This is a genomic window from Streptomyces sp. NPDC026417, assembly GCF_055567695.1.
In genome coordinates, this window is sequence record NZ_JBVHPY010000006.1 from 127,319 (window position 1) to 239,646 (window position 112,328).

A 112,328-nucleotide genomic window follows, 5' to 3' on the forward strand; every position below is an offset into this window, starting at 1 on the left:
GCAACACACCGCCACAGGACAGAGCGTCTTCCTCCCCCGCTGTGTTGCGGCCCCCCCCCCCCCCCCCCCCCCCCCCCCCCCCCCCCCCCCCCCCTCCCCTCCCCCCCCCCCCCCCCCCCCCGAGCCCGGGCGGGCGGCGCGGGCCCGCGAAGTGGCGACGGCCCTGCACACGCGTCTGACGGCCGAGGGCCTGGAGGCGGTACGGCCGGACGCCGCCGTCGTCTCCGTGCGGGCACCGTCCCCGGAGCGGGCGGTGGCCTGGGCGGCCGACTGCCGTGAGGCGGGCCTCGCCGTCGGCTGCTTCCGGCCGCCGTCCGTACCCGACGGCATCTCGCGGCTGCGGCTGACCGCCCGCGCCGACCTGACCGAGGAGCAGATCGAGCACGCCGTACGGGTGATCAGCCGGACGCGGTGAACGCGGCGGCCACCGGCTCGGCGGTCCGGTGCGAGGGACCCGCGGGGCGCGGGGGGCCGGGAGTCAGCTCAGTGCGGCGATGAACCCCTCCCAGGCGGCGGGGGCGAAGAGCAGGGCGGGCCCCGCGGTGTTCTTCGAGTCGCGCACGGCCACCAGTCCGGCCCAGGGGCCCGGTCCCGGCAGCGCGGTCTCGACGCAGTTGTTCATACCGGTGCTGCGGCTGCTGCGCAGCCACCGCACGCCGTGCAGAGAGGTACTGGAAGGTACGTACCGAGGCAGTGCGGGCATGGTGCCTCCTCACGCGCCGTCACGTATCGCGGCGATGTAATCCACGGACTCCTCGGGCGAAAGGGCGTGGATCCGAAGGGTGTCGAAGGCCTCGCTGTAGGCCTGGAGGTCTTCTTTCCGTTCGAGATAGAGGCTACTCGTCATGTGGTCAAGAACAACCACATCCAGATCAGAAGTGTTCGGAAACGAGAAGATAACGAAAGGTCCGGTGATTCCGATGTGGGCTCCGAACGCGAACGGAAGCACCTGCAGCCGCACTTGAGGAAGGTGCGCCGCCTCCAGCAGACGTTCCAGTTGCCGTTCCATCACCGCACGTCCGCCGACCGTCCGCCGCAGGACGGCCTCGTCGAGCACGGCGCTCAGTTCCAGGGGCGGATTCGAACGCAGCACGTCCTGCCGGGCCAGCCGCACCTCCACCAGAGCGTTCAGCTTGCCGTCCTCCAGCCCCTCCACGGCGGCCCGGGTGACCGCCCGTGCGTACTCGGGCGTCTGCAGCAGTCCGGGCACCACGGAGGTCTCCAGCGTGCGCATGGTGCTCGCCTGCGACTCCAGACTGATGAAGTCCCGGTACGCCGGGGGGAGTACACCCCGGTAGGCGTGCCACCAGTGGTGACGTCCGCCGCCCTCGGAGCCGGCCAGTCCCACGAGCAGCTCCCGCAGTTCGGGACTGCGGACGCCGTACGCGTCGAGGAGCCGGCGCACGTCCGGCGGCTTCGCGCCGCTGGTGCCCGTCTCGATCCGGCTCACCTTCGACTGGTGCCAGCCGACGAGCCGGGCCGCCTGGCCGCTGGTGAGTCCCGCCCGGGTGCGCAGCGCGCGCAGTTCGGCGCCCAGCTTGCGGCGCCGCACCGCTGGACCGTGTCGCATGGCCGCCTCCTTCCGCCCGCTGAGCGGCGTTCACGGCGACGGTAGAGGATGAGCCCGGTGCCCGGCCAAATGGGCTCGCTCGTCGGAGAGTTCACCGCTTCGAGCGACAGATATATGCATATCTCGGTGGATCGCGCCCGCGACGCCTGCGGTGGTGGCAGTCTGGCGCGAAGCACCAGTCCGGGACCGTACTCGAACCATCCGCTCCGTGTCGGACTACGGGTCCCGTGGGAAAGGGACGACGTCGCCATGGCAGATCACCAGGAAGCATCCGTCACTCTGCCGAGCGATCCCGCCTCGGTCTCCGCGGCCCGAAAATACGTCACCGGCGTCCTCGCCGAATGGGGTCTGCCCGGTGACGCGGAAGTCGCCGAAACCGTCCGCCTGATCGTGTCCGAGCTCGCCACCAACGCCGTCCAGCACACCCTCGGCCAGTCCCCGACGTTCACCGTCGACCTCACTCTCGAACGGGACGAGCACCTCCGCATCGGCGTCACCGACAGCCATCCGCGGCTCCCGAAACGGTTGCCCGCCGCGGTCCAGCAGGACAACGGCCGAGGCCTGGTCATCATCCGCTGGCTGACCGCCGAGTGCGGCGGGAAGATGATCGTCCGGCCCACCCGGGAGGGCGGCAAGACCGTCGCGATCGAGCTGCCCTGGTCGATCCCCGCCCAGCCGGTGACGGCCGGACAGGAGCCTTGACGCCGCGACTGCCGTACCCCCGGCTCGCGGACGATGGACACGGCACCCGGCGCCTCCGCCACTCCTGGCCCGGCACCCACCGCCGCTCGGCCCGGCGCGCCCCGGCCGGCACCGCCCCGCGCTCCCGAGGACCCCGCTGCCGGCCTTCATCGTGGTCGGGCCGGCCCTGGTGCCTGTTCCGGTGGCCGCGCCGCCCCCTGGACCGCCCGGGAGGCCGCCTGGGCATTCCGGGCGGTCCAGGGCTGCCGCGGCCGTCACGGGCGGCGCGACGACGCTTCCCGGTCCCGTGAACCTGCCGGAGACCCCGTCGACCGGAGGGTGCGCCGCACGAGCCGGGGCAGGACGCCCCACAGCGCCGCGCAGACGGCCAGCGTGCCGGCCGCCGCGCCGATCCCCGCGCCCCTGCCCAGGGTCACGTCCACGACGAGCAGGACGGAGCCGGTGAACGCGAACATCAGGACGCACAGCCCGGCCGAGGCCAGCGCCGAGGACACCCGCACGATGGTGGCCTTGGCGTTCTGCTGGAACAGCGAGCGGTGCAGGGCCGCCGGCGTCACGAACAGGGCCGCGGCCAGCACGGCGAGCAGCAGCGTGGTGACGTACGTGGCGCGCTGCACCGTGTCGAGGGACGGGAACCGCTGGGTGAACGCCAGGGTCAGCAGGAAGGCGAACAGGATCTGCACGCCGGTCTGGACGACGCGCAGCTCCTGGAGCAGCTCGGCGAAGTTGCGGTCGGCGCGCTCGGGAGGCGTCTCGTTCCGCGCGGGCTGAGGGTGTCGGTCGGCCATGTGCGGACGAGTATCCGCCGAGGGCCGTGGTCACGCCCCCGGAGGGGCGACGACTCCTGCCGTCGCCCCTCCGGCACGGGTCAGCCGACCCGGCCGTACCAGACGCTCTTCGTCCAGATCTTCGTGAGCTTCACGACCTCTCCGGTCTTCGGCGAGTGCCAGATCCGTCCCTTCCCGGCGTAGATGCCGACGTGGTAGACGTTCCGGCCCGAGTGGAAGAAGACGAGGTCGCCGGCCTTGCGGCGCGAGGCGGAGACGTGGTTCGTCTTGTTGTACTGCGCCGCGGCCGTACGAGGCAGCTTCTTGCCGGCCTTCTTGTACGAGTAGAGCGTGAGCCCGGAGCAGTCGAAGCGACGCGGCCCCGTGGCGCCGTACTTGTACGGGGCACCCTTCTTGGAGGCCGCGATCTGGAGTGCCTTCGTCGCCGTCGAGGCGGCCGCGGCGTCGGTTGCGACGCCGGGTACCACGAGGCTGCCGCCCACGGCGGCGATGGTGAGGGCCGAGGCCGTACCGGCCCTGGTCCACAGCGACGGGACACGATTGAGCGCAGTCATGCGCAACCCTTCGTCAGCCGCCTGTGAAGGATGACCTGTCGGATTCGGGCTGGCGAAGTAGCCCGGCCGCGGTGTGCGGCTTCACCCCAAGGACCGCCCGGATCTCTCCGGCGGACCGTCGTGCTGGGTCCTCCACTCCTGCCGATCCACTTCTGTCGACCGGTCATCCGGGCGGCGGCAGGACTCGGCGTCCGCCCGGACCGCCCCGCCGCTGTGGCGGGGGCTTGTCGTCGGAGGGATCTTCACTCATGGATGTCGGAAAATCCGAACGGAACCGGGGATTTGTGGGGTTACTCACCACTCACCCGTTCGGGTGGACACCCCCCAATTCGAACGGGGGTTGGGGGTGTCGACCATGCTCGCACCTGCGGCGGAACGCTTCATTCCGGCCTTGGTGTACGCGCGTTGCGCAAGTCGGGGGGGCTCGGAAAAGGGTGCGCGTCTACGCCATTGGGGGGTACGCCGTTCGGTGCGTTTGAGTCCCGGCCCGGACGTCACGTCGAGTGCGCCCGGACCGGCCCGGGTTGCCGGTGTGTCAGTCGGCCGTCGTCACGCGCGGGGCGGCACCGGCTGCCCCGGCCCGGGGCGCGTCAGGCGTCCGCCGCCGGCGGCAGGGCGACGCGCGCGGTCCGCCGCTCGCCGTCGAGGACCCGCAGTGCCCGGGCGAGGGTCGGCGCGTGCACTTCGCTCTCGCCCCGCTGGTGCATCAGAGTGAGCGCGTCCCGCAGCGCCGTCGCCTTGGCGACCAGCGCCTGGGCGGCCCGCAGCCCGCGATAGGTGTCCCCCGGGCGCGCCGGGTTGATCCGGCCGAGCAGATCGACGACGTCGAGGTAACGGTCGATCAACTCCGCCTCGGCGCGGGTGAGCGCGGGCAGGGGAGGCAGTTCGGGTGGCAGCATCCGCGCCTCACCTCCCGTCGGCCGGGACACCCGGCGGCCTGCGGCCCGGCACGACCCGGTCCACCAGCCCGTACGCCACCGCCGCCGGCGCGTCCAGGATCGTGTCCCGCTCGACGTCCGCGGCGATCCGCTCGGGACTTCGCCCGGTGTGCCGGACGAGCATCTCCTCCAGGGTCCGGCGGGTGCGGGCCGACTCCGCGGCGCGCAGCGCCAGATCGCTCGCCCGGCCCGCCATCGGCCCGGAAGCCGAGGGCCGGCGGATCAGGATGCGCGCACCGGGCAGCGCGGCCCGCTTGCCCGGCGTGCCCGCGGCCAGCAGCACCGCCGCGGCGGACTCGGCCCGGCCCAGGCAGACCGTCTCGACGTCGCAGGTCACGGACCGCATCGTGTCGTAGATCGCCGCCATCGCCCGGAACGAGCCGCCGGGGGAGTTGATGTACAGCGAGATGTCCCGGTCCGGGTGCTGGTGTTGGAGGTGCACGAGCCGGGCCACCACGTCGTTCGCCGACGTGTCGTCGATCGGCGTACCGAGGAGGACGATCCGTTCGTCGAACAGCTCCGCATGGGGGGCCGGCGTCCCGGTGCCCGCGCCGGGATGTTCGGTGAACTCGGGCGGGACATGGCGATCTGACGGTTCGTTCATGGCTCGCGCCTCCTCTGGGGGCTCCTGTAAAAAATGTACAAGGCGTACAGAGGGCGGGCGGAGTTTCTCGCTGACAGCAGAGAGCCCGCCGAGCCGCTCGCAGCGGGGATGGAGGGCCCTCTCCGCGTTCTCGGGAGGTCCCGGACCCCAGGTCTAAGCTGGGGAACATGGCCTACGAGATTCCGGTGACGCAAGCCAGGGCTGAGCTCGCCGATCTGATCAACCGCGTGGTGTACGGCGGCGAACGGGTCGTCGTGACGCGGCACGGGAAGCCCCTGGTCGCCCTGGTCTCCGCCGCCGACCTGGAGCGGCTCGAAAAGCTCCCCGACACGGCGGACGAGCAGGTGGTCGGCGCCGTCTCCAACGTCCGCGAGATCACCCCCGTCGCGCGCGAGCGGCACCGCTTCGGCATCGCCGCCGAGCATCGGGGACCGACCTCCTAGACCCCCGGCGCCCGGCCGCGCGGACGACCCTGCGCCGCGCACCTCGACCCGGCCGCATCCCCGCCCCGTACGGCACGACCGTGCCCCCGTCCGCTACGGCGGGGGCACGGTCTGCTTTTCGGGGCACGGCGCCCGCGGGGGTCGCGCTCGCCGGCCGGGGTCAGCGCGCCGGTGCGGGCTCCCGTTCGCGGTCGGCCGCGGCCCGCGGGGCCGTGCGGCGCCCCGCGGGGAGGCCGCGCAGCAGGACGGCGCCCAGGCCCAGCGCGGTCCAGCAGGCCAGCGTCAGTGCGGGGCCGGTCGCCGCGGCGCCGTCGAAGAACGAGACGGAACGCAGCAGGGACGTCCCCGCACCCGGCGGCAGCCACTGGCCGATCGCCCCGACGGGTTCCGGCAGCATCTCGGGGGCGGAGGCGGCGCCCGAGAAGGGGTTGCCGAGCAGGACGACCAGCAGGGCCCCGACCGCGATCCCGGGTGGTCCGGCGAGGGCCGCGAGTCCCGCGACGGCGGCGCTCACCGCCAGGGTTGACAGGCCGAACGCGGCGGCCTCGGCCCACCAGTCCCCGGAGAGCACGCCGAGCCAGCTGTCCGCGAGGGACGCGGCCACCAGCCCGACCAGGGCGGCGGCCCCGGTCAGCGCGACGACCGCGCGCACCCCGCGCAGGCCGAGCAGTGTCGTGACCGCACCGGCCGCCACACCCGCCAGCGCCAGGGGCAGCACACTGGCGCCCAGCACGGCGCCGCGCGGGTCTCCGGCAGCGGTGGGGACGACGTCGGTCGTCCTGATCCGGGAACCCTTCGGTGCCTGCTCGGCCATCGCCTGCTGCAGGAACTGCGCCACGAGCGGGCTCGCGGCCGACGCGGTGAGCAGCTCGGGACCCCGGTCGGTGACGACCACCGCTCCGTATACGGTCCGGTCCGCGATGGCGTCCCGGGCCGCGGCCTCGTCGGCGTACCGGTGGACCTCGAAGGCGCCCGGGCGGGCCTCCAGTCGCTCCTGCAGCGACCCGGCGGCGTTCGCCGGGCCGGCCACGCCCAGCGGGAGATCGTGCGGGGCCAGCCGGGCGGAGGGCCAGGCGAAGGCCCAGAGCGCCAGGGCCACCAGAACCGGGACCAGCACGATGACCGCGACCACGCGACGGCCTCGCGGCACGGACGGCGCGGGTGCCCCGGTGGGCGGGGCGGAGGTGGTGGCGGACATGGTCCTCCTCGATTCGCTACGGACGCTGGGGCTCGGGTCGGGCATCGAGCAGCGGGATGTAAAAAGAATGATCGTTCGTTTTAGTTGTCCCCACTCTCCTTCGACTCCCGTGGCTTGTCAAGAAGGAATGTTCGTTTTACTTTGCTGCCATGGCCCGTGTGTCCCAGGAACACCTCGATGCCCGCCGACGGCAGATCCTCGACGGCGCGGCGCTCTGCTTCGCCCGCAACGGGTTCCACGCCACGTCGATGCAGGACGTCCTCAAGGAGGTGGACCTCTCCGCGGGAGCCGTCTACCGCTACTTCAGCGGGAAGGAGGAGCTGATCGCCGCCATCGTCACCGAGGTGCTGGACCAGGTCCGCGACAGCTTCGAGGAGGCCGCCCGGCAGAGCCCGCCCCCGCCGCCCGACATGCTCGTGCGGCGCGTCCTCGACGAGGTGCTGGGGGCCGGGCGCGGGCCGGCGCACGACCGGTCCACCCCGCTTCCGCGGCTGATCGTCCAGGTGTGGACCGAGACCCTGCGCAACGACGCCCTGGCGGCGGTGCTCGGTGAGGGGTTCGCCAAAGTGCGCGCCGTCTGGGTGAAAGTGGTCGAGGGGTACCAGGCGGCGGGGATGATGCGGGACGACGTCCCGGCCGAGAGTGTCGCCCGGACCATGATCGCGCTGGCTCAGGGGTTCGTCGCGCAGATGGCGCTGTTCGGGGCCGTGCCCGCCGACGTCGTCCAGGAGGGGCTGCGCGGCCTGACGAGTATGGGGGAACCCAGCTCGCGGTCATGAGTGGATCAAGGGCTGGTTAACGTACTTGAAACTCCGTCCAACTAGCCTGCCGATCCACGCCACCAGGGGTTTTTGTATCCGGATTGAGTGCGATCGCGCAATCTGTCTGTGTGTTACACCTATCCCGGCGCGGTGGCTGCGGCAGCCGGACCCCGCACGGTCCGGAGCGAGGACTGTGAGGTGGGACGCCGTGCAACTGACCCCGCACGAGCAAGAAAGGCTGCTGATCCATGTGGCCGCCGACGTGGCCGAGAAGCGCCGGGCCCGCGGACTGAGACTGAATCACCCCGAGGCCGTCGCCCTCATCACGTCGCACATCCTCGAAGGCGCCCGGGACGGCCGGACCGTCGCCGAACTCATGTCCTCCGGACGCAGGTTGCTCACCCGGGACGACGTCATGGAGGGCATCCCCGAGATGATCCACGACGTCCAGGTCGAGGCGACCTTCCCGGACGGCACCAAGCTCGTCACCGTCCACGACCCGATCGTCTGACGGGGGAGCGGCCCGATGATTCCCGGAGAGATCCTGTTCGCCGACGGACCCGTCGCCTTCAACGAAGGCCGTGAGGTCACCCGGCTGACCGTCCTCAACGCCGCCGACCGGCCCGTCCAGGTCGGCTCCCACTACCACTTCGCCGAGGCCAACCCCGGCCTGGACTTCGACCGGGCCGCCGCGCGCGGCAAGCGGCTCGACGTCGCCGCCGGCACGGCCGTGCGCTTCGAGCCGGGGATCCCCGTCGAGGTCGCCCTCGTTCCGCTCGCCGGCGCCCGCGTGGTGCCCGGACTGCGGGGGGAGACCGGAGGTGCCCTCGATGCCTGAGATCTCGCGTGCCGCGTACGCCGACCTGTTCGGACCCACCACCGGCGACCGGATCCGGCTCGCCGACACCGATCTGCTGATCGAGATCGAGGAGGACCGCTGCGGCGGACCCGGACGCGCCGGTGACGAGGCGGTGTTCGGCGGTGGCAAGGTCATCCGGGAGTCGATGGGCCAGGCGCGTGCCACGCGTGCCGAGGGCACCCCGGACACCGTGATCACCGGTGTCGTCATCGTCGACCACTGGGGCGTCGTCAAGGCCGACGTCGGCATCCGCGACGGCCGGATCACCGGCATCGGCAAGGCCGGCAACCCCGACACGATGGACGGCGTCCACCCCGACCTCGTCATCGGGCCCGAGACCGAGATCATCGCCGGCAACGGCCGGATCGTGACGGCCGGTGCCATCGACGCGCACGTCCACCTGATCTGCCCGCAGATCGCCGACGAGGCGCTGGCGTCCGGGATCACGACCCTGGTCGGCGGTGGCACCGGCCCCGCCGAGGGCTCCAAGGCCACCACCGTCACGCCCGGCCCCTGGCACCTGGCGCGCATGCTGGAGGCGATGGAGCAGTACCCGCTCAACATCGGCCTGCTGGGCAAGGGCAACACCGTCTCCCACGAGGCGATGCTGTCGCAGATCCGCGGCGGGGCCCTCGGCCTGAAGATCCACGAGGACTGGGGGTCGACGCCCGCCGCGATCGACGCCGCCCTGACCGTGGCCGACCGCACGGGCGTCCAGGTCGCCATTCACACGGACACGCTCAACGAGGCCGGGTTCGTCGGCGACACCCTCGCGGCCATCGCCGGCCGGACGATCCACGCGTACCACACGGAGGGCGCGGGCGGCGGTCACGCCCCGGACATCATGACCGTGGTCTCCGAGTCGCACGTGCTGCCCAGCTCCACGAACCCGACCCGGCCGTTCACCGTCAACACCGCCGAGGAACACCTCGACATGCTGATGGTCTGCCACCACCTCAACCCGTCCGTCCCCGAGGATCTGGCCTTCGCTGAATCCCGGATCAGGCCCTCCACGATCGGGGCGGAGGACATCCTGCACGACCTGGGCGCCATCTCCATCATCTCCTCCGACTCCCAGGCGATGGGCCGGGTCGGCGAGGTCGTCATGCGCACCTGGCAGACGGCTCACGTGATGAAGCGCCGCCGCGGAGCGCTCCCCGGCGACGGACGCGCGGACAACCACCGGGTACGTCGCTATGTCGCCAAATACACGATCAACCCGGCGCTGGCGCAGGGCCTCGCCCGCGAGATCGGCTCCGTGGAGACCGGCAAGCTCGCCGACCTCGTGCTGTGGGAACCCGCCTTCTTCGGCGTCAAGCCGCACCTCGTCATCAAGGGCGGGCAGATCGCCTACGCGCAGATGGGCGACGCGAACGCCTCCATCCCGACCCCGCAGCCGATCCTGCCGCGGCCCATGTTCGGGGCGATCGGGCGGGCTCCGGCCGCCAACTCGCTCAACTTCGTGGCGCAGCCCGCGATCGAGGACGGGCTGTCCGAACGGCTCGGGCTCGGCAAGCGCTTCGTGTCCATCGAGTCGACGCGGGCGGTGACCAAGGCCGACATGCGGGAGAACAGCGCGCGCCCGCAGGTGCGCATCGACCCCGACAGTTTCGCCGTGCACATCGACGGGGAGCTGGTCGAGGCGGAACCGGCGGCGGAACTGCCCATGGCCCAGCGTTACTTCCTCTTCTGATGTCGCGCGCTGCACTGCTCCTCCTGGCGGACGGCCGCTTTCCCGCCGGGGGGCACGCCCACTCCGGCGGGGCCGAGGCGGCCGTCAAGGCCGGTCGGATCACCGGCGCGGCGAGCCTCGAGGACTTCTGCCGGGGACGGCTGCACACCACCGGTCTGGTGTCGGCCGCCCTGACCGCGGCGGCGGCGGCCGGCGCCGATCCCCGTGCGCTGGACTCGGCGGCGGACGCCCGCACCCCGTCACCCGCGCTGCGCGCCGCCGCGCGACGGCTCGGGCGGCAACTCGTGCGGGCCGCCCGCGCGGCCTGGGCGAGCCCCGAACTGGATGAGCTGGTGCGGCAGTTCCCGAAGGGAGCCCACCAGCCCGTCGTCCTGGGGGTGGCCGCCCGGGCCGCCGGACTGGAGCCGGACGACGCCGCCTACTGCTCGGTGTACGAGAGCGTGAGCGGTCCCGTCACGGCGACGGTACGGCTGCTGAGCCTCGACCCCTTCGAGGCGACCGCCGTACTGGCCCGGCTCGCACCCGAGCTGGACCTCGTGGCACGCGCCGCGGCCGACGCCGCCCGGCGGGTGCCCGCCGACGGGGTCGACGCGCTGCCGGCCGCCGCCTCTCCGCTGCTGGAGATCGGGGCCCAGGCGCACGCCGCCTGGTCCGTGCGGCTGTTCGCTTCCTGATGTCCCGGGAGGGGGTGTCCCCTCCGTCCTGCCCGTTCCGTGTCCGGGGCTCCGCCCCGGACCCCCGTACCGGTCCGACGGCCTCGTCCTCGACGGCCGGACGGGCCGAGACCAGGAGCCGCACCATGCATCTCGACCACTCCCGCCTCCACGACGGGCCCTCCGTCGTCGGGGCCGACGCCCACCGGGCCGACGGCAGCCGTCGCGCGCTGCGCATCGGGCTCGGCGGGCCCGTCGGGTCCGGCAAGACCGCGACCGTCGCCGCGCTCTGCCGGGCGCTGCGCGACGAGCTGTCCCTTGCCGTCGTGACGAACGACATCTACACACGCGAGGACGCCGAGTTCCTGCTGCGGGAGGCGGTGCTGCCGCCCGAGCGCATCTCGGCCGTGGAGACCGGGGCCTGCCCGCACACCGCCATCCGCGACGACATCTCCGCCAACCTCGAAGCGGTCGAGGACCTGGAGGACGAGCTGGGTGCCCTGGACCTCATCCTGGTGGAGTCCGGGGGAGACAACCTGACGGCGACCTTCTCCAAGGGGCTCGTCGACGCGCAGATCTTCGTGATCGACGTCGCCGGCGGTGACGACATCCCGCGCAAGGGCGGCCCGGGTGTGACCACCGCAGACTTGCTCGTGGTGAACAAGACGGACCTCGCGCCCCACGTCGGCTCCGACCTCGGCCGGATGGCCGCCGACGCCAAGGCGCAGCGGGCCGAACTGCCCGTCGTCTTCCAGTCGTTGCGCACCGAGGCCGGGGTGTCGGAGGTCGCCGACTGGGTGCGCCGGTGCCACGCCGCGTGGACGGCATGACGGCAGGGGTACGGGCCACCGCACGGATCGCGGCCCAGCACGACGGCAGGGGCGGTACCTCGCTGCCGGTGCTGGAGGGCGAAGGCCCGCTGGCTCTGCGCCGCACCCGCGCGCAGGGCACCGAGGCGCGCGTGATGATCGTCGGCGCGATGAGCGGACCGCTCGGCGGTGACCACCTCACCGTGGAGGCCCGGGCGGGCGACGGTGCCCGGCTCCACGTCGGCTCGGCCGCCGCGACCATCGCCCTGCCGGGCCAGGCGAAGGGCGAGGCACGCTACGACGTCCGGCTCACCGTCGCCGCCGGGGGCGAACTCCACTGGATGCCCGAGCAGTTGATCTCCGCCAGGGACAGTGAACTGCGCGTGCGGGCCCGGGTGGACCTGGCGGCCGGTGCCCGGCTCGTCTTCCGGGAGGAGCAGGTGCTCGGACGGGCCCATGAGGAACCGGGGCGGCTCACCAGCCGTCTCACGGTGTGCCTGGACGGGACGGCGCTGCTGGACCAGGAGCTGTCCTGCGGGCCCGGCGCGCCCGGTGGCTGGGACGGCCCCGCCGTGCTGGGCGGCCATCGTGCTCTCGGTCAACTCGTGGTCGTCAGGCCCGAGTTCGAGCGGGCTCCGGTGGACGCTCGGCTGTTCGGGGAGTCCGCCGCACTCGTCCCGCTCGGCGGTCCCGCCGTCCTCGTGACCGCCCTCGCGCCGGACGCGCTGGGGCTGCGCAGGACGCTCGACGAAGCGCTGCGCACGCTGGGCTGACCCACCCCACTCCGCTCAACGGAGCAACGCGCACCGGTTATCGGATTAGTAAAGAAGACAGGTCCCCCCTGTTCTCAGGGGGCTCCCAGCCGAAAGGATCCCCGTACCAATCGCAACCATGTACGGGGAGGTCCCACTTGAGTGGTATCAGACCGACTAGGCGGGTGGCAGCGCTCGGCTCGGCCGGAGCGCTCGTCACCGCGACCCTGATAGCCGGTGCGGTCGCGGCGCCGTCGGCAGCGGCCGACACGCGCCACGGTCAGGACCGGGAGGCCCGGGGTGCCGCGATCGCGGCGGCCAAGGCCGCCAAGGCCGGGATCGACTGGCAGGACTGTCCGGCCGACTGGGGCTTCGCCAAGCCGATCCAGTGCGGTTGGGTCACGGTGCCGCTCGACTACGCGCGTCCGAACGGCAAGCAGATCAAGCTCGCCGTCGACCGCATCGGCAACACCGGGACCAAGGAGGAGCGCCAGGGCGCCCTCGTCTACAACCCGGGCGGCCCCGGCGGCTCGGGCATGCGCTTCCCGACCCGGGTGACCAACAAGAACCCGATCTGGGCGAACACCGCGAAGGCGTACGACTTCGTGGGCTTCGACCCGCGCGGTGTCGGCCACTCGGCACCCATCTCCTGCATCGACCCGCAGGAGTTCGTCAAGGCGCCCAAGGCGGACCCGGTCCCCGACTCCGAGGCGGACAAGCGCGCCCAGCGCAAGCTCGCCGCCGAGTACGCGGACGGCTGCGCCGAGCGCAGCGGCGACATGCTGCCGCACATGACCACGCCGAACACCGCACGCGACCTGGACGTCATCCGGGCCGCTCTCGGCGAGAAGAAGCTCAACTACCTGGGCGTCTCCTACGGCACGTACCTGGGCGCCGTCTACGGCACGCTCTTCCCGGGTCACGTCCGCCGCATGGTCGTCGACAGCGTGGTCAACCCGTCGCGCGAGAAGATCTGGTACGAGGCCAACCTCGACCAGGACGTCGCCTTCGAGGGCCGCTGGAAGGACTGGGAGGACTGGGTCGCCAAGAACGACGCGACCTTCCACCTCGGTGACACGCGTGCCGAGGTCCAGGACCAGTGGCTCAAGCTGCGGGCCACCGCGAAGAAGAACCCGCTCGGTGGCGTCGTCGGACCGGCCGAGCTGATCGGCTTCTTCCAGAGCGCCCCGTACTACGACTCCTCGTGGGTGCCGGTCGCGACCGTGTTCAGCAAGTACGTCGCCGGTGACACCCAGGCGCTCGTCGACGCGGCCGCCCCGGACCTGTCGGACGTCGCGGGCAACAAGGCCTCGGAGAACGGCAACGCCGTCTACACCGCGGTCGAGTGCACCGACGCCAAGTGGCCCACCAGCTGGAAGAAGTGGGACCGGGACAACACGCGGCTCAACAAGGACTACCCGTTCATGACGTGGGCCAACGCGTGGATGAACCTGCCCTGCGCCACGTGGCCGGCCAAGCAGCAGACCCCGGTGAGCGTGAAGACCGGCAAGGGTCTCCCGGCCGTCCTGATCGTGCAGTCCACCGATGACGCCGCCACCCCGTACGAGGGCGCCGTCGAGCTGCACAAGCGGTTCAAGGGCTCCCGCCTGATCACCGAGAAGGACGCGGGCTCGCACGGTGTGACCGGTCTGGTCAACCCGTGCATCAACGAGCGGGTGGACACCTACCTGCTCACGGGCAAGACGGACGCGGCCGACGTGACGTGCGCTCCGCACGCCACGCCCAAGCCGTAACCGGCTCGGTACAGCGAGGGGGCGGCCGGTACTCCGGCCGCCCCCTTCGCGTGCGTCGCGCTCCCGTCACCTCGACGGCAGGCGCGGGAACCTGCGGGCCCGCTCCGCCTGCTTCGCACTCTCCTCGGCCTTCGCGACGGCCGCGTACTTGTCGACGTACTCCTGCCCGGAGAGCTGCAGGATGGCGTACATGATCTCGTCGGTGACGGCGCGCAGGATCGCCTTCTCGTTCTCCATCCCGGCGTAGCGGGAGAAGTCGAGGGGGGCGCCGAAGCGGATCACGACGGGACGGAAGCTCGGGATCTTCTGGCCCGGCGGCTGGGCCTCGAACGTGCCGATCATCGCGCAGGGGATCACCGGCACGCCCGCCTTGAGTGCCATGACCGCGACGCCGACCTTGCCCTTGTAGAGGCGGCCGTCGTGCGAGCGCGTGCCCTCCGGATAGATGCCGAGCAGTTCGTCCTTGTGCAGGACACCCAGCCCTTCACGGATGGCGGCCTGCCCGGCCTCCTTGCCCGAGCGGTCCACCGGGATCTGCCCGGCGCTGCGGAAGAAGGCGGCCGTCAGCCGGCCCTTGATGCCGGGGCCGGTGAAGTACTCGGCCTTCGCGAGGAAGGTGATGCGCCGTTTGAGGATGGCGGGCATCAGGAAGTGGTCCGAGAAGGACAGGTGGTTGCCGGCGACGATGGCCGCGCCCGACGACGGTACGTGCTCGAGGCCCTCGATCCGAGGCCGGAAGGCCAGCCTCAACAACGGGCCCAGAAGTACGTATTTGAGCACGTGATAAAACAATCTGCCGCTCCTTCGCGCCCCCGGGGGAGCGATCAGTTTAGGCGCGGCCGTCGCCGGGCGTAACCATCTCGGCGTCACGCTCAGTCGCCACTTGGCCGGTATCAGACCCCTTGCGTCAGTACCTTCTCCAGAGCCCCGAGAGCGGACCGGAGTTCCTCGCCGGTGATGGTCAGCGGAGGGGCGAGCCGGATGGTGGACCCGTGCGTGTCCTTGACCAGAATCCCCTCGCGCACGAGGCGTTCGCTGATCTCGCGGCCGGTTCCGATGGCGGGGTCGATGTCCACGCCCGCCCACAGCCCACGCGCCCGGAAACCGACGACGCCCCGGCCCACGAGCTCCGTGAGACCGCCCCGGAGGAGGACACCCAGTTCGGCGGCCCGGCGCTGGAACTCGCCGGTCTCCAGCAGCTCCACGACGGCCGAGCCGACCGCGGCCGACAGCGGGTTGCCGCCGAACGTGGACCCGTGCTCGCCGGGCCGCAGCACCCCGAGCACCTCGCGGCGCGCGACCACCGCGGAGACCGGCACGATGCCGCCGCCCAGCGCCTTGCCCAGGAGGAGCATGTCCGGCACGACGTCCTCGTGGTCGACGGCCAGGGTCCGGCCCGTTCGCCCGAGCCCGGACTGGATCTCGTCCGCGACGAACAGGCAGCCGGTGCGCCGGGTCAGCTCGCGCACGCCGGCCAGGTAGCCGTCGTCGGGGATGACGACGCCCGCCTCGCCCTGGATGGGTTCGATGAGCACGGCCGCCGTCGTCTCGTCCACGGCCGCTTCGAGCGCCGCCAGGTCGTTGTACGGCACCACCCGGAAGCCCGGCGTGAACGGTCCGAAGCCGGAGCGTGCCGTCTCGTCGGTGGAGAAGCTGACGATCGTGGTCGTCCGGCCGTGGAAGTTGTCGGCGGCCACGACGATCGTCGCCCGGTCGGCCGGGACGCCCTTCACCTCGTACGCCCATTTGCGGGCCACCTTGACGGCGCTCTCCACCGCCTCGGCACCGGTGTTCATGGGCAGCACCATGTCGAGGCCGGTCAGCTCGGCCAGCGATTCGGCGAAGCTGGCGAGCTGGTCGTTGTGGAAGGCACGGGAGGTGAGGGTCAGCCGGTCGAGCTGGCGGTGCGCGGCCGCGATCAGGTCCGGGTGCCGGTGGCCGAAGTTCAGAGCCGAGTAGCCGGCCAGCATGTCCAGGTAGCGGCGGCCCTCGACGTCCTCGACCCAGGTGCCCTCGGCGCGGGCCACGACCACGGGCAGCGGGTGGTAGTTGTGCGCGAGGACGGGACCCTCGGCGCGGATGACGTCGGCCGAGGTGCGCGGACGGGCGGGAGCGGTCATGAGCGGATCTCCTGAGTGCAGCACTTGATGCCGCCGCCGGCCTTGTGGAACTCCGAGAGGTCGACGGGGACGGGGGCGTAACCGTGGCGGTCGAGCTGGTCGGCGAGAGCCGCCGCGCGCGGTGAGATGAACACGTGGCGGCCGTCCGAGACGGAGTTCAGGCCGAACGTCATCGCGTCCTCGTGGGTGGCGATCACCGCGTCCGGGAAGAGCCGCGTCAGCACCTCGCGGCTGCCGGGTGAGAACGCCTCCGGGTAGTACGCGATGTTCGGCTCGCCGCCGCCGCTGCCGTCGTCCAGGACGAACAGCGCGGTGTCCAGGTGGTAGAAGCGCGGGTCCACCAGGTGCAGGCTGATCACCGGGACGCCGAAGAACTCCTGCACCTCGCGATGGGCCTCGCGGGTCGTGCGGAAACCGGTGCCGGCCAGGACGTACCTGCCCACCGGGACGAGATCGCCCTCGCCCTCGCACACCGACTCGGGCCGGTGGACGTCGAAGCCGGCCGTCTTGAACCACGTCTCGTAGGCGAGGGACTCGGCGCGGCGCTGCGGGGCATGGAAGTACGAACCGAAGACGCGGCCCGCGAGGACCAGCGCGCAGTTCGCGGCGAACACCATGTCCGGGAGGTCGGAGACGGGATCGACGGTGTCGACGGTGTGGCCGTGGGCGCGATAGGCGCGGATCAGCTCCAGCCACTGCGCGTGGGCGCGGCCGACGTCGACATGGTGGTCGGGGTGCATCCAGGGATTGATCGCGTACTGCACGGCGAAGTGTCTGGGTTCGCAGACGAGAAAGCGCCGGGGGCGCGGCACACGGCTGTCGGGCACAGAGGGGTACCTCCGCTTCCTGCGGTGTCGACGAGGATGCTTCCACGGTAGGAATCGGGGGATACGGGCGACAAGTGTGGAGAGCTGCGCGTGTGCGCAGCATTGCTGCGTGATCGGGACCGTCAGCGCACGTTTGCTGCGTCGTCCGGCGCGGCGTGGGTCGCTCCCGCCTCCGGGGCCTCCGGCAGCAGGTGGGAGAGCACCATGTAGCTGATCGTCTTCCGGATGAACGGCTCGGTCCTGATCCGCTCCAGTACCTCCTCGAAGTGCTCCACGTCCGTGGCCCGCACGTGCAGCAGCGCGTCCGCGCCCCCCGTCACGGTCATCGCCGCGGTGATCTCCGGATGGTTGCGGACCACCTCGGCCAGCCGCCGGGGCGGGGCCGCGCCCTCGCAGTACACCTCGACGTACGCCTCGGTGCGCCAGCCGAGGGCCGTCGGCTTCACCGTGGCCGTGAACCCGGTGATCACCCCGGTCTCGCGGAGCCGGTCGACGCGCCGCTTGACCGCGGTCGCCGACAGACCGATCACCGCGCCGATCTCCGCGAAGGTGGCCCGCGCATTCGCCGTCAGAGCGGTGATGATCTTGCGGTCGAGGTCGTCGAACATGGCGGGCCTGCTGTTCATGGCGGCACTGTATCCAGCGGAACGCGGGAGCCGGGTCCGGCGCGAGGACACCGCGGGCTGCCGGCCGCCTCCGCGCCCCGTCCGGCGGCAACGTCCGCGACCCGCACGTGTCCACGCGTACGGATTGCTCTTACACTCCACCTTCATGCTGCGCGCGCTCGCCGTCGACGACGAACAACCCTCCCTCGCGGAGCTGCTCTACCTGCTGAACGCCGATCCACGGGTCAGCAGTGCCGAGGGCGCGAGCGGGGCGACCGAGGCGCTGCGCCGCATCAACCGCGCGCTCGAATCCGGTCCCGACGGACCGGAGGCGATCGACGTGGTCTTCCTCGACATCCACATGCCCGGGCTCGACGGGCTGGACATGGCCCGGCTGCTCACCGGGTTCGCCAAACCGCCGCTCGTCGTGTTCGTCACCGCGCACGAGGGCTTCGCCGTCCAGGCCTTCGACCTCAAGGCCGTCGACTACGTGCTGAAGCCGGTGCGCCGGGAGCGGCTCGCGGAGGCCGTGAGGCGGGCCGTCCAGCTCATCGCCGCCGCGCCGCCGATCCCGGTGCACGAACCCGACCCGGACCAGATATCCGTCGAGCTCGGGGGCGTCACCCGCTTCGTGGCCGTCGAGGACATCACCCACGTCGAGGCGCACGGCGACTACGCGCGACTGCACACCGCCCAGGGCAGCCACCTCGTCCGCATCCCGCTCTCCACCCTGGAGGAGCGCTGGCGCTCGCGCGGCTTCGTCCGGATCCACCGGCGCCACCTCGTCGCGCTCCGCCACGTCGACGAACTCCGCCTGGACGCGGGCACGGTCAGCGTCCTGGTCGGCGCCGTCGAACTCCAGGTGAGCCGCCGCCACGCCCGCGAGCTGCGCGATCTGCTGCTCCGCCGGACCACGGGCTGAGGGGGGAGACGTGCCGCAGGATCCGGCCGAACGCCGCGTCGTCGTCACCGGGGTGCCCCGGCGCACCCGCAGGACGTCCGGCTACTACCGGCCCAGGACCGAGATCGACGAACAGACCACGCTGGGGCACACCTACGTCCGCTCCCTCATGCGCAGCCAACTCCGGGCCGCCCTCGCGGTGTTCGCGGTCCTGGTCCTCCTCGTCGGACCCCTGCCCCTCGTCTTCGCCGCGCTGCCCGACGGCGCGGGCCCGGAGTGGGCGGTGCTCGGTTTCTGCCTCTACCCGCCGCTGGTCCTGCTGGGCCGCTGGTACGTGCGCCGCGCGGAACGCAACGAGAAAGACTTCGTGCGCCTCGTCGAGGACCGCTGAGGTGGCCCTCCCGACGGACCCGGGCCGGGCACGGTGAACCAGAGCTACGCCGTCTCCGCGGTCGCCCTGGTGGTCCTCGCGACCGTCCTGGTCGGCGCGTTCGGGCTGCGCATCTCCCGGACCACCTCCGACTTCTACGTCGCCTCCCGCACCGTGGGCCCGCGCCTGAACGCCGCGGCCATCAGCGGCGAGTACCTGTCCGCCGCCTCCTTCCTCGGCATCGCCGGACTCGTCCTGGTCCAGGGCCCCGACATGCTCTGGTACCCCGTCGGCTACACCGCGGGCTACCTCGTCCTGCTCCTGTTCGTGGCCGCCCCGCTGCGCCGGTCCGGGGCGTACACACTGCCCGACTTCGCGGAGGCGCGGCTCGCCTCGCAGGCGGTGCGGCGGCTGGCCGGCGCGTTCGTCGTGGGCGTCGGCTGGCTGTACCTGCTGCCCCAGTTGCAGGGGGCCGGCCTCACCCTGGCCGTGCTCACCGACGCGCCCGACCGGTTCGGCGGGCTGCTGGTCGCGCTCGTCGTGGTCGCCACGGTCGCCGCGGGCGGCATGCGCAGCATCACCTTCGTCCAGGCCTTCCAGTACTGGCTGAAGCTCACCGCGCTGCTGGTTCCCGCCCTGTTCCTGGTCCTCGCCTGGCAGGGCGACGGCGCCCCGCGCCACGCCTTCGGGGAACCGGCCGCCTTCCGTGAACAGCGGGTCGTCCACGTCGACGACAGCCTCGACCTGGAACTGGCCGAGCCGCTGAGCGTCACCGTCAGCGGCGCCGTCGACGGCCGCCGGCACACGCGGGAGCGGCTGCGGCTGCCGGCCGGAGTCCACCACATCTCCGGCGGGACCCGGCTGGCCTTCCCCGAGGGCGCCCCGGTCCCCGCCGCCGACCGCGCCGGAAACGGCGGCATGTCGACCTCGCTGGCCCCGGGACGCGAGGAACGCCCCCTCTACGCCACCTACGGACTCATCCTCGCCACCTTCCTCGGCACGATGGGACTCCCGCACGTCGTCGTCCGCTTCTACACCAGCCCGCACGGCGTCGCCGCCCGCCGCACCACCGTCGCGGTGCTCGGGCTCATCGGCGCCTTCTACCTCCTGCCGCCGGTCTACGGGGCGCTGGGCAGGCTGTACGCCCCTGAGCTCACCGTCACCGGGGACGCCGACGCCGCGGTTCTGCTGCTGCCCGACCGCATGATCGGCGGCCTCGGCGGCGACCTGCTCGGGGCGCTGGTGGCGGGCGGCGCCTTCGCGGCGTTCCTGTCGACGGCGTCCGGGCTGACCATGGCGGTGGCGGGCGTCCTCACCCAGGACGTGCTGCCCGCCCGCGGCGTACGGCACTTCCGCCTCGGGACGGTGCTGGCGATGGCCGTACCCCTGGCGGCCAGCATGCTGGTCGGCGGACTGCCGGTCGCCGACGCGGTGGGTCTCGCCTTCGCCGTGTCCGCGTCGTCGTTCTGCCCGCTGCTCGTCCTCGGCATCTGGTGGCGGCGGCTGACCCCGCCCGGCGCGGCGGCCGGGATGCTGGTCGGCGGCGGAGCGGCCTTCGTCGCGGTGGCCGCGACCATGGCCGGCTACCCGGGCACCGGCACCCTGCACGCCCTGCTCGCCTGGCCCGCCCTGTGGTCCGTACCGCTCGGCTTCCTCACGATGGTGCTGGTCTCGCTGGCCACGCCCGGCCGGGTGCCCGCCGGGACCGCGACGATCCTGGCCCGGTTCCACCTCCCGGAGGAACTGTCCGACGAACCGATGCGGACCACCGCACCGCAGCCGAGGGAGGCCGAGGCATGAGCAGCACACCGGGGACGGGGTGGCCGAACGCCACCGAGGGGGTGCGGGGGTGAGCGGGTTCCTCGCCGGACTGTGCGTCGCCGTCCTCCCGCTGCTGGCCGCGGGTTTCTGGCTCGGCCGGCGCACCTCCCGGCCCACCGCGCTCGGCGGCCTCGGCACCCCCGTCGAGCACGCCACCTTCCAGACCCTGCACACCGCCTCGCTCGCCGCGCCCCCGCTGCGCGCCGGTCTCACCGAGGAGACCGCCCGCAGGTCCGCCCGCCGGCTGCGCACCCTGCTGGGCACGGACGCGCTCTGCCTCACCGACCAGGAGGCGGTCCTCGCCTGGGACGGAGTGGGGGAGCACCATCGCGCCGGGATCATGGAACGGCTCACCGGACCACTGGACTCGGGACGCGGCGAGGCCTTCCGGCTGACCTGCGAGACCCCCGACTGCCCGCTCCGCTGGGCCGTCGTGGCCCCGCTCACCGTCGACGACCGGGTGCACGGCGCCCTCGTGGCCTGCGCGCCCCGCGAGTCCGCCGTCCTCGTCCGGGCCGCGGGCGAGGTCGCCCGCTGGGTCTCGGTCCAGCTCGAACTCGCCGACCTGGACCAGTCCCGCACCCGCCTCATCGAGGCGGAGATCAAGGCGCTGCGTGCGCAGATATCCCCGCACTTCATCTTCAACTCGCTCGCGGTGATCGCCTCGTTCGTGCGCACCGACCCCGAGCGCGCCCGCGAGCTCCTCCTGGAGTTCGCGGACTTCACCCGCTACTCGTTCCGCAGGCACGGCGACTTCACCACCCTCGCCGACGAGCTGCACGCCATCGACCACTACCTGGCCCTGGTTCGCGCCCGCTTCGGCGACCGCCTCTCGGTCACCCTGCAGATCGCCCCCGAGGTGCTGCCGGTCGCACTGCCCTTCCTCTGTCTCCAGCCACTGGTGGAGAACGCCGTCAAGCACGGCCTGGAGGGCAGGACCGACAAGAGCCACATCAGCATCACCGCGCAGGACGCCGGCGCCGAGGCGCTGGTCGTCATCGAGGACGACGGCGCCGGCATGGACCCCGCGCTGCTGCGCCGCATCCTCGCCGGTGAGGACAGCCCGTCGGGCGGCATCGGCCTCTCGAACGTCGACGAGCGGCTGCGCCAGGTGTACGGGGACGACCACGGGCTCGTCATCGAGACCGCGGTGGGGGCGGGCATGAGGATCACGGCCCGGCTGCCGAAGTACCAGCCGGGCGTGCACTCGGCGGGACGGCTGCCCCGGGCCTGAACTCCCGGGGCGACCGGCTGCCGCCCCGGGGAAGAAGCGTCAGGTGGCGCGAGAGGCCACCATGCCCAGCGTGATCAGACCGAGCACGACCCAGCCGAACCACAGCCAGCCGTTACTTCCCAGGGCCACCGTGTAGGCCGTCACCGCGACGAGCCCACCTATGGTGAGCACCCCCATCGTCTTCGTGGAACCGGGCATCGCAACACCCTCCTCATGGTTCGTCCACCTCCATGGTGCCCCGATCCGCCTCGGAACGGTCCACCTGGGACGAGAGGGGCTTGATCCACACCCGCGGGCGGCGGGGACGCGCGGGCTCGATCAGCGGCCGCGGGCGTCCAGGGACGCGAGGTAGGCGTTGTACGCCTCCAGCTCCTTGTCGCCGTCCCGGTCGGCTGCCCGGTCGGTGCGGCGGGCCTGCCGCTGCTCGGAGCCGTACCACTGGAAGAGCAGCGCCAGCAGCACCAGCACCGAGGGGATCTCGCTGAACGCCCAGGCGATGCCGCCCGCCGCGTTCTGGTCCGCCAGCGCGTCGATGCCGAGTGAGGCGGGCGGGTTCTCGTACGTCTGCACCATCGGCGCCGACGCCATCATCAGCGCGATGCCGAAGAACGCGTGGAACGGCATGCCCGCGAACAGCTCCAGCATCCGCATCAGATAGCCGGGCCGGTGCGGGCCGGGGTCGACACCCATGATCGGCCAGAAGAAGACCAGGCCGACGGCGAGGAAATGGCACATCATGGCGATGTGGCCGGTCCTGGAACCCATCAGGAAGTCGAAGATCGGCGAGAAATACAGGGCGTAGAGGCTCGCGATGAACAGCGGGATCGTGAACGCCGGGTGCGTGACGATCCGCATGTAGCGGCTGTGCAGGAACATCAGCAGCAGTTCGCGCGGGCCCTTCCGCCCCCGGGTGGCGGCCACCGGCAGTGCGCGCAGCGCCAGGGTGATCGGCGCCCCGAGCAGGATCAGGATCGGCGAGAGCATGCTGATCACCATGTGCTGCACCATGTGCACGCTGAACATGACCATGCCGTAGTCGTTCAGCCGGGTGCACATCATGAGCAGGACGGTCAGCACGCCGACGACGAAGGACGCGGTGCGCCCGGCCGACCAGGCGTCCCCGCGCCGCGCGAGACGCACCACACCCCAGCCGTACAGACCGAGCCCCACCAGGCAGGCGACGAGGAAGAAGGGGTCCGTGGACCACTGGAGCCCTCGTCCCAGCGTGAACGGCGGCAGATCCGTGGTCATGCCGTGCCCGCTGTGGTCCATCCGCCGGCTCCTGTTTCGTGGGGGGCCTCCCCGGCCCTTTTACGGCACTGGGGGAGGTTTGTGCGCTGTGTGTCCGCACCAGAGTAGAACTGCCCCCGGTCGCGGCTGCGACCGGGGGCAGGACTTCGAACCAGCGTGGCGGAACCGGGGTGCCCGGCGGACTAGAGGACCACTTCCGCCTCGGCGTACCGCTCGTCCGGCACCGTCTTCAGCGTCTCCACGGCGTCCGCGAGGGGCACCATCACGATGTCGGTGCCCCGCAGCGCGGTCATCCGGCCGAACTCGCCGCGGTGCACGGCCTCCACCGCGTGCCAGCCGAACCGGGTGGCCAGGACCCGGTCGTACGCCGTCGGGGTGCCGCCGCGCTGGACGTGCCCGAGGATCACCGGACGGGCCTCCTTGCCGAGGCGCTCCTCCAGCTCCAGGGAGAGCTGGCGGGCGATGCCGGCGAACCGCTCGTGCCCGTAGATGTCCTTGCCGCCCTCGTCGAAGCTCATCGTGCCCTCGCGGGGCTTGGCGCCCTCGGCGGCGACGACGATGGCGAACCGCTTGCCCGCCTCGAAGCGCTCGCCGACCTTGGCGGCCAGCTCCTCGATGTCGAAGGGCCGCTCCGGGACGACGATGGCGTGGGCGCCGGCCGCCATGCCGGAGTGCAGCGCGATCCAGCCGGTGTGGCGGCCCATGACCTCCACGATCAGCACGCGCTGGTGGGACTCGGCGGTGGTCTTCAGCCGGTCCAGCGCCTCGGTCGCGACGCCGACGGCCGTGTCGAAGCCGAAGGTCACGTCCGTGACGGCGATGTCGTTGTCGATGGTCTTCGGAACGCCGACGATGGGCAGACCGCTGTCCGACAGCAGGCGGGCGGCCTTGAGAGTGCCTTCCCCGCCGATCGGGATGATCGCGTCGAGACCGAGCTCCGCGACGTGGCCCCTGGCGCGCTCGACGCCGTCACGCAGGTGCGCCGGCTGGACCCGGGAGGAACCGAGCATGGTGCCGCCGCGAGCGAGAATGCCGCTCACCGCGTCGAGGTCGAGCTTGAGGTAGTCGCACTCCAGAAGGCCCTTCCAGCCGTCCCGGAAGCCGATGACCTCGTCGCCGTGGTCGACGACGGCACGGTGCACGACGGACCGGATGACGGCGTTCAGGCCGGGGCAGTCGCCGCCGGAGGTGAGGACACCAATGCGCATAGCCCGAAATACCTTCTCCACGTGGGCCGGGGACCGGACCACGCTGTCCGGCTGGATCCCCGCCACCCTACCGGCGGGAGGGGGCGGGGCCGCACCGGGCGTCCGCCTGCTGGACGCCCTCGCACAGGTGAGCGGAACCCTTGTCAGACGGGCTCTGCCGAACCGTTTCTCGGGGGCCGCGGGCGGACGGGCGCCGTGCCTCAGGCGGGCTGCTGAGCCGCTGCGATCCGCTCGGAGCGCAGCGCCTCGTACCACCGGTCGTCGATCGGCGGCAGCGCGTTGACGTCGAGCGCCAGCTTCAGCAGCAGGTCGGCGATCAGCGGGTTGCGGGCCAGCACGGGACCGTGCATGTAGGTGCCGAAGACGGTGTCGTTGTACGCGCCCTCGGTGCCGTCGCCGGTGCCGTTGCCCTTGCCGAGCCGCACGTTCGCGAACGGGCGGGCGGTGGGGCCGAGGTGGGTGATGCCCTGGTGGTTCTCGAACCCGGTCAGCGGCGGCAGGCCGAGACGCGCGTCGATGTCGCCGAGCACGTCGCCGACGCACCGCTCGCCCTCGCCGCGGGTGGAGACCACGTCGAGCAGGCCGAGGCCGGGCTCGCGCTGGCCGAGGTCGTTGATGAACTCGTGCCCGAGGATCTGGTAGCCCGCGCAGACGGAGAAGACGATCGCCCCGTTGCCGACCGCGCGGTGCAGACCGCCGTCGCGCCGCAGCCGCTCGGCGGCGAGCCGCTGGGGCCGGTCCTCGCCGCCGCCGATCAGGTAGATGTCGCCCGAGGTCGGGATCGGCTGGTCGCTGCGCACGTCCAGGCGGGCCACGTCGAGGCCGCGCTGACGGGCCCGGCGCTCGACGACGAGGGCGTTGCCCTGGTCGCCGTAGGTGCTGAGCAGGTCCGGGTAGATCCACACCAGCCGCAGTTGGTTGTCAGTCATGGTCATCCTCTTGGGTCAGTTTCCGACGCGGCGGCGCAGGTCCTGGAACGCGGTGTAGTTCGCGATGACCTCGATCCGCCCGGGCGGCGCCGCGGCGACGGCCTCGTCGAGGTTCTCGCAGACCTGGAAGTGCTGGTTGGCGACCTCCAGACGCACCGCGAGGTCCAGCTTCCGGTCGCCGATCACGAAGATCGGGTGGCCGGTGAGCCGCGTGTAGTCCACGTCCCACAGCCAGGAGGTGTCGGTGCCGTCGGCACCGCGCGCGTTCACCGACAGGATGACCGGGGTCGGCGGCGGGTCGATCAGCGAGAACGTCTCCAGCCAGCCCGCGGGGTTCTTGGCGAGCAGCAGCCGCAGGTCGCGCTGCATGAACTGCACGACGTCGTAGCGTCCGGCCACCGCCTGCACCTGGTACATGCGCTCCAGGGCGACCTGGGGCGGCACGCCGAACACGGCGGCGACGGCGGCCGAGGAGGCGGCGTTCGCCTTGTTGGCGCGGCCGGGCAGCTGGAGGTGGATCGGCCAGCTGGAGCCGTGCGGGTCGAGGACGTAGTCGCCGGAGAGCGCCCAACTGGGCGTGGGGCGGCGGAAACCGCACTCCCCGCAGAACCAGTCGTCGCCGGGGCGCTGCATCACACCGCCGCAGGACGGGCAGGACCAGGCGTCGTCCTTCCACATCTGGCCCGCGGCCACCCACACCACGTTCGGCGAGGAGGAGGCGGCCCAGACGACCAGCGGGTCGTCGGCGTTGGCGACGACGACGGACTTGGTGCCGGCCAGGCCCTCCCGCCAGTGCTCGGCGAGCATGCGGGTCTCGGCGGCGCGGTCGAGCTGGTCGCGCGAGAGGTTGAGCAGCGCGATGGCCTTCGGGTCGGTGTCGCGGGCGACGCCGGCCAGGTACTTCTCGTCGACCTCGATGACCGCGAACTTGGCGTCGGACCCGCCGGCCAGGGCCGAGGTGATGCCGGCGGGCATGTTCGCGCCCAGGGCGTTGGACACGACCGGGCCCGCGGCGCGCAGCGCCTCGGCGATCAGCCGTGTGGTGGTTGTTTTGCCGTTGGTGGCCGACACCAGGATGACGTCCAGGTGTGTGGCGAGCCGGGCCAGCAGGTCGGGATCGAGCCTGAGTGCCACCCGGCCGCCGATCACCGATCCGCTGCCGCGTCCCGCGGCTCGCGAGACAGCCGCGGCCGCCTTGCCCGCCGTGACGGCCAGCTTGGCCCGCGGCGTCAGCGGGTCCGAGTTGCCTGACATCGTTCTCGATCCTCCTTGCGTACGCGCCGCGCCTCTGCCCCCGGCACCGTGTGGGCCTCAGCCTATCGAGATCCACTCACGTGCCCGAATCGCGGCACCGTGACGGTGCCCGCGCGACATTCGCGCGACATTGAGGACCGTACCCTTGCCGCCATGCGACAAGGCTCCATCCCGGGCGCCCGAGGGCGAGTCCGGCCCCTCACCCTGCTCGGCGATCCCGTCCTGCACGGACCCTGCGAGGACGTCACGGACTTCGGTCCCCAACTGGCCGGGCTGGTCGAGGACATGTTCGCGACGATGTACGCCGCCCAGGGTGTCGGGCTGGCGGCGAACCAGATCGGCGAACCGCTGCGGGTCTTCGTGTACGACTGTCCCGACGACGAGGACGTCCGACATCTGGGACATGTGGTGAACCCGCGGCTGGTCACGGCGGACGGCGTGGTGCTGCGCGGTCCGGAGGGCTGCCTGTCGCTGCCGGGCCTGGAGGCGGGCACCGAGCGGTACGACCACGCGGTCGTCGAAGGGCTCACGGTGACCGGGGAGCCCGTGCGGGTGCACGGCACCGGCTGGTTCGCCCGGTGCCTTCAGCACGAGTGCGATCACCTCGACGGCCTGGTGTACCCGGACCGGGTCGCGGGGTGGCGGCGCCGCCGGGTGCTGCGCCGGGCGGCGCGGGCGTCCTGGGCCCGCTGACTCCCGGGCGCCGGGCCGACGCGCGGTCAGAAGCCGGGCCCGCCCGCCTTGTCGCCCGCCGCCGCCAGCCGGCCCCACAGCAGGTCGGCGAGGCTCCGCACCAACTCGGCCCGCGGGCACGGCCGTTCGCCGAGCCACCAGTCGCCGGCCGCGTGCATCATGCCGACGATGCCGTGTCCCCAGACCCGCGCCAGCTGCTGGCTGCCGGGGCCGAGGTCGACGCGTTCCTCTATGACCTCGGCGAGTTCCTCGCCCATGCGGCGCAGCAGGGGGGCGGAGTGCAGGCCGACGTCGAAGCCCTGGTCGCCCGGCTGGCCGGCCTCCGCCGGATGCATCAGGAAGCGGTACACCTGCGGGCGGGCCTCGATGGCCGCCAGATAGGTGTCCAGCGTCTTCTCCACTCGCTCCCGCCGGTCGGCCGGAGCGTCCAGCGCGGCCCGCAGCGCCTCGAGGAGCGCGTCCGTGTGCCGCTTGGCCAGGGCTGCGTAGAGTCCGCCCTTGTCGCCGAAGTGGCGGTACAGGATGGGCTTCGTGATGCCCGCCTCCGCCGCGATGGCGTTCATCGAGGCGCCGGGGCCGTCGCGGAGCACCACCCGGTCGGCGGCTTCCAGCAGCTCGCGCCGGCGGCGGTCGGCGGACCTCTGCTGATCGGTCCGCTGCGTGGTCTCCATGTGCTCTCCCCACCCATGCTGATTCGGTGACGCCTGCGCAAACTAACACTCACAGGCATCGTGGTATCGAACGGGCTGCCGACCAGGATCCGGGAGTTGACTTTTCCTACCGGCCGGTAACAGACTCCCGTTACCGCAAGTAACGTGCGATTGCACCGCTGGAGGGGTCATGGCCGAGTTCACCATGGAGCTCAACGACGAACAGAAGGAGGTCCGGGACTGGCTGCACGGCTTCGCAGCCGACGTGATCCGCCCCGCGGCCGCCGAATGGGACGAGCGTGAAGAGACGCCGTGGCCGGTCATCCAGGAGGCGGCGAAGGTCGGGATCTACTCCCTGGACTTCTACGCGCAGCAGTACTTCGACGCCACCGGCCTCGGCATCCCCATGGCCATGGAGGAGCTGTTCTGGGGCGACGCGGGCATCGCCCTGTCCATCGTCGGCACCGGCCTCGCCGCCGTGGGCGTCCTCGCCAACGGCACCGAGGAGCAGATCGGTACCTGGATCCCCCAGATGTACGGCGATGCCAACGATGTCAAGGTGGCGGCCTTCTGCTCCTCCGAGCCCGACGCCGGCTCCGACGTCGCCTCCATGCGCACCCGCGCCGTCTACGACGAGGCCAAGGACGAGTGGGTCCTCAACGGCACCAAGACCTGGGCGACCAACGGCGGCATCGCCAACGTCCACGTCGTGGTGGCGGTCGTCGACCCCGAGCTCGGCTCCAAGGGCCACGCCTCCTTCATCGTCCCGCCGAACACGCCGGGCCTCTCCCAGGGCCAGAAGTTCAAGAAGCACGGCATCCGCGCCTCGCACACCGCCGAGGTCGTCCTGGAGAACGTCCGCGTCCCCGGCTCCTGCCTGCTCGGCGGCAGGGAGAAGCTCGACGAGCGCTTCGCCCGCGCCCGCGAGCGCGCGAAGAAGGGCGGCGAGCGCGTGAAGAACGCGGCGATGGCGACCTTCGAGGCCTCCCGCCCGGCCGTCGGCGCCATGGCGGTCGGCACCGCCCGCGCCGCGTACGAGGAGGCGCTGGAGTACGCGAAGACGCGCGAGCAGTTCGGCCGCCCGATCATCGACAACCAGGGCATCGCGTTCCAGCTCGCCGACATGCGCACCTCGATCGACGCGGCCCGGCTGCTGGTCTGGCGGGCCTCCTGGATGGCGGTCAACGGCAAGCCGTTCACCGCCGCCGAGGGCTCCATGTCGAAGCTCTTCGCCAGCGAGACCGCCAAGAAGGTCACCGCCCAGGCGGTGCAGATCCTCGGCGGCAACGGCTTCACCCGTGAGTACCCGGTGGAGCGGATGCACCGGGACGCCGCGATCTACACCATCTTCGAGGGCACGAGCGAGATCCAGCGCCTGGTGATCGCCCGCACCCTGTCGGGGATGCCGATCCGCTAGCGGCCCGCGGGGCGAGCGCCCTCACGGGCCGCTCGCCAGGTGACGGGCAGGGCCTCCGGACCCCGGATCAGCGCGCCGCGCCGGAAGGGCACCTTGTCCGCGGGGACCGCCAGCCGCAGTCCGGGGACCCCGTCCACCAGCGCGTCGACCAGCAGCTCGGACTCCAGCCGGGCGAGCGTCGCGCCCACGCACTGGTGCGGCCCGAACCCGAAGGACACATGAGGGTTCGGGCTGCGGGAGAAGTCGATCCGCTCCGGGTCGGGGAAGATGTCCGGGTCCCGGTTGGCCGCCAGGTACGACACGTAGACCGCCTCGCCCTCCCGGATGCGTACGCCCCTGATCTCCACGTCCTCCAGGGCGATGCGGGGCAGCCCCACCGCGCTGCGGTGCGGGATGTGACGGAGCAGCTCGTCGACGGCCGCGGGCCGGATCGCCGGATCGGCGCGGACCTGCTCGTACAGGTCGGGGCGGGTCAGCAGGACGTAGAGCATCTGTCCGCTGTTGTGGGCGACCGCCGCGCCGCCGAGCTGGATGAGCACGGCGAGCCCGACGGCCTCCTCCAGGGTCAGCTCGTCGCGGCCCACCGCGGTGCCCAGGAGCGAGGAGACGTCGTCGTCGGCACTCCCGCGCCGTTCGCCGATGAGCCCGGCGAAGCAGGCGCTCATCTCGTCCTTGGCCCGCCGGCCGGCCTCGGCGCCGTGGGAGGAGGACAGGATCAGCCGGGTCCAGGTGTGCAGGGGCTGCCGGTCGGCGGCGGGAACCCCCGTCAGGTCGCAGACGACCGCGCCGGCGAAGGGGCTCAGGACCGCCTCGGTGAGGTCCGCGGGCGGCCCGTTCCGAACCATCTCCTCGACCAGTTCACCGAGCGTGCGGCGGGCGCCGGCGCGCAGCCGTTCCACGCCGCGGGCGGTGAAGGCCGGGCCCACCGAACGGCGCAGCCGGGCGTGGTCGGGCGGATCGGCGAAGCTCACGGCACCGTCCGCCGGGATGACGTGCGGGGCGAGGCGGGTGATCTGCCGCCCCCTGATCGCCTCCCGGCTGAAGCGCGGGTCTTCGGTGACCATGCGCACGTCGTCGTGGCGCGTCACCAGCCAGGCCCAGCCCTCGCCGTTCGGCAGCTGGATGCGGTTCACGGGGCCCTCGCGCATCAGCTCGGCCAGGAGGGGGTCGAACTCCACACCGTTGAGGGGGAGTGCGGGCCAGTGCCGAACGGGCGGCACGACCCCGGTGATCGTCTGTTCCGTCATCCCGTCCTCGTCATGTCGTGGGCGGCGTCCTGCGGGCGTCCCCGGGGCGTCTCCGCGGTGCCGAGGCGCCGGGGATGCGCCTGCTCCCGCTGCCGAGGACCCGTCGTCCCCGGCGGCAGCACGGTTCGCCACGGAAGGGTGGTGTCCCCACGATGGCCCGAGGGCCGCGGGATATCGCGCCGGAGTACGCCGGACCGGGGACCCGCCGACGGCGTGGCAGTCTGGACCCGGGGGCCCCGCAACAGGCGAACCGAAGGAGTGCGCGATGGCGCGGACCGCCGGAGAACTGCTGGCACGGACGACCGCGGAGCTTGCCCCCGACCCGCACGCCAACCGGCTCCTGCCGCTGATCGCCCGGGGTGCGGCCCGGCGTTCCACCCTGGCCGCGCTCGCCGCGGAACAGCGTCACGTGATCGCCGCGGACCGGCGGGCGTTCCTGCATCTGGCCGAGCGGTCGGCCGCCGAACCGGCGAGCGCCGCCTTCTTCGACCTGCTCGCGGAGGGCGAGGCCGTGGCCCGGGAGCGGCTCGGCGCGTACGCCGCGGCGTGCGGGGCGGACGAGGTCGGGGCGGCCGGACACGAGCCGCTCGCGGACTGCCACACCTATCCCGCGTACGTCGCCTGGCTGGCCCTGAACGGCGCACCGGCCGAGGTCGTGCCGGTGCTCAGCGCGAACTTCGCGGCGTGGGGGAGCTGTTGCGCGGCGATCGCGGAGGCCCTGCGCCGCCACTACGACTTCGACGAGGAGGCCTGCGGCTTCTTCGACCTCTTCGCCGGCCCCGCCCCCGAGCTGGAGCGGCGGACGCTGGCCGCCGTCCAGGAGGGGCTGGACGCCGGGCGGATCGACGAGGACACGGTGTTTCGGCACGGCCGGCTCCTGCAGGGCTACGAGGGCCGGTTCTGGCACGCCCTGTGGGAGCTCGACCAGCGCACGGGCTGACCCCGGCCCCGGACCGCCGGCCCGGCCGCGGGCCGGGCGACGGGGCGGCGGGGGGCCGGCGCGCCGTCAGTCCGCGGACGTGCCGCTGCTGTGGGCGATGCAGGCCACGTCGATCCGGTCGGCGAGCTTGGCCAGTTCGATGGTGAGGGTCGCGACGGTGTCCTCGTCGAGCCCGTCCTGGCCGGCCTCCACCAGATGCAGCCACCGGCCGCCCACGGTGCGCAGCAGTTTGCTGACGTCGGCTGCCGACACCTGCAGCGTGCCGCGGTCGTCGACGATCAGGGGGAGGGTCACTTCGCGGTTCACAGGGGGGATCGTAGCTGCCGGACGCTCACGCTCCGTGCCACACCGTGGTGATGTTGCAGAACTCTCGGATTCCGTGCCCGGACAGCTCACGCCCGTATCCGGACCGCTTGACCCCGCCGAACGGGAAGGCCGGATGGGAGGCCGTCATCCCGTTGACGAACACGCCGCCCGCCTCCAGATCACGCACGAACCGGTCCACCTCGGCCTCGTCGCGCGTCCAGACGTTCGAACTGAGTCCGAACGGGCTGTCGTTGGCGATCGCGACCGCCTCGTCGAGGTCGGCGGCACGGTAGAGGGTGGCCACCGGACCGAAGGCCTCCTCGTGATGGATGCGCATCTCGGGGGTGATGTCGGCCAGGACGGTCGGCGCGTAGTACCAGCCGGGCCCGTCGGGGCGTTCGCCCCCGCACAGGACGGTCGCACCGCTCTCCACCGCGTCGTCGACGAGCTCCTCCAGGTCGTCGCGGCCCTGTTCGGTCGCGAGCGGACCGACGTCCGTCCCCTCGTCCGACGGGTCACCGACGGCGAGTTCCCTCATCGCCGCCGTGAACCGTTCGGCGAAGGCGTCGAAGACGTCCGTGTGCACGATGAACCGCTTGGCGGCGATGCACGACTGCCCGTTGTTCTGCACACGGGCCGTGACCGCGGTCTTCGCGGCCCGATCGAGGTCGGCCGACGGCATGACCACGTACGGGTCGCTGCCGCCCAGCTCCAGGACCGTCTTCTTGATCTCGTCCCCGGCGACGGCGGCGACCGCGCGGCCGGCCGGCTCGCTCCCGGTGAGGGTGGCCGCCTTGACCCGCGGGTCGCGCAGGATGTCCTCGACCGCGCCGGAGCCGATCAGCAGCGTCTGGAAGCAGCCGTCGGGGAAGCCCGCCCGGCGGAACAGGTCCTCCAGGTACAGGGCCGTCTGCGGCACGTTGGAGGCGTGCTTGAGCAGGCCCACGTTGCCCGCCATGAGCGCGGGGGCGGCGAACCGGACCACCTGCCACAGCGGGAAGTTCCAGGGCATGACGGCCAGCACCGGGCCGAGCGGCCGGTAGCGGACGATCACCCGGGAGGCGCCGGAGTCGCGCGCCGCCGACTGCTCGGGCTCCTCGTCGGCGAGGTACTCCTCGGCGTGGTCGGCGTACCAGCGCATCGCCTTGGCGCACTTGGCCGCCTCGGCGCGGGCCTGCTTGACCGGCTTGCCCATCTCGGTGGTCATCACCTGCGCGATGTCCTCCTGGTCCTCGTCCAGGAGGTCGGCGGCCCGGTGCAGCAACCGGGCGCGCTCGGCGAAGGGGGTGGTGCGGTAGGTGCCGAACGTGGCCGCGGCGGTGGCGAGCCTGCGCTCGATCTCCTCGGCGCCGAGGGCGTCGTACGTCTTGAGCGTCTCGCCGTTCGCCGGGTTCACCGTCGCGATGGGCATGGCCGACCTCCTGGAAGCATGGCTGTCTCTCGACCCTCCCGCGCGGCACGGCAGTACGCAACGCGGAGGGTTCCTCCGGAGCCGGCACCGCCCCGCGGAACCGGCCCTCAGTCCGAGTGCTCCGCGAGCCGGTCGAGAAACGCCGCCTGCGCCGGCACGATCACGGACCGGGCCCGCTCCAGTCCCAGCCACTCCACCCGGTCGAGCTCCGGGAACTCCTGGACGCGCCCCGACTTCGGGGGCCACTCCATCGCGAAGGTGCCGGGGACCATGTCGGCCGGGTCGAGGTCGGCCTCGATCGCCCAGGCCGTGACGATCTTGCCGCCGGACTGCACGACCTCGCCGAGCGGAACCGCCTCGCCCTCGGGCGGCGCCAGTCCCAGTTCCTCCTGGAACTCGCGGCGCGCGGCGTCCCAGGAGGGCTCGTCCGGCTCGTACTCGCCCTTCGGCACGGTCCACGCCCCCGCGTCGCGCCGCGCGAAGAAGGGGCCGCCCATGTGGCCGAGGAGCACCTGGAGGCCGGCCTCGGTGTGCCGGTACAGCAGCAGGCCGGCGCTGCGCCGGGCGGTCATGGCGCGACCTCGGGGTGGGCGGCCAGCAGCGTGCCGACGGTGTCGGCCTCGGCCGGGGCCTTGTCCTCCCGGTAGCGCAGCACCCGGGCGAAGCGGAGGGTGACACCGGCCGGATAGCGGGTGGACCGCTGCAGACCGTCGTAGGCGATCTCGACGACGAGTTCGGGCCGTACGGTGACCACGTGGCCGTCGTCGTCGACGGCCAGCTCCTGGAGGCGCTCGGTCTGCCAGGCCAGCATGGCGTCGGTCATGCCCTTGAACGTCTTGCCCAGCATCACGAACGACCCGTCGTCGCCGCGGGCGGCCAGGTGCAGGTTGGAGAGCTTGCCGGTGCGCCGCCCGTGGCCCCACTCGGCGGCCAGCACCACCAGGTCGAGGGTGTGCACGGGCTTGACCTTGAGCCAGGAGGCGCCGCGCCGGCCCGCGCTGTAGGGCGCGTCCAGGGCCTTGGCCACCACACCCTCGTGTCCGCGGGCCAGCGTGTCCACGAGGAACGTCTCGGCGGCGTCGGCCTCGTCCGTACCGGACACCAGGGTGCGTCGTACCCGCATCGGCTCGGGCACCAGCCGCGCCAGTTCCGCGTGCCGCTCGGTGAACGGCAGGTCGAGCAGATCCCGGCCGTCGACCGACAGCGCGTCGAAGAAGACGGGGGAGACGGGCACCGCGGCGGCGGCCGTGGCCACGTCCACCCGGGAGCCGACCCGCCCCGCGATCTCCTGGAACGAGCGCGGCCTGCCGTCCCCGTCGAGCGCGATGACCTCGCCGTCCAGGATGAAGCGCTCTCCCGCCAGCTCCCGTGCCGCCGCCGTCAGCTCGGGCAGCCGGTCGGTGATGTCGTCGAGCGTGCGCGTGTAGACCCGGACCCGGTCGCCGTCGCGGTGGACCTGCACCCGGATGCCGTCGAGTTTCTCCTCGACGGCGCACGAGCCCAGTTTCGCGACGGCCTCGGAGACGGAAGCCGCCGAGTGCGCCAGCATCGGCAGGACCGGCTGCCCCACGGTCAGCCGGAAGCCGTCCAGGGCGCCGGGTCCCTCCGCGAGCAGGGCCTGCGCCACGGTCTGCAGCGACCCCGCGAGCATCACCGCACGCCGCACGTCGGCGGCGGGCGTCCCGGTCGCCGCCGCCAGTCCCTCGGCGGCGACGGCGTCCAGCGCGCCCTGCCGCACCTCTCCGGTGAGCAGCCCGAAGAGGAACCGCTGCTCCTCCTCGGTGGCCGCGGCGAGCAGTTCGCCCATCAGGCGCTTGCGTTCGGCCTGGGAGCCGGTGCCGCCGACCGCGCCGAGCGCGGTCAGGCGGGCGTCCACCTCGTGCACGGTCAGGGTCGCCTCGGTGGCCGGCGGGACCGGCGTGCCGAGGAGCTTCCAGCCGATGCCGAGCCGGCCCTGCGGCAGCCTGCCGGCCAGATACGGGATGACGATCGGCACGTCGTCGGCGTCGGCGTCGCGGAACAGCTCGGCGAGCAGAGCGATCTTCCGGGACCGCGCCGAGGTGGCGGCGACCTCCTGGGACACATGGGCGAGCCGGCTCAGCAGCATGGAGCCATGGTGCAACGCGGCCGCCGCTCGCACACCCCCAGCGGCGCCCGCCGCTCATGTCTCGGCCACGGTCGTGGGGCTCAGCCTCGGGCGACCGCCGCGTCGATGTCCGCGAACAGCAGCTCGCCGTTGAGCGCGACGGCGGCGCGGTATCCGGCGCTCGCCGCGTTCACGACCTGCTCGGCGTGGCTCGTGGCGTTCCCCGCGGCCCAGAGGCCCGGCACGGTGGTGCGCCCGGTCCCGTCGACCACCGGGTACGTGCCGAAGTCCGTCTCGTGATGCTCGGCGCCGAGTTGCCGCAGCAGCTCCGTGCGCGGGGCGAGGCGGGCACCCACGAAGAGCACGGCGCGGTCGTGGACCGAACCGTCGGCGAGACGCACCCCGGTGAGCCGGTCGTCGGCGACCACGAGTCCGGCGACCTCGCCGGGCACCACGTCGACCCCGGCGGCGGCGAGTCGGCGCAGGTCCTCGTCGGGGAGCGCGTCCTCCTCGACGGTGTGCAGGAACAGCCGTACGTCCTTCGACCAGTGGCTGACCACGAGGGCCTGGTGGACGCTCGCCGGACCGCCCGCCAGGACGCCGAAGGGCTCGTCGCGCACCTCCCAGCCGTGGCAGTACGGGCAGTGCAGGACGTCCCGCCCCCAGCGGTCGGCGAGACCCGGCACCGGCGGCAGCTCGTCGGCCAGGCCGGTGGCGACGACCAGCCGGCGCGCGTGCACCGCGCGCCCGCTCGCGAGCGTCACGTCGAACTCGCCCGCGCCGTCCCCCGACGCCTCCACGGCACGGTCCCGGACCAGTTCCACGCCGTACCCCTCGACCTCCTGCCGTCCCCGGGCGAGGAACCGGGCGGGCGGCATGCCGTCGCGGGACAGATAGCCCTGCATGTGGGCGGCGGGCGCGTTGCGCGGCTCCCCGGCGTCGACGACGAGTGTGCTGCGCCGGGCCCGGCCGAGCACCAGCGCCGCCGACAGTCCTGCCGTGCCGCCTCCGACGACGACCGCCTCGTATGTTCCGGTCATGGTGACCACCTCCACTCAGAAGGTCGCCGACGGCTGCCGTCTTGACAAATGTCTTTGCCGAATCTGCAATACGGTCATGAGCGAAGCGCGGACGGACGAAACGCAGGCCGACCGGACGGATCAGGCGGGTGCGGACGCGGTCCTGGCGGGCGTCGGCCCCCGGCTGCGGCGGATCCGCAAGGAGCGGGGCGCCACGCTCGCGGGACTCTCCGAGGCGACCGGCATCTCGGTCAGCACCCTCTCGCGCCTGGAGTCCGGGCTGCGGCGCCCCAGCCTCGAACTGCTGCTGCCGATCGCCCGCGCCCACAAGGTCGCGCTGGACGAACTGGTCGGCGCCCCGCCGGTCGACGACCCGCGCGTACGGGCCGAGCCGATCCGGCGCAACGGCCGCACGCACTGGCCGCTGACCCGCCAACCCGGCGGCCTCCAGGCCTACAAGGTCCTCGAACCCGTGCGCCGGCAGGAGCCCGATCCGCGCACCCACGAGGGCTACGAGTGGCTCTACGTGCTCTCCGGGCGACTCCGGCTCGTGCTGGGCGAGCACGACGTGGTGCTGGGCCCCGGCGAGGCCGCCGAGTTCGACACGCGCGTCCCGCACTGGTTCGGGTCCACGGGGGAGGGGCCCGTCGAGTTCCTGAGCCTCTTCGGTCCCCAGGGCGAGCGGATGCACGTCAGGGCCCGGCCCGGCAGGGCTGCCGCGTCGTGACGGACGCGACTGTTCCCTGATCGGCAAGCGACCGCTTAGTATGCGATCGAGCCCGGTCAGACGAAGCAGTCCCGTGGAGGCCCCGCATGCAGGCATGGCAAGTGCACCAGAACGGCGAGCCGAGCGAGGTGATGCGGCTCGCGGACGTGGAGCGGCCGGTGCCCGGCGCGGGTCAGCTCCTGCTCAAGGTGCGCGCCGCGAACATCAACTTCCCCGACGCGCTGATGTGCCGGGGGCAGTACCAGGTCAGGCCGCCCCTGCCGTTCACGCCCGGCGTGGAGATCTGCGGCGAGACCGAGGACGGCCGGCGCGTCCTCGCCAACCCCGCGCTCCCGCACGGAGGCTTCGCCGAGTACGCCGTCGCGGACGCGGCGGCCGTACTGCCCGCACCCGACGCCCTCGACGACGCGGAGGCCGCCGCCCTGCACATCGGCTACCAGACCGGCTGGTTCGGCCTGCACCGGCGCGCCCGGCTGGAGGCGGGGGAGACCCTGCTCGTCCACGCCGCCGCCGGAGGCGTCGGCAGCGCGGCGGTGCAGCTCGGCAAGGCCGCCGGAGCCAGGGTCATCGGCGTCGTCGGCGGGGCCGACAAGGCCGCCGTCGCCCGCGACCTCGGCTGCGACGTCGTCGTCGACCGGCGCTCCGAGGACGTCATCGCGGCCGTGAAGGAGGCCACCGGCGGCCGGGGCGCCGACGTCGTCTACGACCCCGTCGGCGGCGAGGCGTACACACAGTCCACGAAGGTCGTCGCCTTCGAGGGCCGGATCGTCGTCGTGGGCTTCGCGAGCGGCTCGATCCCCAGCCCGGGCCTGAACCACGCGCTCGTCAAGAACTACGCGATCCTCGGCCTGCACTGGGGCCTGTACAACACCAAGAACCCGAAGCTGGTCCAGCACTGCCACGAGCAGCTCACCGAACTCGCCGCACGCGGCGCGATCAAGCCACTCGTCAGCGAGCGGGTGCCGCTGGCCGGCGCCGCGGCGGCCGTACAGCGCGTCGCCGACGGGACCACGACGGGACGCGTCGCCGTGGTGCCCTCCCTGGAGAACGGAGCAGACGCATGACCGACACCGCACGCGAGGACGGCGCACCCGACGCCGCCGGGCTGCGCCGCCGCACCCGGGAGCTGCTGGCGGCACATCCGCCCGCGAGCACCGACCGCCTCGACTTCCTCAGGGCCCGCTTCGACGCCGGCCTCGCCTGGGTGCACTTCCCCGCCGGACTCGGCGGCCTGGGCGCCCCCCGTACCCTCCAGGCCGTCGTGGACGCCGAACTGGCGGCCGCCGGCGCCCCCGACAACGACCCGCGGCGCATCGGCATCGGCCTCGGCATGGCCGCGCCGACCATCCTCCAGTACGGCGACGAGGAGCTGAAGAGGCGCCTGCTGCGCCCGCTGTGGACCGGCGAGGAGGTCTGGTGCCAGCTCTTCAGCGAGCCCGGCGCCGGGTCCGACCTGGCCGCCCTCGGCACCCGCGCGGTCCGCGAGGGCGACACCTGGGTGGTCAACGGGCAGAAGGTGTGGACCTCCAGCGCCCACCTCGCCCGCTGGGCCATCCTCATCGCCCGCACCGACCCGGATCTGCCCAAGCACCGCGGCATCACCTACTTCCTCTGCGACATGACCGACCCCGGCGTCGACGTCCGGCCGCTGCGCCAGATCACCGGCGAGGCGGAGTTCAACGAGGTCTTCCTCACCGACGTCCGCATCCCCGACTCCCTCCGCCTGGGCGAGGTCGGCGACGGCTGGCGGGTCGCGCAGACCACGCTCATGAACGAGCGCGTGTCCATCGGCGGCATGCGCATCCCGCGCGAGGGCGGCATGATCGGCCCCGTCGCCAGGACCTGGCGCGAACGCCCCGAGCTGCGCACCCACGACACGCACCAGCGACTGCTGAAGCTGTGGGTCGAGGCCGAGGTCGCCCGGCTCTCCGGTGAGCGGCTGCGCCAGCAGCTCGTCGCGGGCCAGCCCGGCCACGAGGGCTCCGGGATGAAGCTCGGATTCGCCCGGCTCAACCAGGAGATCAGCGGCCTGGAGGTCGAACTCCTCGGCGAGGAGGGCCTGTTGTACGGGGACTGGACGATGCGCCGGCCGGAACTGGTCGACTTCACCGGCCGTGACGCCGGGTACCGCTACCTCCGCTCCAAGGGCAACAGCATCGAGGGCGGGACCAGCGAGGTCCTGCTGAACATCGTCGCCGAACGCGTGCTGGGCCTGCCCTCCGAGCCCCGCACCGACAAGGACGTCGCCTGGAAGGACCTGGCCCGATGACGGATCTGCTCTACTCGGAGGAGGAAGAGGCGCTGCGCGCCGCCGTCCGCGACCTCCTCGCCGACCACTGCGACGCGGCGGGCGTCATCGCCCGCTCCGAGACCGATGCCCCGCACGACCGCGCCCTGTGGAAGGCGCTCGCCGAGAGCATGGGTCTGGCCGGTCTCCTGGTCCCCGAGTCGCGCGGCGGCCAGGGTGCCACGCACCGTGAAGCCGCCGTCGTACTGGAGGAGTTGGGCCGCGCGGTCGCACCCGTGCCCTACCTCACCAGCGCGGTCGTCGCGACGGAGGCCCTGCTGGCGTGCGACGGCGACGAGGCGGCCACGCTGCTGACCGCCCTGGCGTCCGGTCGCACGATCGGCGTGCTGGCCGTCGCGCTCTCCGTCGCACCCGCCGGCACGCCCAAGACCGTACGTCACGAAGACGGCGCCCTGTCCGGGGAGTTGACCGGCATCGCGGACGCGGCCGTCGCCGATGTGCTGCTGGTCCCGGCCGAGGACGGCGCGCTGTACGCCGTGGACGCCGACGCCGTCACCATCACGCCACAGGTCTCCCTCGACCTCACCCGGCCCGTCGCCACGGTCGTCCTCGACGGAGCCCCGGCGCGGATCGTCGGCCGCGACGCCGCGTCGGCGGTCCACCGGGCGCTGCGCTCCGGCGCCGGGCTGCTCGCCTCCGAGCAACTCGGCCTCGCCGACTGGTGCCTGACCGAGACGGTCCGCCACCTCAAGGAGCGCAAGCAGTTCAACCGGCCCGTCGGCGGCTTCCAGGCGCTCAAGCACCGGCTCGCGCAGCTGTGGCTGGAAGTCGTGGGCCTGCGGGCCGCCGCCCGCAACGCCGCCGACGCGCTGGCCACGGGCAGCACGGACACCGACGTCGCGGTGGTCGTCGCCGGGGCGTACGCGGCACCGGTCGCCGTCCACGCCGCCGAGGAGGCCCTCCAGCTGCACGGTGGCATCGGCATGACGTGGGAGCACCCGGTCCACCTGTACCTGAAGCGGGCCAAGGCCGACTCCATCGCGTACGGCACGGCGGGCCGGCAGCGGGAGGAACTGGCCGAACTGGTCGACCTGCGGGCACCCTGACACCCCGCACGACTCCGCCGAAGGCCCGCCCCGCACGGGGCGGGCCTTCGGCCTGTCCGCGCCCCCGGCGAGGTGAACCGACGGCGGCGGTCCGGCCAACTCCCCGCACACCCCTGCTCCTTGGCGGAGGAGGCACCGCATACTCTCCCCGACCCGACTTCGCCCGGGACGGGCGGCGCCCCACCCGTCCCGCAGGGCACCCCCAGGGAGGCAGAGCATGGCACCCACCACCCGCCGCAGAGCCCTCACCACCTTCGGCGCCGCCCTCGCGGGCTCCGTCACGCTGCCCGCTGCGGCCGCGTGGGCGGGCGAGCGCGGGCACCGCGCGCGTCCCCTGCGGCGCGCCCACGCGCACAACGACTACGAGCACCCGCGGCCCCTCCTCGACGCACTCGACCACCGCTTCGCCAGCGTCGAGGCCGACATCTACCTCGTGGGCGACCAGCTCCTCGTCGCCCACGACCCGGCCGACCTGGACCCCGCCCGTACCCTCGAAGCCCTCTACCTGGACCCGCTCGCCGCGCGCGTCCGGGCCAACCACGGCGCCGTGTACCGGGGATACCGCAGGCCCTTGCAACTGCTCATCGACATCAAGACCGAGGGCTCCTCGACCTACCTCGAACTCGACCGCCACCTACGGCGTCACCGGCACCTGTTCACCACCTACGCGCACGGACGGGTGCATCCCGGCGCGGTCACCGCCGTGGTCTCCGGTGACCGCGCCGCCCGCGCCCCGATGGAGGCACAGCGCGTACGGCGCGCCTTCTACGACGGCCGGCTCACGGACCTCGGCACCGCGGCACCCGCCTCCTTCGTGCCGCTGATCAGCGACAACTGGACACTCAACTTCACCTGGCAGGGCGTCGGCCCGTTCCCGGACGCCGAACGGCAGAAGCTGCGCGGCATCACGGCGGCGGCGCACTCCCGCGGGCAGCGGGTGCGCTTCTGGGCCACCCCGGATCTGGCGGGACCGGCGCGAGAGGCACTCTGGGGCGAACTCGTCGCCGCCGACGTCGACCACCTCAACACCGATGACCTGGCCGGACTCGAAAGGTTCCTCGACGCTCACGACGCGCGGTAGAACACCACACGTTCGGAGGACACGTCAGCAGCCCGGAAGAACCCTCCGCTACGCGACACTTGCGGCCGAATGCCGCGGTGTCGACGTGGCGGAGGAGGTTGACGATGGCCATTTCCATCTCTGTGGTGGTGCTGCTGCTGATCCTGGCGGTGGTCTTCCTGCGCAACGGCGCACTGAAGCTCTCGCACGCCCTGGTCTGCGTCCTGCTCGGCTTCTACCTGGCGAGCACGAGCATGGCACCCACCATCAACGACGGGCTCACCGCGACGGCGGACATCGTGAGCAGCCTCAACCCCTGAGTTCAGGACCCGGCGAACACCCCGATGCCGTTGGGCACCGGCCGCTCGGCCCCGCCGCTCGGGTGATTGCGTACGGTGACGGCGGGCGCCCCGGGCTCCCGGGCCACCAGCGTCGTGGAGCCGCCGCCGTCCAGGCTGAAGCCCTCGTCGGCGCCCAAGGCCCGTAGCGCAGACGCCACTTCGGCGATGGTCAGGCCGCTGCGGTACGCGGGCGCCCCGTCGGTGGCGAGCAGGAACAGGCGCCGCCCGCCGTCCCCGATCCCGGCCGCGGTCCGTACGGCCGACGTCGTGTCGTCCAGCCCGGGCAGCGGCCGGCCGCCGGTGACGACCGGATATCCGCCGAGCGCGAAGCGGTACGCGACCCGGGACCGCGCCGCCACCAGACGGTGCCGCACCTGGACCCGCTCACCCGTCGACAGTTTGCGCAGCCACTGGGCCCCCGCCTCCCGGCCGACCAGGACGGTGGTGCCGACGGCGATCGGACCGCTGCCCGGGCTGTCCGCCGCCGATACCACCCGGCCCTTGCGCACCGTCACCTCGTAGCTGTCCGAACTGCAGGGAGCGGCGCGGTCGGTGTCCGTGCCGCACACGGCCCGGGCCCGCGAGACATTCCCCCAGTCCGAGGTGAACGCGCCGACCGAACCCTCCGGCAGCGCGTACTGGTTGAGCCCGCCGAGTGCGAACGGCCCGTCCTGGGTGCGCACGGAACCGTCGAGGGCCAGGCTGTCCAGCCGGGCTCTGCCGTCGACGCCCACGCCCAGGACGTCCTTGGTGGTGGTCCCGGGCGGCAGGGCCGGGCCGAAGCGCTGTCCGTCCGGAACCGCGGCCTTGAGCGGGCGCCCGCTCGCGATGGCCGGGCCGACGGGGGCGCCCGTCGCCTCGATCCCGGGATGCTGGGTCTCGGTGATGTTGAAGAAGTCGCCGTTCACGCCGGCCACGGCCCCCTGGGAGCCGGCGAGCTGCGAGACGGGGGCCCGGGAGGCCACGGCCCCGGGATGGAGCAGGCCGACGCTCACGCGGGAGGCGCGCAGATCGACGGTGAGCAGATGGGCGTGGGTCACGCCCTTGGCCGCCGCCAGGTCGAACTCCGTGTAGCGCACGCCCGGCGCGATCTCCGTGCCGGTCTCCTCGGCGGCGGCCGGTGTCGCCGTCGTCAGGGCGGCTCCGGCCAGCGCACTCCACGCCGCCAGAGCCGTCAGTACCGTTCTGAACCGTGCGGTGCGACGCGTCACAGTCCCCCCTGATGTCTCGTCAACTGTCCCAGGTATCAGGGGGAGTGCACCAGACGGCGGTGGCCGTGCCGGTGGCTACGTGCCGACGAGGCGGGAACGGATCAGAAAACGCACTCCTTCGGGTGCCTCCAGCGAGAAGCCGCTGCCCCGTCCCGGAACGACGTCGACGATCAGCCGGGTGTGGCTCCACACCTCGTACTGGCTCCTCGACATCCAGAACGGCACCCGCTCCTCGACCCCCGCCACCTCCAGTTCGGCGAGCAGGACGTCGGAGGCGCCGGTGCGGAACTCGCCGTCCGGGTAGCACATCGGGGCACTGCCGTCGCAGCAGCCGCCGGACTGGTGGAACATCAGGGGCCCGTGCAGCGCCCGCAGCCGCCCCAGCAGCCCGGCGGCGGCCGGAGTCAGTTCGACGCGCGGGGTCGTGTCCACTGCGGTAACTCCCGTCCTCGGAGGTCACGCCGACGGCCCCGCCCCGGCCGTGCTCGGCCCGGCGGCGACGGTCTCGGCCGGCTGCGGTCAGCCAACCCCGCACGACGTTGCACGAACGTTGCGGGACCCGGCCGGCCACTGCGCCGGGTACAGGAGGGGGCGTGCTCCCCGGCTACCGCACCGCCTCGCCCTCGATGTCGCGGACCAGTGCGAGAGCCCGGCCCAGCGTCGTCAGCCGTGCGTCGAGGGTGTCGCCGGCGGGGTAGAGGCGGACGGTGTCCACACCGGCGTCGCGCCAGACGCGCAGCCGCTCGCGGACCATGTCCTCCGTCCCGATCAGCGTGGTCGCCAGCACCATCTCGTCGGTGACCAGCCCGGTGGCACCCTCCCGGTCCCCGGCCTGCCAGCGGGTCCGCACCTCGGCCGCCACCTCCGCCCAACCCTGGCGGCTGTACGCCTGGTTGTAGAAGTTCACGGACGTGGAGCCCATGCCGCCGAGGCTGAAGGCCAGCTCCTTCTTCCGTCCGGCGACCATCGCACGGAGGGCGTCCTCGTCCTCGGCGAACGCGACTTCGGCGCCCTGGCAGATGTCGAGGTCGGCGCGGGTCCGGCCGGCGGCGGCGAGGCCCGCGTCCAGGTGGGCGAAGTACGCCTCGCCGGCGCCCTCGGGGACGAAGCTGGTACCGAGCCAGCCGTCGGCGATCTCACCGGTCAGGTGCAGCATCTTCGGCGAGAGCGTCGCCAGGTAGACGGGGATGTCGTGTTCGGCGCGCATCGACAGGCGCATGGGCTTCGCCTCTCCGCCCGGCAGCGGGATCCGGAACTCCCGGCCGGAGTAGGAGATCTTCTCCCCGGTGGCGGCCCGGCGGACGATCTCGACGGTCTCGCGCATCCGTGCCAGCGGGCGGGCGAAGGGCACGCCGTGCAGCCCCTCGATCACCTGGGGGCCGGAGGGACCGAGTCCGAGCAGGAACCGGCCCTGGGAGATCTGCGACAGGGTGATGGCGGCGCGGGCGATCGCCGTCGGCGTGCGCGTGCCGAGCTGGATGATGCCGGAGCCGAGCAGCAGGCGGTCGGTCCTCGCGGCGAGATAGCCGAGCGGCGAGGGAGCCTCGGAGCCCCAGGCCTCGGCCACCCAGCAGATGTCCAGGCCGAGTTTCTCCGCCTCGACGACGTAGTCGACCGTTTCGCGCCAGTCGCCGCCGGAGGCTTCGATCGTGGTCGAGGTACGCATCAGGCCTCTGCCCCTTCGGGGTTGGCGGTCCGCTCGGCCAGGTCCTTGATCGCAGCGACCGTGGCGGTCATGCCGGCCTCGAACTCGCGCATGCGGACGAAGACGATCTTCTGTTCCCGGTCCGGCATGCGGTCGATGGCGAGGGAGAGGCCGGAACGGGCCGGTCCCATCCGCATCCACTGCCGGAGCAGTGTGCCGCCCGCGTCCGGTTCGAGGGTGAACCTCCACAGGGCGGTGGGGTGTTCGGGGTCCTCGACCGCCCAGGCGAAGAGGTGGGGCGGCTCGTGGGCGACGACGTGCGAGGTGGTGGACCACTCGCCCAGCGACTCGTGCCTGCTCCGCCCGACGAAACGGGCTCCGAGGGTGGGCCCGGTCACACCGTCCAGCCAGTGGGCGGACCGCAGTTCCGTGCTGATGCGCGGCATCAGCTCGATGTCGGACACCAGGGGCCACACCTGCTCCGGTGGGACGGCTATGCGGGTCTCCACCTCGACCGTCGGCCCGTCCGCGTAGCGCGCGCCCGTCCATTCCATGGAGCTGCCGCCTCCCTCTGCATCCATCAGGCTTCTACGGAAACTCTCTGACCAGTAAAGTTGCGTAGATAGACTCACCTGTCAAGGGGGAGAGGCGGGGCGGCGGTCGATCAGGTCAGTCCGCGAACCGCTCCCGCACGTCCGGCCGTTGGGCCAGGTGCGGCGGGTATCCGGGGCCCATCCGGGGGTGCGCGTTGTCCGCCGTCATCGGCTCACCGCAACCGGAGCACACCACTCGGGCGTGGCTCTCCTGCCCGCAGGTGTCGTGGTGGATGACGACCGGCGGGCCCGCTTCCTCCGCCAGCCAGCGGTCTCCCCAGCGGTTCATCACGAGCAGCACTCCGTAGAAGTCCCGCCCCTTCTCGGTGAGCACGTAATCGTGGCGGACCGGCTCGGTCTGGTACGGGCGCTTCTCCAGCAGACCCTCGTCCACCAGCCTCCGCAGCCGGTCCGTCAGGGTGTTGCGGGCGATGCCGAGCGACTCCTGGAAGGCGTCGAACCGCCGGATCCCGTAGAACGCCTCACGCAGCACCAAGGGCGTCCACCAGTCCCCGAGCAGATCCATGGTCCGCGCGATCGAGCAGGGCCACTGAGCAAAGGAAGTCCGCCTCATGGGCGTCAGCATACGGTTCGTCTCGTGGTGAGACCCGGCAGGTGAGGGCGGCTGTGGCCGCCGTGCGGGTCCGGCCGGGCGCCCTCGGCACGGACCCGCCGCGGCAGTCAGGGCCCCGGGCGCCGGGACGTGTGCGGGAACGGGGGTGCCGGTGTGGCGCGGATCTGCCGGGTGTCGAACCTGCCGTCGGTGATGTCCCGGGCCAGCTGGGACAGCTTGAGATGGTGCGCGCGGGCGTAGGCGCGCAGGGTGCCGAAGGTCTCGTCGACGCTCAGGTGCCAGCGTTCGGCGAGGACGCCTTTCACCTGCTCGATGATGATGCGGTTGGTGAGGGCGTACTGGAGCTGGTCGCGTTCGGCCTCGGCGTGGGACAGGGTGCGTTGCTGGAGGATCGCGATCGTCGCGACGTCGGCCAGGGCCTGGGCGAGGGTGAGGTCCTCGGGGCTGAGGGTGCCGGGGGTGGTGTGGAACAGGGCGAGGGTGCCGATGACCCGGCCGCGCAGCCGCAGCGGCAGGACGTCGGTGGCCACGAACCCCGTCTCCCGGGCACCGCTGGTGAAGTGCGGCCAGTCGGCGGTGACCTGCGGATCGGTGAGGTCGATGTCGGTGCGGGCCCGGCCGTTGCGGTAGCACTCGACGCAGGGCCCCTGGTCGTGCTGGAGGGCGAAGAGCTCCAGCAGCCGGGTGTGTTCGTCGGAGGCCGCGAGGACGTGCAGGACGTCGTCCTTGTCCGCGAGCAGGATGCCGACGGCCGCCGCGTCCAGGAGCTCCACGCAGCGCACGGACAGCCGCTGCAGGAAGTCGATGACGTCGAAGTCGGCCACCAGGGAGTCGGCGACTTCGACGAAGACCTCGGTGACTTGCTGTTCACGGGTGGTCATGGAATCAGTCCTTGTCTGCGGCGGGCGGGGGTGGGTCGGTGCCGGGGGCCAGCCGAAGCCGTCCGGCCACGATGTCGTGAGCGGTGTCGGAGAGGGTGCGGCCGCTGCCGTAGGCGTGGGCGCGCAGACGCAGCAGGGCGTCGGTCGGGGAGACGGCGAGCTGGACGCCGGCCATCCCGGTCGCCTGGTGGACGACGGCGTTGAGCAGGGGCGGTCCGTCCGACTCCTCGGGTGGCGGCAGCGCGGGAGGGCCGGGGTCCATCAGGTGCATCGCCAGGGCGAACGCCAGAGCCAGGGCGTCATCGGTCTGCCCCTGGGTCAGTCGGCCGGGCGCCCGTCGGACGAGAGTGAGACTGCCGAGGACGATCGCACCGACCCGCAGGGGGAAGCAGAACACCGCCCGCGCCGCCTGGCCCGGCACCTCCACGACCAGCGCGGGCCACCGGTCGCGGCGCACCCGCGTCAGATCGGGCACGCCCACCGCGGTGCCGACGACCAGGCAGTCCACGCCCGGCCCCTCGCCGAGGGTCGCCTGCAGATCCTCGAAGCCGCGGGAGGTGCCGTCGGAGGCCCACAGAGTCTCACCGGGGGCGGGTCCGTAAGTGAGCGAGACGGTCACGCCGTCCACGGCCAGCGCGGCGGCCATGGCAGCGGCGACGCCGGCGCCGCTGCAGGAGGCGTCGCGCCGCTGGAGCATGCCGAGGAGGGCGGCCATGCGGTCACTGATCACCGGAGGCCGTCGGCGGCCCCGGCCCGGGGCCGCCGACGCGCACTCCCCGGGGGCGGAACCGCGGCGTCGGGCCGGGCGGCGTCCAGCAGGGTCGCGGTGCCGGTGAGATCCCACACCCGGCGGACGGCGGGTGTGGGGTGACGAAGCCGCAGCCGGCATCCGCCGGCCTCCGCGCTGAGGGCAGCGGCGAGGAAGACGTTCAGGCCGCTGGCGTCACAGAAGCTGACGCCGGCCAGTTCGACGTCCACGCCGCCCGTCTCCCGGCTGATGCAGTCCTCGACGGCGGCACCCACGGCGGGAGCGGTGTCCGCGTCGATCTCACCCACCAGGAAGACGGTCGCCCGGCTGCCGCGCCGGTAGAGGGTCATCGCGCGTATGCCGGTCATTCCGCCTCGCTTCCCGGACAGCCTGCCCGCCTGCGGACGGGGCCTCGCGGCCCGCGTGTACGGACTGGTGCGTCGTACGTGATGTGTTGCCGGTTCGTGCCCGCCCGCGGGCGGCCACGAGTACATGGCGGTGCGCCCGCGCCGCCTGCGGCGGTCGTCCTGCCCGGACGCCGTCAGCGGCGTGCCAGTTGACGTTCTCCGGCCGCGCCGGCCCGGTAGGGCAGTCCGTAGTGTTTGAAGATCGCTTCCTCCTGGCCGGCGGGCAGGACGTCGTCCACGCCGATGGAAGGGGCCTGCTTCACCAGTGCTCTGGCGTACCCGATCCTCAGGTAGTCCGGTCCGGTGACCGCGTCGTCGAGGGGTACGAAGACCAGACGGCGCCGGGTGGGCAGTCCGATGCGTACCGTGGCCATGGCCGGTTCATCGGTGGTGGTGTCCACATAGACCGCCTCCAGGACACCGATTCTGTGCGACTCGGCGTCCACGACATCGCGTTCGCGCCATTCCCGGACGTCGGCTGTGCGCATCATGACCTCTCCCCATCCCTATACGGACGACCCGGCCGGCCGCCGCGTGTTGCACTGCCGGTTCTGTGCGTGGAAGGTGCGGAGCGTTCGTCGCAGCGCGCGCTGCATCCGGTCCGGGAGCGGCTCGCCCTCCCAGGCGGCGACCATGGCTGCGGCCACCTCCGGAAGCCTGGTGCCGCACTGCCGTGAGACGTTCACGAGCAGACTTCTCGCCGCCCCGCGGGTGCAGGGGGTCAGGACCATCACCATGCCGCGGGCCTGGTCGACGACCGCCCGGCCGGCCAGGGCCCGTCGCAGCTGGTCGTTCTGGCTCCGCAGGACCTCGACGTCCTCTTCCGTCCCCGGGTTCCCCCACGTGGCCTCCGCCCGCAGCTTCCACCAGTCCTCCTGGAGCATGGTTGTGCGTTGCATGGCGTACCTCTCGACTGGCTGAAGGGTCGGGCTCGGCGGTGGTGGTCCCGCAACTCCTGTCGTTGCAGGGCCACTTCGGGATCACCAGTGGCGTTCGCGGTCGCGCCGGTCCTCGCGTCTCCAGTGCGCCCGGTTCTGGCGGCTGTAGCGACGGTCCCAGCGCTCCTGACGGTCCCGCCGGTCCTTGTAGTCCCGGTACTCCTCCGAACCGCCGCCGCGATCGCGGTCGTGGCGGACGGCGGCGAAGAGGACCAGCGCGGCGGCCAGCCACCAGAGCGGGTGAAGGAAACCGAGGCCGAACAGCGGCACGATCAGGACGAGAAGCAGAACGAACACGGTGGGCCTCCCCGGGAGCTGGACACAGCATCGATACCGGGGACCGGGGTCTCACCTGACAACCTAGTCCTGAATGGAGGCTGTGGATACCGTGCGAGGTCAGCGCACCGGTGACGTGCGGGCCGAGCCGGTCGTGGCGGGCCGGGGCGCCGGGATGCGTCTCCGTCGTCCCGCTGACTCGTGCTCAACGCGGCCGCGGGACGGGCGGGTTGAGGATCGGGAGCCCACTCGCTGCTCGGTCGCCGTGTGCGCGGCTGTGGATCTCACGGTCGAGGACCACGTCCGGCCGGCCCGTTCGCATGTTGCGATCTGATCGTTTCGACACGGCACCGGGGCGGTGATGCCTGGGGGTGCCGACGCCGACACTCCGCGTAACTCCCCATCGTCACAGGTCAGAAGGCATTTTCGACATCCGGGAAACCGCGGACGACGGCCGATTCATGTAATCAGCTCTAAATCTTAAGTACAAATTGCACACATCCCTCTCTTCAGGTGGGTCTTCATGGTCTAGATTGACCCTGCTTCGCATGCCGGGACACGAGCCGACAAATGATGATCTATGGGTTGGGCGCTGCGGACAGCCGAATGCGGCCTGTCCGGCGTCGGACATGTGGATGATCGATTCCTGGAGTCCGAAGGGGGCCCTTGGGTGAGGGGAACACCCGTGGTTCAGGCGGGTTCCCACGTACCTCACCTATGGGGCAGGGCACGGGACTTCGGCTGCCGTCCGGGTGGATCGCTCACGCGGCGCTGACGCGGCCGGGATGTGATGTGCGGGAGGCGGGGGCCTCCCGGGGGAGGGACAGTGCGGGAGGCGGGGGCCTCCCGAGGGGAGGAACTGCGCGGGGGGGTGGGGACCCCCCGAGGGGGAGGAACAGTGTTGGGCGAAAACGTCGAATCACTGGGAACCTGGGGGGTTCTGTGACGCAGGGGGGATTAGTCGGCCCGTTTCCGACGACGCGCGAGCGTCTGGCGAACGGGCCGGTCAGCCGGCCCGCGAGCGACTGGGAGCAGCGGTACCGCCGTGCCGTGATCATCAGCGACACCGCGGCCACCGCATTGGTGGTGGCCGCGATCGGCAACTTCTTCGGGGCCCGGGACGCGGCCAACTGGCACGAGAAATGGGGCATTCTCGCATTCGGCACCGAGTTGCTGGTGCTGGGGGCGCTGGCGGTGAGCCGGGCGTGGGCTCCGGTCGTGCTCGGCCAGGGCGCCGAGGAGTTCCGCAGACTCGGCCGTTCACTGTTCGCGGCGACGGTCGTGCTGGCACTCGGCGGGATCGCGCTCACCTCACGCAACATCAAACTCTGGATCTTCGTCGCGATCCCCGCGATCGCCATGGTCACCATGACGGCGCGCTATCTGCTCCGTCTCTGGCTGCACAAACAGCGGAACGAAGGGCGCTGCCTGAGACCGGTACTGGCTGCCGGTAGCCCGGCAACCGTCCGCGATCTCATCGCCCGTACGCGCAGATTCCCGCATCTCGGCTGGCGGGTGGACGCGGTGTGCACGACGGACGGTCTCGGACTCGACGACGACCAGCTGGACGGAGTGCCGGTCGTCGGGCGGCTGGTGGACGTCGCGGGCCACGTCCGTCGCGACGGCTACCGGGTCGTCGCGGTCACACCGGATCCGCACTGGTCACCGGACCGGCTGCAGCGGCTGGCCTGGAACCTCGAGGGCAGCGACGCCGACATGGTCGTGGCCCCCGTGCTGATGGAGGTCGCCGGCCCGCGGCTGCACGTCGACGCGGTGCTCGGGATCCCGCTGCTGCGGGTCAGCATGCCGACCTTCACCGGGGGGCGCCGGGCGGTGAAGGAGGTCGTCGACCGGTTGGGCGCGGCGATCCTGCTGCTGCTCTTCGCGCCGCTCATGGTCCTCGTCGGACTGCTCGTGCTCCTCGACAGCCGCGGCGGCGCCTTCTACCGGCAGCGCCGAGTCGGCAAGGACGGCCGCGAGTTCACCATCCTCAAGTTCCGCACCATGGTTGCCGGGGCCCATGTGGCGAAGGCCGAGCTGGCCGACCGCAACGAGGGCGCCGGCCCGCTGTTCAAGCTCCGCCGGGATCCGCGGGTGACCCGGCTGGGCTCGGTGCTGCGCCGGTACTCGATCGACGAGCTCCCGCAGCTCTTCAACGTACTCACCGGGTCGATGTCGCTCGTCGGTCCGCGGCCTCCGCTGCCCGAGGAATCCGCCGCGTACGGACCGGACATCCGGCGGCGGCTGCTGGTCAAGCCCGGACTCACCGGGCTCTGGCAGATCAGCGGGCGCAGCGACCTGTCGTGGGAGGAGGCGGTACGGCTCGACCTGCGGTACGTGGAGGACTGGTCGCTCGCCCTGGACACGGTGATCCTGTGGAAGACGCTGCGTGCGGTGCTCTACGGCCAGGGGGCCTACTGATGCGCGGGAGCCGTCGTTCGGCCGGCGCACGGACCGCAGGCCGAAAGGGCCTGCCTGGGGGGAGGAACGGGTCATGAGAGTCAGCGTTTTCGGGCTCGGCTACGTGGGCTGCGTGTCGGCTGCGTGCCTGGCCGGGATGGGGCACGAGGTCATCGGGGTCGACGTCAACCAGCTCAAGGTCGACCTGGTGAACGACGGCAAGGCCCCGGTGGTCGAGGAGCGGATCGGCGAGCTCATCGCCGACGTCGTGCGGAGCGGAGCCCTGAGGGCCACCGGTGACGTCCGCGAGGCGATCATGGGCAGCGAGGTGTCGCTGATCTGTGTCGGTACGCCTTCGGAGCCCAACGGCAGCCTGTGCACGACGTACTTGGAGCGGGTCACCGAGCAGATCGGTGCAGCGCTGGCCGAGCGGGGCGGGCGCCAGACGGTCGTCTTCCGCAGCACCATGCTTCCGGGGACCTGTCTGAACCTGCTGGTGCCGATTCTGGAGAAGAACCTCGGCGGCACGGCCGGAGTGGACGTCGGGGTCGCGGTCAACCCCGAGTTCCTGCGCGAGGGCACGAGCGTGCGGGACTTCTTCGACCCGCCCAAGACCGTCATCGGCGAGCTCGACCCGGCGAGCGGCGACGTGGTGGCGGCGCTCTACGAGGGCCTGCCCGGCGAGGTGTTCCGGGTGCCGGTCCCCGTGGCCGAGGCGATCAAGTACGCGGACAACTCGTTCCACGGCCTGAAGATCGGCTTCGCGAACGAGCTGGGCGCGGTGTGCCAGGCGCTCGGGGTGGACTCGCACCAGGTGATGGACGTGTTCCTGGCCGACCACAAACTGAACATCAGCCCCGCCTATCTGCGGCCCGGCTTCGCCTTCGGCGGCTCCTGCCTGCCCAAGGACCTGCGCAGCCTGGTCCACGCGGCACAGCGGGCCGACGTCTCGGTGCCCATCCTCTCCCACGTGCTGCCCTCCAACTCCGCCCATCTGCAACGCGCGGTGGAGATGGTCGAGCGCACCGGCAAGCGCCGGGTGGGACTGTTCGGGCTGTCCTTCAAACCGGGCACCGACGACCTCCGCGAGAGCCCGCTCGTCGAACTGGCGGAGCGGCTCTTCGGCAAGGGCTACGACCTGCGGATCCACGACGCCAACGTGAGCCTCTCCCGGCTGATGGGCGCGAACCGCGAGTACATCGAGACCCGGCTGCCGCACCTCGCGCACCTGCTCGCGGATTCGGTCGACGAGGTGCTCGAACACGCCGAGGTGTGCCTCGTCGGGACCAGCGATCCGGCTGTGCTGTCGGCGCTTCCCCACGGGGAGGGCCCGGCGATCATCGACCTCGTCCGCCTTCCCGACGCCGAGACGCGTCGGACCGAACCGGGATACATGGGCCTTGCCTGGTGACGCAGTCAGCGGCGACCGGCCGGACCGGCGCGCGCTGATCCTCGTGGAGAACCTGTCGGTGCCGTTCGACCGCCGGGTGTGGCAGGAGTGCACGACACTCCGCGACGCGGGCTGGCAGGTGCACGTCATCTGCCCCCAGGGGAGCAAACGGGACACGGAGCCGGAGGCGGAGATCGACGGGGTGCGGATCCACCGCTACCCGCTGCGCGCGGCCACCGGAGGGCCGGCCGGCTATCTGCGTGAGTACGGCTCCGCCCTGTGGCACACGGCCCGGCTGGCCCGCAAGGTCGGCCCCGTCGACGTGGTCCACGCGTGCAACCCGCCCGACCTGCTCTTCCTGCCGGCACTGTGGCTGAAGCGCCGCGGCGCCCGCTTCGTCTTCGACCAGCACGACCTGGTCCCCGAGCTGTACCTCTCCCGGTTCGACCGCGGCGAGGATCTGCTCTACCGCGGCGTGTGCGCGCTGGAACGGCTCACCTATCGGGCCGCCGACGTCGTGCTCGCCACGAACGAGAGCTACCGGGACACCGCGGTGCGCCGCGGCGGCCGTCGCCCCGAGGACGTGTTCGTCGTGCGCAGCGCGCCGCAGGTCGACCGCTTCCGACCGGTGCCGCCCGAGCCCGAGCTGAAGAACGGCAAGCCCCATCTGCTGTGCTACCTGGGCGTCATGGGCCCCCAGGACGGTGTCGACTACGCCCTGCGCGCCCTGGCGAAGCTGCGCGACGAGCTCGGACGGACGGACTGGCACGCGGTGTTCGTCGGTGCGGGCGACGCCTTCGACGCGATGGTGGAGCTGTCCGGGCAGCTCGGTCTCTCCGATCAGGTGCAGTTCACCGGGCGCATTCCGGACGCCGACCTGGTGCGCTACCTGTCCACCGCCGACGTGTGTCTGTCCCCCGACCCGCGCAATCCGCTCAACGACGTGTCGACCATGAACAAGGTCCTGGAGTACATGGCGATGGGCCGGCCGATCGTCTCGTTCGACCTCCGGGAGGCGCGCGTCTCCGCGGGTGACGCCGCCGTCTACGCGCCCGCCAACGACGAGGCCGCGTTCGCCGGGCTCATCGTGCAGCTACTCGACGATCCGGAGACCCGCGCCCGGATGGGCAAGATCGGCCAGGAACGGATCACCGGAGAACTCTCCTGGCGCAACTCGCAGGCGTCGCTCCTCGCCGCCTACGCCGCCGCCTGCCGCGACCGCACCGCGGTGTCGGCGGCCGGCCCGGAACGAACAGGGAAGAGGCCGCGCCGTTGAGTGATGACACGATCCGCCTGGTCACCCTCGGGCGGATACTCCGTCGGCGATGGCGGCTCCTCGCCGTCCTCGCGGCGGTGGGCGCCCTCGTCGGCTACGGCACCTCGCTGGTGTTCCCGCCGCGGTACACGGCGTCCGCATCGGTACTGCTGCCGGGGCAGTGGGAGGAACGCGAACTGCTGACCCAGGTGGACCTCGCGAGCAGTTCGACGGTGGTCGACCGCGCCGCCGCCGCGCTCGGCTGGACGCGCGTGGACGGCGACGAGTTGCGGGACCGGGTGAGTGCCAAGGCCGCAGACGGGAACATCATCACGATCTCGGGCAGGGCCGAGACCCCGGAGCGGGCACAGCAGCTCTCCGACGAGGTGGCCCAGCAGTTCGTCGGATTCGCCACCCGGATCGCGGGCGGCGGCACCGACCAGTCCACCTCGGAGGCCGAGGCGCTGCGGCAGCAGGTGAAGGACACCAACCGCCGCATCTCCGACCTGGCCAAGGCGGCCGACCCGGGCCGCAACGTGGAGAGCGTGCAGGCCCGCACCACGCTCGAGAAGCTGCGCCAGTCGCTGGAAGAGGCCATGACGAAACTGGACCAGGCCGACCCGGCGAACAACAAGGCCGGCATGGTCGTCATGGGGCCGGCGGCCCGGCCGACCGGGGAGACACCGCCGACGCGGATACAACTCGTCGTCGGAGGGGCGCTCCTGTTCTTCCTGCTGTCGGTCGTCGGTCATCTCGCCGCCGCACGCATGAACCGCCGGCTCCGCACCGAGGCGGAGATCGCCGCGGCGCTGGACGCGGCACTGCTGGGCGCCGTCGACGTGCCCGACGAACGAACCGCCCACCGGCCGGACGACCGGACCTCGCGGGCCCGGTTCCGGCGACTCGTCGGCCTCGACACCCGGTGGGACGTACCGGCCCCGCGGGAATCCGTCGACGAGGCCGGCAGGCGGATCCGCTACCGGCGCGTGTGCGCCCGCCTCCGGGAGCAACTGCCCGCCCCGCGGCGGCTGCTGGTCGTCGTACCCGCAGGCGACACCGTCGCCCGCCGCGCCGCCGGGCAGCTCGCCGCCGAGGCCGAGGGCGATCCGCTGCTGCGGGTGGCGGAGGTCTCGGTGTCCCGGCCGCTGGTACCGGACCGCGACACCGAGTCCGGTGCCCTGGTCGTCCTCAGTCCCGGCAGCTGGACCGCGGAGGAGCTCGCCGGCATCGCCGGGGCGTGCGCGGACGGCGGGCACGAGCTCGTCGGCATCGTCGTGGCCGGCACGGTCCGGGACGGTACGACGCGCTCTGCCGGACTGCCCCTCGACGGTCCCACTCCGGCGCTCGCCGCTCGCGGCCGCGCGACGGGAGGCTCAGCGTGACGACGCACACGTCCTCGAACCAGTCGGCCTCCGTACCGCTCCTCGACCTGCAGGCACTGGTGGTGGCGGTGCGCAGACGCCGCCGTCTGTGGTGCTTCACGGCGCTCCTCGGGCTGCTGGTCGGCGTGGCGGTGGCGGTCCTGCTGCCGCCGCCACCGACCGCGGTGACCAAGGTGCTGGTCTCGCACCAGGAGGACCAGCCGAACGACACGGGAACGCTGATCCGCACCGACGTCGAGCTGCTGGGCACCACGCGGATCGCCACCATGGCGCTGCGGGCCCTCGACTCCTCCGAGAGCGCCGCGGACTTCATGAAGGACTACCGGGGCACCGGCCTGACCAACAACCTGCTGCAGATCGACGTGACCGGTGACACCGACGCGGAAGCGGTGGCCCGGGCCAAGGCGCTCGCCGACGCGTTCGTCGCCGACCACGTGCGGCGGATGCGGGACACCGCGAAGGCCGAAGCCGCCGCCCTGCGCGACCAGAGCGACCGCATGCGCGACGAACTCGGCCGGGTCAACAAGGCCATCGGGGACCGGTCGCCGGAGCAGACCGACCCGAAGGCGTCGGCGAGCATCGAGTCGCTCTTCGCCCGCCGGGCCGAACTGAACTCGCGGATCGCCGACTTCGACCAGCGCGCCGCGGAGGCCCGCACCGGCACACCCAAGATCATCTCCGGTACCCAGATCGTGGACGCCCCGCGCGCGGTGCGGCACTCCCTGCCCAAGGCCGCCGCCACCCACGCCGCGATCGGCCTCGTCCTCGGGCTCGTCCTCGGGCTCGTGCTGGCGGCCGTCGGCGCGGTGGTGGCCGACCGCCCCGTGCTGCGCCGGGACATCGCGGCGAACCTGGGAGCCTCGGTCATGGCGGAGCTGCCCCGCCGGTCGGGCGGACGGTGGCGGCGCCGACGGACCCGGGCGGCACGCGACCGGCTCACCGCGACGCTCGCCCGCGCCGTACGCGGCTCCGCCGGTCCCGTCTCCCTGCTGGAACTGGGCTGTGCACGAGCCACGAGCGCGCTCGCCCTGGACCTCGCCGCGGCCCTGATGCCGGAGGGCTCGGTGGTCGTCGTCGACGGACTGCCCGGCCGGCAGCTGGCGGGCCGCCGCCCGAAACCGGGCGACCCCACCGTGGTCGGCGGCGAGCGCGCCGAGACCGTGCCGCCCGAGCAGCGCCGCCTCGGTGTCGGCTCGGTGGCGCCCGGCACGGCCTGGACGGACCTCCAGTACCTCGGTACCCGGACGGTACTCGTCGTGCGCGCCGGGCACAGCAGCGCGGCATGGCTGCACACCGTGGCACGGCAGCTCGCGGACCAGCGCATACCGGTGATCGGGGTGGTGCTGATCGACCCCGATCCGCGGGACCGCACCGACGGCACGCTGTGGGACGGCCTGTACACCGCGCTGCGCGGCCGGAGCGAGCGTCCGGACCGGCAGAACGGGGACGGCCGGCTGCGGGCGGAGCGCCTGCCGCTGTGGGCCGCACGGGTCCCGGACAACGATCAGGAGGCGCGCTAGCACATGTGTGGCATCGCAGGCACCTACCGATGGCCGGAGGGGAAAGTCGTCACCGACCGGCTCACCGACACCCTCGCCCACCGCGGTCCGGACGGGGCGGGCCGGTACAGCCACCCCGTCGGCGACGGCGAGGTGCACCTCGGGCACCGTCGGCTGGCCATCATCGACCTGTCCGAGACCGGCGCCCAGCCCATGGTCTCCGACGGCCTCGTCCTGACGTACAACGGCGAGCTGTACAACGCGCCCGAACTCCGTGCCGAGCTGACGGCCGCCGGGGTGCGCTTCCGCGGTACCTCCGACACCGAGGTACTGCTGGAGGCCTGGCGGCGCTGGGGCACGGACTGTCTGCCCCGGCTGCGCGGCATGTTCGCGTTCGGGATCTTCGACGAGCGCACCGGTGAACTGGTACTCGCCCGCGACCAGCTCGGCATCAAGCCGCTGTTCCTGCTCCGGCGCGGCCCGGGCCTGGTGTTCGCCTCCGAACTCAAGGCGCTCGCCGCCGCGACCGGCGGGTCACTGGAGGTGGACCACGCGGCGCTGGTGGCCTCACTGCTGTACTACTGGGTGCCGGACTCACGGTGCGCGTTCCGCGAGGCGGAGAAGCTGCCGCCGGGGAGCTGGCTCCGGTGCCGGCCCGACGGCCGGGTGGAGCGCGGCCGGTACTGGCACCTGAAGGACGTCGCCGCCGAGGGGCAGGAGTCGGCCCGCAGCGGCGCACAGCCGGACCTCGCCGGGATCGTCGAGGAGTCGACCCGGCGGCACATGCTGTCCGACGTGCCCGTGGCGACCTTCCTCTCCGGAGGTCTCGACTCCAGCTACCTGACCGCGCTGGCGGCCCGCCACCAGCCGGGGATCTCCGCCTACACCATCGGGTTCCGCGCCGAGGACGCCAAGTTCGAGGCGATGCCGGACGACCTGCGCTACGCCCGGCAGGTGGCCCGGCGGTTCGGGGTCGATCTGCACGAGATCGAGATCGCCCCGAACGTCCTCGACCTGCTGCCGCGGATGACCTACCACCTGGACGAGCCGATCGGCGACCCCGCCGCGATCAACACGTTCCTGATCTGCTCGGCCGCCCGGGAGGCCGGGGTCAAGGTGATGCTCTCGGGGATGGGCGCCGACGAGCTCTTCGCCGGGTACCGCAAGCACCTGGCCAACCTGCTCGCGCTCCGCTACCAGCGCGTGCCCCGGCCGCTGCGCCGCGGGCTGTCCCGGGCCGTGGACCGGCTGCCGGTCGCCTCGGCCCGTCGGGGATACCGCTCGGTGCGGTTCGCGAAGCGGTTCCTCTCCTTCGCCGACCTGCCGGAGGAGACCGCGTTCCGGCGCAGCTACACCATGTACGACCAGGACGAACTGCTCGCCCTGATCGATCCGGACCTCGCCGGGACCGTCGACGACGTCCTGACCGAACACGCGGACGTCTACCAGGACAACGACCTCGACGACTTCGTCAACCGCATGTGCCTGGGCGACGCCCGGATGTTCCTGCCGGGCCTGAACCTCACCTACACGGACCGGTCGAGCATGGCCGCGTCGACCGAGGTGCGGGTGCCGTACGTGGACGTCGAGGTGGTCAAGGCGGCGTTCGCCGTGCCCGGCGAACGGAAGATCGTGGGGCGACAGGGCAAGGCCGTCCTCAAGGAGGCCGCCCTGTCGGTCCTGCCGCGGGAGATCGTCCACCGGCCCAAGGGGCTGTTCAGCGCCCCGCTGCGGGCCTGGATGAGCCGGGATCTGGCACCGCTGGTGCGCGAGGTCGTGCACGACGGCGTGCTCGTCAACTCCGGGATCCTGCGCCGCGAAGCGCTGGCGCGCATGGTCGCCGAGGACGCGGCCGGACAGCGGGACTACTCCAAGCACCTGTGGCATGTGCTGACCCTCGAGTACTGGTACCGGGACGCGACCTCCGGCTCCGGCCGGAGCGCTCACTTCTCGGCGTAGCAGACGACGTTAGGAACAAGGGGACTTTCGCGTGAAACAGGTTGTCCAGAACTACAAGAGCGGCGAGCTGGCCGTGCTCGACGTTCCGGTACCGGGCTGCAAGCCGGGCGGGGTGCTGGTCCGCACCGCCTACTCGCTGATCTCCACCGGGACCGAGCTCATGAAGGTGTCCGAGGCCGGCATGTCGATGCTGGGCAAGGCCCGGTCCCGGCCGGACCAGGTGGCCAAGGTCATGCAGAGCGTGGCCACCAACGGGGTGCCTGCCACGTACCGCAAGGTGATGGGCAAGCTGGACTCCTACACGCCGCTGGGCTACTCGCTGTGCGGCGTGGTCGAGCAGGTCGGCGCCGGGATCGACGACGTGAAGGTCGGCGACCTCGTGGCCTGCGCCGGCAACGAGCACGCGCTGCACGCCGAGCTGAACTGGGTGCCGAAGAACCTCTACGCCCCGGTTCCGGACGGCCTCGCGCCGCGGCACGCCGCCTTCGGCACCGTCGGGTCGATCGCGATGCAGGGCGTGCGCCAGGGCGAGCCGCAGCTCGGCGAGGTGGCGCTGGTCATCGGCCTCGGCCTGATCGGGCAGCTGGTGGCGCAGCTCCTCACCGCCTCGGGGGTCCGCGTCGTCGGCGCCGACCCCGACCCGGCGCGCTGCGAGCTCGCCGAGCGCCTGGGCGCGGCGGCCTGCGGGGATCCCGCGTCCGCGGCCGTGGAAACCGCCGTCGCCGAACTCACCGGCGGTCACGGTGTGGACCAGGTGTACCTGGCCGCCGGCGGCGGCAGCAACCAGCCCGTCGAGCTGGCCGCCCGGCTCTGCCGGGACCGCGGCCGGGTCGTCGACATCGGCAAGTGCCGGCTGGACCTGCCGTGGAACGCGTACTACGAGAAGGAACTCGACGTCCGGTTCTCCCGCAGTTACGGCCCCGGGCGCTACGACCCGGAGTACGAGCTTGAGGGGCGGGACTACCCGATCGGGTATGTGCGCTGGACCGAGCGCCGCAACCTGGCGTGCTTCCTCGACCTGCTGGCCCGCGGCAGCGTCGACGTGGAGCCGCTGGTCTCCCACGTCGCCGACTTCGACGACGCCGTCGAGACGTACCGACGTCTGAAGGACGGCGACCTGAAGGCGGTGGCCGTGCTGTTCCGCTACCCCGAACACGCGGCGGACGCGGCGGCCCCGGCGGTGACCGTGCCCGCGGTGAGCCGAGGGAGTGGCCGGGTACCGGCTTCCACCCGGGCCGCCGCGGCGCCGGTGCGGCTGGCGTTCGTGGGCGCGGGCAACTACGCGACGTCGATGCTGCTGCCGCACCTGACACAGCGCGACGGCGTCACGCTGTCGACGGTCGTCACCACGACGGCACTCTCCGCGGCCAACGCGCAGCGGAAGTTCGGCTTCGCCGAGGCGACCACCGATCTCGACGCCGTGCTCGGCGACAAGTCGATCGACGCGGTGTTCGTGGTGACCCGGCACAGCTCCCACGCCGAACTGACCCGGAAGGCCCTGCTGGCCGGCAAGGCGGTGTTCGTGGAGAAGCCGCTGGCGCTCACCGAGGACGAACTGGCCGGCGTGCTCGCGGCCGTGGAGGAGTCCGGCAACGACCGGCTGCAGGTCGGCTTCAACCGCCGCTTCGCGCCGATGCTGAACGAGGCCAGGAAGCGGTTCGGCGCCCGGACCGGTCCGGCGAGCCTGCGCTACCTGGTCAACGCCGGCCGGTTGCAGCACGGCAGCTGGTACCTCCAGCAGGGCTCGGAGGGCTCGCGGTTCGTCGGCGAGGGCGGCCACTTCATCGACACGGCGAGCTGGCTGCTCGGGGCCGACCCGGTCTCGGTGTACACGATCGGCACGTCCGACAACGAGGACCTGCAGGTCGTGCTGCGCTACCCCGACGGGTCCACCGCCACCATCAGCTACGTCACCACCGGCGCGCCCGGCTTCCCCAAGGAGACCCTGGACCTGGTCGCGGACGGCAGGGTGCTGCGGCTCGACGACTTCGTGCGTGCCTCGGTGTACGACAGCCGCCGCAAGCGGTGGGTCAGTTCGCGGCTGCCCAAGGCCCGGGACAAGGGCCAGTCGGCCGAGCTGGCCGCCTTCGTCAAGGCCGTGCGGACCGGCGGGCCCATGCCGGTGCCGCTGGAGTCGCTGGTCGCCACCACGGCGGCCACCCTCGCCGTGCAGGCCGGGCTGGCCGGCGGCGCGCCGGTGACGTTGGCGAGAACGCGATGACCATGAGTGCGGGCTGGTACCTGCGGCGGCTCTCCCGGATGGGACCGCGGGAGGTCGGCGGCCGGGTGGGCGACGCCGTGCGCAGGCGGCGGTGGCGCTCGGCGCGACCGGAGTGCCCGAAGCCGACCGGGGCCCGGTTCACCGCGGTGCTGCCCGCCGGGACGATGGCCGCGTTGCCTCCGGACGCCGTGAAACGTCTCGTCGCCGAGGCCGACCGGCTGATGGACGGGCACGTCGAGTACTTCGGGGTGGTCCGCGACGACCTGGCCGACCCGGACTGGTGGTACGACCCGAAGACCGGCCGCCGGGCTCCCTCGGGCTACGCCTTCGACGTGCCGTACCGGGACGAGGACACGGCCGGGGACATCAAGCAGATCTGGGAGCTGTCCCGGCACCAGTACCTCACCGTGCTCGCCGCCGCCTACGCGATCACCGGGAACGAGCGGTACGCCGAGCGGGTCGCCGCGCACCTGCGGTCGTGGTGGGCGGCCAACCCGCCGCTGCGCGGCGTGCACTGGATCAGCGGCATCGAGCTGGGCATCCGCCTGCTGTCCTGGGTGTGGATCCGCCGGCTGCTCGACGGATGGCCCGGCGCGGCCGGGCTGTTCGAGGACGACCCGGTGGCGCTGGAGCAGATCTGGCACCACCAGCGCTGGCTGGCCGCCTTCCCCAGCCGGGGCTCCTCGGCGAACAACCACGTCGTCGCCGAGGCGGCCGGGCAGTTGGCGGCGGCCTGCGCGTTCGGGTGGTTCCCCTCCTCGGAGCGCTGGCGGGCCGGCGCGCTGCGGCTGCTGGAGCGTCATCTGCGCGGCAACACCTTCCCCTCCGGACTCAACCGGGAGCTGGCCACCGAGTACCACGGACTCGTGCTGGAACTCGGCCTGGCCGCAGTGGCCGAGGCGGATGCCGCCGACGTGCCGGTGCCCTCGTCCGTCCGGCTGGTGCTGCTGCGGATGACCGACGCGCTCGCGGCCGTCGTGGACAACCGGCTGCGTCCGCCGCGCCAGGGGGACGCGGACGACGGGCACGGTCTGGTCCTGGACGGCCCGGGCACCGACCGCTGGGCCTCGCTGCTGGCCACCGGGGACGCCGTGTTCGGCCGGCTCGACTGGTGGCCGGCCGTGACCGGCACCGATGTGCGCACGCCCCTGCTGACGGCGCTCATCCGGCCCACCGCACCGGCCGTGACCCGCCCGGCGAGCCGGCCGGACCACTTCGCCGACGCGGGCATGACCGTCCTGCGGGGCCCCGAGGAGATCTGGTGCCGCTGCGACGGGGGCCCGCACGGCTTCCTGTCCATCGCCGCGCACGCCCACGCGGACGCGCTGTCCGTGGAGGTCCGGCACGACGGGATCGATGTGCTCGCCGATCCGGGAACGTTCTGCTACCACGGGCAACCCCGGTGGCGGCAGTACTTCCGATCGACCCTCGGCCACAACACCCTCCAGTTGGACGGCGAGGACCAGTCCGGCTCCGGCGGCCCGTTCCTGTGGACCCGGCACGCCCGCACCCGCGTCCTGGTGGCGGACACCTCCGGGGACGGCGTGGCCCGCTGGTCCGCCGAGCACGACGGATACCGGGGCTCCGTGCACCGCCGCCGGGTGGAGCTGACGGCCGCGAGCCGGGAGCTGAAGGTGGTCGACGAGGTGAGCGGCCCCCGCCGGGCCGTGCGCCTCGCGTTCCACCTCGGTCCGGCGATCGCCGCGGACCTGGTGGGGGACCGGGCACGGCTCACCTGGATCAGGGACGGCGAGGGGCGCTCCGCGGTGCTCGACCTGCCCGGCGGGCTCAGCTGGCAGGCGCATCGGGGCGAGAGCGACCCGCCGCTGGGCTGGTACTCGGCCGGCTTCGGGCGCAAGGAACCCACCACGACGCTGGTCGGCACCGGTTTCGCCGACGGCGCGGAGGGCTTCACCACCGTGCTCAGGTTCCACGGCTAGGGGGGCGCGTGGGAATCAAGAGGCGGCACTGGGCGTGGGCGGCGGCACCGCTGACGCTGATCCTGCTGACGGCGACCGGCTGCGAGAGCACCCCGGGCGCCGCGGCCGAGCCGAAGGCCGCGCCGTCCACGTCCGCGGCCCGCTCCGTGGCCCGGGTGTGCGCCAAGCCCGCGGCCGGACCGGCGAAGGCGCCGGCCGGTGCGGTGACAGTCGACCCGGCGGTGGTCGGCGACCTGGCGGCGAAGACCAAGAGCAGCCCTCCGAACACCACGTTCTGGCTTCGACCGGGCAGGCACAGGCTCGACCCGGACCGCTACGCCCAGGTCATCCCCAAGCGGGGGGACCGCTACCTCGGTGCGCCGGGCGCGGTGCTCGACGGCCGGAAGAAGAACCAGTACGCGTTCGGCGGCAGCGCCCGCGACGTCACCATCCGCCACCTGACGGTGCAGCATTTCGTGGCGCCGCGGGACGAGGGCGTGGTCAACCACGACTCGGCCGACGGGTGGGTGATCGAGAACGCGACGATCCAGAACAACTCCGGCGCCGGGCTGATGGCCGGTGCGCGCCAGCAGGTCCGCGCCAACTGCCTGCGCGACAACGGCCAGTACGGCATGAACGCGTACAAGGCCGGCGGCCCCCTCCGCGACCTGGTGGTCGAGGGCAACGAGATCGTGGGCAACAACACCGGCGACTGGGAGCGGCGGCGCAAGGGCTGCGGCTGCACCGGAGGCGTGAAGTTCTGGGCCGTCGACGGCGCCGACATACGCGGGAACTGGGTGCACGACAACCGCGGGACAGGGTTGTGGGCAGACACCAACAACAACGACTTCCGCATCGAGAACAACGTGTTCGAGACCAACGACGGGGCCGCCCTGATCTACGAGATCAGCTACAACGCGGTCATCCGGAACAACACGATCCGGCGCAACAACTGGGTCGAGGGCCGCAAGGCGGCGGACCGCGGCGACAGCTTCCCGTTCGCGACCGTCTACCTGTCCGAGTCCGGGGGCGAACCGCGGATCCCGGCCCGTACCGACAAGATCGAGATCTACCGGAACGTGCTGGAGGACAACTGGTCCGGCATCACCCTCTGGGAGAACGCCGACCGGTTCTGCAACAGCCCGGCCAACACCTCGTCCGGCGACTGCACCCTGCTCGTGCGGGACACCGACCGCTGCACGAAGCCGGCGATCGCCACCTCGCCGCTGTACGACGACTGCCGGTGGAAGACCCAGCGGGTGGACATCCACGCCAACCGCTTCGTGCTCGACAAGTCCGTCGTGAAGTGCACGTCGAAGTGCGACCGCATGGCCGTGCTGGCCAACTACGGCACCTATCCGGACTGGTCGCCCTACCAGGGCGAGCGGGTCGCCGAGGCCGTCACCGACAAACAGCACAACCGCTGGCACGACAACGTCTACGCAGGACCCTGGAAGTTCGTCGCCCACGACCCGAGCCGCGTGCTCGACTTCGTGCAGTGGCAGGCCGCGCCCTACCGGCAGGACAAGGGCAGCACCCTCGACCCGCGGGCCGGTGGTTGAGATGACCGAACACCTGCGGCCGGGGGCACCGGGCGGACCGGACACGGCGGGCACGCGGCCCCGCACCGAACCGCGCCCTTCCGGCACACCGAAGATCATCGGGACCGTCTGGGGACTGCTGGTCCTCAACACCCTCGGGTCCGCGGGGGCGAAGACCATCGTCCCGCTGCCCCGTTCACTCATCCAGATGGTCACCATGGGAGCGCTCGTCGCCGCGTTCGCGCTGGCGCTGGCGGTGAATCTGCGGCTGCGCATCCGGCCCAGCGCCTTCGTGCTCCTCCTCACGCTGCTGCTGGTGCCGAGCCTGATCTCCAGCGCGAACCTGGGGTCCGGGTTCGGCGCGCTGTTCCGCTGCGCCCGGCTGGCCCTCTTCGTCGGCACGCTGTGGCTGATCAGCCGCTGGTGGGACGGAGGTCCGACGTTCGTCCGGCACCACATACGGATGTACTTCGCCGTGCTCGGGTCGGTGGCCGCCGGCCTGGTCATCTCACCCGGTGCGGCCCTGCCCGAGCTCTACGGCGGCCGGCTGGTCGGCGCGTTGTGGCCGCTCACCCCGCCGCAGATCGGGCAGTACGCGGCGGTGATCATCGGACTCACCGTGCTGCTCGTACTGGGGCGCCGGACCGACAGAGCGGGCGCGGCGGTGGTCATCGTGCCGTCACTCGTCCTGCTCGCGCTGACCCATACCCGCACGGCGACGCTCGGTCTGCTCATCGGGCTGACGCTGGCGATCGGCTCGCTCGTCCTGACCAGCGCCGCCGCCCGCCGGTTCTTCACCTGGGCGGTGCTCTGCGCCGCGGTGGCCGCGGTGGGGTTCGCCTCCGCGCTGCGGGCATGGTTCCTGCGCGGTCAGAGCCAGGAGAACTTCTCCGAACTCACCGGCCGGGCCAAGGTCTGGGACGCCCTGCTGGCCGCGCCCCGGACCACCGGGGAGAAGGTGTTCGGCATGGGCCTGGGCGACAAGTCGTTCGGCGGCCTGCCGATCGACAACAGCTGGCTCGCCGTCTACCACGAACAAGGTCTGACCGGTGTCGCCCTGGTGGCGGCGATCATCGTCGTGCTGGGCGGCGTCGCACTGCTGCGGCCGCCGTCCCTGCCGCGGGCCTGCGCGATCTTCCTGATCAGCTACTGCGCGATCGCGTCCTACACCGAGGCGGGCCTCGGCGACGCCTCGCCGTACCTGCTGCATCTGGCCGTGGCCGCCTCGCTGCTGGCCGCGCCCGCCGCCGCCACCGGTCTCCCGACGCCCGCGGACCCGCGACGGCACATCCCGCGATGGGCCCGGAAATCGGAGGTGACCTGAGCATGCGCGTCCTCGTGGTGCACAACCACTACGCCTCGGCGCAGCCCAGCGGGGAGAACAAGGTCGTCGACCAGGAGGTGGAGCTGCTGCGCGCGGCCGGCCACCGGGTCGAGGTGTTCGAGCGGCGCAGCGACGACATCGCCGCCATGTCCTTGCTCGCCAAGGTCGCGGTGCCGCTGCGCGTGCCGTGGAACCCGGCGGTCCGCACCGAACTCGCCGCCCGGCTGCGCGCCGAGCGACCGGACGTGGTCCACGTCCACAACGTCTTCCCGCTCCTGTCGCCCGCGGTGCTCGCGGCCTGCGCCGACGTCGGCGTGCCCGCCGTCGCCACGCTGCACAACTACACGCAGATCTGCCCGCCCGGCACGCTGCAGCGGGACGGACGGCCGTGCACCGAGTGCGTCGGGTCCACCCCGCTGCCCGCGGTCCGGCACGGCTGCTACCGGAACTCCCGGCTGGCGACGGTGCCGCTCGCGGTCAGCCTGTCGGTCAACCGGCGTCGGTGGTGGTCCGGCGTGGAGCGGTTCCTCTGCATCTCCGCGGCCCAGCGCGACGTCCTGGTGCGGGCCGGTCTGCCGGCCGAACGGCTGGCGGTGAAGCACAACTTCGTGCCCGACCCGGGGGCCGGCCGGGAGGGTCCCGGCGAGCACCTGCTCTACCTCGGCCGGCTCGCGGAGGCGAAGGGCGTCCGGCTGCTCATGGCGGCCTGGGACGAGATCGCCGCCGGCGGCGGTCCGGGGGTGCCGCTCGTCATCGCCGGCACGGGGCCGCTGGAGCAGGAGGTGACCGCCTGGGCGGCGGGCCGGGACGACGTGCGTTACGTCGGCCTGTACGACGCGGCGGAGAGCCGCGAGGCCGTCGCGCGGTCGGTCGCGGTGGTGGCGCCCTCGACGTGGCTGGAGGCCTTCGGCCTGGTGGTCGTGGAGGCGATGGCGGCGGGCGTCCCGACGGTCGCCGCCGGTCACGGCGCCTTCGTCGAACTGGTCGAGGACGGGGTGACCGGGTTGCTGCACCGGCCGGGCGAGCCCGCCTCGCTCGCGTCCTGCCTGCGCCGGATCGCGGCCGAGCCGGACCGCAACCGGGAGATGGGGGAGGCGGCCCGGCGCCGCTACGAGAAGGGCTTCAGCCCGGCTGTCGGGCTGGAGCGCCTCCTGGAGGAATACCGCACCGCGATCGCGGGTCGGTCAGCACTGGCTCGCGGCGGGGACACCCGCGCGAGCAGGGGGGATGGGGAACAGTAGATGACACGATGCCGACTCTGCGGCTCGGCGACGCTGGCGAGCGTCGTCGATCTGGGGGCGACCCCGCCGTGTGAGAGCTTTCTCGCCGCGGACGAACTGGACCGGCCGGAGCCGACGTACCCGCTGCACCTGCGGGTCTGCACCGACTGCTGGCTGGCGCAGATCCCTCCGCTGATCACACCGGAGGAGACGTTCACGCAGTACGCGTACTTCTCCTCCTACTCGACGTCCTGGGTGGAGCACGCGCGCACGTTCGTCACCGACACCGCGGAGCGCCTGGCGCTCGGCACCGACGCCTTCGTGGTCGAGGTCGCGAGCAACGACGGGTACCTGCTGAGGCACGTGGTGGACCGGGGGATCCGCTGCCTGGGCATCGAGCCGTCGGTGAACGTCGGCGCCGCGGCACGGGAGGCGGGTGTGGCCACGCTCACCGCCTTCCTGGACCCGGACACCGGCTCGGCCGTCCGCGCCGAGCACGGCCCGGCGGACCTGGTGGTGGCGAACAACGTGTACGCCCACATCCCCGACGTGGTCGGGTTCACCCAGGGGCTGCGCGCGCTCGTCGCGGACGACGGCTGGGTCTCCATCGAGGTGCAGCACCTGCTGACCCTGATCGAGGAGAACCAGTACGACACGATCTACCACGAGCACTTCCAGTACTACACGGTCGCCTCCGCGATCCGGGCGCTGGCCAGCGGCGGACTCGCGCTCGTGGACGTCGAACTGCTGCCCACGCACGGCGGTTCCATCCGGCTGTGGGCCCGGCCCGTCGAGGTGGCCGGCGAGCCGACCGCGCGCGTGGTCGACGTGCTGGCCCGGGAGAAGGCCGCCGGACTGCAGGAGCTGTCCGGATACACCGAGTTCTCCGACCGGGTGGCCAAGGTACGCCGTGACCTCCTCCGGTTCCTCGTCGAGGCCGCCGAGCGCGGCGAGACGGTGGTCGGCTACGGCGCCCCGGGCAAGGGCAACACCCTGCTCAACCACTGCGGCATCCGGCCCGACCTGCTGCCGTACACGGTCGACCGCAACCCCTACAAGCACGGCAGGTTCACGCCGGGCACCCGCATCCCGATCCTGCCGCCCGAGCAGATCGCCGCCGACCGGCCGGACTACGTGCTCGTCCTCCCGTGGAACCTGCGGGCCGAGCTGGTCGAGCAACTGTCGTTCGTGCACGAGTGGGGCGGCCGTCTCGTCTTTCCCATCCCGGAACTGAGCATTGTCGAGGTCAAGTCGTGAAGGTCGTTCTGTTCTGCGGCGGTTACGGGATGCGCATGCGCAACGGCGCCTCCGACGACGTGCCCAAGCCGATGGCGATGGTCGGCCCGCGCCCGCTGATCTGGCACGTCATGCGCTACTACGCGCACTTCGGGCACACGGAGTTCATCCTGTGCCTCGGGTACGGCGCCCACCACATCAAGGACTTCTTCCTCGGCTACGAGGAGACGACGTCCAACGACTTCGTGCTGCGCGGCGGGCGGACCGAGCTGCTGTCCACCGACATATCGGACTGGACGATCACGTTCGTGCAGACCGGCATCGAGTCGCCGATCGGGGAGCGGCTGCGCCGGGTACGCCACCACCTGGACGGCGACGAGATGTTCCTCGCCAACTACGCCGACGTGCTCACCGACGCCCCGCTGCCGGAGATGATCGACCGGTTCGCCCGGCGCGACGCGGGGGCGTCGATGATGGTGGTGCCGCCGCAGTCCTCGTTCCACTGTGTGGAACTGGGCGAGGACGGACTGGTGGGCGGCATCACCGCGGTGAGCGAACTGCCGCTGTGGGAGAACGGCGGCTACTTCGTGCTCCGGCAGGAGATCTTCGACCACATCCCGGAGAACGGGGACCTGGTCGCCGACGGATGCGCCCAACTGGCCAAGCAGGGACGGCTGGTGGCACACCGGCACCGCGGCTTCTGGAAGCCGACCGACACCGTGAAGGAACGGGCCGCGCTCGACGACGCCTACGCCCGGGGCGAGCGCCCCTGGGCCGTGTGGGAGCGGGACGGCATACCGGCCGGCGCGACCGGCAGCAGGGGAAGGACCGCGTGATCAGGCTCGGAACCGGCCGCCTGGACCGGATCGTCGCGGTGGGGGCGCACTGCGACGACATCGCCATCGGCGCCGGTGCCACGTTGCTGACGATGTGCCTGGCCCGGCCGGGGATCCGCGTCGACGCGGCCGTGCTCTCCGGAGGCGGCAGCGAGCGGGAGGACGAGGAGCACGCCGCGCTGGCCGCCTTCTGCCCGGGCGCCGACCTGCGGCTGACCGTGCACAAACTGCCGGACGGCCGGCTCCCGGCGCACTGGGAGGAGGCCAAGTCCGCCGTCGAGGAACTGCGCGCGCAGACCGAGCCGGACCTGGTGCTCGCCCCGCGGACCGACGACGCCCACCAGGACCACCGCGGACTGGCCCGGCTGATGACCACGGCATACCGGGACCACCTGGTGCTCGGCTACGAGATCGTCAAGTGGGACGGCGATCTCGGCCGTCCGGCCGCCTACCAGCCGCTGTCGCCGGAGACCGCCGAACGGAAGGTGCGGCTGCTGCAGGAGCACTACCCCTCGCAGCGGCACCGGCCCTGGTACGACCGGGAGGCCTTCCTCGGCCTCGCGCGGATCCGCGGCATCGAATGCCACGCGCGCTACGCCGAGGCCTTCGCCGTCACCAAACTCACTCTCGACCTGGGGGAATGAACCTTGCGCGTACTGCTGACCGGACATCAGGGCTACCTGGGCACCGTGATGGCCCCGGTCCTCGCGGCCGCCGGACACGAGGTCGTCGGCCTCGACGCCGGCCTGTTCGCCGACTGCGTGCTCGGCCCGCCGCCCGCGGACCCGCGGGGGCACCGGGTGGACCTGCGCGACGTCACGGCCGAGCACCTGGCCGGGGTGGACGCCGTGATCCACCTGGCCGCGCTGTCCAACGACCCCCTGGGTTCGCTGGCGCCGGAGCTCACCTACGACATCAACCACCACGCGTCCGTGCGGCTGGCCCGGCTGGCCCGCGACGCCGGAGTGCGGCGCTTCCTGTACGCGTCGACCTGCTCGGTCTACGGCGCCGCCGGCGGTGACGACCTGGTGGCCGAGGACGCGCCGCTGCGCCCGGTGACGCCGTACGCGGAGTCCAAGGTGCGGGTCGAGGACGACCTGCACGCCCTGGCCGACGGCGACTTCAGCCCCGTGTACATGCGCAATGCCACCGCCTTCGGCTTCTCACCCCGGCTGCGCGCCGACATCGTCCTGAACAACCTGGTGGGCCACGCACTCCTGTCCGGCGAGGTGCTCGTGCTCTCCGACGGCACCCCCTGGCGCCCCCTGGTCCACGCCGCCGACATCGCACGGGCCTTCGCCACCGCGCTGGCCGCTCCCAGGGAGGCGGTGCACGACCGGGCCTTCAACATCGGCAGCGAGACCAACAACGTCACCGTCGCCGAGATCGCCGAGCAGGTCGCCGAGGCGGTGTCCGGCGCGAAGGTGGTGATCACCGGGGAGAACGGTGCCGATCCGCGGTCGTACCGGGTGGACTTCTCCCGGTTCCGCGCCGCGGTGCCCGGCTTCGACTGCGAGTGGACCGTGAAGCAGGGCGCGCTCGAACTCGCCGACGCCTACCGTGAACACGGGCTGACCCGGGAGAACTTCGAGCAGCGCTTCACCCGGCTCGCCGTGCTGCGCGCGGCGTCCGACGCGGGCACCGTCGACGACACCCTGCGGTGGCGCCGATGACCACGTCCGGCGAGGAGATGCACGCGCTGGTGGAGCGGCTGTACCCGCTCTGCCGGAGCATCACCGGCGACGGGGTGCGCGCCACCCTGGAGATCGTCGGCGAATACCTCCCGCTGCAGGTGCACGAGGTGCCGACCGGGACCCAGGTGCTCGACTGGACGGTGCCGCAGGAGTGGAACATCCGGGACGCGTACGTCGCCGACGCCGCCGGCCACCGGGTCGTCGACTTCGCCGCGTCCAGCCTGCACGTGCTCGGCTACAGCGTGCCGGTGTCGGCGACGATGCCGCTGGCCGAGCTGCGCCCGCACCTGCACACCCTGCCGGACCACCCCGCCTGGGTGCCGTACCGCACCAGCTACTACAAGCCGGAGTGGGGATTCTGTCTGGCGCAGGAGACCCTGGACGCGCTTCCGGACGGCGACTACGAGGTGCGCATCGACTCCACGCTCGCCGACGGCCACCTCACCTACGCCGAGCACGTGATCCCCGGACAGGTCCCGGACGAGGTGATCGTCTCGTGCCATGTCTGCCACCCGTCGCTGGCCAACGACAACCTGGCCGGCATCGCGGTGGCGACGTTCCTGGCCCGGGCGCTTGCCGAGCAGACCCCGTACTACACCTACCGGTTCATCTACGCGCCCGGCACCATCGGGGCGATCACGTGGCTGGCCCGCAACGCGGAGCGCATCGAGCGGGTCAGGCACGGTCTGGTGCTGGCCTGCGCCGGTGACCGGGGCCAACTGACCTACAAGCAGAGCAGGCGTGGCGACGCGGAGATCGACCGTGTGCTGCGCCACGTGCTGACCACTTCCGAACGCCCGCACCGCATCACCGAGTTCACCCCCTACGGCTACGACGAACGGCAGTACTGCTCACCCGGATTCGATCTCGGCGTCGGCTCGCTCAGCCGGACGCCGTACGCCGGCTACCCCGAGTACCACACATCGGCGGACAACCCGGACTTCGTCTCCGCGGACGCGATGGCGGACACCCTCGCCGTCTGCCGCGAGGCCTTCGCCGTCCTCGACCGGAACCGCCAGTACGTCAACCTCAGCCCGTACGGCGAGCCGCAGTTGGGCCGGCGCGGGCTGTACGAGGCGCTCGGCGGCCGCAGCGACACCCAGCAGGCCCAGATGGCCATGCTCTGGGTGCTCAACCTCTCCGACGGCGAGCACACGCTGCTGGACATCGCCGAGCGGTCAGGGCTGCCGTTCCAGACCGTCGCCGTCGCGGCCGACGCCCTGCGCGGCGCCGGGCTGATCAAGGCATGACGCCGATGACCACCGAGGGGGAGGCGACGAGGCCGGCGGTGGCGACCGCCAAGCGCGCCATGGTCGGCCGGTTGTCCTGGGGGCTGGCCGACCAAGCGGCCTCCAGCATGACCAACTTCGCGGTGGGGATCTACGTGGCCCGCTCGCTGGGCGTCACCGCGTTCGGCGTGTTCGGCCTGGCCTGGGTGACCTACGGCGTGGTGCTCAGCGTCTCCCGCGGGCTGGCCACCGACCCGCTCGTGGTGCGCTTCAGCGGCGTTCCGGAGGCGTCCTGGCGCGGGGCCGTGGCCCGGTCGTCGGGTACCGCGCTCTGCGTCGGCGCGGCCATCGGCGCGATGTGCCTGGCGGTCGGCCTCGCTGTCGGCGGCAGGGTGGGGCCCGCCTTCGCCTGCCTCGGACTCGTGCTGCCGGGGCTGCTGCTGCAGGACGCCTGGCGGTACTCGTTCTTCGCCGCCGGCACCGGGCGGAAGGCCTTCGTCAACGACCTCGTGTGGGGCGTCGCGCTCGTCCCCGCCATGGTGGTGGCGGCCCGCGTGGGCAGCGTGGCCGCCTTCGTCCTCGCGTGGGGTGCCTCCGCTGCGGTGGCCGCCGTCTACGGATGCCTCCAGTCCGGCATCCGCCCCCGGACGACCGGGGCGCGCGAGTGGCTGCGCGAGCAGCGCGATCTCAGCTACCGGTACCTGGTCGAGAACGTCGGCGTCAGCGGCGCGAGCCAGCTGCGGGCGTACGGGCTCGGCGCGATCGTCGGAGTGGGCGCGGTGGGCGCGATCCGCGGCGCCGAACTCCTGCTCGGCCCGTTCCTCGCCGTGCTGATGGGTCTGTCGCTGGTGACCGTCGCGGAGGCTGCACGGGTGCTGCGGCGGGCCCCGCACCGGCTGGCCGCCTTCTGCCTCGTGCTCGGTGCCGGGCAGGCCGTAGCCGCGCTGCTCTGGGGCGCCGCGCTGCTGCTGGTACCGGACGGGCCCGGCGAGTTCGTGCTCGGCGACGTCTGGAGCTCCGCCGCGCAGCTCATCGTGCCGGCCACGCTGGGCGTGGCGGGCGCAGGCCTCGGCACCGGTGCCGCGGCCGGGCTGCGCGCCCTCGGCGCGGCCCGGCGCAGCCTGCGCAGCCAGCTCTTCGCCTCCGCCTGCTACGTCGGCGGAGGACTCGGCGGGGCTGCCGCGGCCGGCACGGTCGGCTCGGCCTGGGGCGTGGCCGCCGCCACCGTCTGCAGCTCGGCCGTGTGGTGGCTGCAGCTGCGGTCCGCCCTGCGCGAGCGCCACCGCAATCCCCTTCCCGAAGTGAGGACCTCATGACCGCGCAACCCAGGCTGAGCATCGGCCTGCCCGTGTACAACGGCGAGGAGTACCTCGCCGAGGCGTTCGACGCCCTGCTCGGCCAGACCTACGAGGACTTCGAGCTGGTCGTCTCCGACAACGCCTCGACCGACGGGACCGAGGACATCTGCCGCCGGTACGCCGCGAAGGACTCGCGCATCCGGTACCTGCGGCTGCCGAGGAACATCGGCGCCGCACCGAACCACAACCACGTGTTCACCGAGTGCCGCGGCGAACTGTTCAAGTGGGCCTCGCACGACGACCTGTACGCCAGGGACCTGCTGAAACGCTGCGTCGAGGCGCTGGACGAACGGCCGGACGTGATCCTCGCGCACAGCGGCCAGGCGGTCATCGACGGCGACGGCCGGGTGAAGGTCCCGTACGAGTACGGACTCGCCACCGACTCGCCGCACGCGCCGGAGCGCTTCCGCAGCCTGCTGTTCGAGCCCGGCGGCGACGACTTCTACGGGGTGATGCGCGCCGACATGCTGCGCCGGGTGAAGCCGCACGACAGCTACCACCACGCCGACCGCACGTTCGTCGCCGAGATCACCCTGCACGGGCCCTTCCACCAAGTGCCGGAGCTGTTGTACTTCCGCCGCGACCACCCCACCCGCGCCGAGCGGGCGAACCCCTCCAAACGCTCCCGGTGCGTCAACCTGGACCCGCGCCGGGCGGGCCCGCTGCATCCGACGCCCCGGCTGCTCGCCGAGTACGTCTGGGGCTTCGCCTCGGCGATCCGGCGGGCGCCGCTGTCCCCGGCCGACCGGCGCGCGTGCTACCGCCACCTGGCCGCGTGGATGACCAGCCGGGTCCGGCCGGGCGCCGGCGAGCGGGTCGAGGACCGCGCCGCGGTCGACCCGGGCGCGCTCACCGCCGACGTCGACGCCCTCGTCGCCGGCCGGGAAGGGAGGCGGGCGTGACCGCTGCCCGCGTGGGGGTGTTCGGCCTGCTCGGCTCCGGCAACCTCGGCAACGACGGCTCGCTCGAGGCCGTGCTCGGGTACCTCCGCGCCGAGCATCCGGAGGCGGTCGTGGACGCGCTGTGCGGCGGCCCCGAGGTCGTCACGGCCCGGTACGGCGTCCCCGCGACGCGGCTGCACTGGTACCGCGGGGAGTACCGGACCGCGTCCCGGGCGGGCGCCGTCGCGGCGAAGGGCCTGGGCAAGCTCGTCGACGTCGCCCGCACCGCGGCCTGGGTGCGCCGCCACGACGTGGTGATCGTCCCGGGCATGGGTGTCCTGGAGGCCACGCTGCCGCTGCGGCCCTGGGGCTTCCCGTACTCCCTGTTCCTGCTCTGCGCATCGGGCCGCCTGTTCGGCACCCGGGTGGCGCTGGTCGGCGTCGGCGCCGCCGAGATCGGCAACCGGGCGACGCGGACCCTGGTGCGCTGGTCGGCGCGGCTGGCCGGCTACCGCTCGTACCGGGACGAGCCGTCCCGCCACGCGATGCGGACGATGGGCGTGGACACCGCGCGCGACGAGGTCTACCCGGACCTCGCGTTCGCCCTGCCGGCGCCGCCGGCGAGCGTTCCCTCGGGCCCGCCGGGCACGGTCTGCGTCGGCGTCATGGACTTCCACGGCGGCGACGACGACCGCGGCCGCGCCGAGGAGATCCACCGGCGCTACCTCGACGGGACGACCCGGTTCGTCCGAGCGCTGGTCGAGGAGGGCAGGCCGGTCCGGCTGCTCACCGGCGACGAGTGCGACGGGACGGTGGTCGCCGCCATCCTCGACGCGGTGGACTCGCCGCTGGTCACGGCCGCCGAAGCCGCCTCGCTCGCCGACCTGATGAAGGAGGCGGCGGCCGCCGACACCGTGGTGGCCACGCGGTACCACAACCTGGTCTGCGCGCTGAAGGCCGGCACCCCGACGCTCGCACTGAGCTACGCGGCCAAGAGCGACGCGCTCATGGACCGGATGGGCCTCGGCGCGTACTGCCATCCGGCCCGCGAGGTCGACGCCGACCGGCTGCTCGAACAGTTCCGGACGCTGGAGAAGCGATCGGCGGAGCTGCGACGGACCCTCACGGAGCGGAATCTGACCGCCGCCCGGCAGCTTCGGCACCAGTTCACCGCGCTGACCGCGGCCCTGTTCCCGGCAACCGCCCACGCCCACGCCCCGCGGGAGACAGCATGAAAGCGACCGAGGTCCCGGAGATCGCCGGCGCGTACCTGTTCGAGCCGACGCCGTACGCCGACGAACGCGGGTTCTTCTGCCGCACCTTCGACGCCGACGTGGTCCGCTCGGCGGGCCTCGACCCGGACGCCTTCGTCCAGGACAGCCTGTCCCGCTCGGTCCGGGGTGTGCTGCGCGGCCTCCACCTGCGCTCCGGCGACGGTGAGGCCAAGCTCGTGCGGTGCTCGTACGGGAGGATCTTCGACGTCGTCGTGGACCTGCGGCCGGACTCGCCGACCTACCGCAACCGGGCCTTCTTCGAGCTGTCCGACGAGACGCAGGCGACCCTGTACATCCCGGCGGGGTGCGCGCACGGCTTCCAGGCACTGACCGAGACCGCCGACACCTCGTACCGGATCGACCGCCCGCACGATCCGGCCGAGGACGTGACGATCGCCTTCGACGACCCGGAGCTCGCCATTCCCTGGCCGCTGCCGGCCACATCGATGTCCCAGCGGGACCGCGAGGCGCCGAGTCTCGCCGAGGTCCTGAAGCAAAGAGAAGAGTGAGGGCCGGCGTGGACACCGAACACACGGAGACGACCGAGGAGTTGCTCCTGCCCCGGTCGCGGAGGGCGAACGAGCGGCTGCACGCCATGATCCCGGGAGGTGCGCACACCTACGCCAAGGGCGACGACCAGTACCCCGAGGGCCTGGCCCCGGTCATCAGCCACGGCCGCGGTGCCCATGTGTGGGACATCGACGGCAACCGGTACATCGAGTACGGCTCCGGCCTGCGGTCGGTCAGCCTCGGCCACGCCCACCCGCGCGTCATCGAGGCGGTGCGGCGGGAACTCGACCGCGGCAGCAACTTCGTCCGGCCGTCCATCGTCGAAGTCGAGGCCGCGGAACGCTTCCTGGCCACCGTGCCGACCGCCGAGATGGTGAAGTTCGCGAAGAACGGCTCCGATGTGACCACCGCCGCGGTGCGCCTCGCCCGCGCCGTGACCGGACGTCCGCGCGTGGCCGTCTGCGGCGACCATCCGTTCTTCTCCGTCGACGACTGGTTCATCGGCACCACGCCGATGTCCGCGGGCATTCCGGCGGCGATCACCGAACTCACCGTGTCGTTCCCCTATGGGGACCTGACCGCCACGGAGGAGTTGCTCACCCGGTACCGGGACGAGGTCGCCTGCCTGATCCTCGAACCCGCCGGCCACACCGAACCCCCGCCCGGGTACCTCGCCGGCCTGCGCGAGCTGGCCGACCGGCACGGCTGTGTGCTGATCTTCGACGAGATGATCACCGGCCTCCGCTGGTCCGAGGCGGGCGCCCAGGGTCTGTACGGCGTGGTCCCGGACCTCTCCACGTTCGGCAAGGCGCTGGGCAACGGGTTCGCCGTCTCCGCGCTGGCCGGGCGCCGCGAACTCATGGAGCGGGGCGGGCTGCGCCACCCCGGCGACCGGGTGTTCCTGCTGTCCACCACGCACGGCGCGGAGACGCACTCCCTGGCAGCCGCGATGGCCGTGCAGACCACCTACGTCGAGGAGGGCGTCACCGCGCGGCTGCACGCTCTCGGCGAGCGGCTGGCCGCGGGTGTCCGTGAGGCGGCGGCCGGCATGGGCGTCGGCGACCACATCGTCGTCCGCGGCCGGGCCAGCAACCTCGTGTTCGCCACCCTCGACGCGAACGGGCGGCCGTCGCAGGAGTACCGCACCCTGTTCCTGCGCCGGCTCCTCGCCGGCGGCGTGCTGGCCCCGTCGTTCGTGGTCAGCAGCGCGCTCGACGAAGCCGACGTCGATCAAACCGTCGACGTGGTGGCCCAGGCGTGTGCGGTGTACCGGAAGGCGCTGGACGCCGGCGACCCGACGCCTTGGCTGGGGGGACGCCCCGTCAAACCGGTGTTCCGCCGCCTGGTGTGACATGACGTGATGTCAGTGGGCCTTCGGTCGACCGGAGTCGGCCATCCGGTCGGCCGTCCGGTCGACGAGCCACGCGGTCGCCGGTACCACCGCCAGCGCCGTGCACCAGCCGCCGAGGACGTCGGTCGGGTAGTGCGCGCCCAGGGCGACCTGCGCCCAGCCCATCGAGGCGCCGGCGACCAGGGCGGCGGCCAGCACGAGGAGCGCGCCGGCCGTCCTACCGAGGCCGAGCCGGCCGGCCGCGAGCAGCGCCACCACGAGAGCGAAAGCGGTGAGGAAGGCGGTGTGCCCGCTCGGATAGGACAGGTTGTCACCGTGGATGGTGCGTCCCACCGGGGACTTGATCAGCCGCGCCGTCCCCACGGTGGTGCCGGCGCCCGCAACGGCGAACACCGCCGCGCGAGGGGACCGGAGCAGCAGACAGCCCGTCACGGTGGCCGCGACCAGCAGTGCCGCCCCGACGGGCTCGCCCAGGAAGTCCGTGGCCAGGGCGACGCCCCGCCACGGCGGCCGCACACTGTCCGCCGTCGGGTCGACGAGCCACCGGTCCACCGAGCCGGGCCGACTGTGGCCGGCGTACAGGACGCCGAGCGCGACGACCACCAGTGCGGCGAGAACCGCGATCAGGCCGAGCCCCGCGCGCAGGGGCGGGGGCACCACGGGGGGCTCCGGCCGGCGGGTCCACCGCCCACCGTGATCGGCCGACCCGTGGGGGCGGCGTTCCTGTGTGCCGTGGGCGGCACAGGGCGACGCTCGATCACGTCGCCACAGACGCTCCTCGGCCGGCCGAATTCCAGGTCCGTTCCTGCCGGTCGATCCCATGCGAGTCCCCCCGTTGCGTCCGGCCCACCGATCCACCCTCCAGCGACCCTAATCGCGCGCGGACGGGGGCACACGCGCAACTCGTCGATCCGGCCGCAGTGAACCGCCGGCACCGCGGGGGCCGGTCGCCCGGAGAGCAACGGCCGCTCCGGGCAACCGACTTGCCGCCCTAGAAGAACCCGAGCTTCTTGGGGCTGTACGAGACCAGCAGGTTCTTCGTCTGCTGGTAGTGCTCCAGCATCATCTTGTGGTTCTCGCGGCCGATGCCGGACTGCTTGTAGCCGCCGAACGCCGCGTGCGCGGGGTACGCGTGATAGCAGTTCGTCCAGACGCGACCCGCCTGGATCGAACGGCCCGCGCGGTACGCGGTGTTGATGTCCCGCGTCCACACACCGGCGCCGAGCCCGTACAAGGTGTCGTTGGCGATCTTGATGGCGTCGTCGAAGTCGTCGAACGACGTCACGGAGACGACGGGCCCGAAGATCTCCTCCTGGAAGATCCGCATCCGGTTGTCGCCCTCGAAGATCGTCGGCTGGACGTAGTAACCGCCCTTGAGCTCCCCGTCGTGCTCGACGCGCTCCCCGCCGGTGAGGACCTTCGCCCCCTCCTGCCGGCCGATGTCCAGATAGGAAAGGATCTTCTCCAACTGGTCGTTGGACGCCTGCGCGCCGATCATCGTGTCGGTGTCGAGCGGGTGACCCGGCTTGATGAGCTCGGTGCGCGCGACGGCCGCCTCCAGGAACTCCCGGTAGTGACCGCGCTGGATCAGCGCCCGCGACGGACAGGTGCACACCTCGCCCTGGTTGAGCGCGAACATGGTGAAGCCCTCGAGCGCCTTGTCGCGGAAGTCGTCGTTCCTGTCCCACACGTCGTCGAAGAAGATGTTCGGCGACTTGCCACCCAGCTCCAGCGTGACGGGCTTGATGTTCTCCGAGGCGTACTGCATGATCAACCGCCCCGTCGTGGTCTCACCGGTGAACGCCACCTTCGCCACGCGCGCACTGGACGCCAGCGGCTTGCCGGCCTCCACGCCGAAGCCGTTGACGATGTTCACGACCCCCGGCGGCAGCAGATCCGCGATCAGGCTCATCCAGTAGTGGATCGACGCCGGGGTCTGCTCGGCCGGCTTGATGACGACGGCGTTGCCCGCCGCGAGGGCGGGGGCCAGCTTCCAGACCGCCATCAGGATCGGGAAGTTCCACGGGATGATCTGCGCGACCACCCCGAGCGGCTCGTGGAAGTGGTACGCGACCGTGTCGTCGTCGACCTCGCCGAGCGAACCCTCCTGCGCGCGGACCGCCCCCGCGAAGTACCGGAAGTGGTCGATCGCCAGCGGGATGTCCGCCGCCAGCGTCTCCCGCACCGGCTTGCCGTTCTCCCAGCTCTCGGCGACCGCCAGCTTCTCCAGGTTCGCCTCCATGCGGTCGGCGATCCTGAGAAGGATGCCCGAGCGTTCCGTCGCCGACGTGCGCCCCCAGGCCGGCGCGGCCGCGTGCGCCGCGTCCAGCGCGCGCTCCACGTCCTCGGCGGTGCCCCGGGCGACCTCCGTGAACGGCTGCCCGTTCACCGGGCTCGGGTTCTCGAAGTACTGCCCTCGGGCCGGCGGGACGTACTCCCCGCCGATGAAATGGTCGTAGCGCGCCTGGTAGGAGACGATCGCGCCGTCGGTGCCGGGCGCCGCGTAACGGGTCATGCTGGTCTGCCTCCCGGAGAAGCGCTGCCCGCCGTCGGGCAGCTCTCGCCGCGAGGCTAGGAACCGGAACGTTGCAACCACGTTGCGCGTCTCGGCGCCGGCCCCGGTACCGACAACTCGGCGTCCAGCTCCGTCAGCCGTGACCGCACCGCAGCCGTCGGCCGCACCGCCGCAAGCGCACGCCACACGTCGAGGTCGTCCTCGCCCCACGGCGCGTGCGCCCAGTCCGCCAGCAGGTCGGGGTCGCGACGGGCGATCAGCGCCGTGCGCAGCCAGTCGGCGAGCCGGCGCCTGACCCGGCTCACCGCCGGTGCCTGTGAGGAGGGCAGCAACGGACCCGTGTACGCGGCGGCCGCCGCCGCGACCGCCCCCGTGCCCAGTCGCCGCTCCACCACGGCGACGTCGGACTCGACCTGCACCGTCAGCCGGTACGGCCGGGACTCCAGCAGACCCGGGCCCAGCAGGCGGCGCAGCCGGGTCAGTTCGGCGCGCAGCGTCACCGGTGTCACCGACTCGTCCTCGTACAGCGCGCACAGCAACTCGTCGCCGGTCAGGCCCTCCGGATGCCGGGACAACAGGACGACGATCTCGCTGTGCCGCCGGCTGAGCCCGAGCCTGCGGCCGCCCGGTAGCAGGAGCAGCGCTTCGTCCCGGCCCAGTGCGGTCAGTTCGAGCGCGTCGGCCGCGGTCGGAACGGGCGCGAGCAGGGCGAGCTGCGACTCGGCCGCACGTGCCACCGCCTGGACGAAACCGAGGCTGTGCGGGTGCGCCAGACCGTCGCCGCCGGTGATGTCCACCGCGCCGAGCACCCTTCCGGTCCGCGGGTCGTGCACCGGTGCCGCCGCGCACGTCCACGGCTGCACGCGGCGGATGAAGTGCTCGGCCGCGAAGACCTGCACCGGCCGGTCCACGGCCACCGCCGTACCCGGTGCGTTCGTGCCGACGGCGGTCTCCGCCCACCGGGCGCCGGGCACGAAGTTCATCCGGCCCGCCTCGCGGCGCGTCGACGGATGGCCCTCGACCCACAGCAGCCTGCCCTGGGCGTCGCACACCGCCAGCAGATGCTCGCCGTCCGCGGCGAAGGTGCCCATCAGCTCGCGGATCAACGGCATCACCGGTGCCAGCGGATGCTCCGCCCGGTGCGCCCCGAGATCGCCGTCGGTGAGCTCGACGCTCGCCGTACCGTCGGGTCCCACTCCGGCCCGCGCTGAACGACGCCAGGAGTCGGCGACCACCGATCTCACGGGCCGCGGCACCGTCCCGGCCTCCGTGAACGTCTCGTGTGCGCGGCGCAGCGCCCGCACCCGCTCGACGGGGTCGGCACCCGGTTCCAGGGCCACCCAAGGATCGGTCAACTCGGCCTCCCGGCAGGCGATGCGGCTCAGGACATCGTCACTCCCGGTGCGCGCCCCGACAAGCGTCGTGACCGTCCTCCTCACGAAGGCCGACGGACGAGGTCCCGCACGGCGGCCACCCGAGAGGTGACGTCAGGCGAAGTTCACGAGCCTTATGTAGCGGGTCCAGTCCCAGTTCGGTCCGGGATCCGTGTGATCGCTGCCCGGGACCTGGTGGTGACCCAGGATGTGCGCGCGGTCCTTCGGGATGCCGTACTTGGTGCAGACGGCCGCGGTCAGCTTCGCCGACTGCTCGTACAGCGCGTTGGTGAAGTACGCGGGCTGGTCGACCCACCCCTCGTGTTCGATGCCGATGCTGCGCGTGTTGTAGTCCCAGTTGCCCGCGTGCCAGGCGACATCCCGCTCGCGGACACACTGGGCGACGTGCCCGTCGGCCGACCGCACGACGTAGTGCGCGGACACCTTCTTCTGCGGGTTCTGGAAGATGGACAGGGTGTCGGGGTACGTCTCCTGCGTGACGTGGATGATCACGTAGTTCAGCGGATAGCTCGTGGGGCGGTTGGACGCCGTGTAGTTGGAGGTGCTCGCCGGCACCCATTCGACCGATGGGTAGTCGACGGCTTGAGCGGCCTGGGCGCCGGCCTGTCTGCCCGGGACCAACGCGTAGGGGACTGCGGCGAGGGCTGCGCCCGTCAGCAGCCTCCGCCGACTGAGGAACGGTCTGACTCGCTCCATCGGTGCCTGCCTTTCCAGGTGGGGGGATGGCGCTCGGTGGGTTGGGGGGAGGGGGTGGGGGTTCGGGTTGTGGATGGGGGGTTGGGCTGTGGGTCGGGGAGTGCCGTGGCGTCCGGTGCGCAGCACATGGTCAGGGCGCTCCGCGGCTCAGGGGGAGACTGCCGGACCGTGCCGGCGAGTTGCGGCCCGTGGTCTCAACGCCGGAGCGTCGCCGCCGTTTCGCGCAGCCGTGCATGCAGTCCCCGATGGGTTTCACGCTCGGGCAGCCACTGCTTGCGCAGCTTGGCGACACAGGTGTAGTTGGTGTCGCAGACATTGGCCAGCGGCGACTCGACCGCCTGGGTCGCGAACTGGTAGGCGTCCAGCTCACTGAACCCGTAGTCACGCACCAGCCACTGCACCAGGTCCAACTGGGATATCCGGAACGCGTCCTCGAGCGGGCGGGCCGAACCGGTCGAGATGATGTGGGTGTCGGACTCGATGCGAGGCCAAGGCGTCGCCACACCCTTCAGCAACTCCACGATCACCACGGTGTTCATCGCGCACTCCACGGCCACTCCGCAGGTCTCGCCCTCGCCCTGCCGGGCGTGTCCGTCACCGAGGCTCAACAGCGCACCTTCGACGTTCACCCCGAGGTAGCAGGTGACGCCCGCTCTCATCTCGGGGGTGTCCATGTTCCCTCCGTGCGCGTCGGGAACCAGCGCGGAGCGCACCTCCAGGTTGGCGGGAGCCACGCCCACGGTGCCGTGCATGGGATCCATGGGCAGTTCGATCTCGATGTCGCTCTCGCGCGCGCTGAACAGGGCGGTGCGGCGCTCCCGATCGAGCTGCCAGATCCAGACGGTCTCCGGCAGCGGCGGTTGCAGGGAGGCCGTGGTGTGGGTCGAGGTGAGGGCGCCGAACAGCGGCACCGTCGTCGAGGCTGCCCAGTCACGGGCCGGCTCGATCGACACGAAGTGCACCGCCACGGTGTCGCCCGGCTCCGCCCCCTCCACGTGGAAGGGACCCGTCTGCGGATTGAGGAACGGGAACTCGCACACCTCGGACACCAGGTCCTTCTCGGACCGCACCCGGCCGGCGAAACAGTCCTCCGTGTACAGCTCGAGGACGGTTCCCGGCGCGATGCGTGCCACGGGTGGAGCGCCGCCGAACGTCCATGCGTACTCGCCCGGCTCGGGCCGCACCGTCAGGATCCGCGGGTCACTCATCGCTGCACAGCTCCGTTCGGTGGAAGCGGGAGGCGTCGGAGGGGCGTTCGTCGTCGCGTGGGACAGGGGCTGCCGTGGCTATGAGATCCGGGTGGCGCCGTACACGGGTGCACGGCATCACCACTGCGGCAATCATCCCGATATCGATGAGCGGACCCGAGCGCGACACGGGTGTGATCAGCCCGGACACGAAGGGGGAGTGGGCCGTCGGCGAAAGGAAGGCGGCCACGGCGGCCACCAAGACGGCGGCCACTACGACGTCAGCCACCAAGACAGCGGCCACCGTGACGGCAGCAGCCACCAAGACCATGTCCACCAGGACCGCGGCAACCCCGCCCCGGAACAGGCCCCCGCGCACCTCGACGACCCGTAGCTCGGGGCCTGCAACCACTTCTCCCGCCATGTCCCCCCCCGATTCATCCGCACCGGCAGCCGTCGACAGGATCGCTGCGCCTTGCGTGAATTACGGTACGGCGACTGCCGGTTGAGCAGGAAGAGCACGGCGGCCGTCGGTGGACAACACCGTGGATGTGGACAACTCCCTCACCCACAAGGGGGAACGAACCGCCTCACCCCGCCCCGCAGGTCCGCGGCAGCCCCGGGCCACGGGCGTCCCGCCCCGGCGTTCCGGACTACGAACGCCCCGCGACAGCCGTCGCCGGATCGTCCAGCACCCCTCGCACCACCGAGTGCGCCGCACCGAGCAGCGGCCCTTCCGGCCCGAGCCGGGACACGGTCACGGCACAGGCGGGACCTGTCGTGCGCCGGGTCAACTCACCTTCCAGCGAGGGCAGCAGCCAGGGCGCCAGGCGGGCCAGCGCGCCGCCCAGCACCACGCTCTCGGGGTCGAGCAGATTGACCGCGCCGGTCAGCGCGACGCCGAGCGCGGTGCCGGCTCCTCGCAGCGCGCGTCGCACCTCCTTGTCGCCGTCGGCGGCACGTCCGGCCAGCAGCCCGACGCGGTCCTCGACGGGTTCGAGGCCCGCCGCGCGCAGCACGGCGTCCTCACCCGCGTACTGCTCCAGGCAGCCGCGCCCGCCGCAGACGCAGTCGGGGCCCTCCGGCCGGACCGGCACGTGCCCGAGTTCGCCGGCGAATCCCCGCGTCCCGCGCAGCAGCCGCCCGTCCACGACCACCGCCCCACCGATGCCGATCTCGGCCGACACGTGCAGGAAGTCCTGAGGAGTCGCCTCACCGAGCCAGAGTTCCGCGAGAGCACCGAAGTTGGCTTCGTTGTCCACGGTCAGCGGTATGTCCTCGGGCAGCAGTGCCCCGAGGTCCGTGTCGTGCCAGTCGAGGTTGGGGGCGCGCACCACGGTCCGGGCATCCCGAGCGACCAGTCCGGGGACGGCGACCGCGAGGCCTGCGGGCCACAGGCCCTCGTGTTCGGCCCGGCCGACGACCTGCCGTACGAGTCCGGTCAGTTGCGCGGTCACCGACTCGGGGGAGCGGCCGCGGTTCGCCCCGTGCCGTACGGCCCGTGCCCGTACCTCACCCCGTAGATCGACCGCGCAGACCGCGAGGTGGTCGACGCCGATCTCCGCACCGATGCCGGCGGGACCGCGACCGCTCACGGCCAGCGCCGAGCCGGGGCGCCCGACGCGGCCTGGGCGCTCCGGACCCAGCTCCTCCAGCAGTCCGTAGCGGATCAGCTCGTCCACCAGGGTGGAGACGGCCGCCCGGGTCAGGCCGATGTGCGAGGCCACGGCTGCCCGGGAGAGCGGCCCCTCGTCGCTGACCGTGTGCATGACGCGGGCGAGGTTGCGGCGGCGCATGCCCTGCTGGGTGTCGGGCAGCCGGCGGCCGGTCGGCCGGGCCTCGTGCAGCGGTGCGGTCATGCCTCCGTCAGTCCTCGTCCGGCCGGTCCCCGTGGGGCTGCCTGGTCAGGCCGACCCTCGTCAGCGCGTGTGCGGTTCCCGCTCCAGCAGCGGGGCCGCGTCGGAGAGTACCCCGGTGATCCGCACCAGCGCCGCCTCGTCCCGTTCCACGGCTTCGAGCACGGGACCCCGGGCGGTGTCCCAGCGCCGGGCCACCGCCGCCGGGTCCTCGCCGGTCAGCAGTCCGGCGGCCTGCGCGGCGGCGCCCAGGGCGACGAGTTCCCTGGCCTCGGGCACCTGGACGGGTCGTCCGGACAGCCGCCGCACGGTCTCCTGCCACGCCTTGCCCCGGGCGCCCCCGCCGATGAGCAGCAGCGGCGCGGAGCGGTCCGCGTCGGTGTCGAGCACCAGGTCGAGGGCACCGAGGAGCGAGTGGACCGCGCCGTCGTAGGCGGCCTGCAGCAACTGGCCCCCGGTCGTGTCGTGCCGGAGCCCGTGCAGGAGGCCCGAGGCGTGCGGCAGGTCGGGCGTGCGCTCCCCGTCCAGATAGGGCAGCAGGGTCACGCCCGTGCCGGGCTCGACCGCCTCACGGTCCAGCCCGAGCAGCGCGGCGACGCGGTCGACAGCGAGGGTGCAGTTCAGGGTGCAGGCCAACGGGAGCCAGTCCCCGCGGGCGTCGGCGAAGCCGGCCACGGTGCCGGTCGGGTCGACGGGTCGGCGGGTGGAGACGGCGTACACCGTGCCGGACGTGCCGAGGCTGAGGACGGCGGTGCCGGGTCGCAGCCCGAGTCCGAGTGCGGCGGCCGCGTTGTCGCCGGTGCCGGCCGCGACCAGAGTGCCCTTGGAGAAGGGCAGGTCGGCGGTGTCGCGCACGGTGCCGGCCAGCTCGCCCGGGCGCACCACGCGGGGGAGCAGAGCGGGGTCGAGGCCGATGTGCGCGAGGACCTCCTCGTCGTACGACTCGGTGGCGGAGGCCCACCAGCCCGTGCCGGAGACGTCACCGCGGTCCGTGGTGCCCTCGCCGGTGAGGCGCCCGGTCAGGTAGTCGTGCGGCAGACGCACCGCCGCTGTCGCACGGACCGCCTCCGGCTCGTGCTCGGCGAGCCAGGCCCACTTCGTCACGGTGAAGGACGGGCCGGGCACGCTGCCCGAGCGCTCGGCCCAGGCCTTCGGTCCGCCCAGTTCCTCGATCAGGCGACGGGCCTGGGGCGCCGAGCGGACGTCGTTCCACAGCAGGGCCGGGCGCACCGGGTTCCCTGCGGCGTCCAGGGTGACGAGTCCGTGCTGCTGTCCGCCGATCGACACGGCCGCGGCCTCGTGCGCCGCGTCTCCGCACTGGTGGAGCGCCTCCCGCAGCGCGTCCCACCACTGCCGCGGGTCACTCTCGCGGCCTGCTCCGGAGGAGACCGTGTGCGGCGCCTGCCCGCTCGCCACCACCTGTCCGGTGGATGCGTCGACGACCAGGGCTTTGGTGGACTGGGTGGACGTGTCCACCCCCACGACGAGCGGACCCTCGGCTGCTGACATGGGGCTCTCCCTCTTCCGCGGCTCCGCGGGATCTGGCCTGGTGGTGGCGCCGTACGGACCTTTGTGACCGGGTTTCGTGATGGGTCTCTTCCCAGAGATGCCCTCGCATACTAATTTGTTAAGCGCCATGACGAAATAGTCGGAGCAGAGCAAGGAGCCGCGGCATGAACTACCAGCCCACCCCCGAGGACAGGTTCACCTTCGGCCTGTGGACCGTCGGCTGGCAGGGAAGGGACCCGTTCGGTGATGCCACCCGGCGTGCCCTCGACCCGGTCGAATCGGTGCAGCGCCTGGCGGAGCTCGGCGCCTACGGAGTCACCTTCCACGACGACGACCTGATTCCCTTCGGGTCCTCGGACACCGAGCGCGAGTCGCACGTCAAGCGCTTCCGCCAGGCGCTCGACGCCACCGGCCTGACCGTGCCGATGGCCACCACCAACCTGTTCACGCACCCCGTGTTCAAGGACGGCGCCTTCACCGCCAACGACCGGGACGTACGGCGGTACGCCCTGCGCAAGACCATCCGCAACATCGACCTCGCGGTCGAACTGGGTGCGCAGACGTACGTCGCATGGGGCGGCCGGGAGGGCGCCGAGTCCGGCGCCGCCAAGGATGTGCGCGTCGCTCTCGACCGCATGAAGGAGGCCTTCGACCTCCTGGGCGAATACGTGACCTCGCAGGGATACGACCTGCGTTTCGCGATCGAGCCGAAGCCGAACGAGCCGCGCGGCGACATCCTGCTTCCCACGGTCGGCCACGCCCTGGCCTTCATCGAGCGCCTGGAGCGCCCGGAGCTGTACGGCGTCAACCCCGAGGTCGGCCACGAGCAGATGGCCGGGCTGAACTTCCCGCACGGCATCGCCCAGGCACTGTGGGCGGGCAAGCTGTTCCACATCGACCTGAACGGTCAGTCGGGTATCAAGTACGACCAGGACCTGCGCTTCGGCGCGGGCGACCTGCGCTCGGCCTTCTGGCTGGTGGACCTCCTGGAGACCGCCGGCTACGAAGGACCGCGGCACTTCGACTTCAAGCCGCCGCGGACCGAGGACCTCGACGGTGTGTGGGCGTCCGCCGCGGGCTGCATGCGCAACTACCTCGTCCTGCGCGACCGGGCGGCGGCGTTCCGAGCGGATCCCGAGGTCCAGGAGGCCCTGCGGGCCTCGCGACTGGACGAACTCGCACAGCCCACCGCGGCGGACGGCCTGTCGGCGCTGCTCGCCGACCGAGCGGCCTTCGAGGACTTCGACGTGGAGGCGGCCGCCGCGCGCGGGATGGCCTTCGAGCGGCTGGACCAGCTGGCCATGGACCACCTGTTGGGGGCGCGAGGCTGAGCACGCCGCGTCGCCGGGCTGCCGCAGGAGTGGAGCCCGGCGACGTCCGGCAGCCGTCCCAGGTCAGTGTGCTGACCGATGCGGACCCCCGCTCCTGCATCAGGAATGCTCCGGAACCGTTCCGTCCACGGCATGGGTCCGTATCAACCCCCGCAGGGGGCTCGCGCTGTGACCGGTTCGAGGCGACTCTTGACGGTATGGCCATGCCACCCTTACCGCCCCAGCCGCCAGGACGCCCGCCTCCGGACCACGGTGGATTCGGTCCGCCGCCCGGAGGCTACGGCCCGCCTCCGGAGGGACCGGGAACGCCGCCGGGAGGGGGAGGGTACGCGGGCGGAGGCTACGGCCCGCCCCCGGGCGGCGGGAACTGGTCGTCGGGCGCCGGCGGCGAGCCCCCGTTCCCGCCCGCGGGACCACCCGGCGGGCCGGGGCCGCGCCGTAACACGCTCTTCCTGGTGGTCGCCGTACTGGTGGCCCTGGGTGTCGTCGTCGCCGTGCTCCTGGTGGTGAACGCAAGTGGTGATTCCTCGGACGACAAGTCACCCACCGAAGGCGACAAGGACACGAGCCGTTCGCCGGGACCCTCCCTGAGCATTCCGTCGGAACTGCCCACGAGGCTGCCCTCGGGACTGCCCTCGAACCTGCCGTCGGGGCTGCCCAGTGACTTCCCCAGCGGGCTGCCGAGTGCGTTGCCGAGCGACCTCGAATCGCTCTTCGCGGCCCCGGCCGGCGACGAAGTGCCGTACTACATGCTCGGCAGGGGTGACTGCTTCGACGTGGACGGCACACGCCCGGGGCAGGCGGCCAGGCGTTCGTGCCGCGCACCCCACGATGCCGAGGTCGTGCAGGTCGCCGAACTGGAGGGCACGTACGCCTCCGACGCCGCGCGCAGGAAGGCCGCGTCCGCCCTGTGCGAGAAGACGTTGCAGCGCAGGGCGGCCGGACAGCCCGCGGGCACCGTGCGCGGCACCCTCGTGCAGTATCCGGACACTGCCGCCTACGAGGTCGGCATCGACAACGTGACGTGCAGCCTGGTCGCCGATGCCGACGGCGGCGGGCGCAGACTGACCGAGCCTTTGGAGTGACCTCACGCGCGCGTGCGCCACCGCAAGTCCACGCGCGCGTGCCGTCGATGCCGACGGGCAGCCGGACGGACGTGCCCGTCACTCGTCGCCGACGGCGGCGCCGAAGGCGGAGGCCGGGTCCGTGGAGGCCGTACCGGCGGGCACCCAGCGTCCGCGCTCCTCGCGATACGGCCACCATCGTCCGTCCCGCCCCAGACGCACCTGGACCGGCACGCCGACGGCCGTCCAGTGGTTCGCCGAGCGTCGCAGCGGCGGCCGCTCGGCGTCGTCCCAGGCGGACTCCATCGCGGCACACGCGCGTGCGAGGTCCTCCGGCCCCATCGTCCACTCGTGTTCGAGGACGGACAGCGCGGCCGGGCCGCCGTACCTCCATGCGCGGACGGCGAGTGCCAGCCCGTCCCGGTCCCGGCCCGAGCCCTCGGCGAGCCGGCCGGTGATCTCCTCGCCCGGGTCGGCCGCCGCCAGCCGTACGGCATCTTGAGCGAGGGCCGGTTCCGGCTCGACGGGACGCCGTGGGTGTTCGGGGTCGAGCGCATCCAGGAGGAGCCCCAGGGCCTCCCCGGCGGCCTGCAGCGCCAGAAACTCCAGGGACGCGGTCTCCACGCCGGCGGCGGGCGGCGACGCGGAGTCCAGGGACGGCGGTCGGCCCGGCTGCTCCGGCGGCTCGGGGAGGGCGGGCAGTGGCGGCAGAATGTCACCGGTGGCGTACGCCTCGGCGGCGTCCACGGGATCCGGTGCGGTCCGTCGCGGCGCCGGCTCCTCGACCGGCCGGACACTGCGCCTCTGGAGCTCGTCCAGCAGCGCGCCCTCGCCGCGCCCCCGCATCAGCAGCAGCACGAACGGGTCTTCGTCCAGCAGCCTCGCGGTCTGGTAGCACAAGGCAGCCGTGTGCCGGCAGTGGTCCCAGGCGCCGCAGCCGCACTCCGGCTCCAGGTCGCCGAGCCCCGGCAGGAGTTCGACGCCGGTGGCCGCGCCGTCCTCCACCAGGTGCGGCGGCATCTCCCGGTCGAGCAACGCGGCGACGTGCCCGGCCCGTTCGACGGCGATGCCCAGGAAGCGGTCCCACTGCTCATCGGACAGCTCCTGCAGCAGGACGTCGGCGCGGTGTGCGGTGCCGTCGCGGTCCTGGACGACCGCGGTGATGCGTCCCGGTCGCACCGACACCGCGCCGACGGCACCCGCGCGCGCGAGCCGGCGCCCCGCCTTCACCTGGATCGAGTCCACGGCCGCGTCCTCCAGCGCCGTCAACCAGGCCCGGCCCCACCAGGTCCGGGCGAAGGACCGCCCCTGGGCCGGCGGCAGCGCCGCGAACGTACGCTCTGCGTCGGATCGGGTCATCGGACGCCCCCTCGCAGCTCGACCAGGTCGGCCAGTTCGGCGTCCGTCAGTTCCGTGAGCGCCGCCTCTCCGGCTCCGAGCACCGCGTCGGCCACCTCGCGCTTGCGCACGAGCATGTCGGCGATCCGGTCCTCGATGGTCCCCTCGGCGACGAACCGGTGCACCTGCACGGGCCGGGTCTGGCCGATGCGGTACGCGCGATCGGTGGCCTGGGCCTCGACGGCCGGATTCCACCAGCGGTCGTAGTGCACGACGTGCTCCGCTCGCGTCAGGTTGAGGCCCGTGCCCGCCGCCTTCAGGGACAGCAGGAAGACGGGTGACTCGCCCTGCTGGAAGCGCTGCACCATCCGCTCCCGTTCGGGCACGGGCGTGCCACCGTGCAGGAACTGCGACGGCACACCGCGTGCCGACAGGTGCCGTTCGATCAGACGCGCCATCTGTACGTACTGCGTGAAGACCAGCACGCTCGCCCCCTCGGAGAGGATCGTGTCGAGCAGCTCGTCCAGGAGTTCCAGCTTCCCGGACCTGCCCGCGATCGTCGGCTGCTCCTCCTTGAGGAACTGCGCCGGGTGATTGCAGATCTGTTTGAGTCCGGTGAGCAGCTTGACGATCAGACCGCGCCGCGCCATGCCGTCGGCTCCGGAGATCTCCGCCATCGTCTCCCGCACCACGGCCTCGTACAGACCGGTCTGTTCCTTGGTGAGTGACACGGCGAGGTCGGTCTCGGTCTTCGGCGGGAGCTCCGGCGCGATGCCCGGGTCGGACTTTCTGCGCCGCAGCAGGAACGGCCGGACCAGCCTGCCCAGTCGCTCTCCCGCGGCGGGGTCCCGACCGCCCTCCACGGCCTGCGCGTAGCGGGTCCGGAAGGCACCGAGCCCGCCGAGGAGGCCCGGGGTCGTCCAGTCGAGGATCGCCCAGAGCTCGGACAGGTTGTTCTCCACCGGGGTCCCGGTGAGCGCCACGCGCGCGCGTGCGCCGATGGTGCGCAGAGCCCGTGCGGTCGCCGAGTACGGGTTCTTCACGTGCTGGGCCTCGTCCGCGACGACCATGCCCCACGCCGTCGCGGCGAGCCGCTCCGCGTCGAGCCGCATCGTGCCGTACGTGGTGAGGACGAACTCCCCGTCCACGAGGCCGTCCAGGCTGCGGCGGGAGCCGTGGAAGCGGCGCACCGGGACACCGGGGGCGAACCTCTCGATCTCGCGCTGCCAGTTGCCCATCAGCGACGTGGGGCAGACGACGAGTGTCGGCCCCGCCGCGGACGCGTCGCTCCGCCGGTGCAGATGCAGGGCGATCAGGGTGATCGTCTTGCCGAGGCCCATGTCGTCGGCCAGGCAGCAGCCGAGTCCCAGAGAGGTCATCCGGGCCAGCCAGTTCAGCCCCCGGAGCTGGTAGTCGCGCAGTGTCGCGGTGAGTGCGGCCGGCTGCCCGACCGGGCCCTGCCCCTCCGGGTCCGTGAGCCGCTCGTGCAATGCGGCCAGCCAGCCCGTGGGCCGGACTTGGACCTTGCGGCCGTCCACCTCCGTGGAGCCGGTCAGTGCGGCGCTCAGCGCGTCGATGGGTGTGATCTTGCGGTCCTTGCGCGCCCGCGCGCGGTGAATCTCCTGCGGATCCACGAGGACCCACTGGCCGCGCAGCCGGACCACGGGCCTGCTCGCCTCGGCGAGCGCATCCAGTTCCTGCCGTGTGAGCTGCCGATCCCCCAGCGAGAAACGCCAGTCGAAGGCGAACAGCGCGTCGGCGGACAGGAGGGACGGCAGCGCCGTCGGCAGTGTGCCGGTGCCCTCCTCGCCGGACGGCCCGACGGTCGCGCGGACGGTGAACGTGCGCGCCAGCTCCTTCGGCCAGTGCACGTCGACACCGGCTGCCGCGAGCGAACGGGCTCCCTCGCCGAGGAGTTCGGTGACCTCGTCGTCGGCGAGTTCCACGGCGTCGGGCTCCGCAGCCGACAGCAGGGGAGTCAGCGGGGGCCAGGCCCGGGCGGCGCGGCGCAGCGCGAGCAGCGTGTCCGGCCGCGCGCGCGGGCCGAACACCCCGCCGTCGCCCCAGACCGTACGGGCGTCCGCGACGAGAGTGGGATCGCTCGCGCTGTGCACCTGCAGTACGGCACGGAACGGCAGCCGGGGCGCGTCCGGCACGTCGGTGTCGAGACCGGGCACCTCGACGCGCAGCGAGATCCGCACCCTGGCGTCGTGCCCGGCGGCCACCGCCGTCGCCCAGGCACGCTGTTCCGGAACGTGCCGGGGCTCCGCGGCCGCGAAGGCGGGCCCGCCCGCAGCGATCCGTGCAGCGGGGGACCGTGGGAGGGCGTCGGCGACGGCGTCGAGGAACGCCCGCAGCAACCACTCCTGGTCCGGCAGGCGCACCGGCTCGTGGGCGTCGACCGGTACGGCGTGCGCGTCCGGTGGCATGGCGGCCGCCAGATCCCGCGTCCGCGTCAGATCGTCGGCGCCCAGCGGCCCGGCGCGCCACGCGTCGTGGTCGTCGTCGGTCAGCCCGGGCAGGAGGAGGCCGCGTGCCGCGAGCTGGAGAGCGAACACGGACGCCGTGCCCCAGAACGCGGTCGCCCGGTGCGCCTGCGGGACGGCACGCGCCCGCGTGAGGACCGGCAGAGCGGCACGAACCGGCAGCAGGACGGCGGGTACGGACAGCGGCTCGATCCCCTGATCGCCGGGCACGGCGACCGTGAGCTCCTCGGCGGTCCCGGACGCGACGAGCGGGGGAGCGTCGCCGTCGGGCCGCCAGAACGCGACGCGTCCGGTCCTGCCTGGCTCCGCGGGGACGAACACGGCACAGCAGCGGGCCAGCTCGGAGATCTCGGAGGGGGTTGCGACGGGAATCGGCTGCTCGGCGATGACAGGTTCCTCAAATTTGACTAGAGGGGGGTCGGGCCGCCGAGGGTACAGCACGCGAGGCCGTTCACCGGCCAGGGGCGACCCCGGAATCGCTCAGGGTGTGGCCAGCCCCCCTCAGGCCCCCGGGGGCCTGCCCCCGGTGTGCCTGGGTGGTGGCGCCATGGCCCCCGACCAGCAGTGATCCGTACGTTTCTGGAGGCCAGCCCAGGCCATGACAGACCGGAGACCAGCCATGCCCCAGAGCGCCGCCGTCGAGGACCACCCTTCCGAAGTGATCACCGGGCCGTCCGCGGGAAGCGAATTCGCCCCTCTCCTGCGCACCGTCCGGGGACAGCACCTCCTGGAGCGCCGGCACGGCTGGTACGCCCTCGGCATCGCCGTCAACGCCCTCTCGCTGGCCGGCGTCGTCACGGGCATCGCCCTGGTCGGCGACTCCTGGTGGACGCTGCTGCTCGCTCCCGTACTCGCCGTGCTCTGCGCCCGATCCGCCTTCATAGGCCATGACGCCGGACACGGGCAGATCACCGGCGACAAGTCCGCCGGCCGTCTGATCGGTCTGGTGCACGGCAACCTCCTTCTGGGCATGAGCTATGCCTGGTGGAACGACAAGCACGCTCGCCATCACGCCAATCCGAACCATGTCGACAAGGACCCGGACGTCGCCGCCGACGTTCTCGTCTTCACCAGCGCGCAGGCCGCCGAGCGATCCGGTTTCCGGCGCTGGCTCACCCGCAACCAGGCCTGGCTGTTCTTCCCGCTCACCCTCCTCGAAGGCATCGCGCTGAAGGTCCACGGCTTCCGGGACCTGCGCAGGCAGCCTCCGAGGGAACGGGCGGTCGAGGCGCTGCTGCTCGTGCTGCACGCCGTCGCCTACACGGGTTTGCTGGTCACCTCGATGTCCCTCGGCAAGGCCCTCGCCTTCGCCGCCCTCCACCAGGCGCTCTTCGGCCTCCATCTGGGCCTGGCCTTCGCGCCCAACCACAAGGGCATGGAGATGCCCGACCCGGACGGCGACCGCTGGGGGCACCTGCGCCGTCAGGTGCTCACCTCGCGCAACATCCGCGGCGGCCCCGTGACCGACTGGTTCCTCGGCGGCCTCAACTACCAGATCGAGCACCATCTGTTCCCGAGCATGCCCCGGCCGCATCTTCGACTCGCCCAGCCCCTGGTGCGCGCCCACTGCGAGGAGTTGGGTATCCCCTACGCGGAGACCGGGCTCGTCGACTCCTATCGGCAGGCGCTGCGCCACATGTACGAGGTCGGGGAGCCCCTGAGGATCGAGTAGCGGAACAGCCTTCGGGGGATTCTCGGGGTCGACTCAGGGGCTCGTCAGGGTCGCATTCCGGAACCGCTCGGAGCCCCGGCCCGTTTTCAGGACAGAGAGCGGCCGCTGGCCGCGGAGGAGGCGACACACACATGTCGAAGAAAGCGAAAGTCGTCGCAGGGGGCGTGGGGATCGGGATCGTCCTGCTGATCCTGCTGCCCGCCCTGGGCGTCCCCTGGTGGATCGCCTTCCTGATCGTGCTCGGGATTCCGGCCGCCGCCTACCTGGCGCTCGACCCCTCGCAGCGGCGCAGACTGCGCCGCGTCAGCCGCCGCGAGCTGGGCCGCTGAGGGCTACGGGTGCGATGAGGCGGCCGTGTCCAGCGCGCAGGAATTGACCACATCACCGCTCGCGGGCCTCGCCACGGTCCGGTCCGCGGGCGGCTGTGTTCCTCGCTCGACCCACGCGGTCAGCGCGCGGAACGCGGAGCGGTAGCAGGGCAGGATCGGCCGCAGGCGGTCGGGATACGTGTCGTACAGCCCGTCGACGTGCGTCCCGCCCTCCACGGAGTAGTAGCGGTGCCGTTGCCCCCGGCCGCTGTCCTCGACCATCCGCGCGTACACATCGGAATCCGCGGCCTGGGGCAGCAGGGCGTCGAGGTCGCCGTGCAGGGTGATCAGCGGCCGGCAGATGCGCCCGGTCAGCGCCACCCGCGCGACGGCGCGGTGCACGGAAGCCGGCCGCGACCCGTAGTCGTATGCGGCGTCGGAGGGGCAGGGCGCCAGAATCTGCTCCGCACCGGACCCGGCGGACGAACCCGGGCAGTCCGGGTCGTAGGAAGGGTCGAACTCCGCACGGTAGATCTTCTGCGTGACGCCCCAGTAGGCCTTCTCGTGATACGGCCACAGGAAGGCGGAGCCGGGAGCGAAGCCCACCGCCTCCATGTCGTCGTCGTCCGCCGCGCCGAGCATCCTCGCCACGCCCGTCGGCAGAGACGTGAGCAGGTTGGGGCCCTCCGCGGTCCAGAGCGCACCCTCCCAGTCGACCCCGCCGTCGTACAGCTCCGGGTGGTTCTCCAGCTGCCACCGGGTGAGATATCCCCCGTTGGAGATGCCGGTCATGTACGTCCGGCGGGGGGCGTGGCCGTAGCGCTGGGCCACGGCCTTGCGTGCCGCCCGCGTGAGCTGGGTGGTCCGCCGGTTCCACTCGGCGACCGCGTCTCCCGGCCGGGTGCCGTCCCGGTAGAAGTCGGGCCCGCTGTTGCCCTTGTCCGTGGCCGCGTACGCATACCCCTCGGCCAGCACCTTGTCGGAGATGGCCGTGTCCGTGGCGTACTGCCTGCGCGTGCCAGGAGCACCCGTAACGACGAGCCCGCCGTTCCAGTTGTCGGGCAGCCGGATCACGAACTGGGCGTCGTGGTGCCAGCCGTGTGTGGTGTTGAACTGCGAGCCGTCCGGGAAGTACCCGTCGATCTGCATGCCGGGCACCCCCGAGGGGTTGACCGTGCCCTTGGCCGTGAGGCCCGCCTGATCGGCCATGTCGGTGTACGGGGTCCCGGCCAGCCCGGAGGTGGTCAGATCCCCGAGACACGCGCTCTGCTGGAACGCGGCGCCGGGTACGCGTACCGGCGCGTGCCGCTCGCAGCGTTCACCGCCCGGCGGCGCGGCATGCGCGGGCACCGGCCCGGTGAGGACCAACGCCGTCGCGGCAGCGGCGAACAGGGGAACACGGCGGGGCGGACGCATGACCGGCCTCCAGGGGGACGGGAGCTTGGGGCTGCCCCATGCTGCGATCTCGTCCGGCTGTCGACCATGGGTGGGGACCACATGGGCCGCGTCTCGGGTGTGGGGTCCCAAGATGCAGTCCGCGGTGCTCGATGCTCGTGAGCGGCCCTCGTCGCGGCGCCGCCGACGCCCTCTGCCACGGCGAACGGAAGGGGCCCCCGGATCGACCGTGCCCGGCGCCGGCGCCCGGAGCCGGAGCACGGGATCGGCCGTGCCCGGAGCCGGAGCGCGGGATCGGCCGTGCCCGGAGCCGGCCGCGGCCACGCTCAGGCCGGGCGCACCGCCATCTTGTCGAGAGCCTCCAGGAGGCCGGGCAGTTGCGCACCCCGGCCGATCGGCAGGACCTCGCCGGGCTCCTCGTCGAGGAGGACGAAGGCGATGTCGTCGGTCCTCGCCACCATGGACCAGCCGGGACCGTCGGCCCGTAGTGTCCTCGCGTCGCCCGGGGCGAAGGACGACCGCACCCTGCCGAGCGGCGGCGGTGTCTCCACGTATGCGTGCGCTTCGGCCAGCACACGGCGGATGCCGCTGCGCGCTCCACCGTCCTTCTCGGCCTCCGCCGCCCCCGCCTCGGGCTCCTCCGCGGCCGGTTCTGCCTCGCCCGCCTCGGGGTCGACGAACTGCCCCTCGGGAATCTGCTCGCGCCAAATCGCCCATTGCAGGGCGATTTCGTCGGCGCCGAGACGCCGTTGCGCGGGGCCCCAGGTGCTGGTGTCCGGCGGGGTCAGCGGCGGCCGCTCCGCGACCTCGGCCGCGGGATCGTGCGGCGCCGGTACGCCCGGAGCCGCCACGGCCACCGCCAGTGGCCAGCCGGGCAGCGCGGCGACGACCGAGCGCTCGTCGGGCGACAGGTCGTACTCGATGCCGCAGTCCCACGAGGCGATGGCCACCGCCACCAGGGACACGTCGTCGACCACGACCGTCCACCGCGCGCCGTCGCTGTCCTGGCCGAGCACCAGGCCGTACCCGTCGGCGAGCGGCGCGAGATCCAGCGCCGCGCAGGCCTCCGGATAGTCGTCGCCCAGCACGCTGGGGAACTTCGCGGGCGTCAGCAGCACCGCGGTCAGCACAAAGAGTGCGTCGTCGTCCTCGGCGGCGACGGCGTCCACGCCCGTCCCGGCCATCCCAGCCTCCCCATCGCTTCATCCGTCGGCGCACCTTAATGCGGCGGCCGGGCGCTTGTCACGAGGGGGAAGCAACCCCGGAGCTGCAGTTATCCGGCTGGACAGGGGCGAATCGACCGCGCGGCCCCCGGATCAGGCGGCCGGCAGCCCCAGCAGCGACCGTGCCACCGTCCGCGGTGACTCGTCGCGCTCCCGCGCCAGCGCGATCACGGCGCGACAGGCCAGCTCGCTCACCCCGAACGACAGCGCCTCCGGGGACACCCGGGCCGCGGCCTCGTCGATCCCGTCCTGGTCGTCGTCGGCGCACGCCGACACATAGGCCGCCGCGGCCTCGAAAAGGTTGTGGCCGCGCTTCTCCGGCCGCCGCTCCCCGTCACGCTCCGGTGGTGCCTGGCGCCACAGCTTGCGGAGTCTGTCGAACATGGCGGACATCGGGGCCACCTTCCCTGTGCGGTTGTCGTAGCTGATCGTCCATGTGCTGCCACTCAACGTAGAGTTGGAGGCTCGGCGGCAGAAGGGGGAGGCTGCGTGAAGCGCTTCGAGCGGCTCGAGCGGATCCGGCGAATGGACCCGTACCAGGACTCGCTGGAGATCTACCGGCTGTCCGCGGTCTACGAGTTCCCGTGGGACTTCACGCGCGCGCTGGAGCTGGCCCTCTACCGCACCTACGCCGTCCCCGGCATCGGGCGCCTGCTCGCCGAGACGGCGGAGCTCACGGACCGCGCCCAGAGGCGCTACGACGACACCGCACTGCTCCTGGACGCCGTCGTCGAGCACGGCTTCGACGGCGAGCAGGGCCGCACCGCGATCCGCCGCATCAACCAGATGCACCGCAGCTACGACATCGGCAACGAGGACATGCGCTACGTGCTCTGCACGTTCGTCGTGATGCCCAAGCGGTGGATCGACGCGTACGGGTGGCGCAGGATGTCGCGTCACGAGATCGTCGCCTCGACCGTCCACTACCGCACCCTGGGCCGGCACATGGGCATCGCGGACATCCCGGGCACCTATGAGGAGTTCGAAGCCTGCCTCGACGCCTACGAAGAGGCCCACTTCGGATGGGACGAGGGTGCGCGCCGGGTCTCCGACGCGACGCTGGACCTGATGGCGTCCTGGTATCCGCGTCCCCTCGCGCCCCTGCTGCGCACCTCGACGCTCGCGCTGCTCGACGACTCGCTGCTGCGGGCCTTCCGTTACGAGCCGCCGAGTGCGGCCACCCGCGCGTGGGTCCGCCGTGCGGTACGCGCCCGCGGGCGTCTCGTCCGCCTGCTGCCACCGCGCCGTGCCCCGCACTTCGCGCGCCAGAACCGGGAGATCAAGGGCTATCCGGACGGGTACCGCGTCGCGGACCTCGGTACCCGGCCCGTTCCCGGTCTGCGCGGCTGCCCCGTCCGCCACACCGGGACGTCGGCGGCCTCCGCCGCCGAGTGACCCACCGGGTCCCGTCGGCAGTCCCCGCCGTCGAGTGACCGACCTGGACGTCACCGGCCCCGCTGTCGAGTGATCGACCGTGTCGTCAACGGCCTCCGCTGTCGAGGGACTCGATCGTCGCGCGCAGCCAGGACAGTTCGGCCCTGCTGGTCGCCCGCGCGATGGTGAGCATGCCCTGCCGGAAGGGGTCGTCCAGCTCCTCCGCGCGCAGCGGTCGGTCGCCGTCGTAGAAGAAGCTGGCGGGCTCTTCGAGGAAGGCGAGGCGTCGCCGCAGGACGACGGCCTGGGCCACGGGGTCCGCCAGGTGCCGCAGGAAGGCGAGGACCGTGAACCAGCGGTTCTCGTCGGTGACGTCGCGCTGGGTCGGCTCCGCGAGGCGTCGTCGCAGTTCGCTCCTGCCGTCCTCGGTGAGCGTCAGGACGTGGCGCGGAGCCGCAATGGAGCCGGGCTCGGTGGCCCGTTCGAGCAGGCCCGCCTGCTCCAGTCGTTTGATCGCGGGGTACAGCGTGCTCTCGGCCACGGGCCGCACGTGTCCCGTCAGCGCCGAGATGCGCTTGCGCAGTTCGTAGCCGTGCAGCGGGGCGTCGTACAGGAAACCGAGGATGGCGAGCTCCAGCATGCCCGCATTCTGCCGTACTCCGGGGTACATCGCTTCCTCGATACATCGGTATCGAGGTATTATCCCTGGGATGGTGCTGGTGGAACGGTGTCGAAGGGATAGCGGGATGAAGCAGGCCGTATTCGACGGCGGGGGAAGCTGTGTGCGCTGGACGGAGGCGGCCGGTGCCGAGCCCGCGCGCGTTCATGTGCACGGCTTGGGAGCGGCTTCGACCGTCTACAGCGCCCACATCGCGGCGCGCCCCGAACTCGCCGGCCGCCGGACCCTGTTCGTCGATCTGCCCGGGCACGGGATCAGCGACCGGCCCGCCGACTTCGGCTACACGCTGGAAGAGCACGCCGACGCACTGGCCGCCGCGCTGGACGAGGCGTCGGTCAGTGGAGCGGAGCTGATCGCGCACAGCATGGGAGGCGCCGTCGCCATCGTGCTCGCGCATCGCCGGCCCGACCTCGTCTCCCGGCTGGTGCTCACGGAGGCCAATCTCGACCCGTACCCACCGGTCACGGCCGGCAGCAGCGGGATCGCCTCCTACGAGGAGGCCGACTACGTCGAGAACGGCGGCCACGCACGCGTGCTGGAGAAGGTCGGACCCACCTGGGCGGCGACGATGCGGCTGGCCGATCCACGAGCCCTGCACCGGACCGCCAAGGGGCTCGCCCGCGGCACGAACCCCACGATGCGGGACATGCTCAAGGGGGTGGTCGCGGACCGTGTCTTTCTCCAGGGCGAGCTGAGTGGCGAACTCCCGGGCAGGGCCGAGCTGGAAGCGGCGGGCGTGCGCGTGGTGACCGTGCCGGGAGCCGGACACAACGTGATGTTCGACAATCCGGACGCGTACGCGGCCCAGATCGCCGGCAGGGTCTGAGCGTTCAGACGGGACGTACGGCCAGAGCCAGGAACCGTGCGTCCTCGTCGATGTAGGAGGTCATGCGCCAGCCGGAACCCTCCAACAGAGGACGGAGGTTGCTCTCGGCGCGGAGATCGCCGGGGGTGATCTGCCGTCCCTGGCGCGCCGCGAGCGCCGCCCGGCCGATGGGGTGGAAGAGCGCCAGTACGCCACCGGGACGGACCACCCTGGCCAGCTCCCGCAGGTTCTCCGCGGGGTCCGGGAGATGCGAGACGAGACCCGCGCCGAACACGGCGTCCAGGGACTCCGTGCGCATCGGCAGGGCACCCACGTCCGCGAGCAGCAGACGACCGTACCGGTCCCGCCCGGCCCGTACCGCCGCCGTCAGCATCGCCGGGGTCAGATCGGCTCCGAGGACGACTCCGGACGCACCCACGGCCGCGCGGAGCGGGGGCAGCGCCCGTCCGGTGCCGCAGCCCGCGTCGAGCACGCGGTCGCCCTCACGCAGCCCCAGTTCGGCCACCGCGGACGCGTAGGCGGGGCCGTCGTCGGGAAACCGGTCGTCCCAGTCCGCCGCGCGTGCCGAGAAGAACTCCTGGACGTGTGTGTGGTTGTCGCTCATGTTCCGCATGATCTCTCACCGACACGAAGGACGACGCGGTGCACACGTTCGAGCGCCGTGCGATCGCTCAGGGGTCTGTCTGCGTCATATTCCAACACCTTTCGAAACGCGCCCCCTTCATGCGCCCTTGGCGGGACTAGCGTCCCTGGGCCATGGGACACCTGGACCACGCCACCTTCGGCTGGCTGACCCCCGTGCTGTCGTACGTGATGGCCTGCATAGGCGCCGCTCTGGGCCTGCGCTGCACCGTCCGGGCGCTGGGCGCCACGGGGCGTTCGCGGCGGAACTGGCTGCTCACCGCCGCTTCCGCGATCGGCACCGGCATCTGGACGATGCACTTCGTGGCGATGCTCGGCTTCGGCGTCGGCGGAACCGAGATCCGCTACGACGTGCCGCTGACGATCCTCAGTCTCGTCGTCGCCATGGTCGTCGTGGGCGCGGGCGTCTTCGCCGTCGGCTACGGGCGCGACCGCGGTCGCGCCCTCGTTCTCGGAGGACTCACCACCGGCGTGGGCGTGGCGAGCATGCACTACCTCGGCATGGCTGCGCTGCGGCTGCACGGCGCGGTGGCCTACGACCCCGTGCTCATCGGACTCTCCGTGGTGATCGCCGTGGTCGCGGCGACCGCGGCACTGTGGGCCGCACTCAACATCAAGTCGCCCGTGGCGGTCGCCGCGTCCTCCCTCGTCATGGGCGGAGCCGTGAGCAGCATGCACTACACCGGGATGATGGCGGTCAGCGTGCGGGTCGACCCTTCCAGGGCGCTCCTGCCCGGCGCCACGGTGATGCAGTTCATCTTCCCCCTCGCCGTGGGTCTCGGGTCCTACCTCTTCCTGACGTCGGCGTTCGTCGCCCTCTCGCCCACGGCCGACGAGCGCGAGGCATCCGCGTCGGCCCAGCGACCGGTCGAGAGCGTCGCCCCCTAGGGGCGGTTCCGGGGCCACGACGGCCTGGACGCAGCGCCCCGCACCACTCCGAGCGAGGAGGCCATGCGTACACCCCGCAAGACCCCCAGGGCCGGCGCCGAGCCGCCGCCACAACCGCCTGTCCGCGGTCGCCGCGCGCACGCGGGCCCGCCCGCCGACGAGCATCTCGACGCCGACGAGGCGGCCACCGAAGCGCCGGCCGCGACGACCGAACGCGCGGGGCGCTGGCACGTGCGCCCCCGCACGGTACGGGCGAAGATCGTGTGCCTGCTCATGGTGCCCGTCGTCTCCCTTCTCGCCCTCTGGGCCTATGCCACCGTCACCACCGCACAGGACGTCGCGCGGCTGCGGCAGTTGCAGCGCGTGGACTCCACGGTGCGTGCCCCGGTCGACGCCGCCGTCGCGGCTCTCCAGGCCGAGCGCGCGGCCGCCGTCCGGTACGCGACCGACCCGTCGGCGGAGCGGCCCGGTGAGCTCAAGGAGTTGGCGGGGCGCACCGACCGAGCCGTGGCCGTGCTGCGGCTGGGCGACCGCAACACCGTGGCCGACGGCGCCGACCTGCCCGCCGGTGTGGCCGTACGGCTCGAGACGTTCGTCGCCGCAGCCGAGAACCTGCGATCGCTGCGCGGCGCGCTGCTGGAGCGGCGGACGGGGTGGGACGAGGCGTACGGGCAGTACACGAAGACGATCTCGAAGGCCTTCGCCGTGGGCGGCGCGCTCACGAGCGTCCAGGACGCCGGGCTGGGATCCGACGCGCGCGTGCTGCTCGAATTCTCCCGGGCCGGGGAGGCGCTGGCCCGGGAGGACACGGTGCTGTCGAGCGCCCGGCTGGCGGGCACACTCGACGGAGAACGGCTGCGCCTCTTCACCGGTGCCGTGGACACCCGCCGGGCGCTCACCGACTCCGCCGTCGCCGACCTGAGCGGTCCCGAACGCGCGGCCTGGCGCGAGCTGGCCGGGGACGACGCATACGCCGACGTGAGCGTCGTCGAGGACAAGGTGCTGCTCTCCCGGCCCGGTGCGAAGGGGGTCGCCGCCGCGCCCGAGGCCACCTGGAACGCGGCACACGCGCGCGTGCAGGACGGCATGCGGTCCATCGGATCGGATGCCGGACGCGGTGTCGCGGAACGGGCGGACCCGTTCGGACGCGGCCTGCTCACCCCGGCCGGGGCGGCCGTCCTCTTCGGACTCGCCGCGGTCGCCGCCTCCCTCGTCATCTCCGTACGCATCGGGCGCGGCCTCGTCGTCGAACTCGTCAGCCTGCGCAACGACGCTCTGGAGATCGCGCGCCGCAAGCTCCCGCACGCCATGCGCAGACTGCGCGCGGGTGAGGAGATCGATGTCCGCGCGGAGGCACCCCCCGGACCACCGTCCGAGGACGAGACGGGACAGGTCGCCGAGGCTCTGGGCATCGTGCACCGCGCCGCTCTGCGTGCCGCGGTCGAACGCGCCGAACTCGCCAGCGGTATCTCCGGTGTCTTCGTCAACCTCGCGCGCCGCAGTCAGGTCCTCGTGCACCGGCAGCTGAACCTGCTCGACAGCATGGAGCGCAGATCGGACGACCCCAGCGAACTGAGCGACCTCTTCCGGCTCGACCACCTCACCACGCGCATGCGGCGGCACGCGGAGAGCCTGATCATCCTCTCCGGTGCCGCACCGGGCAGGGCCTGGAGAATGCCGGTCTCACTGACCAACGTGGTGCGCGCCGCCGTGTCCGAAGTGGAGGACTACGCGCGCGTGGAGGTGCGCCAGTTGTCCGAGGCCGCCATCGTCGGCGCCGCGGTGGCCGACCTCACCCACCTCCTGGCAGAGATCGTCGAGAACGCGGCGCAGTTCTCACCGCCGCACACCAGAGTGCGGGTCACCGGCGAACCGGTCGGCAACGGCTACGCCGTGGAGGTGGAGGACCGGGGTCTCGGCATGGGCAAGGAGTCGCTCGCCGAGGCCAACCGCCGCATCGAGCAGTCGGAGGCGCTCGACCTCTTCGACAGCGACCGTCTGGGGCTCTTCGTGGTCAGCCGGCTCGCGGCGCGGCACGGCATCAAGGTGCATCTGCGCACCTCGCCCTACGGCGGCACCACCGCGGTCGTCCTGCTGCCCAAGACCCTGCTGCAGAGCGACGCGCCGGAACGTTCCCCCAGGACCGCCGACCGCGGGCAGATGGCGGAGCACGCGTACGCGCGCGTGCCGGCCGCGCCCGAGGAGTCCGTCCACGCCGCGACGGAGCGGCCCGCCCTGGTGGCACCCGTGCCGCCCGCCGGCGGGGAGGTGGCTCCCGGGCGGCCGGTTGGCGGGCACGGGGTTCCGGTACAGCCGGATGCCGGGAACGGAGTTCCCGTACAGCCGGTTGCCGGGAACGAGGCGTCCGTACAGCCCGTCGGCGGAAACGTGGCCCCCGGAGATCCTGTCGCCGAGAGCCGGGCGAACCGATCATCCGACCATCCGCCCCACGGAGTCACCACCTTGCGCCTGCACCGGCCCCCGGACGAGCCCGAAGCGTCCGACGACCTGCCGCGGCGCGTGCGGCAGGCGAACCTCGCACCCCAACTGCGCGAACAGCGCACCGAGGAGCCGATACCGGCGGACGACCGGACGCGTCGAGAAGAACGCACACCCGAGCAGGTTCGGGACCGTATGGCCGCCTACCGCGACGGCTGGGCCCGCGGCGGCGGCACATCCCCCGGTCTCGGCGGCCGCCCCGCTGCCACCGCGGGCGGCGACAGCACTGAAGGAGACCCCGCATGATTCAGGATCCGACCACGAGACCCGCCCCGCGCACGGGCGAACTCGACTGGCTGCTGGACGACCTGGTGTTCCGCGTCGGAGAAGTACGACACGCGGTGGTCCTGTCCAACGACGGCCTGGCGGTAGGGTCGTCCGCCGACCTCAGGCGTGAGGACGCGGAACATCTGGCCGCCGTCGCCTCCGGCTTCCACAGCCTGGCCAAGGGGGCGGGCCGCCACTTCGGCGCCGGCGGCGTCCGGCAGACCATGGTCGAGATGGACGACGGCTTCCTGTTCGTGGCCGCCGCCGGCGACGGCTCCTGCCTCGCCCTCCTCACCGCCGCCACGGCCGACATCGGGCTGGTCGCCTACGAGATGGCGCTCCTGGTGAAACGCGTCGGCGAGCATCTCGGCACGGCACCCCGCGCCGCTGCGCGACCGCCCGTCGGCGGATGACCCAGGCGGACCGCACCCATGACCGAGGACATGCCGACCGCGTCGCCCCAGCCGGGAAGCCAGTGGTACGACAGCGAGGCGGGACCGCTCGTACGGCCCTACGCGATGACGGGCGGGCGGACCCGCCCCGGCCCGACCGGAGTGCGCTTCGATCTGATCGCACTCGTCACCCTCGACCCGGGAGCACCCCGGCTCGACGACACCGCACTGGGCCCGGAACACCGCACGCTCATCGACCTGTGCCGCCCGGAGACACAGTCGGTGGCGGAGCTGTCCGCCGGGGCCGACCTGCCGGTAGGGGTGGTGAGAGTGCTCCTGGGGGACCTCCTGGAGCTCGGCTGCGTCACCGTCAGCCGTCCGGTACCCCCGGCCCAACTGCCCGACGAGCGCATCCTTCGGGAGGTCATCGAAGGGCTGAGGGCGCTGTAGCGCACGAAGACGGCCTTCCACGACCGGTTGTGCCCGTGCACCCGTATCCGTCCGGACACCGAATGAACCCGTTTCGATCGGATCCGTCCCATAGCGGTCCAACACCGCGCGAAGAAGCCGGGGTTGTCATGATGCTGACTCCGCACACATGTACTGACGTCGACCGTTGCCGGCACTCCCGAGAGAAGTGATCGATGGTCTCCGAGCACTCCGACGCCTCCGCCGGCGAGACGGCCGCCCTGGCGTTGAAGATCCTGGTCGCCGGCGGGTTCGGCGTGGGCAAGACGACTCTGGTCGGTGCGGTCAGTGAGATCCGGCCGCTGCGCACCGAGGAACTGCTGAGCGAGGCCGGCCAGTCGGTGGACGACACCGACGGCGTCGACCACAAGGTCACGACGACGGTGGCGATGGACTTCGGGCGCATCACCATCAGGTCCGGGCTGTCGCTCTACCTTTTCGGCACACCTGGGCAGGACCGCTTCTGGTTCCTCTGGGACGAGCTGGCGCAAGGTGCCCTCGGTGCCGTCGTCCTGGCGGACACCCGACGGCTGGAGGACTGCTTCCCCGCCGTGGACTACTTCGAGCACCGGCACATCCCCTTCGTGGTGGCCGTCAACTGCTTCCCGGGGGCACGTGCTTACGGCGCCCAGGACGTGTGCCGCGCTCTCGATCTCGACCGCGGGACACCGGTCGTGCTCTGCGATGCCCGGGACCGCGACTCCGGGAAGGAGGTGCTGATCCGCCTCGTCGAGTACGCCGGGAAGGTGCACACCGCCCGGCTGCTCGACTCCGTCGGGTGAGGGCGCGGGATGCCGTCCGGGTGGGCCGTCGTCCCGTGCACGCCGTCCCGCTGGGCGGCTTCGGGGTCGTCTCCGATGGGTGACCCGCCTCGGTCGGGGTGAGCCGGCTCGGTCGGACACGGGACTCGGTCGGTGAACGTGGCGTGACCGGTCGTCTTCCGTGGGATGCCCTGCATCCTGCTTGCCCGCGCGGCTGCGTTGGGGAAGGCTGGCTTGTCGGATCCTCCGACCAGGAGGACGACGACACGGGGAGAACGGACCATGGCGCAGAACACGGGACTCGGCTGGCTGCTGGACGAGCTGACCGAGCGCGTCGAACACGTCCGGCACGCACTGGTGCTGTCGAACGACGGACTGGTGACGAGTGCGAGCACGGGGCTGCGGCAGGAGGACGCGGAACATCTCGCGGCCGTCGCGTCCGGTCTGCACAGCCTCGCCCGGGGGTCGGGACGCCACTTCGGGGCGGGCCAGGTGCGCCAGACGATGATCGAGTTCGATGACGCGGTGCTCTTCGTCACCGCCGCCGGTGACGGCAGCTGTCTGTGCGTGCTCAGTGCCGCCGAAGCCGACATAGGCCAGGTCGCCTACGAGATGACGCTGCTGGTCAACCGTGTCGGCGAACACCTCCGCGTGGCAGCCCGACAGCCGCAGCACACGTCGATTCTGGACCTCTGACCTGCGGAGACGTCAGGCCGGGCGGGGTTGTCCACAGGCTCCCCACGCGCATCGGAGATCCGGCTACGGTTTTTCCCGAAGCGAGCGCAGGTCGGCGCGAGCACCGTACGGGGGAGAACCGCATGTCCGGCACCACCATCACCCAGTCCACCCAGTCCACCCAGTCCGCCGCCGCTCCGGGGCGTCCCGCTGGGCGGCCCCGTCCGCCCGGCGCCGCCTCCGCCGACGCGGGAGCGGGGCCGGCGTCCTTGACGCCGAGCCGGGCCGCCCGGGAACTGGGGCTGAAGCGCGGCGAGTTCGAACTCGCCGTACACCTCGGCCGCGTCCGCACCGTCCCGGACGACAGGGGCGGGGGAGCACGCCGGGTGACCCGGCCGGAGATCGAGCGGGTTCGCGCGGCGAGCGGCTCCACCGAGGCACTGCGGGAGCGCGTCAGGACCGTGGGGACCAAGGAGGCCGCGGCCCTCATGGAGGTCACGACCGCCAGGTTCACCCGCCTCGCCCGCCTCGGGCTGCTGGTCCCGGTCACCTTCTACCTGAACCGCTACCGAGCCGTCGTCTGGCTCTATCTGGCGGAGGAATTGCGCCAGTTCGCCGCCGGAGAGGAGAACGCCCGGCTGCTGAGCGGCCGCATTCCCGAAGGACTGCGTGACCAACTGGACCAGGGGCTCGACCTGCGACCGCGCAACTGGCGGGGACGGCATCGGGGGTTCCTGCTGCGCCGGACCGAGGACCCCTGGGCGCAGGCCGCGATCGTATCGGCACAGCTCGATCCGCTGCAGGTCGCTGAGGTGGTGCCGGATCCCTATGAGCGCGCCCACCTGAACCGCTTCCGACCCGAGCAGGCGGGGCGGACCGCGCCCGACTCACCTGCCGCCGAAGTCGCCGCGAGGATCATGACGGCACAGGATGCCGACGAGATCGGCTGGCTCCGGGCCGACTTGGCGCAGGCGGTCGCCGACGCCCGGGAGACCCGTCCTGCCCCGCGGCCCTTCCCGAACCCACCGCCGTCGCCGGTGACACCGAGGCCGGGAGGCTCCGAAAATCCGGCACTGACGCTTCCCTCGCCGACGACGGCGCGGCCCTGTTCCGAGGGTCCCGGCAGCGGCGAGCCTCCGGAGCCGACGCGCCGGCGGTTCGGATGGCTGCGACGCAGAAGCACCTGACGAGTCGCGCCGGTCCCGAGCACGGCAACACCGGCTGCGGACGCGGACAGCAGCGCCGCCACGGAGGGACATCACCCTCCGGCAGGGCCACGGCCTGCCGTTCCTACAGTGCCCGGAAGAGCCCTTCCTGCACGACGGAGACGAGCAGGCGCCCCTGCAGGTCGTAGATGCGGCCGCGAGCCAGCCCGCGCCCACCCGTCGCGATGGGGGACTCCTGGTCGTACAGGAACCACTCGTCGGCACGGAAGGGCCGGTGGAACCACATGGCGTGGTCCAGGGAGGCCATGTCGAACCCGCGGGGACCCCACAGCGGTTCGACCGGGATGCGCACCGCGTCCAGCAGAGTCATGTCGCTCGCGTAGGTCAGCGCGCAGGTGTGCACGAGCGGGTCGTCCCCGAGAGGTCCGACCGCCCGCATCCACACCGCACTGCGGGGCTCCGCGTCCTTGATCTCCTCAGCCGCCCAGCGCAGCCGGTCCACGTACCGGATGTCGAACGGCTGGCGCCGGGCCATCCGCTCCAGAGTCTCCGGCAGCGCCCCCAGGTGTTCCTGGATCTCCTGCGTCACCGTCGGCAGGGATTCGGGGTCCGGCACCTTGCGGGCGGGCGGCAGCTGGTGCTCGAAGCTCCCTTGCTCAGGCTTGTGAAAGGAGGCGGTCAGATTGAAGATCGTGCGGCCCTGCTGCACGGCCGTGACCCGCCGGGTGGTGAACGACCGGCCGTCGCGGACCCGTTCGACCTGGTACACGATCGGCACGCCCGGCCGGCCCGGGCGAAGGAAGTACGCATGCAACGAGTGCACGGGCCGGTCGCCCTCGGTGGTCCGCCCGGCGGCGACCAGCGCCTGTCCCGCCACTTGGCCGCCGAAGACCCGCTGCAAGGACTCCTGCGGACTGCGGCCGCGGAAGATGTTGACCTCGATCTGCTCGAGGTCGAGCAGCGCGACGAGGCTCTCGGCTGGGTTCGTCATGGGTGGCATTCTCCCGTGTTCAGAGCTGACCGACGTCGGTGACCCGGACGATGGCCCGGCCCTCCGCGTCCGAGGCGGCCAGGTCCACCTCCGCACTGATGCCCCAGTCGTGATCGCCGTTGGGGTCGGCGAAGGTCTGGCGGACGCGCCACAGGCCGTGCTGCGGTTCCTCCTGGATCTGCAGCAGCTTGGGGCCGCGGGCGTCGGGACCGGTGCCGAGGTCCTCGTACTCGTCCCAGTACTTGTCCATGGCCTCGCCCCACGCGTCGGCGTCCCAGCCGGAGTCGGCGTCCATCTCGCCGAGCTCCGCGAGTTGGTCGAGAGCGGCGAGCTCGACCCGGCGGAACATGGCGTTGCGGACGAGGACGCGGAAGGCCCGGGCGTTCGACGTGACCGGCTTGACCTGATCCGCCTTCTCCTGCGCCTCCTCGGCCGTCATCACCTCGGGGTTGGCGAGCTGCTCCCATTCGTCGAGCAGACTGGAGTCGACCTGGCGCACCATCTCGCCGAGCCAGGCGATCAGGTCCTCGAGATCCTCGGACTTGAGGTCGTCGGGGACGGTGTGGTCGAGGGCCTTGTAGGCACCTGCGAGGTAGCGCAGCACGATGCCCTCGGTGCGCGCGAGCTCGTAGAACGAGACGAACTCGGTGAAGGACATGGCTCGTTCGTACATGTCACGGATGACGGACTTCGGCGACAGCGGGTGGTCGCCGACCCACGGGTGACTCTTGCGGTAGGTGTTGTACGCGTGGAAGAGCAGCTCCTCCAGCGGCTTGGGGTACGACACGTCCTGGAGCCGCTCCATGCGCTCCTCGTACTCGACTCCGTCGGACTTCATGGCCGCCACGGCCTCGCCCCGTGCCTTGTTCTGCTGGGCCGCGAGGATCTGGCGCGGGTCGTCCAGCGTGGACTCGACGACGGACACCATGTCGAGGGCGTACGACGGGGACTCCGGGTCCAGCAGGTCGAAGGAGGCGAGGGCGAAGGTCGACAGCGGCTGATTGAGAGCGAAGTCCTGCTGCAGGTCCACGGTGAGCCGGACGATGCGTCCCTCGGAATCGGGCTCGTCGAGCTTCTCCACCACGCCGCCGTCGAGAAGCGAGCGGTAGATGGCGATGGCCCGCCGGATGTGCCGCAGCTGCTGCTTGCGGGGTTCGTGATTGTCCTCCAGCAGGTGCCGCATCGCCTGGAAGGCGTTCCCCGGGCGGGCGATCACCGACAGCAGCATCGTGTGCGTCACCCGGAAGCGCGAGGTGAGAGGCTCGGGCTCGGATGCGATGAGCTTCTCGAAGGTGTTCTCCGTCCAGCCGACGAACCCCTCCGGAGCCTTCTTGCGCACCACTTTGCGGCGCTTCTTCGGGTCGTCGCCGGCCTTCGCGAGAGCCTTCTCGTTCTCGATGACGTGCTCGGGCGCCTGCGCCACCACGAAGCCCGCCGTGTCGAAACCGGCGCGTCCGGCGCGTCCGGCGATCTGGTGGAACTCGCGGGCCCGCAGGGTCCGCACCCGGGTGCCGTCGTACTTGGCCAGGGCGGTGAAGAGCACGGTGCGGATGGGGACGTTGACACCGACACCGAGCGTGTCCGTGCCGCAGATGACCTTCAGCAGACCTGCCTGGGCCAGCTTCTCCACCAGGCGGCGGTACTTGGGCAGCATGCCGGCGTGGTGCACACCGATGCCGTGCCGCACGTAGCGGGAGAGGTTGCGGCCGAACTTGGTGGTGAAGCGGAAGTTGCCGATCAGCTCGGCGATCTGGTCCTTCTCCTCCCGCGTGCACATGTTGATGCTCATGAGCGCCTGGGCCCGCTCCACGGCCTGCGCCTGGGTGAAGTGCACGATGTAGACGGGGGCCTGCTTCGTGGCCAGCAGCTCGGTGAGCGTCTCCGTCAGCGGCGTCAGCACGTACTCGTAGGAGAGCGGTACCGGACGGGTCGCCGAGCGGACCACAGCGGTGGGGCGGCCGGTGCGCCGGGTGAGGTCCTTCTCGAACATCGAGACGTCACCGAGCGTCGCCGACATCAGGATGAACTGGGCCTGGGGCAGTTCCAGGATCGGAATCTGCCAGGCCCAGCCGCGGTCACCCTCCGCGTAGAAGTGGAACTCGTCCATCACGACCTGGCCGACGTCGGCGTGCTTGCCGTCACGCAGCGCGATGGACGCCAGCACCTCGGCCGTGCAGCAGATGACGGGGGCGTCCGCGTTCACCGACGCGTCGCCGGTGAGCATGCCGACGTTCTCGGTTCCGAAGATCTTGCACAGCTCGAAGAACTTCTCCGAGACGAGCGCCTTGATCGGAGCGGTGTAGAAGGTGACCTCGTCCCGGGCCAGCGCCGCGAAGTGCGCCGCCGCCGCGATCATGCTCTTGCCCGACCCGGTGGGCGTCGAGACGATCACGTTCGCACCCGAGACCACCTCGATCAGCGCCTCCTCCTGGTGGGGGTAGAGCGTGATGCCGCGTTCCCCGGCCCACGACTCGAAGGCTTCGTAGAGGGCGTCCGGGTCGGCGGTCTGCGGCAGCTGATCGATAAGGGTCACGCCCCCATCTTGCCTGTGATCGGGCGTGATGAGGGAATCGGATGCCCGTCCGAAGATCGCGAACGCTACGCTGTGGCGCCGACGGAGCGTCAGCGCCCGGGGGCAACTCGACAGCGACACAGCAGGAATGGGGCGGGGCACGGCCATGATGGGACCAGCACACTCACTGTCCGGGGCCGCGGCCTGGCTGGGCGTCGGTGCGGCGGCGGCAGCGGCCGGTCACACCATGCCCTGGCCGGTCCTCCTGGTCGGTGCCCTGATCTGCGCCGGAGCCGCCCTGGCGCCGGACCTGGACCACAAGGCGGCCACCATCTCGCGGTCCTTCGGACCTGTCTCGCGAGGCCTGTGCGAGATCGTCGACAAGCTCTCCTACGCCGTCTACAAGTCGACTCGGAAGCAGGGCGACCCCCGTCGCTCCGGCGGACACCGGACACTGACCCACACCTGGCTCTGGGCGGTGACGATCGGGGCCGGCAGTTCGGTGGCCGCGATCACCGGAGGGCGCTGGGCGGTCCTGGCGATCCTCTTCGTGCACCTGGTGCTGGCCATCGAGGGGCTCCTCTGGCGGGCGGCCCGCGGTTCCAGCAGCGAT

At 72.2% G+C, this 112,328-nt stretch carries 109 protein-coding genes, 1 pseudogene and 1 riboswitch (1 of these 111 cut by a window edge); of the genes and pseudogenes, 59 read left to right on the top strand and 51 right to left on the bottom strand.

The window, feature by feature from the left end:
- Positions 1-121 precede the first annotated feature (121 nt).
- Positions 122-415: pseudogene (locus ACZ4NT_RS11920) on the top strand (aminotransferase class I/II-fold pyridoxal phosphate-dependent enzyme); the annotation flags it as partial.
- A 63-nt stretch (positions 416-478) separates the two neighbouring features.
- Here the strand turns inward: ACZ4NT_RS11920 and ACZ4NT_RS11925 are convergent.
- Positions 479-703, bottom strand: coding sequence for a DUF397 domain-containing protein (locus ACZ4NT_RS11925; protein ID WP_121408544.1), 225 nt, complete (start codon positions 701-703; stop codon positions 479-481).
- Between the two features lie 9 nt (positions 704-712).
- Positions 713-1,570: a helix-turn-helix domain-containing protein gene (locus ACZ4NT_RS11930; protein WP_467724974.1), complete on the bottom strand. Its 858-nt coding sequence runs from the start codon at positions 1,568-1,570 to the stop codon at positions 713-715.
- A 249-nt stretch (positions 1,571-1,819) separates the two neighbouring features.
- Here ACZ4NT_RS11930 and ACZ4NT_RS11935 point away from each other — a divergent pair, with 249 nt between their 5' ends.
- Positions 1,820-2,272 (top strand): ATP-binding protein, encoded by a 453-nt coding sequence (locus ACZ4NT_RS11935; RefSeq protein WP_121408542.1) that lies wholly within the window; start codon positions 1,820-1,822, stop codon positions 2,270-2,272.
- A gap of 254 nt (positions 2,273-2,526) precedes the next feature.
- Here ACZ4NT_RS11935 and ACZ4NT_RS11940 read toward each other — a convergent pair whose 3' ends face one another.
- From ACZ4NT_RS11940 to ACZ4NT_RS11955, 4 genes are all read right to left on the bottom strand, one after another.
- On the bottom strand, positions 2,527-3,060 hold the full coding sequence (locus ACZ4NT_RS11940; RefSeq protein ID WP_467724977.1) for a DUF6328 family protein: 534 nt from the start codon (positions 3,058-3,060) through the stop codon (positions 2,527-2,529).
- A gap of 80 nt (positions 3,061-3,140) precedes the next feature.
- Positions 3,141-3,614, bottom strand: coding sequence for a C40 family peptidase (locus tag ACZ4NT_RS11945; protein WP_121408540.1), 474 nt, complete (start codon positions 3,612-3,614; stop codon positions 3,141-3,143).
- A gap of 3 nt (positions 3,615-3,617) precedes the next feature.
- Positions 3,618-3,782, bottom strand: a riboswitch (cyclic di-AMP (ydaO/yuaA leader).
- Positions 3,783-4,204: 422 nt separating this feature from the next.
- On the bottom strand, positions 4,205-4,513 hold the full coding sequence (locus ACZ4NT_RS11950; RefSeq protein ID WP_121408539.1) for a hypothetical protein: 309 nt from the start codon (positions 4,511-4,513) through the stop codon (positions 4,205-4,207).
- 7 nt (positions 4,514-4,520) lie between these two features.
- Positions 4,521-5,156 carry an ATP-dependent Clp protease proteolytic subunit gene (locus ACZ4NT_RS11955; RefSeq protein ID WP_467724980.1) on the bottom strand — a complete coding sequence of 212 codons (636 nt, stop codon included), beginning with the start codon at positions 5,154-5,156 and terminating at the stop codon, positions 4,521-4,523.
- A 167-nt stretch (positions 5,157-5,323) separates the two neighbouring features.
- Here ACZ4NT_RS11955 and ACZ4NT_RS11960 point away from each other — a divergent pair, with 167 nt between their 5' ends.
- Positions 5,324-5,599 carry a type II toxin-antitoxin system Phd/YefM family antitoxin gene (locus tag ACZ4NT_RS11960; RefSeq protein WP_121408537.1) on the top strand — a complete coding sequence of 92 codons (276 nt, stop codon included), beginning with the start codon at positions 5,324-5,326 and terminating at the stop codon, positions 5,597-5,599.
- 160 nt (positions 5,600-5,759) lie between these two features.
- Here ACZ4NT_RS11960 and ACZ4NT_RS11965 read toward each other — a convergent pair whose 3' ends face one another.
- Positions 5,760-6,797 (bottom strand): ABC transporter permease, encoded by a 1,038-nt coding sequence (locus ACZ4NT_RS11965; RefSeq protein WP_467724982.1) that lies wholly within the window; start codon positions 6,795-6,797, stop codon positions 5,760-5,762.
- Between the two features lie 149 nt (positions 6,798-6,946).
- On the opposite strand from ACZ4NT_RS11965, the gene ACZ4NT_RS11970 reads away from it, so the two are divergent.
- The 8 genes from ACZ4NT_RS11970 (at position 6,947) to ACZ4NT_RS12005 (ending at position 14,078) form a co-directional block, all read left to right on the top strand.
- Positions 6,947-7,576 (top strand): TetR/AcrR family transcriptional regulator, encoded by a 630-nt coding sequence (locus tag ACZ4NT_RS11970; RefSeq protein ID WP_467724984.1) that lies wholly within the window; start codon positions 6,947-6,949, stop codon positions 7,574-7,576.
- 190 nt (positions 7,577-7,766) lie between these two features.
- Positions 7,767-8,069 carry an urease subunit gamma gene (locus tag ACZ4NT_RS11975; RefSeq protein ID WP_121408721.1) on the top strand — a complete coding sequence of 101 codons (303 nt, stop codon included), beginning with the start codon at positions 7,767-7,769 and terminating at the stop codon, positions 8,067-8,069.
- Positions 8,070-8,084: 15 nt separating this feature from the next.
- Complete coding sequence (locus tag ACZ4NT_RS11980; protein WP_121408534.1) at positions 8,085-8,396, top strand: urease subunit beta; 312 nt, start codon at positions 8,085-8,087, stop codon at positions 8,394-8,396.
- Positions 8,389-10,110 carry an urease subunit alpha gene (locus ACZ4NT_RS11985; RefSeq protein ID WP_467724987.1) on the top strand — a complete coding sequence of 574 codons (1,722 nt, stop codon included), beginning with the start codon at positions 8,389-8,391 and terminating at the stop codon, positions 10,108-10,110. Before ACZ4NT_RS11980 ends, ACZ4NT_RS11985 begins: the two co-directional genes overlap by 8 nt.
- On the top strand, positions 10,110-10,784 hold the full coding sequence (locus ACZ4NT_RS11990; protein WP_467724989.1) for an urease accessory protein UreF: 675 nt from the start codon (positions 10,110-10,112) through the stop codon (positions 10,782-10,784). Before ACZ4NT_RS11985 ends, ACZ4NT_RS11990 begins: the two co-directional genes overlap by 1 nt.
- Before the next feature lie 125 nt (positions 10,785-10,909).
- Positions 10,910-11,593 (top strand): urease accessory protein UreG, encoded by a 684-nt coding sequence (ureG, locus tag ACZ4NT_RS11995; protein WP_121408531.1) that lies wholly within the window; start codon positions 10,910-10,912, stop codon positions 11,591-11,593.
- A complete protein-coding gene (locus tag ACZ4NT_RS12000) occupies positions 11,590-12,345 on the top strand; it encodes an urease accessory protein UreD (RefSeq protein ID WP_121408720.1) in 756 nt (251 codons plus the stop codon). The genes ureG and ACZ4NT_RS12000 overlap by 4 nt, the downstream gene beginning before the upstream one ends.
- Before the next feature lie 137 nt (positions 12,346-12,482).
- Positions 12,483-14,078 carry an alpha/beta hydrolase gene (locus ACZ4NT_RS12005; RefSeq protein ID WP_121408530.1) on the top strand — a complete coding sequence of 532 codons (1,596 nt, stop codon included), beginning with the start codon at positions 12,483-12,485 and terminating at the stop codon, positions 14,076-14,078.
- Positions 14,079-14,144: 66 nt separating this feature from the next.
- Here the strand turns inward: ACZ4NT_RS12005 and ACZ4NT_RS12010 are convergent, their stop codons facing one another.
- The 4 genes from ACZ4NT_RS12010 to ACZ4NT_RS12025 form a co-directional block, all read right to left on the bottom strand.
- Complete coding sequence (locus tag ACZ4NT_RS12010) at positions 14,145-14,870, bottom strand: lysophospholipid acyltransferase family protein (RefSeq protein WP_121408529.1); 726 nt, start codon at positions 14,868-14,870, stop codon at positions 14,145-14,147.
- Between the two features lie 101 nt (positions 14,871-14,971).
- Entirely contained in the window at positions 14,972-16,198 is a 1,227-nt protein-coding gene (gene rocD / locus ACZ4NT_RS12015) for an ornithine--oxo-acid transaminase (RefSeq protein ID WP_467724992.1), read from the bottom strand.
- Positions 16,195-17,025, bottom strand: coding sequence for a dimethylargininase (gene ddaH, locus ACZ4NT_RS12020; protein WP_121408527.1), 831 nt, complete (start codon positions 17,023-17,025; stop codon positions 16,195-16,197). Before ddaH ends, rocD begins: the two co-directional genes overlap by 4 nt.
- A gap of 122 nt (positions 17,026-17,147) precedes the next feature.
- Complete coding sequence (locus ACZ4NT_RS12025) at positions 17,148-17,651, bottom strand: Lrp/AsnC family transcriptional regulator (protein WP_121408526.1); 504 nt, start codon at positions 17,649-17,651, stop codon at positions 17,148-17,150.
- Positions 17,652-17,796: 145 nt separating this feature from the next.
- On the opposite strand from ACZ4NT_RS12025, the gene ACZ4NT_RS12030 reads away from it, so the two are divergent.
- Genes ACZ4NT_RS12030 through ACZ4NT_RS12045 form a run of 4 tightly spaced genes read left to right on the top strand, consistent with a single transcriptional unit; the run spans position 17,797 to position 21,956 of the window.
- On the top strand, positions 17,797-18,552 hold the full coding sequence (locus tag ACZ4NT_RS12030; RefSeq protein WP_467724995.1) for a LytR/AlgR family response regulator transcription factor: 756 nt from the start codon (positions 17,797-17,799) through the stop codon (positions 18,550-18,552).
- Between the two features lie 10 nt (positions 18,553-18,562).
- The gene (locus tag ACZ4NT_RS12035) at positions 18,563-18,922 is read left to right on the top strand and encodes a hypothetical protein (protein ID WP_121408524.1); all 360 of its coding nucleotides are present in this window, start codon (positions 18,563-18,565) and stop codon (positions 18,920-18,922) included.
- Positions 18,923-18,955: 33 nt separating this feature from the next.
- The gene (locus tag ACZ4NT_RS12040; RefSeq protein ID WP_121408523.1) at positions 18,956-20,701 is read left to right on the top strand and encodes a sodium/solute symporter; all 1,746 of its coding nucleotides are present in this window, start codon (positions 18,956-18,958) and stop codon (positions 20,699-20,701) included.
- A gap of 49 nt (positions 20,702-20,750) precedes the next feature.
- Positions 20,751-21,956 (top strand): sensor histidine kinase, encoded by a 1,206-nt coding sequence (locus ACZ4NT_RS12045; protein WP_467724997.1) that lies wholly within the window; start codon positions 20,751-20,753, stop codon positions 21,954-21,956.
- 39 nt (positions 21,957-21,995) lie between these two features.
- On the opposite strand, the gene ACZ4NT_RS12050 is transcribed toward ACZ4NT_RS12045, so the two are convergent.
- The 5 genes from ACZ4NT_RS12050 to ACZ4NT_RS12070 form a co-directional block, all read right to left on the bottom strand.
- Complete coding sequence (locus ACZ4NT_RS12050) at positions 21,996-22,154, bottom strand: hypothetical protein (protein ID WP_121408521.1); 159 nt, start codon at positions 22,152-22,154, stop codon at positions 21,996-21,998.
- 120 nt (positions 22,155-22,274) lie between these two features.
- Entirely contained in the window at positions 22,275-23,228 is a 954-nt protein-coding gene (locus ACZ4NT_RS12055) for a cytochrome c oxidase assembly protein (protein ID WP_467724999.1), read from the bottom strand.
- A 161-nt stretch (positions 23,229-23,389) separates the two neighbouring features.
- Entirely contained in the window at positions 23,390-24,415 is a 1,026-nt protein-coding gene (locus ACZ4NT_RS12060; protein WP_121408519.1) for a 6-phosphofructokinase, read from the bottom strand.
- 200 nt (positions 24,416-24,615) lie between these two features.
- A complete protein-coding gene (locus ACZ4NT_RS12065; RefSeq protein ID WP_121408719.1) occupies positions 24,616-25,344 on the bottom strand; it encodes a type 1 glutamine amidotransferase in 729 nt (242 codons plus the stop codon).
- 15 nt (positions 25,345-25,359) lie between these two features.
- On the bottom strand, positions 25,360-26,598 hold the full coding sequence (locus ACZ4NT_RS12070; RefSeq protein WP_121408518.1) for a MurT ligase domain-containing protein: 1,239 nt from the start codon (positions 26,596-26,598) through the stop codon (positions 25,360-25,362).
- Between the two features lie 153 nt (positions 26,599-26,751).
- Between ACZ4NT_RS12070 and def the strand changes: the two genes are divergently transcribed.
- Positions 26,752-27,291 carry a peptide deformylase gene (def, locus tag ACZ4NT_RS12075; protein ID WP_183117183.1) on the top strand — a complete coding sequence of 180 codons (540 nt, stop codon included), beginning with the start codon at positions 26,752-26,754 and terminating at the stop codon, positions 27,289-27,291.
- 26 nt (positions 27,292-27,317) lie between these two features.
- Here def and ACZ4NT_RS12080 read toward each other — a convergent pair whose 3' ends face one another.
- A complete protein-coding gene (locus ACZ4NT_RS12080) occupies positions 27,318-27,962 on the bottom strand; it encodes a TetR/AcrR family transcriptional regulator (protein WP_121408516.1) in 645 nt (214 codons plus the stop codon).
- A 169-nt stretch (positions 27,963-28,131) separates the two neighbouring features.
- Here ACZ4NT_RS12080 and ACZ4NT_RS12085 point away from each other — a divergent pair, with 169 nt between their 5' ends.
- On the top strand, positions 28,132-29,358 hold the full coding sequence (locus tag ACZ4NT_RS12085; RefSeq protein ID WP_467725002.1) for an acyl-CoA dehydrogenase family protein: 1,227 nt from the start codon (positions 28,132-28,134) through the stop codon (positions 29,356-29,358).
- On the opposite strand, the gene ACZ4NT_RS12090 is transcribed toward ACZ4NT_RS12085, so the two are convergent.
- Positions 29,355-30,605, bottom strand: coding sequence for a cytochrome P450 (locus ACZ4NT_RS12090; protein WP_467725004.1), 1,251 nt, complete (start codon positions 30,603-30,605; stop codon positions 29,355-29,357). The genes ACZ4NT_RS12085 and ACZ4NT_RS12090 overlap by 4 nt on opposite strands.
- Before the next feature lie 265 nt (positions 30,606-30,870).
- On the opposite strand from ACZ4NT_RS12090, the gene ACZ4NT_RS12095 reads away from it, so the two are divergent.
- On the top strand, positions 30,871-31,545 hold the full coding sequence (locus ACZ4NT_RS12095) for a transcriptional regulator (RefSeq protein WP_467725006.1): 675 nt from the start codon (positions 30,871-30,873) through the stop codon (positions 31,543-31,545).
- A 66-nt stretch (positions 31,546-31,611) separates the two neighbouring features.
- Here ACZ4NT_RS12095 and ACZ4NT_RS12100 read toward each other — a convergent pair whose 3' ends face one another.
- The 5 genes from ACZ4NT_RS12100 to ACZ4NT_RS12120 all read right to left on the bottom strand — a co-directional run bounded on the left by ACZ4NT_RS12100 (position 31,612) and on the right by ACZ4NT_RS12120 (position 36,388).
- Complete coding sequence (locus tag ACZ4NT_RS12100) at positions 31,612-31,851, bottom strand: DUF6213 family protein (RefSeq protein WP_121408512.1); 240 nt, start codon at positions 31,849-31,851, stop codon at positions 31,612-31,614.
- A 25-nt stretch (positions 31,852-31,876) separates the two neighbouring features.
- Positions 31,877-33,262 carry an NADP-dependent succinic semialdehyde dehydrogenase gene (locus ACZ4NT_RS12105; protein ID WP_121408511.1) on the bottom strand — a complete coding sequence of 462 codons (1,386 nt, stop codon included), beginning with the start codon at positions 33,260-33,262 and terminating at the stop codon, positions 31,877-31,879.
- Between the two features lie 107 nt (positions 33,263-33,369).
- Complete coding sequence (locus ACZ4NT_RS12110) at positions 33,370-33,834, bottom strand: NUDIX domain-containing protein (protein ID WP_121408510.1); 465 nt, start codon at positions 33,832-33,834, stop codon at positions 33,370-33,372.
- Entirely contained in the window at positions 33,831-35,369 is a 1,539-nt protein-coding gene (locus tag ACZ4NT_RS12115) for an ATP-dependent DNA ligase (protein ID WP_467725009.1), read from the bottom strand. The genes ACZ4NT_RS12110 and ACZ4NT_RS12115 overlap by 4 nt, the downstream gene beginning before the upstream one ends.
- 80 nt (positions 35,370-35,449) lie before the next feature.
- A complete protein-coding gene (locus ACZ4NT_RS12120) occupies positions 35,450-36,388 on the bottom strand; it encodes an NAD(P)/FAD-dependent oxidoreductase (protein ID WP_467725011.1) in 939 nt (312 codons plus the stop codon).
- 76 nt (positions 36,389-36,464) lie between these two features.
- On the opposite strand from ACZ4NT_RS12120, the gene ACZ4NT_RS12125 reads away from it, so the two are divergent.
- From ACZ4NT_RS12125 to ACZ4NT_RS12150, 6 genes are all read left to right on the top strand, one after another.
- Entirely contained in the window at positions 36,465-37,094 is a 630-nt protein-coding gene (locus ACZ4NT_RS12125) for a helix-turn-helix domain-containing protein (protein WP_467725013.1), read from the top strand.
- 86 nt (positions 37,095-37,180) lie between these two features.
- Positions 37,181-38,158 carry an NADPH:quinone oxidoreductase family protein gene (locus ACZ4NT_RS12130; protein WP_467725015.1) on the top strand — a complete coding sequence of 326 codons (978 nt, stop codon included), beginning with the start codon at positions 37,181-37,183 and terminating at the stop codon, positions 38,156-38,158.
- On the top strand, positions 38,155-39,363 hold the full coding sequence (locus ACZ4NT_RS12135; protein ID WP_121408507.1) for an acyl-CoA dehydrogenase family protein: 1,209 nt from the start codon (positions 38,155-38,157) through the stop codon (positions 39,361-39,363). The genes ACZ4NT_RS12130 and ACZ4NT_RS12135 overlap by 4 nt, the downstream gene beginning before the upstream one ends.
- Complete coding sequence (locus ACZ4NT_RS12140) at positions 39,360-40,448, top strand: acyl-CoA dehydrogenase family protein (protein ID WP_121408506.1); 1,089 nt, start codon at positions 39,360-39,362, stop codon at positions 40,446-40,448. Before ACZ4NT_RS12135 ends, ACZ4NT_RS12140 begins: the two co-directional genes overlap by 4 nt.
- A 217-nt stretch (positions 40,449-40,665) precedes the next feature.
- Complete coding sequence (locus ACZ4NT_RS12145; RefSeq protein WP_121408505.1) at positions 40,666-41,529, top strand: phosphatidylinositol-specific phospholipase C/glycerophosphodiester phosphodiesterase family protein; 864 nt, start codon at positions 40,666-40,668, stop codon at positions 41,527-41,529.
- Positions 41,530-41,633: 104 nt separating this feature from the next.
- Complete coding sequence (locus ACZ4NT_RS12150; protein WP_121408504.1) at positions 41,634-41,828, top strand: hypothetical protein; 195 nt, start codon at positions 41,634-41,636, stop codon at positions 41,826-41,828.
- 2 nt (positions 41,829-41,830) lie between these two features.
- Here ACZ4NT_RS12150 and ACZ4NT_RS12155 read toward each other — a convergent pair whose 3' ends face one another.
- From ACZ4NT_RS12155 to ACZ4NT_RS12205, 11 genes are all read right to left on the bottom strand, one after another.
- Positions 41,831-43,060 carry a phosphodiester glycosidase family protein gene (locus tag ACZ4NT_RS12155; protein ID WP_467725018.1) on the bottom strand — a complete coding sequence of 410 codons (1,230 nt, stop codon included), beginning with the start codon at positions 43,058-43,060 and terminating at the stop codon, positions 41,831-41,833.
- 75 nt (positions 43,061-43,135) lie between these two features.
- Positions 43,136-43,492, bottom strand: a complete 357-nt coding sequence (locus ACZ4NT_RS12160; protein ID WP_121408502.1) for a DUF779 domain-containing protein — start codon at positions 43,490-43,492, stop codon at positions 43,136-43,138.
- Positions 43,493-43,664: 172 nt separating this feature from the next.
- A complete protein-coding gene (locus tag ACZ4NT_RS12165) occupies positions 43,665-44,726 on the bottom strand; it encodes an LLM class flavin-dependent oxidoreductase (protein ID WP_121408501.1) in 1,062 nt (353 codons plus the stop codon).
- Positions 44,726-45,259, bottom strand: a complete 534-nt coding sequence (locus ACZ4NT_RS12170; protein WP_467725198.1) for an SRPBCC family protein — start codon at positions 45,257-45,259, stop codon at positions 44,726-44,728. Before ACZ4NT_RS12170 ends, ACZ4NT_RS12165 begins: the two co-directional genes overlap by 1 nt.
- A gap of 115 nt (positions 45,260-45,374) precedes the next feature.
- The gene (locus ACZ4NT_RS12175; protein ID WP_121408716.1) at positions 45,375-45,872 is read right to left on the bottom strand and encodes a winged helix-turn-helix transcriptional regulator; all 498 of its coding nucleotides are present in this window, start codon (positions 45,870-45,872) and stop codon (positions 45,375-45,377) included.
- Positions 45,873-45,979: 107 nt separating this feature from the next.
- Positions 45,980-46,753 (bottom strand): GAF domain-containing protein, encoded by a 774-nt coding sequence (locus tag ACZ4NT_RS12180; RefSeq protein ID WP_467725021.1) that lies wholly within the window; start codon positions 46,751-46,753, stop codon positions 45,980-45,982.
- 4 nt (positions 46,754-46,757) lie between these two features.
- A complete protein-coding gene (locus ACZ4NT_RS12185) occupies positions 46,758-47,468 on the bottom strand; it encodes an ANTAR domain-containing protein (protein ID WP_147464426.1) in 711 nt (236 codons plus the stop codon).
- Between the two features lie 11 nt (positions 47,469-47,479).
- On the bottom strand, positions 47,480-47,869 hold the full coding sequence (locus tag ACZ4NT_RS12190) for an STAS domain-containing protein (protein ID WP_183117182.1): 390 nt from the start codon (positions 47,867-47,869) through the stop codon (positions 47,480-47,482).
- Between the two features lie 173 nt (positions 47,870-48,042).
- Positions 48,043-48,399 carry a PRC-barrel domain-containing protein gene (locus ACZ4NT_RS12195; protein WP_121408496.1) on the bottom strand — a complete coding sequence of 119 codons (357 nt, stop codon included), beginning with the start codon at positions 48,397-48,399 and terminating at the stop codon, positions 48,043-48,045.
- 15 nt (positions 48,400-48,414) lie between these two features.
- Positions 48,415-48,807 carry an ANTAR domain-containing protein gene (locus ACZ4NT_RS12200; protein WP_467725023.1) on the bottom strand — a complete coding sequence of 131 codons (393 nt, stop codon included), beginning with the start codon at positions 48,805-48,807 and terminating at the stop codon, positions 48,415-48,417.
- An 81-nt stretch (positions 48,808-48,888) separates the two neighbouring features.
- Positions 48,889-49,143 carry a hypothetical protein gene (locus tag ACZ4NT_RS12205; protein WP_467725025.1) on the bottom strand — a complete coding sequence of 85 codons (255 nt, stop codon included), beginning with the start codon at positions 49,141-49,143 and terminating at the stop codon, positions 48,889-48,891.
- Between the two features lie 921 nt (positions 49,144-50,064).
- Between ACZ4NT_RS12205 and ACZ4NT_RS12210 the strand changes: the two genes are divergently transcribed.
- The 21 genes from ACZ4NT_RS12210 (at position 50,065) to ACZ4NT_RS12310 (ending at position 77,601) form a co-directional block, all read left to right on the top strand.
- Complete coding sequence (locus tag ACZ4NT_RS12210) at positions 50,065-51,543, top strand: sugar transferase (protein ID WP_121408493.1); 1,479 nt, start codon at positions 50,065-50,067, stop codon at positions 51,541-51,543.
- Positions 51,544-51,616: 73 nt separating this feature from the next.
- A complete protein-coding gene (locus ACZ4NT_RS12215; protein ID WP_121408492.1) occupies positions 51,617-52,933 on the top strand; it encodes a nucleotide sugar dehydrogenase in 1,317 nt (438 codons plus the stop codon).
- A complete protein-coding gene (locus ACZ4NT_RS12220; RefSeq protein WP_121408491.1) occupies positions 52,923-54,188 on the top strand; it encodes a glycosyltransferase family 4 protein in 1,266 nt (421 codons plus the stop codon). Before ACZ4NT_RS12215 ends, ACZ4NT_RS12220 begins: the two co-directional genes overlap by 11 nt.
- Entirely contained in the window at positions 54,185-55,549 is a 1,365-nt protein-coding gene (locus tag ACZ4NT_RS12225; protein WP_467725029.1) for a Wzz/FepE/Etk N-terminal domain-containing protein, read from the top strand. The genes ACZ4NT_RS12220 and ACZ4NT_RS12225 overlap by 4 nt, the downstream gene beginning before the upstream one ends.
- Positions 55,546-57,069 (top strand): Wzz/FepE/Etk N-terminal domain-containing protein, encoded by a 1,524-nt coding sequence (locus ACZ4NT_RS12230; RefSeq protein WP_467725031.1) that lies wholly within the window; start codon positions 55,546-55,548, stop codon positions 57,067-57,069. The genes ACZ4NT_RS12225 and ACZ4NT_RS12230 overlap by 4 nt, the downstream gene beginning before the upstream one ends.
- A 3-nt stretch (positions 57,070-57,072) precedes the next feature.
- Positions 57,073-59,007: an asparagine synthase (glutamine-hydrolyzing) gene (asnB, locus tag ACZ4NT_RS12235; RefSeq protein WP_467725033.1), complete on the top strand. Its 1,935-nt coding sequence runs from the start codon at positions 57,073-57,075 to the stop codon at positions 59,005-59,007.
- A 31-nt stretch (positions 59,008-59,038) separates the two neighbouring features.
- Positions 59,039-61,228, top strand: coding sequence for a bi-domain-containing oxidoreductase (locus ACZ4NT_RS12240; protein WP_467725035.1), 2,190 nt, complete (start codon positions 59,039-59,041; stop codon positions 61,226-61,228).
- Positions 61,225-63,168 carry a heparinase II/III family protein gene (locus ACZ4NT_RS12245; protein WP_467725037.1) on the top strand — a complete coding sequence of 648 codons (1,944 nt, stop codon included), beginning with the start codon at positions 61,225-61,227 and terminating at the stop codon, positions 63,166-63,168. The genes ACZ4NT_RS12240 and ACZ4NT_RS12245 overlap by 4 nt, the downstream gene beginning before the upstream one ends.
- 8 nt (positions 63,169-63,176) lie before the next feature.
- Complete coding sequence (locus tag ACZ4NT_RS12250) at positions 63,177-64,709, top strand: right-handed parallel beta-helix repeat-containing protein (protein WP_467725039.1); 1,533 nt, start codon at positions 63,177-63,179, stop codon at positions 64,707-64,709.
- Position 64,710: 1 nt separating this feature from the next.
- The gene (locus tag ACZ4NT_RS12255) at positions 64,711-66,012 is read left to right on the top strand and encodes an O-antigen ligase domain-containing protein (protein WP_467725041.1); all 1,302 of its coding nucleotides are present in this window, start codon (positions 64,711-64,713) and stop codon (positions 66,010-66,012) included.
- A 2-nt stretch (positions 66,013-66,014) separates the two neighbouring features.
- Complete coding sequence (locus ACZ4NT_RS12260) at positions 66,015-67,253, top strand: glycosyltransferase (RefSeq protein ID WP_467725042.1); 1,239 nt, start codon at positions 66,015-66,017, stop codon at positions 67,251-67,253.
- A complete protein-coding gene (locus ACZ4NT_RS12265) occupies positions 67,254-68,489 on the top strand; it encodes a class I SAM-dependent methyltransferase (RefSeq protein ID WP_467725044.1) in 1,236 nt (411 codons plus the stop codon).
- Entirely contained in the window at positions 68,486-69,304 is an 819-nt protein-coding gene (locus ACZ4NT_RS12270) for a glucose-1-phosphate cytidylyltransferase (RefSeq protein WP_121408481.1), read from the top strand. The genes ACZ4NT_RS12265 and ACZ4NT_RS12270 overlap by 4 nt, the downstream gene beginning before the upstream one ends.
- Complete coding sequence (locus tag ACZ4NT_RS12275) at positions 69,301-69,948, top strand: PIG-L deacetylase family protein (protein ID WP_121408480.1); 648 nt, start codon at positions 69,301-69,303, stop codon at positions 69,946-69,948. The genes ACZ4NT_RS12270 and ACZ4NT_RS12275 overlap by 4 nt, the downstream gene beginning before the upstream one ends.
- Positions 69,949-69,951: 3 nt before the next feature.
- A complete protein-coding gene (locus ACZ4NT_RS12280) occupies positions 69,952-70,977 on the top strand; it encodes an SDR family oxidoreductase (RefSeq protein ID WP_121408479.1) in 1,026 nt (341 codons plus the stop codon).
- Positions 70,965-72,248 (top strand): DUF4910 domain-containing protein, encoded by a 1,284-nt coding sequence (locus tag ACZ4NT_RS12285; protein WP_467725047.1) that lies wholly within the window; start codon positions 70,965-70,967, stop codon positions 72,246-72,248. The genes ACZ4NT_RS12280 and ACZ4NT_RS12285 overlap by 13 nt, the downstream gene beginning before the upstream one ends.
- A gap of 5 nt (positions 72,249-72,253) precedes the next feature.
- Positions 72,254-73,543: a hypothetical protein gene (locus ACZ4NT_RS12290; RefSeq protein WP_121408477.1), complete on the top strand. Its 1,290-nt coding sequence runs from the start codon at positions 72,254-72,256 to the stop codon at positions 73,541-73,543.
- Positions 73,540-74,487: a glycosyltransferase family 2 protein gene (locus ACZ4NT_RS12295; RefSeq protein WP_121408476.1), complete on the top strand. Its 948-nt coding sequence runs from the start codon at positions 73,540-73,542 to the stop codon at positions 74,485-74,487. Before ACZ4NT_RS12290 ends, ACZ4NT_RS12295 begins: the two co-directional genes overlap by 4 nt.
- Positions 74,484-75,701, top strand: coding sequence for a polysaccharide pyruvyl transferase family protein (locus ACZ4NT_RS12300; RefSeq protein WP_467725049.1), 1,218 nt, complete (start codon positions 74,484-74,486; stop codon positions 75,699-75,701). Before ACZ4NT_RS12295 ends, ACZ4NT_RS12300 begins: the two co-directional genes overlap by 4 nt.
- Complete coding sequence (rfbC, locus tag ACZ4NT_RS12305) at positions 75,698-76,249, top strand: dTDP-4-dehydrorhamnose 3,5-epimerase (RefSeq protein WP_467725051.1); 552 nt, start codon at positions 75,698-75,700, stop codon at positions 76,247-76,249. Before ACZ4NT_RS12300 ends, rfbC begins: the two co-directional genes overlap by 4 nt.
- An 86-nt stretch (positions 76,250-76,335) precedes the next feature.
- Positions 76,336-77,601, top strand: coding sequence for a glutamate-1-semialdehyde 2,1-aminomutase (locus ACZ4NT_RS12310; protein ID WP_467725200.1), 1,266 nt, complete (start codon positions 76,336-76,338; stop codon positions 77,599-77,601).
- 12 nt (positions 77,602-77,613) lie between these two features.
- Here the strand turns inward: ACZ4NT_RS12310 and ACZ4NT_RS12315 are convergent, their stop codons facing one another.
- From ACZ4NT_RS12315 to xylB, 8 genes are all read right to left on the bottom strand, one after another.
- Entirely contained in the window at positions 77,614-78,261 is a 648-nt protein-coding gene (locus ACZ4NT_RS12315) for a phosphatase PAP2 family protein (protein WP_467725052.1), read from the bottom strand.
- Between the two features lie 331 nt (positions 78,262-78,592).
- Positions 78,593-80,116, bottom strand: coding sequence for an acetaldehyde dehydrogenase ExaC (exaC, locus tag ACZ4NT_RS12320; protein ID WP_121408472.1), 1,524 nt, complete (start codon positions 80,114-80,116; stop codon positions 78,593-78,595).
- Positions 80,117-80,172: 56 nt separating this feature from the next.
- A complete protein-coding gene (locus ACZ4NT_RS12325) occupies positions 80,173-81,471 on the bottom strand; it encodes a GAF domain-containing protein (RefSeq protein ID WP_121408471.1) in 1,299 nt (432 codons plus the stop codon).
- 132 nt (positions 81,472-81,603) lie between these two features.
- Positions 81,604-82,206, bottom strand: a complete 603-nt coding sequence (locus tag ACZ4NT_RS12330; RefSeq protein WP_121408470.1) for a peptidoglycan recognition protein family protein — start codon at positions 82,204-82,206, stop codon at positions 81,604-81,606.
- 194 nt (positions 82,207-82,400) lie between these two features.
- Positions 82,401-83,414, bottom strand: a complete 1,014-nt coding sequence (locus ACZ4NT_RS12335; protein ID WP_121408469.1) for an acetamidase/formamidase family protein — start codon at positions 83,412-83,414, stop codon at positions 82,401-82,403.
- The gene (locus tag ACZ4NT_RS12340) at positions 83,407-83,817 is read right to left on the bottom strand and encodes a hypothetical protein (protein WP_183117181.1); all 411 of its coding nucleotides are present in this window, start codon (positions 83,815-83,817) and stop codon (positions 83,407-83,409) included. Before ACZ4NT_RS12340 ends, ACZ4NT_RS12335 begins: the two co-directional genes overlap by 8 nt.
- Before the next feature lie 229 nt (positions 83,818-84,046).
- On the bottom strand, positions 84,047-85,252 hold the full coding sequence (locus tag ACZ4NT_RS12345; RefSeq protein ID WP_121408468.1) for an ROK family protein: 1,206 nt from the start codon (positions 85,250-85,252) through the stop codon (positions 84,047-84,049).
- Between the two features lie 60 nt (positions 85,253-85,312).
- Positions 85,313-86,758: a xylulokinase gene (gene xylB / locus ACZ4NT_RS12350; RefSeq protein WP_467725055.1), complete on the bottom strand. Its 1,446-nt coding sequence runs from the start codon at positions 86,756-86,758 to the stop codon at positions 85,313-85,315.
- A gap of 164 nt (positions 86,759-86,922) precedes the next feature.
- Here xylB and xylA point away from each other — a divergent pair, with 164 nt between their 5' ends.
- On the top strand, positions 86,923-88,089 hold the full coding sequence (xylA, locus tag ACZ4NT_RS12355) for a xylose isomerase (protein ID WP_121408466.1): 1,167 nt from the start codon (positions 86,923-86,925) through the stop codon (positions 88,087-88,089).
- 455 nt (positions 88,090-88,544) lie between these two features.
- Positions 88,545-89,174, top strand: coding sequence for a hypothetical protein (locus ACZ4NT_RS12360; protein WP_183117180.1), 630 nt, complete (start codon positions 88,545-88,547; stop codon positions 89,172-89,174).
- 78 nt (positions 89,175-89,252) lie between these two features.
- Here ACZ4NT_RS12360 and ACZ4NT_RS12365 read toward each other — a convergent pair whose 3' ends face one another.
- Both ACZ4NT_RS12365 and ACZ4NT_RS12370 read right to left on the bottom strand, forming a co-directional pair.
- Positions 89,253-90,512 carry an SWIM zinc finger family protein gene (locus tag ACZ4NT_RS12365; protein ID WP_467725057.1) on the bottom strand — a complete coding sequence of 420 codons (1,260 nt, stop codon included), beginning with the start codon at positions 90,510-90,512 and terminating at the stop codon, positions 89,253-89,255.
- A complete protein-coding gene (locus tag ACZ4NT_RS12370) occupies positions 90,509-93,298 on the bottom strand; it encodes a DEAD/DEAH box helicase (RefSeq protein ID WP_467725058.1) in 2,790 nt (929 codons plus the stop codon). Before ACZ4NT_RS12370 ends, ACZ4NT_RS12365 begins: the two co-directional genes overlap by 4 nt.
- Before the next feature lie 298 nt (positions 93,299-93,596).
- Here ACZ4NT_RS12370 and ACZ4NT_RS12375 point away from each other — a divergent pair, with 298 nt between their 5' ends.
- Both ACZ4NT_RS12375 and ACZ4NT_RS12380 read left to right on the top strand, forming a co-directional pair.
- Positions 93,597-94,649, top strand: coding sequence for a fatty acid desaturase family protein (locus tag ACZ4NT_RS12375; RefSeq protein WP_467725060.1), 1,053 nt, complete (start codon positions 93,597-93,599; stop codon positions 94,647-94,649).
- A 131-nt stretch (positions 94,650-94,780) separates the two neighbouring features.
- On the top strand, positions 94,781-94,978 hold the full coding sequence (locus ACZ4NT_RS12380) for a hypothetical protein (protein ID WP_121408462.1): 198 nt from the start codon (positions 94,781-94,783) through the stop codon (positions 94,976-94,978).
- Positions 94,979-94,981: 3 nt separating this feature from the next.
- Here the strand turns inward: ACZ4NT_RS12380 and ACZ4NT_RS12385 are convergent, their stop codons facing one another.
- From ACZ4NT_RS12385 to ACZ4NT_RS12395, 3 genes are all read right to left on the bottom strand, one after another.
- A complete protein-coding gene (locus tag ACZ4NT_RS12385) occupies positions 94,982-96,373 on the bottom strand; it encodes a tannase/feruloyl esterase family alpha/beta hydrolase (protein WP_467725062.1) in 1,392 nt (463 codons plus the stop codon).
- Positions 96,374-96,678: 305 nt separating this feature from the next.
- Positions 96,679-97,536, bottom strand: a complete 858-nt coding sequence (locus tag ACZ4NT_RS12390; RefSeq protein ID WP_121408460.1) for a hypothetical protein — start codon at positions 97,534-97,536, stop codon at positions 96,679-96,681.
- Positions 97,537-97,668: 132 nt separating this feature from the next.
- Entirely contained in the window at positions 97,669-97,959 is a 291-nt protein-coding gene (locus ACZ4NT_RS12395) for a hypothetical protein (RefSeq protein WP_121408714.1), read from the bottom strand.
- Between the two features lie 105 nt (positions 97,960-98,064).
- Here ACZ4NT_RS12395 and ACZ4NT_RS12400 point away from each other — a divergent pair, with 105 nt between their 5' ends.
- Positions 98,065-98,970, top strand: coding sequence for an oxygenase MpaB family protein (locus ACZ4NT_RS12400; RefSeq protein ID WP_467725064.1), 906 nt, complete (start codon positions 98,065-98,067; stop codon positions 98,968-98,970).
- Positions 98,971-99,055: 85 nt separating this feature from the next.
- Here the strand turns inward: ACZ4NT_RS12400 and ACZ4NT_RS12405 are convergent, their stop codons facing one another.
- Positions 99,056-99,589, bottom strand: a complete 534-nt coding sequence (locus ACZ4NT_RS12405) for a PadR family transcriptional regulator (protein ID WP_467725066.1) — start codon at positions 99,587-99,589, stop codon at positions 99,056-99,058.
- A 106-nt stretch (positions 99,590-99,695) separates the two neighbouring features.
- On the opposite strand from ACZ4NT_RS12405, the gene ACZ4NT_RS12410 reads away from it, so the two are divergent.
- Positions 99,696-100,454 carry an alpha/beta fold hydrolase gene (locus tag ACZ4NT_RS12410; protein WP_121408458.1) on the top strand — a complete coding sequence of 253 codons (759 nt, stop codon included), beginning with the start codon at positions 99,696-99,698 and terminating at the stop codon, positions 100,452-100,454.
- 4 nt (positions 100,455-100,458) lie between these two features.
- On the opposite strand, the gene ACZ4NT_RS12415 is transcribed toward ACZ4NT_RS12410, so the two are convergent.
- On the bottom strand, positions 100,459-101,058 hold the full coding sequence (locus tag ACZ4NT_RS12415) for a class I SAM-dependent methyltransferase (RefSeq protein ID WP_467725068.1): 600 nt from the start codon (positions 101,056-101,058) through the stop codon (positions 100,459-100,461).
- A gap of 152 nt (positions 101,059-101,210) precedes the next feature.
- Here ACZ4NT_RS12415 and ACZ4NT_RS12420 point away from each other — a divergent pair, with 152 nt between their 5' ends.
- From ACZ4NT_RS12420 to ACZ4NT_RS12450, 7 genes are all read left to right on the top strand, one after another.
- The gene (locus tag ACZ4NT_RS12420; protein WP_121408457.1) at positions 101,211-101,984 is read left to right on the top strand and encodes an MHYT domain-containing protein; all 774 of its coding nucleotides are present in this window, start codon (positions 101,211-101,213) and stop codon (positions 101,982-101,984) included.
- A gap of 63 nt (positions 101,985-102,047) precedes the next feature.
- On the top strand, positions 102,048-104,729 hold the full coding sequence (locus ACZ4NT_RS12425; RefSeq protein ID WP_121408456.1) for a nitrate- and nitrite sensing domain-containing protein: 2,682 nt from the start codon (positions 102,048-102,050) through the stop codon (positions 104,727-104,729).
- Complete coding sequence (locus ACZ4NT_RS12430) at positions 104,726-105,163, top strand: roadblock/LC7 domain-containing protein (RefSeq protein WP_121408455.1); 438 nt, start codon at positions 104,726-104,728, stop codon at positions 105,161-105,163. Before ACZ4NT_RS12425 ends, ACZ4NT_RS12430 begins: the two co-directional genes overlap by 4 nt.
- 18 nt (positions 105,164-105,181) lie before the next feature.
- On the top strand, positions 105,182-105,592 hold the full coding sequence (locus tag ACZ4NT_RS12435; protein ID WP_121408454.1) for a DUF742 domain-containing protein: 411 nt from the start codon (positions 105,182-105,184) through the stop codon (positions 105,590-105,592).
- Positions 105,593-105,786: 194 nt separating this feature from the next.
- Positions 105,787-106,392 carry an ATP/GTP-binding protein gene (locus ACZ4NT_RS12440; RefSeq protein ID WP_121408453.1) on the top strand — a complete coding sequence of 202 codons (606 nt, stop codon included), beginning with the start codon at positions 105,787-105,789 and terminating at the stop codon, positions 106,390-106,392.
- A gap of 261 nt (positions 106,393-106,653) precedes the next feature.
- The gene (locus ACZ4NT_RS12445; protein WP_121408452.1) at positions 106,654-107,067 is read left to right on the top strand and encodes a roadblock/LC7 domain-containing protein; all 414 of its coding nucleotides are present in this window, start codon (positions 106,654-106,656) and stop codon (positions 107,065-107,067) included.
- Between the two features lie 122 nt (positions 107,068-107,189).
- Positions 107,190-108,233: a DUF6397 family protein gene (locus ACZ4NT_RS12450; RefSeq protein WP_121408451.1), complete on the top strand. Its 1,044-nt coding sequence runs from the start codon at positions 107,190-107,192 to the stop codon at positions 108,231-108,233.
- Positions 108,234-108,336: 103 nt separating this feature from the next.
- Here ACZ4NT_RS12450 and ACZ4NT_RS12455 read toward each other — a convergent pair whose 3' ends face one another.
- The gene (locus tag ACZ4NT_RS12455; RefSeq protein WP_467725072.1) at positions 108,337-109,203 is read right to left on the bottom strand and encodes an acyl-CoA thioesterase; all 867 of its coding nucleotides are present in this window, start codon (positions 109,201-109,203) and stop codon (positions 108,337-108,339) included.
- 19 nt (positions 109,204-109,222) lie between these two features.
- Complete coding sequence (locus ACZ4NT_RS12460) at positions 109,223-111,736, bottom strand: DEAD/DEAH box helicase (RefSeq protein ID WP_467725074.1); 2,514 nt, start codon at positions 111,734-111,736, stop codon at positions 109,223-109,225.
- Between the two features lie 145 nt (positions 111,737-111,881).
- Here ACZ4NT_RS12460 and ACZ4NT_RS12465 point away from each other — a divergent pair, with 145 nt between their 5' ends.
- On the top strand, positions 111,882-112,328 hold the 5' portion of the coding sequence (locus ACZ4NT_RS12465; protein WP_121408448.1) for a metal-dependent hydrolase. 348 nt of this gene lie beyond the right edge of the window; 447 of the gene's 795 nt are visible here — the first part of the coding sequence; it begins with the start codon at positions 111,882-111,884; its stop codon lies beyond the right edge, outside the window.

Coding starts and splice junctions, on each gene's coding strand:
- ACZ4NT_RS11925 (WP_121408544.1), bottom strand. CDS start 703: ATGCCCGCACTGCCTCGGTACGTACCTTCCAGTACCTCTCTGCACGGC.
- ACZ4NT_RS11930 (WP_467724974.1), bottom strand. CDS start 1,570: ATGCGACACGGTCCAGCGGTGCGGCGCCGCAAGCTGGGCGCCGAACTG.
- ACZ4NT_RS11935 (WP_121408542.1), top strand. CDS start 1,820: ATGGCAGATCACCAGGAAGCATCCGTCACTCTGCCGAGCGATCCCGCC.
- ACZ4NT_RS11940 (WP_467724977.1), bottom strand. CDS start 3,060: ATGGCCGACCGACACCCTCAGCCCGCGCGGAACGAGACGCCTCCCGAG.
- ACZ4NT_RS11945 (WP_121408540.1), bottom strand. CDS start 3,614: ATGACTGCGCTCAATCGTGTCCCGTCGCTGTGGACCAGGGCCGGTACG.
- ACZ4NT_RS11950 (WP_121408539.1), bottom strand. CDS start 4,513: ATGCTGCCACCCGAACTGCCTCCCCTGCCCGCGCTCACCCGCGCCGAG.
- ACZ4NT_RS11955 (WP_467724980.1), bottom strand. CDS start 5,156: ATGAACGAACCGTCAGATCGCCATGTCCCGCCCGAGTTCACCGAACAT.
- ACZ4NT_RS11960 (WP_121408537.1), top strand. CDS start 5,324: ATGGCCTACGAGATTCCGGTGACGCAAGCCAGGGCTGAGCTCGCCGAT.
- ACZ4NT_RS11965 (WP_467724982.1), bottom strand. CDS start 6,797: ATGTCCGCCACCACCTCCGCCCCGCCCACCGGGGCACCCGCGCCGTCC.
- ACZ4NT_RS11970 (WP_467724984.1), top strand. CDS start 6,947: ATGGCCCGTGTGTCCCAGGAACACCTCGATGCCCGCCGACGGCAGATC.
- ACZ4NT_RS11980 (WP_121408534.1), top strand. CDS start 8,085: ATGATTCCCGGAGAGATCCTGTTCGCCGACGGACCCGTCGCCTTCAAC.
- ACZ4NT_RS11985 (WP_467724987.1), top strand. CDS start 8,389: ATGCCTGAGATCTCGCGTGCCGCGTACGCCGACCTGTTCGGACCCACC.
- ACZ4NT_RS11990 (WP_467724989.1), top strand. CDS start 10,110: ATGTCGCGCGCTGCACTGCTCCTCCTGGCGGACGGCCGCTTTCCCGCC.
- ureG (WP_121408531.1), top strand. CDS start 10,910: ATGCATCTCGACCACTCCCGCCTCCACGACGGGCCCTCCGTCGTCGGG.
- ACZ4NT_RS12000 (WP_121408720.1), top strand. CDS start 11,590: ATGACGGCAGGGGTACGGGCCACCGCACGGATCGCGGCCCAGCACGAC.
- rocD (WP_467724992.1), bottom strand. CDS start 16,198: ATGACCGCTCCCGCCCGTCCGCGCACCTCGGCCGACGTCATCCGCGCC.
- ACZ4NT_RS12025 (WP_121408526.1), bottom strand. CDS start 17,651: ATGAACAGCAGGCCCGCCATGTTCGACGACCTCGACCGCAAGATCATC.
- ACZ4NT_RS12030 (WP_467724995.1), top strand. CDS start 17,797: ATGCTGCGCGCGCTCGCCGTCGACGACGAACAACCCTCCCTCGCGGAG.
- ACZ4NT_RS12050 (WP_121408521.1), bottom strand. CDS start 22,154: ATGCCCGGTTCCACGAAGACGATGGGGGTGCTCACCATAGGTGGGCTC.
- ACZ4NT_RS12055 (WP_467724999.1), bottom strand. CDS start 23,228: ATGGACCACAGCGGGCACGGCATGACCACGGATCTGCCGCCGTTCACG.
- ACZ4NT_RS12060 (WP_121408519.1), bottom strand. CDS start 24,415: ATGCGCATTGGTGTCCTCACCTCCGGCGGCGACTGCCCCGGCCTGAAC.
- ACZ4NT_RS12065 (WP_121408719.1), bottom strand. CDS start 25,344: ATGACTGACAACCAACTGCGGCTGGTGTGGATCTACCCGGACCTGCTC.
- ACZ4NT_RS12070 (WP_121408518.1), bottom strand. CDS start 26,598: ATGTCAGGCAACTCGGACCCGCTGACGCCGCGGGCCAAGCTGGCCGTC.
- def (WP_183117183.1), top strand. CDS start 26,752: ATGCGACAAGGCTCCATCCCGGGCGCCCGAGGGCGAGTCCGGCCCCTC.
- ACZ4NT_RS12080 (WP_121408516.1), bottom strand. CDS start 27,962: ATGGAGACCACGCAGCGGACCGATCAGCAGAGGTCCGCCGACCGCCGC.
- ACZ4NT_RS12085 (WP_467725002.1), top strand. CDS start 28,132: ATGGCCGAGTTCACCATGGAGCTCAACGACGAACAGAAGGAGGTCCGG.
- ACZ4NT_RS12090 (WP_467725004.1), bottom strand. CDS start 30,605: ATGACGGAACAGACGATCACCGGGGTCGTGCCGCCCGTTCGGCACTGG.
- ACZ4NT_RS12095 (WP_467725006.1), top strand. CDS start 30,871: ATGGCGCGGACCGCCGGAGAACTGCTGGCACGGACGACCGCGGAGCTT.
- ACZ4NT_RS12105 (WP_121408511.1), bottom strand. CDS start 33,262: ATGCCCATCGCGACGGTGAACCCGGCGAACGGCGAGACGCTCAAGACG.
- ACZ4NT_RS12110 (WP_121408510.1), bottom strand. CDS start 33,834: ATGACCGCCCGGCGCAGCGCCGGCCTGCTGCTGTACCGGCACACCGAG.
- ACZ4NT_RS12115 (WP_467725009.1), bottom strand. CDS start 35,369: ATGCTGCTGAGCCGGCTCGCCCATGTGTCCCAGGAGGTCGCCGCCACC.
- ACZ4NT_RS12120 (WP_467725011.1), bottom strand. CDS start 36,388: ATGACCGGAACATACGAGGCGGTCGTCGTCGGAGGCGGCACGGCAGGA.
- ACZ4NT_RS12125 (WP_467725013.1), top strand. CDS start 36,465: ATGAGCGAAGCGCGGACGGACGAAACGCAGGCCGACCGGACGGATCAG.
- ACZ4NT_RS12130 (WP_467725015.1), top strand. CDS start 37,181: ATGCAGGCATGGCAAGTGCACCAGAACGGCGAGCCGAGCGAGGTGATG.
- ACZ4NT_RS12135 (WP_121408507.1), top strand. CDS start 38,155: ATGACCGACACCGCACGCGAGGACGGCGCACCCGACGCCGCCGGGCTG.
- ACZ4NT_RS12140 (WP_121408506.1), top strand. CDS start 39,360: ATGACGGATCTGCTCTACTCGGAGGAGGAAGAGGCGCTGCGCGCCGCC.
- ACZ4NT_RS12145 (WP_121408505.1), top strand. CDS start 40,666: ATGGCACCCACCACCCGCCGCAGAGCCCTCACCACCTTCGGCGCCGCC.
- ACZ4NT_RS12150 (WP_121408504.1), top strand. CDS start 41,634: ATGGCCATTTCCATCTCTGTGGTGGTGCTGCTGCTGATCCTGGCGGTG.
- ACZ4NT_RS12165 (WP_121408501.1), bottom strand. CDS start 44,726: ATGCGTACCTCGACCACGATCGAAGCCTCCGGCGGCGACTGGCGCGAA.
- ACZ4NT_RS12170 (WP_467725198.1), bottom strand. CDS start 45,259: ATGGAATGGACGGGCGCGCGCTACGCGGACGGGCCGACGGTCGAGGTG.
- ACZ4NT_RS12175 (WP_121408716.1), bottom strand. CDS start 45,872: ATGAGGCGGACTTCCTTTGCTCAGTGGCCCTGCTCGATCGCGCGGACC.
- ACZ4NT_RS12180 (WP_467725021.1), bottom strand. CDS start 46,753: ATGACCACCCGTGAACAGCAAGTCACCGAGGTCTTCGTCGAAGTCGCC.
- ACZ4NT_RS12185 (WP_147464426.1), bottom strand. CDS start 47,468: ATGGCCGCCCTCCTCGGCATGCTCCAGCGGCGCGACGCCTCCTGCAGC.
- ACZ4NT_RS12190 (WP_183117182.1), bottom strand. CDS start 47,869: ATGACCGGCATACGCGCGATGACCCTCTACCGGCGCGGCAGCCGGGCG.
- ACZ4NT_RS12195 (WP_121408496.1), bottom strand. CDS start 48,399: ATGATGCGCACAGCCGACGTCCGGGAATGGCGCGAACGCGATGTCGTG.
- ACZ4NT_RS12200 (WP_467725023.1), bottom strand. CDS start 48,807: ATGCAACGCACAACCATGCTCCAGGAGGACTGGTGGAAGCTGCGGGCG.
- ACZ4NT_RS12215 (WP_121408492.1), top strand. CDS start 51,617: ATGAGAGTCAGCGTTTTCGGGCTCGGCTACGTGGGCTGCGTGTCGGCT.
- asnB (WP_467725033.1), top strand. CDS start 57,073: ATGTGTGGCATCGCAGGCACCTACCGATGGCCGGAGGGGAAAGTCGTC.
- ACZ4NT_RS12245 (WP_467725037.1), top strand. CDS start 61,225: ATGACCATGAGTGCGGGCTGGTACCTGCGGCGGCTCTCCCGGATGGGA.
- ACZ4NT_RS12255 (WP_467725041.1), top strand. CDS start 64,711: ATGACCGAACACCTGCGGCCGGGGGCACCGGGCGGACCGGACACGGCG.
- ACZ4NT_RS12260 (WP_467725042.1), top strand. CDS start 66,015: ATGCGCGTCCTCGTGGTGCACAACCACTACGCCTCGGCGCAGCCCAGC.
- ACZ4NT_RS12265 (WP_467725044.1), top strand. CDS start 67,254: ATGACACGATGCCGACTCTGCGGCTCGGCGACGCTGGCGAGCGTCGTC.
- ACZ4NT_RS12290 (WP_121408477.1), top strand. CDS start 72,254: ATGACCACCGAGGGGGAGGCGACGAGGCCGGCGGTGGCGACCGCCAAG.
- ACZ4NT_RS12295 (WP_121408476.1), top strand. CDS start 73,540: ATGACCGCGCAACCCAGGCTGAGCATCGGCCTGCCCGTGTACAACGGC.
- rfbC (WP_467725051.1), top strand. CDS start 75,698: ATGAAAGCGACCGAGGTCCCGGAGATCGCCGGCGCGTACCTGTTCGAG.
- ACZ4NT_RS12310 (WP_467725200.1), top strand. CDS start 76,336: ATGATCCCGGGAGGTGCGCACACCTACGCCAAGGGCGACGACCAGTAC.
- exaC (WP_121408472.1), bottom strand. CDS start 80,116: ATGACCCGTTACGCGGCGCCCGGCACCGACGGCGCGATCGTCTCCTAC.
- ACZ4NT_RS12330 (WP_121408470.1), bottom strand. CDS start 82,206: ATGGAGCGAGTCAGACCGTTCCTCAGTCGGCGGAGGCTGCTGACGGGC.
- ACZ4NT_RS12335 (WP_121408469.1), bottom strand. CDS start 83,414: ATGAGTGACCCGCGGATCCTGACGGTGCGGCCCGAGCCGGGCGAGTAC.
- ACZ4NT_RS12340 (WP_183117181.1), bottom strand. CDS start 83,817: ATGGCGGGAGAAGTGGTTGCAGGCCCCGAGCTACGGGTCGTCGAGGTG.
- ACZ4NT_RS12345 (WP_121408468.1), bottom strand. CDS start 85,252: ATGACCGCACCGCTGCACGAGGCCCGGCCGACCGGCCGCCGGCTGCCC.
- xylB (WP_467725055.1), bottom strand. CDS start 86,758: ATGTCAGCAGCCGAGGGTCCGCTCGTCGTGGGGGTGGACACGTCCACC.
- xylA (WP_121408466.1), top strand. CDS start 86,923: ATGAACTACCAGCCCACCCCCGAGGACAGGTTCACCTTCGGCCTGTGG.
- ACZ4NT_RS12365 (WP_467725057.1), bottom strand. CDS start 90,512: ATGACCCGATCCGACGCAGAGCGTACGTTCGCGGCGCTGCCGCCGGCC.
- ACZ4NT_RS12375 (WP_467725060.1), top strand. CDS start 93,597: ATGCCCCAGAGCGCCGCCGTCGAGGACCACCCTTCCGAAGTGATCACC.
- ACZ4NT_RS12380 (WP_121408462.1), top strand. CDS start 94,781: ATGTCGAAGAAAGCGAAAGTCGTCGCAGGGGGCGTGGGGATCGGGATC.
- ACZ4NT_RS12385 (WP_467725062.1), bottom strand. CDS start 96,373: ATGCGTCCGCCCCGCCGTGTTCCCCTGTTCGCCGCTGCCGCGACGGCG.
- ACZ4NT_RS12390 (WP_121408460.1), bottom strand. CDS start 97,536: ATGGCCGGGACGGGCGTGGACGCCGTCGCCGCCGAGGACGACGACGCA.
- ACZ4NT_RS12395 (WP_121408714.1), bottom strand. CDS start 97,959: ATGTTCGACAGACTCCGCAAGCTGTGGCGCCAGGCACCACCGGAGCGT.
- ACZ4NT_RS12405 (WP_467725066.1), bottom strand. CDS start 99,589: ATGCTGGAGCTCGCCATCCTCGGTTTCCTGTACGACGCCCCGCTGCAC.
- ACZ4NT_RS12410 (WP_121408458.1), top strand. CDS start 99,696: ATGAAGCAGGCCGTATTCGACGGCGGGGGAAGCTGTGTGCGCTGGACG.
- ACZ4NT_RS12415 (WP_467725068.1), bottom strand. CDS start 101,058: ATGAGCGACAACCACACACACGTCCAGGAGTTCTTCTCGGCACGCGCG.
- ACZ4NT_RS12420 (WP_121408457.1), top strand. CDS start 101,211: ATGGGACACCTGGACCACGCCACCTTCGGCTGGCTGACCCCCGTGCTG.
- ACZ4NT_RS12425 (WP_121408456.1), top strand. CDS start 102,048: ATGCGTACACCCCGCAAGACCCCCAGGGCCGGCGCCGAGCCGCCGCCA.
- ACZ4NT_RS12430 (WP_121408455.1), top strand. CDS start 104,726: ATGATTCAGGATCCGACCACGAGACCCGCCCCGCGCACGGGCGAACTC.
- ACZ4NT_RS12435 (WP_121408454.1), top strand. CDS start 105,182: ATGACCGAGGACATGCCGACCGCGTCGCCCCAGCCGGGAAGCCAGTGG.
- ACZ4NT_RS12440 (WP_121408453.1), top strand. CDS start 105,787: ATGGTCTCCGAGCACTCCGACGCCTCCGCCGGCGAGACGGCCGCCCTG.
- ACZ4NT_RS12445 (WP_121408452.1), top strand. CDS start 106,654: ATGGCGCAGAACACGGGACTCGGCTGGCTGCTGGACGAGCTGACCGAG.
- ACZ4NT_RS12450 (WP_121408451.1), top strand. CDS start 107,190: ATGTCCGGCACCACCATCACCCAGTCCACCCAGTCCACCCAGTCCGCC.
- ACZ4NT_RS12455 (WP_467725072.1), bottom strand. CDS start 109,203: ATGACGAACCCAGCCGAGAGCCTCGTCGCGCTGCTCGACCTCGAGCAG.